This is a genomic window from Actinopolymorpha sp. B11F2, from assembly GCF_040195635.1.
In the GTDB taxonomy this organism is placed as follows: Bacteria; Actinomycetota; Actinomycetes; order Propionibacteriales; family Actinopolymorphaceae; genus Thermasporomyces.
Genome location: NZ_JBEFTX010000008.1, coordinates 56,965 through 172,307, shown reverse-complemented (window position 1 = coordinate 172,307; position 115,343 = coordinate 56,965). Strand labels below are relative to the sequence as shown.

Sequence of the window (115,343 nt, the reverse complement as noted above, 5' to 3'; positions counted from 1 at the left end):
GCTCCCGGCCGGGGCGACGGCATCTGGGGCAGGTGCGACCGAGACCGGCTGGCAGTCGCGGCTCGTCCACTACGACGCCGACGGCCGCCTCCGCTACCACCAGGACGCCGAGAAGAACCGGATCCCCGATTTCAGCCACGCGGGCTACCGGAACGCCGACCAGCCGATCCCCGAGGTGCCTACCGTGTGCCGGATCGGACCCGTCGAGGGTGACAACACCGGCCACATCCAGGCCGCCATCGACGCAGTGGGCCAGCTCCCGAAGGACCCGGTCGGTTTGCGCGGCGCTGTCCTGCTGGAGGCCGGCATCTATCCCGTCGCCGGGACCGTACGCCTGAACCACGACGGCGTGGTCCTGCGTGGTGTCGGCGACGAGGTGGATCCGGCGTCCAACACGATCATCCGTGCGGTCGGCAACGTGCCCGAGCACCGCGACGTCCTCGTTGTCGGCGGCGGTGCGAGTACGCAGTGGCGTGGTGAGGTCCCCGGCACCCGGACCACCGTCACCTCCGACGTCGTAGAGGTGGGTGCGCGCTCGTTCAACGTCGCCGACGCCTCGGCGCTCTCCCCTGGCGACAGCCTGATCCTCGTCCACCCCTGCACGGCGGAGTGGCTCGCAGCGATCGACCACGGCGCCACGGGAAAGGACGAACCGTGGACCGTGGACAGTCAGCCGATCGTCTACAACCGGCGGATCACCGAGATCCGCGGAAACCGGGTCACCGTCGACGTACCCCTCTTCAACCACCTGCGCCGTGACCTGTCGCCGTCGTACGTCTATGCGTGGGACCGGACCGGCGTGGTGGCAGAGGTCGGCGTGGAGGACCTCCGTATCGACATCGAGTTCGCCGGGGATCCCGACCAGGACGAGGATCACGCCTGGGTCGCCATCAAGCTCCGCCAGGTCGAGGACGTGTGGGTCAGTGGCTGCACGATGCTGCATTTTGCGAAAGCCGGCATGGAAACCGACGAGTGCACCCGGGCCACGATCGTGAACTGCCGCGCACTTGATCCGGCTTCTGTGGTCACCGGTGGGCTGCGCTACAACTTCAACACCGAGAAGTACTCCCAGCAGGTCCTCTTCGCCGACTGTTACGCCAGCAGGGCCCGCCATGCGTACATCTCCAACGGCACCTCCACCGCCTCAGGCGTGGTCTTCCTGCGTGGAGTCTCTGAAGGCAGCCTCGCCTCCAGCGAGGGTCACCGGCGGTGGAGCCAGGCGCTGCTCTGGGACAACCACCGCGAGGTCGCGCCAGCCACCGGCATCACCCTCGGTATCTACAACCGCGGCGACTACGGCACCGGCCACGGCTGGGCGTCGGCGCACTCGGTGGCGTGGAACGCTGACATGGCCGGCCGTCGACTCGTCGTCCAGAGATCACCCACCGCGCAGAACTACGCGATCGGATGTGCGGGCGAGGTCACCGGCGACGGGCCGTTCGAGCACCCGACCGGCCACATCGAGGGTGCGAACCAACCCGGTCTCGTGCCGGCCTCACTGTACGAAGCCCAACTGGCCGACCGGCACAGGTGAACCAACCCGGTCAGTCGAGGAAGTCGCGGAGCACCTGGGACCGGCTGGGGTGGCGGAGCTTGCTCATCGTCTTGGACTCGATCTGGCGGATCCGCTCGCGGGTCACACCGTAGACCTTGCCGATCTCGTCCAACGTCTTCGGCTGGCCGTCGGTCAGCCCGAAGCGGAGGGAGATCACGCCGGCCTCGCGCTCGCTCAGCGTGTCGAGGACCGAGAGCAGCTGCTCGCGGAACAGCGCGAAGGTCACCACGTCGGTGGGCACGATGGCCTCGGAGTCCTCGATCAGGTCCCCGAACTCGGAGTCGCCGTCCTCACCCAGAGGCGTGTGCAGGGAGATCGGCTCGCGGCCGTACTTGCGTACCTCGATGACCTTCTCCGGAGTCATGTCCAGCTCCTTGGCCAGCTCCTCCGGAGTAGGTTCCCGACCCAGGTCCTGCAGCATCTGCCGCTGGAGCCGGGCGAGCTTGTTGATCACCTCGACCATGTGCACGGGGATCCGGATCGTGCGGGCCTGGTCGGCCATCGCCCGGGTGATCGCCTGCCGGATCCACCACGTGGCGTACGTCGAGAACTTGTAGCCCTTGGTGTAGTCGAACTTCTCCACCGCCCGAATCAGCCCCAGGTTCCCCTCCTGGATCAGATCCAGGAAACCCATGCCGCGGCCGGTGTAGCGCTTGGCCAACGACACCACGAGACGGAGGTTCGCCTCCAGCAGATGGTTCTTCGCCTTGTGGCCGTCCTCGGCGATCCAGTCCAGCTCACTGCCCGCCTCCACGACCGAGGAGTCAGCGGCCATCGCGAGCTTCTCCTCGGCGAACAGCCCCGCCTCGATCCGCTTGGCCAGCTCCACCTCCTGCTCGGCGTTCAGCAGAGGAACCTTGCCGATCTGCTTGAGGTAGTCCTTCACCGGGTCGGCGGTCGCACCGGCGACCACCACCTGCTGCTCCGGCTCGTCGGTGTCATCACCCTCGGACAGAACGAAACCTTCACCGTCGGCCTCGATGTCGACGTCGCCGACGACCTCGCCGTTGGCAGGCGGCTCGGCCGAGTCGCTCTTCGGATCCGCGACCGCGGTCACCGCCGCTGCCGCAGGCGCCTTGGCCGACTTGCGCGCCGTCTTGCGGACCCGCTTTCGGCTTTTCTGCGCCGGCGTCTGCTCGATGCCTTCGATGCTCACGCGCTTCCCTTTCAACTCCTGCCGTCGTCCCGCGGGCGGGACAGCAGCAAACGGACAGGTCGATGCGCCGGATCATGAGCCGCCCCGTGCTGACACCAACGAGCAGCATGTGCTTCGGCAACCCACGGTGCTTGGACAACCCTCGGTGCTTCTTGGACAAACCAAAGAGCCCCGTACGCCAGGACGGGAGTACGGGGCATGGTGGCGTGTGTCACGGAACTATCACTATCTCACCTCGCGGTCGACCGCCAACTCGGCGGTGGTGGCGCGGCTCGCCGCCACCGCCGAACCCTGGTCAGTCGAGGTAGTCGCGGAGCACCTGGGACCGGCTGGGGTGGCGGAGCTTGCTCATCGTCTTGGACTCGATCTGCCGGATCCGCTCGCGGGTCACACCGTAGACCTTGCCGATCTCGTCCAACGTCTTCGGCTGGCCGTCGGTCAGCCCGAACCGCATCGACACGACGCCAGCCTCGCGCTCGGACAGGGTGTCGAGCACCGCATGCAACTGCTCCTGCAGCAAGGTGAACGACACGGCGTCCGCGGGGACGATGGCCTCGGAGTCCTCGATCAGGTCCCCGAACTCGGAGTCGCCCTCCTCACCCAGAGGCGTGTGCAAGGAGATCGGCTCGCGGCCGTACTTCTGGACTTCGATGACCTTCTCCGGAGTCATGTCCAGCTCCTTGGCCAGCTCCTCCGGAGTAGGTTCCCGACCCAGGTCCTGCAGCATCTGCCGCTGGACGCGGGCGAGCTTGTTGATCACCTCGACCATGTGCACGGGGATCCGGATCGTGCGGGCCTGGTCGGCCATCGCCCGGGTGATCGCCTGGCGGATCCACCACGTGGCGTACGTCGAGAACTTGTAGCCCTTGGTGTAGTCGAACTTCTCCACCGCCCGAATCAGCCCCAGGTTCCCCTCCTGGATCAGGTCGAGGAAGAGCATGCCCCGGCCGGTGTAGCGCTTGGCCAACGACACCACGAGACGGAGGTTCGCCTCCAGCAGATGGTTCTTGGCACGGTGACCGTCCTCGGCGATCCACTCGAGCTCGGTGGTGGCCTCCGCGGGCGGTGGCGTGCCTTCCTCGGGCGCGAGCTTCTCCTCGGCGAACAGCCCCGCCTCGATCCGCTTGGCCAGCTCCACCTCCTGCTCGGCGTTCAGCAGAGGAACCTTGCCGATCTGCTTGAGGTAGTCCTTCACCGGGTCGGCGGTCGCACCGGCGACCACCACCTGCTGCTCCGGCTCGTCGGTGTCATCGTCCTCGGACAGAACGAAGCCCTCTTCCTCGAGCGCACCTTCGATCTCGAGAGCGACCTCGCTGTCGGCGTCGCCGGCCGCCTTCTTCTGCTTCGCGGGAGCGGACGCACCCTTCTTGGACTTGGTGCCAGCCGCCTTAGCCCGCGACTTCGGGCCGGTCTTGGCCTCCGCCGAGTTGGTGGCTCCCGCGCCCTCCTTCCCGGACGGCGCCGGGTCTGTGGGTGCGGCGGGGTCGGCACTTGCCCGGACCGACTCGTCAGGGACGCTCGTGAGCGCTCTGGCCTGCTCGGCGGCCGGGGCCCCCTCGTCGGCCCGGAGCTCCACCGCGGCGTCCGTGGCGAGCCTGGGGGCGTCTGTGGAGCGGCCGCCCGGGCGGCCGGGCGCGGACGGGCCGGACCCCTTCGCGTCGCGGGACTTCGGTGCCGAATTCGCCCGCTTCGCCGGTGTCGCGGCGTTCTGCGTTACCGCGGCCGCGCGCCGCGAAGCAGCCGCCGCGACCCGTTTGCGGGTGGTCTGGGTGGTGGAGTCAACCGACACGGTCACTCCTTCCTCGCCGAGGTATCGCAGCAGGTTCGCCCACTGAGTCTTGTCGATCCCGACTTCTTCGCACGCGCCGCGCACCTCCTCAGCGGTGACATGCCCGCGTTCCCGGCCATGCGCGACCAGTTGCTGGACTTCGGGGCTTTCAAGGAGTGGTGCAAACCGGGACGTGCGGGACGACACGAACTTCCTCTCGTCGTACTCGTGGTGAGAGTGACCGGGACACCGGGCCAAGTGCAAGGGAGCATTCTGGCACGTGCCGACGGGGCTACCCGCGCGGCACCCGCTAGAGGCAGATCACGATGACTTCGCGGCACGATCCCTCACGCGGTCGGCCCGGATGCTCGATGTCCCAGCATACGTCGGCCACCAAGGGACGCCGGGTCTCAGCGCCCAGCCTTGGCAGCACGCTTCTGCTCCTGCTTGTATGCCCGCACCTTGGCCCGCGAATCCGCATCGACCACATCCGCGACCGAGCGGAAAGTGCCTTCCTCGCCCAGGTTCCCGGTGACCTCCCGCCAGCCTTCCGGGCGGACACCGACCTGTTTGCCCAGGAGCGCGACGAAGATCGTCGCCTTGGCCGGTCCGAAGCCGGGCAGGCTCTTCAGCCGGGCGTGGAGTTCCTTCGCGGTCGCGACGTCGGTCCAGATCCGTTCCGCCTTTCCGTCGTACGTCTCGACGACGAGGCGGGCCAGCGTCTGGAGCCGCGCTGCCATCGACCGGGGGTAACGGTGGACTGCCGGCGGGCGGGCGCAGACCTCGACGAAGGCCTCCGGGTCGTAGGTGGCGACGACCTGCGGGTCCAGCGGACCACCGAGTCGTTCCACCAACACCCGCGGGCCGGAGAACGCCTTCTCCATGGTGACCTGCTGGTCCAGGAGCATGCCGGAGAGTAGCGAGAACGGGTTGTCGAGCTCGGCGTCAGCCGCGGGATCGCCGGTGATCGAGATGGCCATGAACGCGTTCCTCACATCGTTGTCGTTGTCTCCAGGGGCAGGTGCGTGATCGTCGGTCCCGACACCGCCCGGACTAGCCGTGGCCCGAATCCGCCTTCACCGCAAGGACCGGGCACGAAGCGTCGAGCAGAACCCGCTGGGCGTTGCTGCCCAGGATCAGCTTGCCGACCGGTGACCTGCGGCGGAGCCCGATCACGATGAAGTCGGCGGCCACTTCCCCTGCCACCGCGATGAGGTCCTCCGCCGGTTCGAGCCCGGGGGCGGGTTCACGGACCTCGTGGGCGAGACCGTCCTCGGTGAGCTCTGCCCGCACGGCCGCCAGGGCCTCGTCCGTGGTCGGATCAGCGACGCTCTGGGAATTGACCACCACGAGCCGCGCCCGGCGGAGCTTCGCCTCGGCGGCGGCACGCTGCAGGGCGGCGCGCCCCTCGGGCTTGTCGACATAGCCCACGACGATCGCCGCCATCGGGCGCACCTCCCACAGACTGCACGTCGTACGGACGAGAGAGGCCCAGGGGGCCTGCGCCCGGACGCTACTACACGGGCACGGTGCCTGTGGATGACCTCCGCCGACGGTCGGAGGGTTGCGGCAGAGTGCGGGCATGCCAGTGACATCGGGACCGGACGGTCCCTGCAGTCCACACCCGGCATTGGTGAGCCTCCTGACCGGCGCCGTGTGGAGGCTCCGCTGCCGGACGCGCCGCCGGATCTTCACGTCAAGTGCCGAGGTTCACCTGCTCGCCCGCGACGGTGCACCTGCCGGGGACCCGTCTGGCGACCTCCTCGCCGGCGCGGTTCATGCCCCGCTCGACCATGCGTTGCGGGTGGACCTGGCCGTCAGGACGCTGGAAAGCCTGGTGTCACCAGGAGACGCCGCCGGCGAGCCAGTGACCGGCGGAGCGCCCTCACCTGTGCGCGCCACCATGATCGTCGTTCGCCCGGGGCCGCTCGAGTTCCTCGAACACGATCGTGACTGGTGGCGTTCCTGGCTCGTGGCCTGCGACATCGTGGGCGTGGAACCGGCGCCGATCTATGCCGCGACCCGGCTGGGCTGGCTGGACGTCACCGGCACCGAACCTGTGGTCGTGCCTCGCGTGCGCCGGACGGTGGGCAGTCGCTAGCCGCAGCGCTCGGGGCTCGGGTGGTTGATGCCCGATCCGAGGAGGAGACGTCCGGCCCTACGCGGCGGGAGAGGCCAGTCGACCGCGTCGGGACGTCTGCCGCCCGGCCTCGGTCGTCCCACCCCAGACGCCGTAGGTCTCGGGCAGCCGAACCGCGTGTCCCTGGCACTGCTGGCGGACCGGACATCGCGCACAGATCTCGACCGCACGCTGCTCGCGCTCATTGCGCTCTGCCGGCTTCTCGCCCTCCGGGCCGAAGAAGATGTCGGCAGGTTCGCTCCGGCAGGCTGCATGCTCCTGCCAGGTCCAGGACGACCCGCGCAGGACGGGATGGCGGCCACCCCGGCCGACACGACGCTGGTTGGGCATGATCGACCCCCTCTCGGGCCTTCAGACGCTTTTCCCCGGATGACGGTTGCCTCCCGGTCCGAGTTCCGAGCGAGGTAGGTCCGAGGCTGGGGCGTGCGCGCCCGGTCAGCTGGTCCGGCCGGGAGCCGGGGATCGCTCCGCCGGGACCGGGGGTTCGCTGGTCCGGCTAGGACTGGTCGACAGGCCAGGTGTGCACCGGCGCGTTGGTCGACATGTACTCGAGATAGCGGCGCACCATCTCGCGCAACGCGTCGAGGCGCGAGATACGACCCCGGTCGTAGATGCGGTGGAACGTGGCCACCTGCCAGGCGGCGCCGTTCTGCCCGGACAGGCAGCGCTGCTCGATCACGCCGAGCAGGCGTTCGCGCTGGGCACGGTCGACGCCCCAGCTGGCGAGCCCTTCGTGGGCGAGCGGCAGGAGCTTGCGGAGCACGAGTTCGGCGGCCTGCAGCCATCCGGAACCTGGCCAGTACTGCTCGGCACCGATGCCGTGGCGCGCACCGCGTACGAAGTTCTCCGCCGCCGCGTCGAAGGACATCTGCGACCAGAGCGGACGGTCGGCTTCTGCGAGCTGGCGAACCAGACCGAAGTAGAACGCGGCGTTGGCGAGGACGTCGACGACGGTCGGCCCGGCCGGCAGGACACGGTTCTCGATCCGCAGGTGCGGCTGGTTGTCAACGACGTCGTAGACCGGTCGGTTCCAGCGGTAGATCGTGCCGTTGTGCAGGCGAAGCTCCGACAGGTCAGGGGTGCGCCCACTGCCCAGCGACTCCAGCGGATCCTCGTCGTCACATACCGGCAACAACGGAGAGAAGTACCGGACGTTCTCGTCGAACAGTTCGCTCACCGAACCGAGCCAGCGTTCGCCGAACCACACCCGGGGCCGGACGCCCTGCTCCACGAGTTCGTCGCTGCGGGTGTCGATCGCTTGCTCGAACAGTTTGATCCGGGTCTCTCTCCACAACTCCTTGCCGAACAGGAACGGGGAGTTGGCGCAGACGGCGACCTGCGGACCGGCGATGGCCTGGGCGGCGTTCCAGTAGGCAGCAAAGGCGTCCGGGCTCACCTGCAGGTGGAGCTGGGTACTCGTGCACGCAGACTCGGGCGCCACGGTGTCGGTCGTCATCACGAGCTCGTCGACCCCATCGATGACGATCCGGATGTCTTCGCCACGGGCGAGGATGATCTGGTCGTTGAGGAGCTTGTACCTGGTGTTGGGAGAGAGTACGTCGACCGACATGTGGCCGGCCGTCACCGTCGGCAGGATCCCGACCATGGCGATCCGTGCGCCGCGCTCACGGGCCTTCGCGTCAGCGGCATTGAGGCGCGCCCACAGGTCGTCCTCGAAGTCCTTCAGGGCACTGCCGTACAGCCGACGCGGTGCCATGTTGACCTCGATGTTGTACTGCGCCAGCTCGGTCTGGAAGGCGGGATCGTCGATCGCCTCGAGGATCTCGGCGTTCCGGAGAGCGGGATCGCCGCGCTCGTCGACGAGGTTCAGCTCGATCTCGAATCCGGTCGACCTCGAGTCGCCCTCGAACCACGACTCGTCGAGCATCTGCGTGCACGCCTCGGTGCAGCGACGTAGCTTGCTGCGGAACCTGGCGCGGTCCTCACGGGTGAAGGCCCGGGCCTCGATCTCCTGCCCCATCCGCCGCTCCTCCCCCAGGAACCCCTCACCGCGAGAGTCGCATCGAATGCACTTCTCGCCAAGGGGCCTCGAGGCACTGTCTTGACCAGAATTCCTCAGATCTCGTCAGAAAACGAAGAAGCTGGACAACAGAATCCGGCATCGGTGAGGACGTGGCGGACCACCCTGCCGAAGGCATCTCACGCCCTCTCGAGCCCGGGAGACACGCCGTGGGTCAACAGTTCCGCCACGAAGTAGGCCATCGGACAGTCCGGATCACTCGCGAGGGCGCGTTCGAGCGCACAGCGGGAGAGGGCCCCATGACCGCCCGACCACGCCGCGAACGCCAACAACGTCGCGGGACCCGCATCATGAGGTGCCACGGTCCGGCGGAGCACGCGGGTCCACAGGTCCTGGTGGACGCCCGCTGTTTCCGGCGTGACGAGCTTTGCTACCGCTGCCATCGCCTGGTGGTCAGCGACCAGGACGCAGGCCCTTGCCACCTGCTCGTCGGTCAGGGGTGAGGAGACACCCGCACCTGTCTCGACGAGGGTGGCGACATAGTGGCATGCATTGTCCATGCGTTGGTCCATCGTGCGTACGGCGTCTCCGGTGGCACAGGCACTCGACCGGCCCGCGACCTCCTCCCCCACGCGTGCGATGAGTACACCCATGACAGACGCCGACCCCCCGTCGGTGGGCGCGATCGAACGGCGCAATGCCTCCTCGTCGGCGAGCGCGACCTCGCCTGCGAACACCGACCTGGCCGTCACCGGATGGTGCGCGAGATCGTACGGAGTGCCGGATCGCGGACAACATCCCGCGTCCAGGCAGGCGTCGGACCACCAGCGCTGCCCGTCCGCGATCAGCCGGTCGAGCACTGTGATACCGGCAGCCTCGAGAACGGCGTGGACGACCCGCAGCACCGGGCCCGCGCGGAACGAGTTCGACGTGTAGGCGATCAACAGGGCATGGGTCGTCTCCTGGCCGAAGAGAACGTCCGCGAGGTGCACGGCGAGGTCGAGGATCTCGCTCTCGTCGATCCGCCTGCCGATGCCTGTCTCCGTGCCTGCCTCCGTGCCCGGGTCAACGCCTGCCTGTGTGCCTTGCTCAACGTCTGTCTCCGTGCCCGGGTGAACGCCGCGGTCAACGCCGGGGTAGGCGACATCGAGGTCCACAAGGTCAGGGACCGCGGCGTCGCTGACATCATCTCGCCTCTCCGGCTCGGGCCAGCGGACGTCGGGTGGCAAGTCGGCCCGCAGCGTGCAGTGCACCTCCTGGTCCGGTCGGATGGCCAGGACGACGAGGCTCTCGTGTGGGTGGAAGCCCACGAGGTAGGGCACCTTGGCGAGGACGTCCTCGGGGGTGCGCAGGGTGAGGCCGGGACGGTGGGTACGGGTGGGTGTGTTCATAGGTCGAGCGTGGCAGCGCGGGAGTCGGGCAGCCGGCATGTTCGCCGGCCTGTGGACGAACCCGCCGATCACGTACCTGTGGATGAAATGTGGCCGGTCAAGCGCCGCCGGGTCCCACGCCCACCTGAGTACCGCGGCCGCCGAACCGGTCGTCCACTCACCCCACCGGCCTCCCGAGGTTGCGAGGATGACGCCTGTGCGCACCGAGCCGAGCGTCCTCCACCTCGACCTGGATGCGTTCTTCGCCGCGGTCGAGCAACGCGACAAGCCGTCGCTGCGCGGAAAGCCCGTGATCGTCGGTGGCTTGGGGCCGCGCGGAGTCGTCGCCACGGCGTCGTACGAAGCGCGCGCGTTCGGTGTCCGTTCGGCCATGCGGATGGCGGAGGCGCGGTCGCGCTGCCCACATGCGGCGTTCCTCAGCGGGCGTTTCGCCGCGTACCGGTTGACCAGTCGCGCGGTCCTGGCCGTTCTGCGCGAAGTCTCCCCGCTGGTCGAACCGGTGTCGTTCGACGAGGCGTACGTCGATCTGGCGGCCGCTGGTCAGACCGACCTGAGCGCCGCGGACGTCGAGGACCTGGGCCGTGAGCTCAAGGCACGCGTGAGCGAAACCAGCGGTGGCGTCACCGCATCGATCGGCGCCGGGTCCTCCAAGCTCATCGCCAAGATCGCGAGTGACCTCGACAAACCGGACGGACTCGTGGTCGTCCCGCCCGGCACCGAGAGCGCGCTCCTGCGGCCGATGCCAGTGTCGCGAATCCCCGGCGTGGGACCGGCCACCAACGAACGCCTGCGCCGGATCGGAGTGCACACGGTGGGTGAGCTCGCACGGGTCCCGGAGAAGGAACTCGTCTCCTTGCTCGGCAAGGCTCACGGGCAGTCGCTGGGCCGACTCGCCCGGGCGCAGGACGACCGGCCGGTCGTGGCCGAACGCGAGTCGAAGTCGATCAGCGTCGAGGACACCTTCGACCGCGACATCGCCGACCCGGCCCTGCTCGCCGTGATAGTCGACCGGCTCGCCACCCGGGTCTGCGAACGTCTGGTCGGCGAGGGACTGTCCGGCCGGACTGTCACGGTGAAAATACGGCTCTTCGACTTCACCACTCATACCCGTTCGGCCACGGTCGCCGGCCCCACCGACGATCGCCGGACGGTGACGGCCCTCTCCCGCCGTCTGCTCCAGGAGGTCGACACGTCGGCCGGGGTGCGGTTGCTCGGCGTGGGTGTGTCAGGACTCGCGGGCTGGGCCCAGCAGGATCTGTTCTCCTCCCGCGACGACGCCCTCCCCCAGGACGCGACCTCCGCGGGCACTGCCGGTGCGGAGTGGGGGCAGGCCGACGTGACCGAGCCGCCCACCGGCGCTGGTCAGGCCAGCGAAGCGGGTCAGGCCAGCGAAGCGGGTCAGGCCAGCGGGCGGAAGACCGACGTCAGCACAGATGCCAGCGGACCTCACGCGGGTGACGCGACACAGGAGCCTGGCGCGCGGCGCTGGATGCCTGGCGCGGACGCCGTTCACGCGTCGTACGGTCGAGGCTGGGTCTGGGGGGCGGGCCTCGGTCGGGTGACGGTCCGGTTCGAGACCGCGACAACCACCCCGGGCGTCGTGCGCACCCTTGCCGCTGACGACCCCGACCTCGCGCCCTACACACCATTGACCTGGTCCGACTGACCGGACGGCACGCTCTCGGAAACGGCCTCGACCCTGATCTGGTTCGCCGCGACCCGGACAAGGGTCAAGAGCCCGGTGCGGTCACTGGACACCGCCGCCGCACCGTTCAGCACGTGATCGAAACCGAAGTCGACGAACGTCCCCGCCGACGGGCCGTCGTCGACCTTCTCGGTCAGCGCGCCTGGACGGAGGAAGTGCTCGCTCAGATAGTCCAGCCACCCGGCCACTTCGCCGGGCGGCAGCCCGTTGCCACCGGGCAGGCCGTCCACCGGCACGAGGACCTCCCCGGCCCGGCTCGGGATCCACGGACACAACAGGCCCGGCTGCCCTTCCGCTGGTACGCCGTAGCTCGCCAGGTCGAGCGACGAGTCCAGGCACTCCGCGAGCGGGTTGCCGGGTACCGCGTAAGGGCCGTCCGGCCGGCTCCACCGGCGCGACTCGGCGAACGCCATGAGGTACTCGAACTCAACCCGCCGCAGCGGCGGATCTACTCGGATGCAACCGACCAGATGGAATCTCTCCACGCTTCCTCCCCGTTGCGGCTTCCTCCCGGTGAAACGGTGGACGGAAGCATGCCCGATCGGCGGCACTGTCCGGTGTTGATCATCCACAGCGTGCTACTTGTGGATAACTACCGGGGCATCTGGCGCAAATCGGGCAGGCTTGCCCGTGTGACCAGAACAAGTCGTTCCGTTGCCCAGCGTGATCCAGGGACGCTCCTGCGCCGGATCGGCCGACACGTGCCGTTCGGCCGCGATCGCGTCGTCCTGGCGATCATCCGACTGTCCCGCTCCTACGTCGACCATGCCGGCTGGATCGACCTGCCGCCACCGTCGCCCGCCGGCTCGTCCGGCAGGTCGCCCACCGGCTCGTCCGGCAGGTCGCCCACCGGCTCGGCCGGCGGGACAATCGGTGCTGCGGATGCACGCACCGCCCTCCGCGGCATGCTCGCCACGATGGCCCCGAAGGACGACCCAGCCCACCGACCCATGCGGTCGTCATGGTCCGTTGCCGGCGTGGTCGGGTCGTCTGGCTTCCGACCGACGACACCTGGCTGCACGCTCTCACCGACGAGTCGGGTCTGTACGGCCTGCCTGTGGCCGACGTCTTCCTGGTGACCGAGCACGGCTGGCGCTGCCGGTCCGGCACGACCGCCGGCCAGCTCCCCGCCCTCGCAGCCTGACCTGTCCGTGCGGGGTTGGGCATGCTGGTGGCATGTCCGCGATCATTCGTACCCGCGTCGTCGCCCGTGGAAGGGTCCAGGGAGTGTTCTTCCGGGACAGCTGCCGGCGCGCGGCCAACGCCGCCGGAGTGGCCGGATGGGTACGCAATCGCCACGACGGCGCCGTCGAGGCCGTCTTCGAAGGCACCGAGGTCCAGGTCGCCACGATGCTCGACTGGTGCCGGACCGGCCCACCCACCGCCCAAGTCCTGCACCTCGAGTCGCACGACGAGCGGGTGGAGGGCCTCACGTCGTTCGAGATCCGCCGCTGAGCGGCCCGGAGACCACGATGGCACGGACGTACGTCGCAAACCACCCCGGTACGGGCGAGCCTGCACCGCACACCCGAGACCACGCAGGTCAGCACCGCATTGCGCTCAGCGTGCGTTCAGGTCGAGGGGGCAGACTGCGTCTCGTGCGGATCCTTGTCGTGGACGACGATCAGGGGGTCAGGGACTCCCTGCGCCGGTCGCTCGTCTTCAACGGCTTCGAGGTCGAGCTTGCCGAGAGTGGTGAGCAGGCGCTGCGAAGCGTCGCCGCGAAGAATCCCGACGCGGTGATCCTCGACGTCATGATGCCGCGCCTCGACGGAATCGCCACCTGTCGGGCGCTGCGGGCCACCGGCAACGATGTGCCCATCCTCGTCCTCACCGCGCGCGACGCGGTGGCGGACCGGGTCACCGGCCTCGACGCCGGGGCGGACGACTACCTGAGCAAGCCGTTCGCGCTCGAGGAGTTGCTGGCCCGGCTGCGGGCCCTGCTCCGGCGCGCGACGCCGGGCTCTGACGGCACGACGCTGGCCTACGCCGACCTCACGCTCGAGCCAAGCACGAGGGAAGTCCACCGCGGTGAACGGGCGATCAGCCTGACACGTACCGAGTTCGCGCTCCTCGAGCTCTTCCTCCGCCACCCCAGGCAGGTCCTGGAGCGTACGCAGATCCTCGAGGAGGTATGGGGCTTCGACTTCCCGACCTCGGCGAACTCCCTGGAGGTCTATGTCGGCTACCTCCGCCGCAAGACCGAGGCTGGCGGGGAACCTCGGCTGCTGCACACTGTGCGAGGCGTCGGCTACGTCCTTCGTGACACCCCACCGTGAGTCGCGCCATGAGACGCGCCGTGAACCTCCAGCCGAGAGACCTCCCGTGAGTTCCGGCCCTCGCCCGTCCGGCCCTCGCGAGCGCAGTCTCAGTCTGCGCGCGCGGATCGGGTTCCTCGCCGCGCTCGGTGTGGGACTCATCGTGGTGCTCGTCTCCATCGCGGCCTACGTCACCGTCCGCGTGTCCCTTCTCCGCCAGATCGACGCCAGCCTGTTCGAACGCGCTCAGGCGGCGGCGTCCAGCCCGTTGGGTGACCAGCAGGTGCTTGCCCAGATCCCCTCCGAGGCGCTCGGTGCGGCCGACATCCGGATCGCCCTCCTCCGCGCCGACACCGGCGTCATCGCGTCCAAGACCGAGGAGGGCAGATTCCGCAATCCCCCGCTCGGCAGGCCCGAGCTGAACGTCGCGCGCGGCTTCCTCCCCTCGAGCGTGCGTACGGCCGAGGGCGATGACGGAAAGACCTACCGCGTCGTCGCGGTGCCGGCCTCCAGGGTCCGCGGATTCGCGCTCGTCCTCGGCCAGTCGACCGAACGGACCGAAGCGCTGCTGAAGCGGCTCGGGCTGGTGCTGCTGTTCGTCGGAGGCACGGGGGTCGCCGTCGCGGCATGGGCGGGGATGGGCATCGCCCGGACCGGTCTCCGCCCCGTACGCCGTCTCACCGCCGCCGCCGAGCACGTCGCCCGGACCGGTGACCTGCGACCGATTCCTGTGCAGGGCACCGACGAGCTGGCCCGGCTCGCCCATGCGTTCAACGCGATGTTGTCAGCGCTGGCCGAGGCCCGCGGGCGCGAACGCCGCCTCATCGCCGACGCCGGCCACGAACTGCGTACACCCCTCACCAGCTTGCGGACCAATCTCGACCTACTCGCACAGAGCGAGGGCCGTCCGGGGCTGTCGCCCGCCGACCGGGAGGCCCTGCTGCGCGACGTCCGTGCCCAGGTCGCGGAACTGTCCGCGCTGGTGGGTGACCTGGTCGAACTGTCGCGGGAGGACCCGCCGGCCGCGACTCACGCTCCCGTCGACCTCGCCGACATCGTGGGGCACGCCGTGGAACGCGTACGCCGGCGCGCACCCGGGTTGCGTTTCGACGTGAGCGCGGAACCGTGGACGGTGTTCGGCGACGCACAGGCGCTCGAACGGGCGGTGACGAACCTGATCGACAACGGCGCGAAGTGGAGCCCGCCGCAGGCCGCCGTGACGGTCACGTTGCGCGGAGGCGTGCTCGACGTCGCGGACCAGGGTCCCGGCATCGCCGACGCCGATCTGCCGCACGTGTTCGAGCGGTTCTACCGTTCGGAGGAGGCCCGGACGATGCCCGGATCAGGGCTCGGCCTGTCGATCGTCAAGCAGGTCGCCGAGCGTCACGGGGGCAGCGTCAGCGCCGGACGAGCATCAGGTGGCGGCGCCCTGCTGACACTGCAGCTTCCCGGAACGCCGGGCCACGCGCGTGCGGGCGAGCCCGGACCGCCACCCACCGCACCGGACCGCTGAGCAAGGACCGGCTTCCGGCGGCTCTGGTCTCCGCCCATCGCCGCCGGGTCCGGAAGCGTGCCACCAGGGGACGCGCCCCCGGTCGTCGCGGTCATGTCGTACGGTGGGCGTTTCGCCCCGGCGTCGCTGGCGTCAGGAGCCGGGGCGAGGGAGCCCGAAGCCGGACTGACCGGACATGGGGGTTTCTTCGGGACCTCTGGGCACCCTCTCAGTGTGATCTCAGCTACCAGGCCGAACCTTGAGGACATGAGCGAGACAACACCTTCGGGCCAGCCGCGCCGCCCTGAGGGAACGCCGGACCCGGCGCCCCAGGGCAGCAACGACGAGACGGCCCAGCGTCAAACCGGCCCGGGACAGCCACCTGGAGGTTCCGGCGGGCGCGAGGACACCAGGCAGATGCCGGCGTACGGACCCCCCGCCCACCATGCGTACGGCCATGACTCGCCAGGCGGAGGACCTGCCGGCGGACCGTCGTTCGGGCAGCCCTACGGCGAGCCGTCACCCAACCAGCCGCCGTACCCGCCGGGCATCTCCGGCGGTCATCCCGACAAGCCCGCCCCCAGGCCCAGGCGCATGGCCGCCGCCACCGTCGTCGCCGTGGCCGTCGCGGCCGGCCTGGTCGGCGGCGGCACCGGGACAGCCGCCACGTACCTGCTCACCCGGGACCAGCAGGCCACACCGACGGCGACCGCTCTCGACGAGGTACCCAGGTCGCAGAACGCCTCGAACGCACCGCCCGGAAGCGTGCAACAGGTCGCGGACAAGCTCCTGCCGAGCGTGGTCTCCATAGCGGTCGCCTCGTCGCAGGGTGCGACAGGCGGAAGTGGGATCGTGCTCAGCGCCGACGGGCTGATCCTCACCAACAACCACGTCGCCGCTCCCGCCGAGCAGGGCGGCGAGATGAGCGTCACGTTCAGCAACGGCCGGAGCGCCAAGGCGGAGGTGGTCGGGCTCGACCCCACGACCGACCTCGCCGTCATCCGCGCCAGCGGCGTCACCGACCTGACCCCCGCCAAGCTGGGGAGCTCCTCGGCCCTGTCGGTCGGACAGAACGTCGTGGCCATCGGTTCCCCGCTCGGCCTGTCCGGCACGGTGACGTCGGGCATCGTCAGCGCCCTCGACCGGCCGGTACGCGCGGGTGACTCGGCCTCGTCCAACACCGTCATCGACGCGATCCAGACCGACGCCGCCATCAACCCCGGCAACTCCGGTGGTGCGCTCGTCAACATGGGTGGACAGGTCGTCGGCATCAACAGCGTCATCGCGACGGTCGGCGGCTCGATGGGCGGCCAGTCGGGTTCGATCGGCGTCGGGTTCGCGATCCCGATCGACCAGGCCCGCCCGATCGCCAAGGAGCTGATCGACAAGGGACGGGCCGAACACGCCCAGCTCGGCGTGACCGTCTCGCCTGCCACGTCCGAGAACGGTACGACCGAAGGTGCCGCCATCCGTTCGATCACGCCGGGAGGTGCGGCTGCGGACGCCAAGCTTCGCGACGGTGATGTCATCACGAAGCTGGGTGACCGCCGGATTGCCGACGCCGACGCGCTGATCGCCGCCGTACGCTCGCATCGCCCGGGCGAGAAGGTGACTCTCACATTCGTACGCGACGGCCGCACGCAGACCGCCTCCGCAACCCTGGGCAGCGACGGCGGCCGGGCGCCACAGCAGGCGCCGGAGCAGGAGCAGGACGACGAGGGCGGGCTCCCGTTCCCCCTGCCGCGCTGAGCTGGCGATCGACTACCGGCGAGGGGACCTGGTGGGCACGGACGGTTCGGGAGGACCGGCCGTGCCCACGGCGTCGCCGATGGACGAGTAACCCGCCTCCCGCACCAGCCGCGCGAGGTCGCGGTGCAGTCGGCGCGGCCACAGTGGCCCGCCGTAGATGAATCCGGTGTACGCCTGGACCAGGGTCGCCCCGGCCCTGATGCGCTCCCAGGCGTCCTCGGCGTTCTCGATGCCGCCGACCGCGATGAGGACCACCCGGGAACCGGTCCGCGCGCGCAGGCGGCGGAGCACCTCGAGCGCACGCCTCTTCAGCGGAGCTCCCGACAGCCCGCCCGCTCCGATCTCCTCGACCGCGGCTGGCGCCGTCTGCAGTCCCTGCCGCGCGGTCGTCGTGTTGGTGGCGATGATGCCGTCCAGGCCGAGTTCGAGCGCGAGGTCGGCCACGGCGTCGATGTCGGCGTCGGCGAGGTCGGGGGCGATCTTGACCAGCAGCGGTACCCGCCGGCTCGCCGCCTCGTCCAGTGCCTCGCGTACGCCGAGGAGAAGCGGCCGCAGGTGTTCGATGGCCTGCAGGTTCCGCAGCCCGGGCGTGTTCGGCGAGCTGACGTTGACGACGAGGTAGTCGGCGACGTCGGCGAGCAGCCGCGTGCTGCTCGCGTAGTCGGCGAGAGCCTCGGACTCCGGAACCACCTTGGTCTTGCCGATGTTGACCCCGACGGCACCCAGCGGGCCTCTGCCAGGCTCGCCCCCGCCCCGCCGACGGTCCTGGCACTTCCGGAGCCGCTGCGCCGCGACGGCGGCGCCGTGGTTGTTGAACCCCATCCGGTTGACGAGGGCGCGATCGTCCGGAAGCCGGAACATGCGCGGAGCCGGATTGCCCGGCTGGGACCGTGCGGTCACCGTGCCGACCTCGACGTACGCGAACCCGAGCGCGGTCATCGCCTCGACTCCGATCGCGTCCTTGTCGAAACCGGCAGCGAGACCGAGAGGGCCGGCGAAGTCGAGCCCGAGTGTGTGCACGCGGAGCACCGGATCAACGGGTCCGAGCCACCGGCGGAGCATACGAGCGGCTCCCGGTGTCGCGCCGACCAGGCGGATCAGTCCGAACGCCAGCCGGTGCGCGGTCTCGGCCGGCAGGCGCTTCAGCACCCACGCGAACAGCAGGTTGTACATCTCGCTCCGGCAAGGTCGGCGGCGGTGGGCTCGGTGGGGCAGTCGGTCGGTGGGCAGTCGGTCGGTGGGCAGTCGGTCGGTGGGCAGTCGGTCGGTGGGCAGTCGGTCGGTGGGGCAGTCGGTCGGTGGGGCAGCGGCGATCGGGCTGGTCAGGCCTGGTGTCGGCGGGCTCCGCGAGAATGGTGTCATGCTGTTCGTCGACCTGGCGCAGGCCTCCGCCACCGTGTCCGGCACGTCCTCGCGGCTCGCGAAGGTCCGCGAGATCGCCGACTGCCTCCGGGCCGCCGATCCGGACGAGGTCGCGCTCGTGGTGTTCTATCTCGCCGGTGAGCTCCGGCAGCGGCGCACGGGAGTGGGCTACGCCGCCCTGCGGGATCTTCCCGCGCCGAGTGAGACGGCCAGTCTCGGGGTGAGCGAGGTCGACCAGGCGTTCGAGGAGATCTCGAGGGTCGCGGGTCCGGGCTCACAGGCGCGTCGCCGGCAACTGCTCTCCGCTATCTGGGCCAGGGCGACCGCACCGGAGCAGCGGTTCCTCGCCGGGCTGATCGGCGGCGAGCTCCGCCAGGGCGCGCTCGACGGCGTCATGGTCGACGCCGTGATCAAGGCGAGCGCCCTTCCCGCTGCCGACGTCCGTCGAGCGATCATGGTCGCGGGAGCGATCGCTCCGGTCGCGAGCGCGGCCGTCGCCGCGGCGAAGGACGCCACTCCCACCGACAGCGGCACTGGCACTGACACCGGCACTGGCACCGACACCGACAGCGGCACTGGCACCGACAGCGGCACTGGCACCGACAGCGGCACTGGCACCGACAGCGGCACTGGCACCGACAGCGGCACCGCGGATGGGGCTTCCGACGCGAAGACCGGCGCAACTGTCCGGGCCACCGCGCGGGACGGGGCGAGCGTGCTGGACCAGTTCCGGCTGGAAGTGGGCCGGCCGCTGCGTCCCATGCTCGCCTCACCCGCGCCCGACATGGCCGCCGCGCTGGCGAAGATCGACGGGCCGGCCGCGCTGGAGTGGAAGCTCGACGGCGTCCGGGTCCAGGTACACCGCGAGGGCGACAGTGTCCGGATCTTCACCCGCACCCTCGACGAGGTGACCGGCCGACTCCCCGAGATCGTCGAGGCGGTACGTGCGCTGCCGAGCGGTGCCATCGTGCTCGATGGCGAGGTCATCGCGCTCGACGACGTAGACCGGCCGCGCCCCTTCCAGGTGACTGCCAGCCGGGTGGGCAGCCGCACCGACGTCGCGAAGCTGCGGGAGGCGGTGCCGGTCCGGGCGTTCTTCTTCGACGTCCTCCACCACGACGCCCGGGACCTCCTGGGCGAGCCCGGAAGGGAGAGGTGGGCGGTGCTCGAGCGCGTGCTCCCCTCCCACCTGCGGGTCCCCCGCCTGGTCACGTCCGACCTGGATGAGGCCACCACCTTCTTCTCCGACGCCTGCGAACGTGGTCATGAAGGGGTTGTGGTCAAGGCCCTCACCGCGCCGTACGACGCAGGCAGGCGCGGCGCTGCCTGGATCAAGGTCAAGCCGCGCCACACCCTCGACCTGGTGGTCCTCGCCGTCGAGTGGGGTCACGGCCGGCGTACCGGACTGCTGTCCAACCTCCACCTCGGCGCCCGCGATCCGCGGACCGGCGAGTTCGTCATGCTCGGCAAGACGTTCAAGGGACTGACCGACGAGCTGCTGCGCTGGCAGACCGAACGCCTGCTCGCGCTCGAGTCGCACCGCGACCGCTGGACCGTCTACGTTCGGCCGGAGCTGGTGGTCGAGGTCGCGTTCGATGGCGTGCAGACGTCGAGTCGGTACGCCGGTGGGATGGCACTGCGCTTCGCCCGGGTGCTCCGCTACCGCGACGACAAGACGGCCACCGAAGCCGACACGGTCGAGACAGTCCGGGCGATCCACGCCGGCAGCGGTGCGTAGCTGCCCGAGGCGTCCCACGGCACGGCAAATCCGTCCGGGGACCGATGTGGGTGATTGGCCACGCCCGGACAATGCCCAGCGGCAAGACCTCGGTATGCCCGACAACGGACGGATCCACACCTCGTCACGACGCCCGGACGATCACGGTGTCGGGACTATCGAGGCAGGCCGCTACGCATGAACCGGCCCGCACCGGGAATTCGGTCGGACACCTGAGACGTTGAGCTGGTGACGGATCACCCGAGCGGTTCGGTGATCCGCGTGTCGGAGCTGGGAGGACACACTTTGCCACTGCGCCGTCGTCATGCCGAGGACTACGTCGAAGATCGCGATCTCGTGGGTCGCTATCTCGACGAGATCTCGCGTACGCCGCTGCTCGACGCGGCCCAGGAAGTCGAGCTTGCCAAGGCGATCGAAGCCGGTCAACTAGCTGAGCAGCTGCTGGACAACCGCCTCGGCGACCGCGGGCGGGTTCCGGCGCAACCGACCCCCGACGAGCTGGTGTGGATCAGCGACGAGGGCCGCCGCGCCAAGCGGCACTTCCTGGAGGCCAACCTGCGGTTGGTGGTCTCCATCGCCCGCCGTTATGGCCGATCGGGCCTACCCCTGCTCGACCTGGTGCAAGAGGGCAACACCGGACTCATCCGGGCAATCGAGAAGTTCGACTACACCAAGGGCTACAAGTTCTCCACCTACGCCACCTGGTGGATCCGCCAGGCGATCACCCGCGGCATCGCACAGCAGGCCCGGGTCGTCCGGCTGCCGGTCCACGTGGTCGAAGACCTCAACGCGCTCGGTGCCGCGCGGCGCGCGCTCGAGCGTGAGCTCGGCCGCGAGCCTGACAACGCAGAGCTCGCCGCCCAACTCGGCGTCGGCGAGAGCCGCGTCGAGGAACTCGTGAGCTGGGGCCGCGACCACGTGTCGCTCGACGTCACCGTCGACGACGACGGCGAGACCTCGCTCGGCGACCTGGTCGCGCGCGACGTGATGCCGGGCCCGGACGAGACCGTCGTCGCGGCCGAGTCCAGCTCCCGTCTCGCCGCGCTGATCGAGACCCTCGACGCCCGGTCTGCGGAGATCGTCCGGCTGCGCTACGGCCTCGACGACGGACGGCCGTGGAAGCTCGCCGAGATCGCCGAGCGCTTCGGCCTTTCCCGCGAGCGGGTCCGCCAGCTCGAACGCGACGCCCTCCACCGCCTCCGCAAGCTCGCCGAGCCAGATCTCGTGGGGCCCAACGCGGCCTGACCTGACGTTTTCCTACGTTCCCAACCCCCGTGGCGTCCCGGCCGGTGCTTCCGGCCGGGACGCCTTGGGTTCGGGTCGGGCGCACAGCAACGTCTGCTATCCGCCCGACATCGGTGGTACCGCCACGCTACGGTGGGTCCCCACATCGGGGAGAACGCGCGATCAGCAAGGGAGAGTCGATGGACACGGCGGAAGAGCAGCCGGGTCCGGACCTGGGCGACGCCGCCGCAGGCGGTCACCTCGGCTCGACGCCCTGGGAGCTCGGCCGGGTGGTCGGTCGAGGGCCGTCGCATGATCCGTTAGCCGTTCTTCGTACCACTGACGATCCGCCGTTCGACGTCTTCGTCTCCGGGACGGTCTTCCTCGACATCATCTTCACCGGCCTGGGTGCACCGCCGGAGAGCGGTACGGAGATCTTCACCGAGGGCATGGGGTGTTCGCCCGGTGGCGTCGCCAACCTCGCGATCGCGCTCTCCCGGCTGGGTCTGCGTACGTCCTTGGCGGCGGCGTTCGGGCACGACGTCTACGGCGACTTCTGCTGGCGGACCCTCGCCGAGCAGGAGGACGTCGACCTCTCCGCATCGCGGAGGTTCCCGCACTGGCACTCACCGGTCACCGTCTCGCTGGCCTACCAGGCCGACCGGAGTCTCATCACACATGCCCACGACCCGCCGCTCAGCCCGGACGAGATGATCAGCTGCCAGGGCGTCGCACACACCCGGGCATGCTTCGTCGATCTGGGACCGGAGGCCGAGGACTGGACGCGCAGGGCTGCCGCGGACGGCGCCAGGGTCTTCGCCGACGTGGGCTGGGACCCGACCGAGCAGTGGTCGCCGGCCCTGTTGGATCGGCTCAGCGACTGTTACGCGTTCCTGCCGAACACCCCCGAAGCGCTCGCGTACACCCGGACGACGACCCCTGAGGATGCGCTCTCGAAGCTCGGTGACCTGGTACCGGTGGCCGTTGTGACCCGCGGCAGCCGGGGCGCGTTGGCGGTCGACAACGAGACGGGTGAACGCGCCGACGTCCCGGCGCTGCCAGTGGAGGCGTTGGATACGACCGGTGCGGGTGACGTGTTCGCCGCCGGATTCGTCACGTCGACGCTCGCCGGCTGGCCGCTGCTGCACCGGCTGCGGTTCGCGAACCTGTGTGCCGCCCTGTCGGTGCAGCATTTCGGTGGGTCACTGTCCGCGCCCGGGTGGGCAGACATCGCCGGATGGTGGCAGGTGGCCAAGCGGGTGCCCGGACTCGGTGACGTGGCGAAGGACTACGCGTTCCTCGACGACGTCGTACCGCAGGCTCCCGTCGGTGCCGTGCGCAGGGCGTCGGCCACCATCGGCTTCCAGACCGGGGGCATCGAGCCCTGATCGCGCCGCGCGCGGAGTGCCTCCGCGGCGGCGCGGCAGGAAGGTCAGCCGCCGGAGTTGCGCTTGACCCAGCCCCAGGCGCTCGTGGCGAGGAACAGCACCAGAGCGATGATCCCGAGCCACAGCAGTGACTTGAAAAGGAAGCTGATCACGGCGATCGCCAACCAGACGGCGGCAATCACCAGCAGGATCTTCAGCATCGTCCACCTCCTGGTGCCCCACTCTACGGCGTAGGACGATCATCCACCTCGCCCACGAACCCGGAACCTCCCCCTAGGGGTTACTCGGATCTGAAGACGTCCCGCGACGGCGGCGGCACATGTCTCAGGACGCCGGCATGATCGTGTGGTCGTAGGTGTCTTCGATGAACGCCTTCACGCTCGGCGACCGCAGCAGTTCGGCGAGCTTGCTGACCTGCGGATCGTCCTCGTCGCCGGCACGGACGAAGAGCCCGTTGACGTAGGCGTTACCGTCGGCGGGCTCCAGCACCAGCACCTTGCCCCCTGCTGCCGTCAGGCCGGTCCGCTGGGCGGTTGACACGTCGACCACCGCGGCGACGGCGTCGTCGTAGCCGCGCGGCATCTCCTCCGCCGGCACCTCGGTGATCCGTACGTGTTTCGGGTTTGCGGTGACGTCACGGACCGTCGCCTGCGTTCCCGCACCTTCGCGGAGGCGAACCACGCCGTGCGCCGCGAGGAGCCGCAGGGCGCGACCGGCCTTTGCCGATTCGCTCGGGATCAGGACTTCGCCGCCCTCCTCCAGATCGGACACGCGCGCGATGGTCGAGGAGTAGACCGCGAGCGGTTCGACGAAGACCGGTGCCACGAAGGCAAGACCTCGGCCCGGCATCACCTGTCCAAGGGCCGCCGCCTCCGGGTCGTTGCGTACGAACGCCACGTCGATGAGCTTGTCGCGGAGCGCCTCCTTCGCCGCGGCCGCGTCGGTGAAGCGCACCGGATCCAGCTCGAATCCGAGGGCCGGGGCGACGGCCTTGTCGACATGGGCCAGGATCTCGCCGTCCGGGCGCGGCGTGACGCCGACCTTGAGGACTCGCGGGGTGCTGAACGACAGCCCGATCGCCTCGGAGCTGCAGGCCGTAGGAGTCAGCAGGAGAAGGAACGCACAGAGCCCGCGGACCCACCGGGCGGGTGTCGACGGTATCCGCCCGGTGCCCCGGCGTGTTGCAGCCGCTCGCGCCGGCGCCGTCATCGCCGGTGCTCCAGCCGCCGGGCCACGAGGTCCCCGCCCACTTTCACGAGCTGGGTGAGGACGACGAACACGACGACGATCGCGGCGATGACGTCTGCCCGGAACGTCGAGTAGCCGTAGGTGATCGCCAACCGGCCGAGACCTTCGGGGTAGACGAAGCCGGCGATGGCGCTGTAGCCCAGCAGAACCACGATCGTCAACGCGAGCGCGGTGACGATACGGGAGAGGCCTTCGCGGAGCAGCACAGTCACGAGGATATGGCGGGTGCGCCCGCCCATCGCGTACGCCGCGTCGACGAGGCCACGGTCGACCTTGCCGAGACTCCGTTCGACCCGGCGGGCGAAGAAAGGGACGGCTGCGAGCGTCAGCGGGACGATGGCCGCGAGGACACCGACCGATTCACCCGCCAGTCTGCGGGTGAGGGGAATCGCGGCGATCAGGAGGACGAGGAAGGGCAGGGTGCCGCCCGTATCGAGGACCACACCGAGGATCCGGTGGAACCGGCTCATGTGCAGTGGCCCGCTCTGCCCGGTCGACATGAGGAGTACGCCGAGTGGAAGGCCGATGGCGACGGTGAGCAGCGTCGCGAGGGACACCATCGACAGCGTCGCGAGTGTCGCGTCGGCGAGTTCCGGCCCCACCGCGTTCCAGTTACTGAACCGTCCCTGATGTATGGCCTGACTCATAGGTGCACTTTCGGTGTGAGGTGAAGATCGGCGAACCTGAGCAGGGCCCTCTGGCAGTCCTCCCCCGGTCCGATCAGTTCGACACGCAGCCGACCGACGGACAGGCCACAGATCGTCTCGACGCCGCCGGCAACGACTGACACGTCGATACCGCAGGCCCTTGCTGTCTCGGTCAGCGCGATCTCGTGCTCGGCCTCTCCAGTGAAGGTGAGGTCGGCGAGCAGCCGGTCACGGTCGGCGCCTGTCACAGGGTCGGGAAGGGTGGGCAGCAGGGCTCCGGCGAGGTCGGAGTCGGGCCTGCGTAGCACGTCGGTCAACATGACGTGCTCGGCCACTCGCCCGTCACGCAGCAGGGCCACGGAGTCGCAGACGGCCTTGACCACAACGTGGTGCTGGGTGGCCAGGAGGACGGTGACACCGAACCGTCGCGCGAGGTTTCGTACGAGGTCGAGGACGTGGGAACCGGTCGCCGGGTCGAGGTCCCTGGTCGGCTCGTGGCAGAGCATCACCCGCGGACCGGCCACCAGCGCCCGGGCGATCCGAGCGCGCGAGCGGTCCAGGACGCCCAACTCGGCCGGGTAGGCGCCGGCGTACTCCGCCAGGCCCACCAGGTCGAGCATCTCGTCGACGAACAGGTCACGCTTCCGTTGGCGTACGCCCGCGAACTCCAGCGGCAGGCCGACGTTCCGCGCGATGGTCCGCTGGTCGAGCAATCCGGCATCGCCGGTGAGCATCCCGATGCCGTGGCGGGCGGACCTGAGCGCGGACCGGCTCGCCGCGGTCAGATCCTGCCCGGCGACGACCACACTGCCGCCGTCAGGGCGGTCGAGCAGGTTGACGCAGCGCACCAGCGTCCGCAGCGCGGACGCCGACTCGCCAATGACGCCGCAGATCTCGCCGGCCTCGACATGCAGGTCCACGCCGTCGAGTTGCACGATCTCGCGGCCGGAGAGCCGACGGTTCTTCTGGATGTCGTCCAGTTCGATCACGGGCAGTGCTTTCGAAGGGGGTACGTCGTGAGGACGTCCGCTCGAAGGAGGTGACTCGTCGCGGGTTCGGCGACCGACGAGAGGAGATCGTCGGGCACAAGCACGCGCGTAGTCAACCAGCGTGATCAACTTCTGTCGACACCAGGGGCGCGGCGCCCCCTTGCCGGAGGCACTCAGCTGGTGCTGGACCGCTTCCACAGGTTGATGCCGGCCTCGACCGCGTGGCCGTCGATCTCGGTGAGTTCGTCAGCGCTGAAGTCCAACGTATCGAGTGCGCGGACGTTGTCCTCCAACTGCTCGACGCTGCTGGCACCGATGAGGACGGACGTCATCTGCGGATGCCGCAAGGCCCACGCCAGTGCCATCTGCGCCAGCGACTGACCCCGTCTGGCCGCGATCGCGTGGAGCGCACGGACGTGTGCGAGGTTCTTCTCCGACAGTTGGTCGGGCGAAAGCGACTTCCCCTGCGACGCCCGCGATCCCTCGGGGATGCCGCCGAGGTACTTGTCCGTGAGCATGCCCTGGGCCAGGGGCGAGAAGGCGATGCAACCGACTCCCAGCTCGCCGAGAGTGTCGACGAGCGCTTCCTCGATCCAGCGGTTGAGCATCGAGTACGACGGCTGGTGGATGAGCAGGGGCGTGCCGAGATCGGCGAGGATCGCGGCGGCCTGCCTGGTGTGCTCGGGTGAGTACGACGAGATGCCGGCGTACAACGCCTTTCCCTGCCGGACGGCGGAGTCGAGCGCTCCCATCGTCTCCTCGAGCGGAGTGTCGGGGTCGAACCGGTGGGAGTAGAAGACGTCGACGTAGTCCAGTCCCATCCGGGAAAGACTCTGGTCGAGGCTGGACAGCAGGTATTTGCGCGATCCCCACTCGCCGTACGGGCCGGGCCACATGTAGTAACCGGCCTTGGTGGAGATGACGAGCTCGTCGCGGTAGGGCGCGAAGTCCTGGCGGAACAGCTTGCCGAAGTTGAGCTCGGCCGACCCGGCGGGAGGCCCGTAGTTGTTGGCCAGGTCGAAGTGGGTCACGCCGAGATCGAACGCCCGGCGCAGGATCGCGCGCTGCCGCTCGAGCGGCATGTCGTCGCCGAAGTTGTGCCAGAGCCCGAGCGACACGGCGGGCAGGTGGAGCCCGTTGCGGCCGGAGCGGCGGTATGTCATCCGGTCATAGCGATCTGCTGCAGCGTCATATCCCATGGCCCAGGAGTCTCCCACGCGGGTGGGACCGGCCCTCTGCCGGCTTCCGGAGCCGGACAACGACCGGGAAGCGGTGGAGTCCGTTCAGGTGTCCGCCGGTGGACGCGGTGCCTATCCTGGGACGTCGGTCGATGTCCGATGCCCCCATGTGTTGACCGATGACCAGCTGCGACCGATGACTGACGACCGACGACCGGGGCTGCTCGTCGGCACCCGGCAGACGGAACAGGTGCTCCCACATGCTCCTCGCTGAAGACCTTCTCCTCCTCCTGGTCGACGACGCCACCGGAAAACCCGTGACTGACGGGACGAAACTGGACCACGCGATCGCTGGTGCGCTCCTTCTCGAACTGGTCCTGCAAGGCAAGGTTGACGTCGCGGAAACGCGGGAGGAGAACGTCAGGAAGGGGCGGCTCGTCGTCCGCGACCACGCACCCGCCGGCGAACCGATCCTCGACGACGCTCTGACGTTCATCGCGGGCAAGAACGGAAAGAAGCCCGACAGCGTGATAGGGCCGCTCGGCAAGGGACTGCGCGCCCGGCTCCTGAGTGGCCTCGCGGACCGAGGCATCCTCCGCCGCGAGGAGGGCAGGATTCTGGGCATCTTCCCGACGACCAGGTGGCCGGCCGAGGATTCCCATCACGAGAACGCCTTGCGTGAACGCCTGCACGACGTCCTCGTGGTCGGCCTGACGCCGGACGACCGGATCGGGGCGCTGGTTTCGCTGCTCTCGGCCATCGACGTGGTACCGAAGGTCGTCGAGTCGTTGGACAGGCGCGCACTCAAGCGACGCGCGAAGGAGATAGCGGAGGGGGCCTGGGCCGCGGACGCCGTACGACGGGCGGTCGAGGCGGTCAACGCGGCCACTGTCGCGACGATCGCGGCGACGGCGGCAGCGACATCAGGCTCGGGCGGTTGAGAGCGCCGATAACGGTCGCGTCGCCCGCAACTTGCCCACCGACGAGGATGCCATTCACAAACTAACATACTAGCCTTTCAGGCCGACGTGCCTTCTTTCTTCACCACGCGACGTGGGTCCCCCGACAAACTTTGACATCCGCACCACACAGCGACCTGACGGAGTTGATCTCGTGACCTCGAATTTCGACGGCCTTGGTCTCAACCTCGGCAACCTCTACCGCCTCTCCGATGCGCAGTCGCGATCGATCTCGGCGGAGAACCCGACAGGTGAGCCAGGCAAGGGCGCGCTGGCGACCGAGGGCCTCGGCGCTGACGCGGCACGCGACCTCGGTACCGGCTGGAAGGTCAGCCCGGCCGTGAGCATCAAGGCGGGAACGACCTTCGAGGTCGCCGACATCGAAGGGCCGGGTTCGATCCAGCAGATCTGGATGACCCCTGCGGGCGAGGTCCGCTTCCTCATCCTGCGGATCTACTGGGACGACCAGGAGCAGCCATCGGTGGAGACCCCACTCGGCGACTTCTTCGCCTCGGGCTGGGGACCCTTCGCCCAGATCTCCTCACTCCCGGTCTGCGTCAATCCACGCAACGGGTTCAACTGCTACTGGCAGATGCCATTCCGGCGCCGCTGCCGGATCACGGTGGAGAACCTTTCCGAAAAGGATTCCGTCCTCTTCTATCAGGTGAATTACCAACTCACCCAGGTGCCCGCGGACGCGGCCTATTTCCACGCCCAGTTCCGGCGTACGAACCCGCTGCCATACAAACAGGACTACACGATCGTCGACGGGATTTCCGGGTCCGGCCACTTCGTCGGCACCTACGTCGCGTGGGGCGTCAACAACAACGGCTGGTGGGGCGAGGGTGAGCTGAAATGGTTCATCGACGGTGAGGATGCACCCACGATCTGTGGTACCGGAACCGAGGACTACTTCTGTGGTGCGTGGGCATTCCATGTCGACGGCAACTACCAGACCTTCACGACGCCGTACGCCGGAATGCCGCTCGTCGTGATGCCTGACGGTAAGGACCCGAACGCCGCGCAGAGCCGGTTCAGCCTCTACCGCTGGCACATCACCGATCCGATCCGGTTCCGCGACGGACTCCGCGTCACCATGCAGGCACTCGGCTGGCGCACAGGAACCCGTTATCTCCCGCTGCAGGACGACATCGCGTCGGTGGCGTACTGGTACCAGGCATTGCCGACGGCGGCATTCCCGGAGCTTCCCGATCGGGACTACCTCGAGATCATCTGAGCGGGCCTGCCTTCTGGATGAGGGGCGCCCTCATCCAGCGGAACGGCTGCGCTGCTGCGGCGGTGGCGCGGTCGAGTCTCGTGTCACGAGGCGTACGCCCAGACAGGTCACCCGCCGCGTCATCGCCGGCGCGGCCACCCGCTGCACGAGGTGCCAGATCCCCTGCGCGCCGAGCAGGTCGATGTCGACGTGGACGGTCGTCAGCGGGGGCGGACTGTGGGATGCCATCTCCATGTCGTCGTACCCGATCACCGAGCACTGTTCAGGCACCGCGATTCCACGCGTACGGAGTGCTTCGAGTGCACCCAGCGCCGTCGAGTCGTTGCTGGCGAAGACGGCGGTCGGCGGCGTCGGCAGGTCGAGCAACTGGTCCATGGCCGCGCGACCGGCGGGGAAGCTGAGGTCGGCCGACCGCTGGACGTAGCGCGGCGGCACCCGAAGCCCCTGCTCGGCGAGTGCCCGGCGATATCCCGCCACCCGGTCCGCGAGCGGCCGCAGCGCGGGCAGCCCCACGATCATCGCCGGCGGCGGGTCGGTGTGTCCGAGATCGAGAAGCGCCCGGGTGGCGAGATACCCGCCGTGCTCGTCCTCACTGCGTACGCAGTCGACCGGAAGGTCCTCGACAGTGTGATCCACCGTGACACAAGGCGTTCCCGCCTCCAGCAGGCGGCGGATGAACCGGTCGTCGAGCGAGCCGAGGACCAGCAGGCCCTGCGCCTGGCGCCGCGCGACGATGAGCGGAAGCTGTCTGTCGTCGGCGTCCTCCACCGTCTCCAGGGTGAGGGCGATCCCGAGGTCGGCACAGGCGCGCTGGGCGCCGTTGAGCACCTCCATGTAGAACGGATTTCCCGGCGAGGGGAAGTGCAGGCGGCGGGCGAGGATCCCGGCGGTGGTGAGCGCGGAACCGGCGGCCCGGGTCGACTGGCGGGGACGTCGGGTGTAGCCGAGTTCCTCCGCGGCGGCGACCACCGCGGCCTTGGTCTCCCGGGAAGCCGAACCCTTGTCGGACAGAACGCCGGACGCGGTGCCGATGGAGACTCCCGCGCGCTCGGCCACTTCCCTCAGGGTCGGCCGCCGCTCCGACGACATCCGCTCGCACCCACTCCCTGTGACGGCCGGCCTCGTGACCTGGCCACTCCGCGTAACTGCCGGCATGGTATCCAGGCAGCTGTCGCCCGCCGCTCCGCCCGCCCCCTCTGCCCGCCTCCTCCGTCCGCCGGCCAGCAGGTCAGCAGGCCAGCAGGTCAGTCGACCACGGGCGTCTCGCCGAAGTCGTAGAGCTCCGCCAGCGAGTGGGTGAGGTCGACCACCGGCTTGGCTTCGGTGATGTCACCCCGCCGATAGGCCAGGGCGTACGCCGGAAACTGGCCCGCGATGCTCGGCACCATCGTGGTGAACTTGCCGGGGCTCCCCCGCCAGCCGATCCGGTCCAGCGCGAAGAACTCCACGCCGCCCATGCCCTGCAGGGATCCGTACGCCGCCCAGAGCGCCACGGACTCGGCCTTGAACCGGTTGGGGTTGGGCCAACCCGTCTCCGACACGGTCTGCGGGAACCCCGCGATCCGGTGGAACTTCACCACGGCCGCGTCGGGCTCGGTCAGCGTGGACCGGTCGTCGAAGGTCTGCCCGACGTCGATCATGTAGCTCGACCCGAACCCCTCGTGCCGGCCGCCGAAGTACGCATCATGGCGGTCGACCACATCCGTTGCGGTATAGGTGTAGCGCTCCAGAGCGTCCATCGTCGACGGCTGCGCGGTGATCCAGTTGCTCGCCGTGATGAGGCTGCGGACTCCGAGGTCCTCGCGCCAGTACCGCACCGTGTCGGCGTAGAACCCACGCTGCTGCGCGACGACGAACTCCCGCTGGTCCCGCATCCGCCGCCTCATCGGTCCGTCGGCCGGATGTGCGTCGGAGGTCATCATCCACGCCTCCTGCACCACCATCCGGCCGTCGTCCGGGGCGTCCCCGTCGACCTCGCTGCCCTCACCCCAGGCGGCGAGTGCGTCCGCCGCCGAGCCGTAGCGATTGGCGAGCCAGGACCCGAACGCCGTGTCGAGGATCGCCAGGTGCCCTGCCGGGACGTTGCCCCGGGTGAAGGTCCAGAAGAAGAAGCTGTCCTCGTTCTGGATCTCGACGATCGCGACGCCCGGGTCGGCGGCGAGCGGCTTTCCGGTGTACGGATTGCGGGTTGTGAGCAGGGTGCGTGCCCACGCCCGGTGCACCTCCTGGAAGTCCGGGTCGAACATCAGCAGGGCGAAGGGGTTCTTGTTCTCGATCGAGTCGTACTCCGGGAAGCCGACGTCGGACCCCAGCTGGACCCACAGCGGGAAGTAGAAACTGAGGTGGGTGTAGATGCCCTCCCGCTTCATCGCGGCCGCGAAGTAGTGCAGCTGGTCGAGGTAGGCCATGTCCACGGCGGCGAGGTCGCCCGATGCCTCGTCGAAGATCGGGCCGTGGATCCGCACCATGTTGACGCCCCGCTTGGCGAGGAACCGCGCGAGGTAGTCGACCGAACCCGCGTCCTGCCGGACGATCTCCGGTCCGACGTTGACCGCCCAGAATCGGACCGGCTTACCACTGCCCAGGATGAAACGACCGCCGTGGCTGGTGACGAAGCCGCGCTCGCCGGCGGTGCGTTCGTTCAGGTGGCGCAGATCGATCGGGGACGTGGCGAACGCGTCGGCTCCCGGCTCGAACGCCGTGAAACCCGGGTTGGCCACGCGGCCGTACTCCCCCGGCCTGAACTTCCCCCGCGGGACGAACAACCCCGGCGTCAGCAGGAATGCGTCGAAGCACGACGTCAGCGCCTCACCCGGCCCGGCAAGCAGGCGTAGCTCGAACGACCTGCTGCCCGCGGCGAGCCGGACCTTCCCGGCATGCACCCAGTCCGCACCCAGGAACCGCCGGATGTAGGTGGAGTCGGCGAGCCCGAACGAGTCGTCGACGACCTGCCACTCGTCGTCGTCGAACCGCCAGCGGAACGGCCCGTGGTGCCAGAACTTCCGTACCCACAGGTGATAGTCGCCGCCGTCCGGCACGTCGACGTCGTAACGGGCGAACGCCTCCGGGTCGTCGGCGCCGCGGGTGCCGGCGTTGCTGAGCCAGTCGCCTCCGGACAGCAGGTGCTTCTCGTCCTCCGTAGGCGAGAACTCCGTCTGGTCGGGGAAGTTGGTCTCCGCCGGCGCCTCGCCCTCCCACCAGATGTACGGGATGTCCTCGCCGTCGGGAGCATCGTCGTCGCGCGGCGTGCGCGCGATCACGGTGTAGAGGGCGTCCGCGGGCAACGCCAGCCGGCCTCCTTCTCCGCTGCGTTCCACCGGCAGGGCGCGGTTGACATGGCCGTTGCCGTCGAGGACGTTCGCATGCGTCCCTGGCAGGTGCGCGAACTCCACAATCGCATCGATCTCCCGTACGCCGACCGGGTGGTCGCCCACGCCCGCGATCGTGTCGCCGTCGACCCTCCAGCCGTACGCCTCCTCCTCGGTCACCGCCTGGACGAGGACGAGCTCCGACGTACGCAGTGGGCGGTCGTCGAGAGCGGTCACCAGGACGGAGGCGTACTCGTTCCCGCAGGAGAGCACGACGTCGCCCAGGTCCAGCCGGCCCGCCGCCCCGAGGAAGCCGACCGCACCCTGGGTCCGCGCGGTCGCGATCGTCAGGACGCCGGTGCCGTAGTCCCAGGTGAGCTCGCCGGTCACGCTGCGGATCGTCTGCCGCTCCCGATCGAGGTACTTCGACAGGTCCGCCGCCCAGGTCCGGCTCGTGTCGTCGGTGAACCGGTTGCGTACCGTCCCGACCAGGAAGCTCAGCGGGTCCACCTCGGGCGGGGCTGCGAGGGCCGGGAGCGCGGAACCCAGCACGGGCTGCGGGAGGGCGGCTCCCGCGACACCCAAGCCGAGCGCACCGTGGACGAACGTACGCCGGGCCATCCGGCCGGCCGGGTTCTCTGCTGGATCGCTCGTGGATCGGGATCGCGTCATGGCAGAACCTCCTCGAATGTGGACTCCGGTCAGCTCGGTGGGGCGGAGACCTCGACGGCTGGGTTACCAAGAGGGAGGTGCGGATGCGTTCACAGTCTTGTTCAGTTGAAAATCTGAGAGTAGAACCGCATTTGAGCGAGATCCAGCCCTTGACCGCGCCGAAGCCGGACGTCTACGTTCACTGAACCAATTGAAATCTTGTTCTGAAAATCGGGGAAATATCAGTGGTCGGACAGCCGGGGAGGCGAACGACGTTGCGGCAGGTCGCCGAACGAGCGGGTGTGTCCATGGGCACAGCTTCGGCGGTGTTCTCCGGCCGGGCCGCGGTCTCCACCGCGTCCCGGCACGCCGTCGAACGCGCCGCGTCCGCACTCGGTTACCGGCCAGCTCTTCGCCGGACGACGGTCCAGCCCACAGACGACACGGCCGTCCCAGGTGTGCGGTCGATCGGCCTCGTCATCCGGCTGATGGAGCACTCCCTGCGGACCAACCCGTTCTACTCGTCGGTGCTGGAGGGTGCGCAGGGTGTGTGCGCCACGCTCGGGCTGAGTCTGTCGTACGAACTCGTCGTGGGCATCGACCGCCACGATCCCCTTCCGCTGTCCGTCCAACGCCGCGAGGCGCACGGCCTGCTGCTCGTCGGCTACCTGCCGGACCACACGGTCGACCAGATCACGGCGACCGGTGTGCCCTGCGTCCTCGTCGACAACGGCGTCTCCCTCGGCAGTACACACTCCCTCGGAGGTGCACACTCGCCCGGGGGCACGCACTCGCTCGGCGGTGTCCGTGGCGCGCGGGCGGCGACGCTCGACGCCGTACGCAACGACGACGAACGCGGTGGCTACCTCGCCGTCCGGCACCTGCTCGACCTCGGCCACACCGACCCGGTCCCGGCGATGATCGCCGGACCTGCGGAGTTCCCGTCCATCAGCGACCGGCTCCGCGGGTATCGCCGGGCGATCGTCGACGCCGGGTACACCGTCGATCCGGAACTCATCCGCACGACCACGCTGAGCCCGACAGGCGGTCGCGCGCAGATGGCCGAACTGCTTGACCTCCCGACTCCGCCGACCGCGGTCTTCTGCTGCAACGACGCCACCGCACTCGGCGCGCTCGCCACCCTGCGCGAACGCGGCATCTCCGTCCCGGAGGACATCTCCGTCGTGGGCTACGACGACATCGAGCTCGCCGGCCAGGCCGCCCCGCCACTCACCACCGTGCGCGTGGACAAGGAACTCATGGGCGCCCAGAGCGTCTGGCACCTCCTCCAACGCATCCGGCGCCCGGCGATGTCCGGCCGGGAGACCCTGCTCGAGGTTTCGCTGGTCGTCCGCGACTCCACCGCACCTCCCCGTCACCACTCCCTCAACCACCCCCACCACCACACCCACCCCCGGCCGCCCGATGGACGTCCGGAACCGCCGTCAAGGGAGCCGTAGCCATGGGCGATCCACAATCGACGTACTCGCCACTGCAGGAGATGGGAGGCACACTCACCCGGCGGAGCATGCTGCGTGCCTTCGCCGCCGGCGCCGTACTGACCACCGGCGGCCTTACGCTGTCGGGCTGCCAGAAGGACTCCGGAGCGGGCGGCGGTTCGGCTGACGTCACCCTCAAGATCGGTGGGGTGCCGAACGCGGACCCCTATCCCGTCATGCCGTCGGCTGACAAGCGGAAGAAGGACGCCAACGCCAAGGGGTACGCCGAGGCGCTCCAAGGCTGGTTCAAGCAGAATCCCGGCGTCAAGCTCACCCACATCAACGCCGACATCCAGGACACCGAAGCCCTCGTGGCGTCGGTCGGCGGTGGCACGGCGCCGGACCTGTTCATCGGCAACGTCCTGGGCAGCTGGGGATCGGGCAACATCCGCAACGCCTTCGTCCAGGGGCTCGCGGCCGACATCACCGAACTCGCGGAGAAGTACCAGTTCGGCAGGAAGCTCAACCCGGTCGTCAAGCCGGCATGGGATTTCTGGCAGCTCGACGGCAAGCGCTACGGACTGCCGTACGAATACTCCGGCGCCGGTCAGGGTCTCTACTACCGGCGGGACTTCCTCTCCGATGCCGGGATCTCCGACATCTCGTTCGACCGGACGTGGACGTGGCAGCGGGTCCGCGAGATCGCGAAGGCCACCACGTCGGGCAAGCGCAAGGGCATCGCCCTCGTCAACTGGAACTACTGGGCGTTCCTGTCCGCCAACGCGCACGGGCTTCTCACCGACGTACCCGCCCCCGACACGAGCTGGAACTGGCGCGCCGACTTCACCACCCACGCGGACACGTGGGTGCGGGCGGTCGAGCTGTTCCGGGGCATGGTCTTCGACGACGAGTCGGTGCGTACGGACATCACGTTCGACGACGGGCAGGCCAACGCGGCCTTCACCCGGGCCGAGGTCGGGATGTGGATGGGCAACCCGGCGGCTTTGGTCCACAGCCCCAATGACCCGGAGGCGGCGAAGTTCGTGTCGCCGACCGGCAAGCCGTACGAAGAGATCGTTGGCTGGATCCCCCTGCCGTTCGGGGAGACCGGCTTCTACGACGGCACCGCCCGCTACGGCAACGCGATGATCTCGTTCCGGCCGGACGCCGAGGACGACGTGCTCGACAAGGCGGTCAACCTGCACACCTACATGATGGGTCCGGGCCTCACCACGCAGATGAAGGTGATCAACGAGGAGACGAAGGACCTGCGCAACGTCTACGGCGGTTATGTCGGAGGTTCCATGATCCCGACGAACACGATGATCCCGGTGTTCGCCGAGAGCGTGGAGAACCTGCCCGGCAGCGCCGAGGAGGCGTGGGGCAAGGAGATCGTCGACGCCTACTCGGCCGGCACCAAGCTGAACCCGACCCCGCCGCAGGAGCAGTTCTTCCCGGCGGAGGAGAGCCCCGGTCCATCGGGAACGGCGTCCGACGACGCGATCAACCGGTGGGCGTTCGAACGGAAGGTCAGCGACATCCGGGCCGAGCTCGCGAAGCTCGAGCAGACGGTGAACAAGACCAACGACGGCTTCACGTCGAGCATCGACGACGAGGTGTTCGTCAAGTCCGCCCGGAGGTACTACGCCGCACTGGACAAGGTGTGGCAGCAGGAGGCGCCCGACTTCCACGCACAGGTCTACGCGCCGTGGTACGCCGAGAAGGTCCGTCCGGCCGTCGGCTGAGCAGGCGGCTCGCGGCTGAGCAGGCAGCTCGCGGCCGAGCAGGCGGCTCGCGGCTGGGCCTGGCCCGCGTGCCCGTGCGTAGGGTGGAGGTGGGCCTGGTCGACGACGGACGACCGGGCCTGCCTGCCGTCCACCTCCGAGGAGCTGTCCCGCCGTGCGTGATGACGAGCACCCCGACCGCGGGTCCGCCCGCGCGCCCAGGCGGGGAAGCGGGTTCGACCTCAGCGGCTACGCGCACGAGCTGTCATGGCGCTTCTCCCGCTCGGGCGGGCCGGGCGGCCAGTCGGTCAACACGACGGACTCCCGGGTGAGTGTGTCGTACGACCTCGCCCGGTCGGAGGCACTCAGCCCGGTCCTGCGCGAGCGTGCCCTGCGGCGACTGGCGGAACGGCTCGTGGACGGCGTCCTCACCGTCACCGCCTCTGACCAGCGCTCGCAGCTCGCCAACCGCCGCGCCGCCCTCGCCCGCCTGACCGCCCTCGTCGAGGACGCGACCGCTCCACCGCCCAAGCCCCGCCGGCCGACCAGGCGGACCAAGGGCGCGCACCAGCGCCGCCTCGAGGAGAAGAAGCGGCGCGGCGACATCAAGCGACTCCGCCAACCTCCGAGCTGAGACTTCTGGACGTTTCGGGCGTACCGCCCGAGGAGCTTTCTTGCCCGGCGCGCGGGGTCAGCGGTGCCCGCGGCGGAGCGCCTTGCGAGCGAGCGCCGGGAGATCAGGGACCTTCGGCAGCTTCGACATGTCCAAGTCGGGCAGCCGCCTTGATCCTGGTGGGGGCGGCGTGACCCGCAGACTCAGATCGGCGTGTTGGAGGACGTCGGCGAGCGGCACGTCGACGGCGGGGTAGCTCGCCACCGGCGTGTCCTTGGAAAAAACCACCCAGATCGGTTCGGCCTCGTGGAACACCCGAAGCACCGAGCCGTCGACCACGGTTGTCGCGTGGGTGAGCGCGCGCTTGCGATCAGCCTGCCGTGCCAGCGCCTTCTGGACCGCACGCTGCGCCGGCTCCCGGCCGTGCTTGATGGCTTCGTAGACGAGCGGGCCGTACTTCATCGCGTACGTCACCGCGGTTTTGGCGATCCGTCCCTTGCCGGCCACTGGTCACCTCCGCCGTGATCATGTCGTCCTCTGCAGTCTCGCACGCCCGGAGGTCGCAAGGCCCGGGACCTGGGTCCGGATCACCTGGGTCCGGATCACCTGGTCATCCACACCCACCTGCCGACCAGGGCCGCTGTCGGTCATGCCACGCTGGCGCCGTGCCCGACCGCCGTCCGCCCGCCCGCACCCGGCGGCAGCCGCGCAGGACTGACGCTGGACCGGCCGCGTACGCCGGCGCGCACGCGATCAGCACCGGCAGCGCGGAGCTCACGGTCGACCGCGATGACCCCGCGGGGTGGTTCGTGGTCGTCAACGGCGTACCCAGTTCGTATGTCCATCTCGACGATCCCACCCGGCTGGAGTTCGAGTACGTCCGGTGGATCGGCGACCTGCTCGACGTCCTCGACCGGGACGCGGCCCTGCCGGCGCCGCTGCGCGTCGCCCATCTCGGAGGCGGCGGCTGCACCCTCGCGCGGTACGTCGCGGCAACCCGACCAGGTTCACGGCAAGTGGTGTTCGAGATCGACGGGGACCTGGTGGAGCTGGTCCGCCGGGCCTTCGGGATCCGCCGCGACCAGGGTTTCCGGATCCGGGTCGCCGACGCTCGCGACGGCCTACGTACCCTCCCGGACGCCTCCCACGACGTCGTGATCCGCGACGTCTTCGCGGGCAACCAGGTGCCGCCGGCGCTCACGACGGTCGAGTTCTGTGCAGACCTCGCCCGCGTCATGGCACCGGACGGTACCTACGTCGCCAACGTCGCCGACCGCACCGAGCAGCGGCACGCCCGCGCGGAGGCGGCCACCCTGCGCGAGGTCTTCCGGCACGTCGCGCTGGTGGCCGAACCGTCCCAGCTGCGTGGCCGGCGTTACGGCAACGTCCTCCTGCTCGCGTCGAAGGCGCCCCTGCCGCTCGACCCGCTCACCCGGCGGCTCGCATCGGGTGCCGTCCGCGCGAGAGTCGTTCGCCCGGAACGCCTCGCCGAGCTGGTCGCCGGCCTGCGCCCGCTCACCGATCCCACCCCTTGGCCAGCTCACGACGACCCATGCCAATTCCCCACGAAACATGGCGAATGCACCGCGCAGCGTGGGGAATGATCCCGCATGCGTGATCATTCCCCGACGTGGTCTCCGTCGGCGAGGAGGCGCTCGACGCGTTGGACCTTGCCGGTGAGCTCTCCGGTGTGGCCGGGACGGATGTCGGCCTTGAGCACGAGGCCGACCCGGGGTGAGGTCGCTGCCACGACGTCGACGGCCTGCTTGACCACCGCCATCACCTCGTCCCACTCCCCCTCGATGTTGGTGAACATCGCGTTGGTCTCGTTGGGCAGGCCGGACTCGCGGACCACGCGTACCGCCGCGGCGACGGCTTCGCTCACGCTGCCGTCGTCGGCGCCGCCTGCGGGACTGATGCTGAACGCCACAATCATGCTGCCTACCCTGCCCCATCGAGACGCGGACGGATCAGCCCCTCCTGGACAACCGACGCGACCAGGCTTCCGTCGGTGGTGAACAGCCGGCCGGTCGCAAGGCCCCGCGCATCCGACGCCGACGGTGAGATCTGGTCGTAGAGCAGCCACTCGTCCGCGCGGAAGGGCCGGTGGAACCAGATCGCGTGGTCGAGCGACGCGGTTTGCAGGCCACGCGCCCCGATGTAGGTGTCGTGGGGCACGAGCGTGACACCGAGCAGGGTCAGGTCACTGGCGTACGCAAGAACGCACCGGTGCAGTACCGGGTCGTCCGGCAGCCGGCCGGCGGCGCGGAACCACACCCGCGCGCGGGCGGGATGGTCCGGGACGTCCGGCGTACCGCCACGGCGCGAGTCGCCCGCATAGCGCACGTCGAGCGCGGCCCACTCCTCCGCCCACGTGTCGCTCGGGCGCCCCGAGATCTTCTCGAGCACCTCGCCGAGTGTCGGGCACACGTCCGGAGCGGGTACGTCGGGTGCCACGTCCTGGTGGTCGAACCCGGTCTCGGGCACATGGAACGACGCCGACATGTAGAAGATCGTCCGGCCATGCTGTCGCGCGACCGTCCGGCGGGTGCTGAAGGACCGGCCGTCACGCAGCCGTTCGACGTCGTAGACGATCGGGACGTTGGTGTCGCCTGGCAGCAGGAAGTACGCATGCAGCGAGTGGACCGCCCGGCCCGGTTCGACGGTGCGGCTGGCGGCGACCAATGCCTGGCCGGCAACCTGTCCGCCGAACACGCGCTGCAGCCTGGTCTCCGGCTGGCGGCCGCGGAACAGGTTGTCCTCGATCTGTTCCAGATCGAGCAGGTCGAGCAGTTCATCCAGTGATCGAGGCACTTCCCCATCGTGCCAGGCCCTACGAACGCGACTCCGTACCGGCAGGGCTGACGGCATCGACCAGCCGGTCCACGCGTGCGCGCAGGTCGGCGAAGTGCGCACGCAGCAGGTGCCGCGCCCGGGCCCCGTCGCGGGAGCGGAGGGCCTCGACGATCCGCTGGTGGCTCGCGACCACCTGGGATCGGTCGACCGGTGGCGGGGCGAGCTCTCTCGCTACCTGGTGGTAGATGTCCCAGAACAGGCTGACCAGCTGCGTGGCGAGCTCGTTGCCCACGCCCGCGTACAACCGTTCGTGGAACCTGCGGTCGGCGTCGGCGAGTTCGCCGGTACGCATGGCCTCGACGGCAGCGTCGAGCGCTTCGAGGAGGTCGTCGTCCGCCTGGTCGGCGACGCGTTCGATCAGTCCCAGTTCGAGCAGCTCGCGGACCTCCACCAGGTCGGCGAGCGCACTCGGGTCGTCGCGGACAGCGAGGCGGGTACGAAAGAGCAGGCCCGGCGTGACGGCCGTGAGCGGGGCACTCCCCACGAACGTCCCGTAGCCGTGCCGGATCTCGACGATCCCCAGCGTGTGCAACGCGCGGAGGGCTTCACGGACGGAGTTGCGGCTCGCGCCCAACGTCGTCACCAGGACCGGCTCCGCCGGCAACGGCGAACCCGCCCGCAGCCCCTCGTCGAGGATGAGATCGACGATCCGGGCCTCGAGCTGCCGACCTGTCCCTGCCATGCACCAACCTTCAGCGAGTCCTGGGGCTCGGATGCTCCGTGTCCTGTGGGCACCGGCGCCCGTGTCCTGTGGGCACCGGGGCATAGGTCCTACGGGCTGTGGGGGCGTCCAGTGCCCTGAGCATCCGGCGCCTTGGGCTAGCCTAGCCGGCGGACATCCCACGTCCTACGTATGGCGAGACGAAGAGGTGGACCGTGGCTTCAGCCAGCACACCGTCAGGTGTCATCCCCCCGGTCTGCACGCCGTTCACCCCCGAGCGCGAGCTCGACATCGCGTCCCTCGAACGCCTCTGCGGCTTCCTCCTCGAGGCCGGCGTCGCCGGACTGTTCGTGGGCGGGTCGACCGGCGAGGCCGCCTACCTCACCGACGACCTGCGGACGCGAGTGCTGCAGGCAGTCGTGGGCTTCGCGGCGGGACAGGTACCCGTGGTGGCGGGGGCGATCGACATGACCACGACCCGCGTGATCGCGCACGCCCGGGCGGCCCAGAAGCACGGCGCTGACAGCCTGGTCGCGACCGCGCCGTTCTACTCGCCCACGCACCCGGCGGAGATCGCGGTCCATTTCCGCGCGATCAGGCGAGCCGTCGACCTGCCGCTACTCGCGTACGACATCCCCACCGCGGTCCACACGAAGCTGCCCGCCGACCTGGTGGGCGAGCTGGCCGCGGACGGCGTACTCGCCGGGCTCAAGGACTCCAGCGGGAACATCGACGGGTTCCGGGCCGCGATCGGTGCGACGGCGGGGGTGCCGTCGTTCCGGGCGTACACCGGGTCGGAGGTCCACGCCGACCTCGCGCTCCTCGCGGGCGGGCACGGCATCGTCCCGGGTCTCGGCAACGTCGACCCGGCCGGGTTCGTCCGCCTGTACGAAGCCGCGCGACGTGGTGACTGGCCGGCGGCCATGGCCGAGCAGGACCGGCTCCGGCGCCTGTTCGCGCTCGTCGGCGTCGGCGAGGGCCGGATGGGCTTGTACTCCTCGGCCATCGGTGCGTTCAAGGCGGCACTGCGGATGCGCGGGGTGATCACCCACGCGACGACCAGCCTGCCGATGATCCCCCTCGACGACCGCGAACTCGCCTCCGTCGCCCGGCACCTGGAGGAAGCGGGCCTGCGGTGACGCAGGCGAGGACGGTGTACGCCGCGGGGACCGACGGTTACGACACGTTCCGGATCCCGGCGGTCGTGGCCGTGGACGACGGCACGCTGCTCGCCTTCGCAGAAGGTCGCCGTCTCGGGCCTGGAGACGCGGGGCCGATCGACCTCGTCCTGCGGCGATCCGCCGACCGTGGGGCCACGTGGTCTGACCTCCAGGTCGTGGCGAGCGATCCCGGCAACACCGTCGGCAACCCGAGCCCGGTCGTGGATCCGGCGTCCGGCGATGTCGTGCTTCTCACGACCCGGGCCGCCGGGAGCGCGACCGAGGACCGCATCGTGCGGGGTGAGGTCTCTGCCGCCGAGTCGCGACGGGTCTGGCTGCAGCGCAGCACCGACGGCGGCGTGAGCTGGACGGCGGCGGTCGACCTCACCACCTCGACGAAGCGCCCCGACTGGCGGTGGTACGCCACCGGGCCGGGCCATGCCATCGCGCTGTGCCAGGGCCCACACGCCGGGCGCCTCGTCGTACCCGCCAACCACTCGACCGGCGCAGCGGGACACGGCGGGCACCTGCTGCTGAGCGACGACGGCGGACGATCCTGGCGGATCGGTGCGGAGGACCACTGCCCGCCCGAGCAACACCAGTCGGCCAGTTGGTGCGTACACGCCAACGAGTCGACGGTCGCCGAGCTCCCGGACGGGCGGATCTACGCCAACGCCCGCAACCAGGGCGGCCTCGCGCCCGCCCATCGCGCTCAGACCGTGAGCTCCGATGGCGGGGAGACGTTCGACCGGCCGTACGCACCAGTGCTGGCGCTCGCGACGCCCGTCGTCCAGTGCAGCCTGCTGGCCGTCGATAAGCGGTTGGTCTTCGCCGGGCCAGGTGATCCGGAGGTCCGGAGGCGACTGACTCTCTGCACGAGCCGGGACGCCGGCCGCTCCTGGACCGAGGAGGTCGTCGTCTCGCCGGGACCCGCTGCGTACTCCGATCTCGTCGACCTCGGCCGCCACAACGGCGAGCGCACGATCGGGGTGCTGTTCGAGAACGGCGACCATCGCCCCTACGAACGGATCAGCTTCACCCTCCTCGCCCTGCCGTGACGGGGGTCCACGCCTCTGACACTCGACCGGCGGCCAGGTCGCTCACGAGGGTGGCAGGAAGGTGTCTGCGGCGCGGCCCGTGGGCGACGAGCACGTGCGTGATCTTCCCGTTCGTCCGGGTCCGCCCTAGCGTTCCGATCATGGAGAACGCCACGAAGCCGCGGACCCCGCGAAGGCGCGAACCGTCTTCCCCGGGTAGCCCGCGCGGAGACAGTCTCACTGGTCCGGGCCGGTGGTCCGTTCCCTTATGACCAGGACGGGACTACGTACGAGAACCGCGAAGGCCTGCTCCCCGACCAGGACCTCGGCTACTACCGCGTCTACACCGTCCCGACTCCGGGAGCGCCCGATCGTGGCGACCGGCGGCTCGTCACCGGTGGTACCCAACCGACGGATCCGTCCACGCTCACTACACCGCCGACCACTACGCATCGTTCTGCCAGATCACCGGCTGAACCTCCCACGGGGAGCGGGTCAGCCGGTGGTCGCGGCGGCGCGGTCGATGGCGGCGCGGTCGGGCATCGACGTGCTCGCGCCCTCCTTCTGGACCGACAGGCCGGCAGCGACGGCCGACCACCGAAGGGCGTCCGGCATGGGGCGGCCCTCCCCCAGCGCGACAGCCAGGGCACCCACGAAGGTGTCACCCGCCGCCGTGGTGTCACGGGCGACCACCTCGGGCGCCGGTACCTCGAGCCGTCCGCCGTGCCGGTCCCGCCACAACGCACCCCGAGCGCCGAGTGTCACCACGACCTCGGGTACGACATCGAGGAGGACGGACGCGGCCGAGTCGACATCGGCGGCCCCTGTCAGCACCGCCGCCTCGTGCTCGTTCGGGACCAGCAGGTCGACCGACTCCAGGAGATCGCCTGTCAGCGGCTGTGCGGGAGCGGGTGTCAGGACGACCTTGACGCCGTGCCCCCGAGCCGCTCGCGCCCCATCGGTGACGGCGTCGAGCGGGAGTTCGAGCTGGAGCAACAACAGGTCGGCGTCGGCCAGCGCGGTATCCAGACCTGCGACGGGTTCGTGCACGGTGCCGTTGGCGCCGGGTACGACAACGATCGAGTTGTCGCCACCGCGCTCGACCAGGATGTGGGCGGTTCCGGTGGTCTCGGCGACACGGGCGACTCCGGCAGTGTCCACGCCGGCGCCCCGCAGAACCCCGAGCACCTGGTCGCCGTACGGATCCTCGCCCACCGCGCCGACCATCCGGACCTCTCCGCCGGCCCGCGCCGCGGCGATCGCCTGGTTGGCTCCCTTGCCGCCGGGGATCGTGAGGAAGCGATCCCCCGTCACCGTCTCCCCCATCGCCGGCGGTCGTTCCGTGAACACGACCAGGTCCATGTTGGCGCTACCGAGGACACAGATCCGTGCCGCCATCCGCATTTCCTCCTGGGCGTATCCGATGTGGTGGTCGAGTGTGACGAGCGGGTTGTGGTGGTCCGCTGCCGGTCGTGGCCCGTCCGGTTCTACGCCTTGCCGCTTCGTGCGGACGCGACCCATGCTGGAGGTCGTCCGCACCGGAGCCCACCGGCGATCAGGGCGATCGGCCGCGTCGTACGCCCGCAGAGGAGCCACCAGGTGACGATCTCGACCTTTCCCCCTCTTCGCGCTCAGGAGCGTACCCTCGACGCCGCCCCAGAGGCACTGGGCCAGCTCCGGCGTTCCGCCGACGCGGCCGACGATGCCGACGAGCTGCTCCGTCGGCTCGACGACGACGGGTATCTCTACCTTCCGGGCTACCTCGACCGAGACGAGGTACTCACGGCTCGGCTCGACCTCATGACGAGGTTGCAGGCCGACGGACTCGTGCAGCCTGGTACGGATCCGATGGACGGCATCCCCTCGGACGAGTCGTACCGCGGGATCCTCCACACAACCGCCAAGGCCAGCGCGCCACTGCAGCGCCTGCTCTACGCCGGCCGCACGGCCGCACTGTACGAACGGATCTTCGGCGAGCGAGTGCGACATTTCGACTTCACCTGGCTGCGCGCCGTACGTCCGGGCAGGGGGACGCCACCTCACGGTGACAGCGTCTTCATGAACCGGGGGACGCCGCGCCTGCTCACCGCGTGGGTGCCGCTCGGCGACGTCGACCTGCGCCTCGGCGGCCTCATCGTGCTCGAGCGCTCACACCGTGTCGACCGGCTCCGCCGCGACTACCACACCCGAGACGTCGACACCTACTGCGAGAACGACGAGGAGTCCACCGCCACGGCCCGCGCCGGGGCGTGGGAGTGGAACGGGTACATCTCCCCCGACCCGGTCCAGTTGCGCGACGACCTCGGGTTGCGCTGGCTCACGGCCGAGTTCGCGATGGGTGACCTGGTGACGTTCCCGATGTACACGCTGCACGGGAGCCTCGACAACACATCCGACCGGCTACGACTGTCCTGCGACATCCGCTACCAGCGGGCGAGCGAGCCGGCGGATCCGCGATGGATCGGGGCGAACCCCACCGCCCATGGCGCGGAGAGCAAGCGCGGCCTGATCTGCTGATCATTCCGGCGAGCGCGGGAGGTCCTCCGATACCGCCCGGGGCGGGAAGTGCTCGCGGGCGTGGTGGGCGATCCGACGGATCAGCAGGGCATCGAACGCCGCACCGACGAAGCCGCCGACGACGGGTATCGCGCGGCCGAACCTGCTGAGGCCATGTCGGCCGAGTTGGACGAACAGCCGGAACGCCACGCCCTTGTTCACGACCATGAGAGCGGCCGGCGACACACTTCGCAGTGCGTACGCCGCGACGCCGTTCACGCCGATCCCCGCATGCTTCACGACCTTCGAGGCGTCGCTGCCGGTCAGGGCGAGCAGGACCGACGTGCGTACGGCGTCTTCCTTCACGTCATGCCCACGGACGGCGGCGATCGCCGCGACCATCCGGGTCGCGATCAGGTAGAAGCCGACGACGTTGGCGGGTAACGCGACCGGCAGTGTGACGAAACCGCCGATGCCGGTGGCGAAACCCCCCGCAGCCGCGAGGCGGGTGTGGGTCGCGACGATCCGGTCGATCGCGTCCTCGGCGTCGGGATGCGCGCGCAGAGCACGCTCGGCCGCCCGATCCGCGGACGCAAGCCTCCCTCCGCCGTCGATCCCCGCCCGGAGGAGGTGCCTGACTGCCGCATCGGCGGCACGGTGGCCGCCAGCCGGATCCTTGCCCACGCCCTTGAGTATGCCTGGCCGGACCTCCTGTGCCACGACCGGACGGTCGATGCCATTTGCCGGATACGCGCGGAATGATGCGGCCATGACGTCGCCTGGTTGGACCGCGGACACGATCCCTGATCTCACCGGCCGAACCGCTGTCATCACCGGTGCGAACTCCGGACTCGGCTTCCAGACCGCGCTCGAGCTGGCCCGCTACGGCGCGACAGTGGTCATGGCCTGCCGCGATCTCCGCAAGGGCGAGACCGCCCTCGCCCGGATGAAGCACGAACTCGGTCGGGAGGATCGACTTCGACGACCTGATGTCCGAACGCCGGTACGGCCGGTGGCGGGCGTACGCACAGAGCAAGTTGGCGAACCTGCTCTTCGCGTTCGAGCTCCAACGCCGTGCCGAGCACACCGGACTGGATCTGGTCAGCGCGGCCAGCCATCCCGGCTACGCCGCGACCAACCTGCAGCATCCGTGGTCCCAGAGCAGGCCACCTGGGTGGCTGCTGCGCACCGCGGGAGATCTGGCGGCGCAACCCGCTGCCGCCGGTGCACTGCCCAGTCTCTACGCGGCCACGATGCCGGACGTGCGGAGCGGCGACTTCTTCGGCCCACGATGGTTCGGCCTACGCGGCTCGCCGACGCGGGTGCGAGCCGCGGCACGGGCGTACGACAGCGCGACGGCGGAGGCGCTGTGGAAGCGCTCCGCAGAGCTCACCGGTGTCGACTTCGCGGAGTTGGGGTGAACACGTGATCCGCACCGGTCGCGGCCGAGCATCCGCACATTCCTTACATGCATATGCCGGGGACCGAAAACTATAGACGCGCCCGGCGCGGAGCGGCACACTGCTTCCGAGCATCGTGCACATCCGTGTACGCCGTCCGGGAGGTGCGTCCACCGTGCTGACCTCGCGCATCCACCTGCAACGCCTCACGCTCGTCGCGGTCTCCGCGGTCGCGTTGCTGGCCACCATGGCCGCTTTGCCGTCCGCCGCCGCGCCGGTCGCGTCGTCCGGCGAGAGGGCCGCCGCGGCACCAGGCGGCGGAGACTCGACGGCGGGCAAGGTGTGTCCGGCACCTGATCCGGCGACGCCGAAGCGGCAGTTCCGCGCGATGTGGATCGCCAGCGTGGTCAACATCGACTGGCCGTCCCGGCAGGGCCTCGCCGTCGCCGAGCAGAAGGCCGAGTACCTCCGCCTGCTCGACGAAGCCGAGGACCGTCGCCTGAACGGCGTCGTCGTGCAGATCCGGCCGACCGCGGACGCCTTCTGGCCCTCGCCGTACGAACCGTGGTCGGAATGGCTGACCGGCACTGCGGGACAGGACCCGGGCTATGACCCGCTGGACTTCCTCGTGAGCGAGGCGCACGCGCGCAACCTGGAGTTCCACGCCTGGTTCAATCCGTACCGCGTCAGTATGCAGGCTGATCCCGCCCACCTCGCACCAGATCATCCAGCCCGGCAGCACCCGGACTGGATCGTGCCCTACGGCGGGAAGCTCTACTACAACCCAGGTATCCCGCAGGTGCGGCGCTTCGTCGAGGACGCCATCCTGCACGCGGTGAAGAACTACGACGTCGACGCCGTCCACTTCGACGACTACTTCTACCCATACCCCGTGGGCACCGAGCAGTTCGACGACGAGACGACCTACCAGGAGTACGGCGCCGGCTTCCCCAACAAGGCCGACTGGCGCCGCAACAACATCGACCTGCTCGTCAAGGAGTTGTCCGTACGCATCAAGAAGGCGAAGCCCTGGGTGAAGTTCGGGATCAGCCCGTTCGCGGTGTGGCGCAACATCGCCACCGATCCCGAGGGGTCCGACACCCAGGCCGGCGTCGAGACCTTCGACGACCTGTACGCCGACACCAGGCGGTGGGTCCGCGAGGAGTGGATCGACTACATCGTCCCGCAGGTCTACTGGAACATCGGCTTCGCTCCCGCCGACTACGCGAAGCTCGTGCCGTGGTGGTCGGCCGAGGTCGACGGGAGGGATGTTCAACTCTTCGTCGGCCAGGCGACCTACAAGGCGGGCACGTCCACGCAGGATCCCGCCTGGTCGGACCCGCAGGAGATGACGCGGCACCTCACCTTCAACCGCGACCATCCGCAGGTGGCCGGTGACATCTACTTCAGCGCCAAGGACGTCATCGCCGACCGGCTGGACAACATGAGCATCCTGGTCGCCGACCACTACGCGCGGCCGGCGTTGGTGCCGGAGATGCACCACCTGGGCGGGAGGGCACCTGACCGACCGTCACTCGTGAGCGCCGAGCACACCGACGAGGGCGTACGCCTGTCCTGGAAGGACACCTCGTCGGCGCACCGCCGGGCCACGTCGTACGCCGTCTACCGGTTCGACGGGGACGAGTCCGACCCGTGTGGTTTCGACGACGCGGGCAACCTGCTCACGACCGTGCGGGCGGGGTCGGGTACCAAGCAAGGCTTCGTTGACACCACCGCCGATCCGGGACGGACCTACACCTACGCGGTCACCGGGCTCGACCGGCTGCACCACGAGAGCACACCGAGCGAGGGCCGGGCCGCCCGCCCCTGAGGCATCTGGCTGGATCCGCGAAGCGGCGCAGCCGTAGGATCGCGCCACGTGCCACTCCTGCTGCTCGACCTCGACAACACCCTCGTCGACCGGGATGCCGCGTTCCGGTTCGCGACGACGGATCTCCTTGCTACGCACGGACTTCCGGCCACCGACCTCGACTGGGTTCTCGAACTCGACGCCAGCGGCTACCGGCCGCGGGGCGTGGTAGCGCGCGGCCTGCTGGATCGCTATCCGATGCTCGCTCCCCCGCTCGTGCAAGGCTTCCTTGACAACGGCGCCGCCGACGCGGTCACCCTCGCGGCGAGCACCCGTACGGCCCTGCGACACGCCACGGCCCTCGGTTGGACTCCGGTCATCGTGACGAACGGCCGGGTCCGCCAACAGGAGAAGAAGATCCAGGTTTGCGGCCTCGGCCGGGAGGTCGCCGGTTGGGTCATCTCCGAGGGCGTCGGGGCGGCCAAGCCGGACGCGGGGATCTTCGCCCGCGCCGCGGAGGTGGTGGGGGCGAGGCTGGCCGACGGCGGCTGGGTCGTCGGCGATTCTGCACGCGCGGACATCGGCGGCGCTCAGGCCATCGGCTACCCCAGCGTGTGGCTGCCTCTCGGCAGGATCTGGCCGGCCGAGCTCGAGTACCAACCGACGCGCACCGCCGACAACGTGTCCGCCGCGATCCACCTGGTGCTTGACAACGCGCGCGGCGGATGAGGATCAGCCGCCCTGGATCTTCTCGAACGGAAGCCGTAGCTCCAGACCACGCGGATCCAGCGCACTGGACCGGCTGACCTGACCGATCTCCGACTCGGTCAGGGCACGCCGGTAGATGCGTACTTCGTCGATCGAGCCTTGGAACCGGTTCGCACCGTCGATGCGCTGGCCGACGTGGATCCCCTCGACGCCGAACTCCTGGCCCTCGGTCACCGAGCCCTTAGGCCCGGTCGCGGCCGCCACCTGCTCACCGTCCAGCCACAGGCTGAACTGCCGGCCAGCCCGCCGCAGCGCGACGTGGTGCCACTCGCCGTCGTTCACCGGGTCGGTGGCGGTCAGGGTGGCCGAGCCGTAGCCGGTGCCGATCAGCGCGCGGATCCGGTTGCTGCCCGGTTCCGCGCGCAGCCAGACCTGCGGCGTCGTGCCGGACCCGAGCCGGTACGCCCACAGCAAAGTGTGCGACCCGGCCGTCGCCGAGTAGCGGATCCAGGCGGACCAGGTGGAGTCATCGGCAGCGAGGTCGAGCGCCTTCGTGAAGGGCAGCTCCACCCGGTCGTCGCTACCGTCGAGGTCGAGCGCCGTGCCGAACCGGCCTTCGCCGAGCGTCGCTCCACCTCGAACGTACGCGGTGTTGCCACGCTCCGGCGCACCTGCCTTCGCCAGGTCGGGCGTCGTCGGCCCGGGCGCCGGAGGCGGCGGGATGCCGGGCGGGTCACCGTTCGGCGTCGCAAGGTAGGCCTCGTCGAAGCGGGCGAAGCGGATCGTCTCGTACGGGCTGAAGCTCCCCGCCTCGTACATCAACCCGACCACGCCGTCGGAGATCTCGGTGAGGTCGGAGTACGCCGAAGGACCCCAGTGGACGACCTTGCCCTCATCCCAGGACTCCCACGTCCGAGCCTCGTCGTAGGACGAGCGAACCGTCATCACCTCGCGCGCCGCCGGATGCGCCGGCGCCGCGAGCAGGATCCGGTTGCGGGCATCGCCCTCGTCGACCGCGCCCAGCCGCAGCAGCGATCCCTGCACGATCGGCGTGACGATCCGCGGGTCGGTGGCGAACGGCGCGTCGAAGCTCTCTCCGCCGTCACCACTGGTCGCGAACGCACGGTTGCCCGGGTCAGGATCGCGCCCGCTTTCGCGGGCGGAGTCATAGATCCCGCCGTCAACGAGCTCGACGATGGTGTTCTCGCCCGGGTGCATCACCTGGCTGTCGTGCGAGGCGATCGCACCTCGGTGCCAGGTCAGCCCACCGTCGTCGCTGTAGACGAGCACGACGCCGCCGGGCGTTCCGCCCGTTTCGTTGAAGTACGACGGGACGACGAGACGTCCGGCATGGGGTCCGCGGGTGAGTTGGATGCCATGGACCGGCCCGGTGCCGTACCACCACTCCCACTCGGGCTTGCTGATGTCGCCGGTGATGTCGACCGGTGCGGTCCACGTGGCACCGTTGTCGTTGCTGACCTGCAGGAACGGGCGGCGGATCTGCTGGTTCGCCCCTGGGTTGTAGGTCGAGAGCAACGCGATCCGACCCGACGCCCGGTCCACGACCGGTGCCGGATTCCCTCTGGTGTCTCCCGATCCCTCGATGAGGACCTGCAGCGGTCCCCAGGTTCGGCCACCGTCGTGCGACCGGCGAAGTACGAGGTCGATGTCGCCAGTGTCTGAGCAGGTGTTGACCCGGCCTTCGGCGAAGGCGAGCAACGTGCCGTCGGTGGCGGTGACGATCGCCGGGATCCGGAAACACGAGTAGCCCAGCGTGCCGCCCTGGAACAGCACCTGTTCGTCGAACATCGCCTGCTCGACCAGGCCCAGGCTCTCCTCATGGCCCGATTCCTGGCCGGGCCGCGGCTCCGCACCGGCGGCGTCGGTGCGGGGCACCGCCGCCAGCAGCGCGGCGAGCAGGCACGTGGTGGCGATGATGGCCACCGTCGCTGCGCGAGGGACGCCCACTCGCCGCGCTTCGGTGTCCCCGCCAGGGCGTGCGTACGGAGGCGCTGCCGTCATGCCGGACTCCGTTCGTCCGTCCCTTGCGTCGACATTGGACGTGGGACATGGGATGTCTGGCGGCGACGGTAAACCCACGACGTGCCGATGACAAGACCGGCGAACGAAACCGGCCGGGCAGCCCGACTCAGCTACCCGGCCCGGACGAGCGTGCCCCTCAGACTGGCGGGAGGAACATCGGCCTGGAAGTCGACCGCCCTCCCACAGGTCGCGGGACGATGCCTCGGTCAGAGAATGACTTCTCCGCGACCGACGCGTTCGCGAAGCTGCTGCAGCGCCTCTTCGAGGATCTGCCGCGCTTCTTCGTCGGTACGGCGTTCCTTGACGTAGGCGAGGTGCGTCTTGTACGGCTCATTTCTCGGCGCCGCCGGCGGGTTGCCCGAGTCAAGACTGGCGGGAAGCCCGCACCGCGGGCAGTCCCAGGAGTCAGGCACCGCCGCGTCAAGCGCGAAGCTCGGACGCGTCTCGTGCCCGTTGGCACACCAGTACGTCACTCTCTGGCGGGGCGCGGTATCACCACGCTCGGCCTCTCCCATTGGACCGGCACCGACCCGGCTGCCCCGAATGGCACTGCCACTTGCCACTGACGATCTCCCTCGTGACGGTCTGCGGACGAACGATGGCTCTGGAACGAGCCCGGACATCGGCGATCAGTAGGGACCAGGTGGCCGCGGTCGTCGCGGCGCTGTCCAGCGAGGTGGGGAGTGTGCCCGCACGCTCAGCCGAACTTGAGCAGCAATCCGAGTCCCACAATGCAGGCGAACCAGATGATGCCCGTGCCAACCGTGATGCGGTCGAGGTTGCGTTCAGCGATGGAAGAGCCACCGAGGCTCGACGTCACTCCGCCGCCGAACAGGTCAGACAGGCCGCCGCCCCGCCCTTTGTGGAGCAGGACCAGCAGCACGAGCACGAGGCTCGTGAGGATCAGCAGGATCGAGAGCGTGGTAACCACGGTCCGGTGAACCCCTTTGTCCGATAACGCCAATAACCGGCTATGGATAACCCAAGAGCCCTAAGAGTACGACACACAGCGTAAGCCGTGGCCCCCCGGCACTGTAGCCGCGGCGTCAGGGCGATCTTCGCGGCCAGTGCAGGTTCGAGAGCGAGGATCGTCAGCGCGAGGGACGCCAGCCCCGATCAGGACGAGGCGGACGGGTCACCGACCGATCCGGCGGCCGCCCCCGTGACTCCGGCCGCCCCGGTGATGCCTGCGGTGGCACCCGCCGCCTCCGCGGCGGACCGCGCGGCGCGGATGTCGCGCTCACGGACGGCGTGCTCGTCCGTCCGCGCGTCGTACCCCCAGAAATCCCGCAGCCACGCGGACACGAGCGCGACCCCGACCACACACAGCACGCCACCGCTCACGATGGAGGTCCGCACGCTCGTCGCGTCAGCGACCAGACCAGCGCGTGCTTCACCGCCCATCGGCCCGATGGAGTACGACAGCATCTCGATCCCGGCAAGCCGGCCCCGTCGTTCGTCCGGGATGGTCTGGTGCCAGATCACGCTGCGGAAGATCCCGCTGATCATGTCGGCCGCGCCGGCGAACGCCAACGCGACGATCGCGAGCCATGCCGACGGCGCGAGCCCGGCGAAGACGACCGCCGCGCCCCAGCACGCCGCCGCCAGTACGACCGCGCGGCCGTGGTGGTGAACCCGCGCCGTCCAGCCGCTCGTCGCCGTCGCCACCAACGAGCCCACTGTGCCCGCCGAGTAGAGCAACCCGAGCATCGTCGGCTCGCGCAGCACGTCGGCCGCGAACGCGGGGAACAGCACGATCGGCATCGCCAGGAACATCGCCGTCAGGTCGACGATGTAGGTCCCGAGCAGGTCTTTGCGGCGTACGGCGTACCGCAGCCCGTCCGCGATCCCCCGGGCCGCGCCGGCGAGGCCGGCCTGCACGGTGTCCTGCAACGGCGGATAGCGGCGCAGGGTGGCGAAGAGCGCGGTAGCGATCACGAGACCGCAGACGTCGACCGTGTAGGCCCACACGGCGCCGCTGGTCGCGAGGATCACCCCGGCGAGCGCGGGTCCCGCGAGCATGCCGGTCTGCATCCCGACCGACGAGAGGGTGACGGCAGCGGGCAGCTCGTCATGGCGGACGACGCGCGGCGTCAGCGCCTCGCGGCTCGGTCGTTGCAGCGACTGCGCGACCGTCAACAGCACTGCCACGGCGTAGATCAGTCCGACGGACGGCCGTTCAAGGGCCGCGTTGGCGAGGAGCACGACCGTGAGCAGGCACTGGGCTGTGCCGGTCGCGACGAGGACGCTACGCCGGTCCACCCGGTCGGCGAGCGCCCCGCCGTAGAGGCCGCAGGCGATCAACGGGACCAACTGGATGAGCCCGAGGACGCCGACGGCGAAGTTGGAGCCGGTGAGGTGGTAGAGCTGGTACGGCAGGGCGACGTAGGTCATCATCCCGCCGAGATAGAAGACGGTGCCGGCGATCCAGAGCAGCCGGAAGTCGCGGGAGGTCCGCATCGGGGTCAGGTCGAGGCGCAGCGCGGCGAACCGGCGCCACCATCTGGACAGCCATGAAGACCACCTCGACCCGCCTGGTGGTTCCTCGGCTGGTCGAGGACGCGTCACGAGCGGCCATTCTCGGTGTCGGCGCCGGCTGGCGGCAATTCGGTTTCACGGACGTGGACGGCGGTGGATCACCTGGCCGGCCGGGGTGCTCGTCGGAACGCCGTCACGCAGGACCATCGTGCCCCCGACCAGGGTGTGCAGGACGCCGGTCGAGAGCTGCCACGGGTCCTCGAAGCTGGCCCGGTCGATCACGGTCCCGGGGTCGAACACCGCGAGGTCGGCGACGGCACCCGGCCGGACCACGCCGCGGTCCGTCCAGCCGAGCCGCGAGGCCGGCAGCTCCGTCATCGTGCGTACGGCGAGAGGCAGGTCGAGCACCCGCTCGTCGCGCACGTAGTGGCCGAGCACCCGGGTGAACGTCCCGAGCCCGCGCGGATGCGGCCGCCCGCGGCCTGGGCAGCCGAGCACATGACCGTCGCTGGCGACGGCGACAGCGGGTTCGCGCAGAATCCGGCGTACGTCGTCCTCGGACATCGAGTGGTTGACCACGCCGAGGAGTCCACGCTGGCCGCGCAGCAGTTCGACGGCGGCGTGGGCGGTGTCGAGGCCGAGCTCGACGGCCGCCGCCTCGATGGTGCGCCCGACGAACCGCTGGTAGGGCCCGTCAGGTGTGTCCGCCACGACGATGCGCTCGGGAGCGAACGACCCGCCGACGTCGCCGCCGAGGTCGCGGGCGATGCGTTCCGCCTGGTCCGGATCATCGAGCCGCTCCAGCAGCGCGGCGGGACCACCGTCGAGCGCCCAGCCGGGCAGCCAACTGGTGAGCGTCGTGCTCGACGCGGTGTAGGGGTACTGGTCTGCGCCGACGTCGACACCCTCGGCTCTCGCCGCCTCGATCAGGTCCAGTGCCTCGGCAACGGAGCCCCAGAAGGCCGGACCGGACGCTTTGAGATGCGAGATCTCCAGGCGTACGCCGGACCGCCGGCTGATCGTCAACGCTTCGTTGACAGCATCCAGCAGGCCGCCACCTTCGTCGCGCATGTGAGTGGAGTAGAGGAGTCCCTCCGCGGCGGCCTGCGTCGCGATCGCCACGAGTTCGTCGGTCTCCGCGTACGTGCCGGGTGCGTAGATGAGACCGGTGGAGAAGCCCACCACGGCGTTGGCGCTCTGCGCGACGAGCGCACGCATCCGCTCCAGTTCGGCTGGCGTGGGAGCGCGGTCGGCGCCGCCCATCGCCGCGATCCGCAGCGCACCGTGACCGACCTGCAAGGCGAGGTTGACACCGAGCGGGAGCCGTCCGACCGCTGCGGCGTACTCCCCCGCGCTCGACCACTCCCAGGTCAGCCCGTCGTCGATGAACCGGCCGTGTGCGCGGAGTTCGTCGGCGTGGTCTGGTACGACGGGGAACGGCGAGAAGCCGCAGTTGCCCGTCACGAGGGTCGTCACACCCTGCGTCACCTGGGTGACCGCCCCCGGTGCCCCGAACACCGTGAAGTCGGCGTGCGAGTGCAGGTCGATGAATCCCGGGCAGACCACCGCGCCCGGGATGTCGACGACCTCGCTCGCGTTCACGTCGAGGCCGCCTGCGCCTGCGGCGCTCACGTCGACGACCCGACTGTCGGCGACGAGGACGTCAGCGGTACGACTGGGTGCTCCGGTGCCGTCGATCAGGGTGCCGCCGCGCAGGAGGATGTCGTGAGCCATCCCCTCACCCTGCCACGAGGTTCCCCGACGGTGCCGGGCGTACTGACGGCTGAAACGGCACCCGGGCCGCAACCGCTCGCCCCAGTACCGAACCGAGATCGGATCGATACCGGCAACGGTCAGTCTCTATCGAGACCGCGCAGTGCCGCCGACCGAACCGCGGCCGGCGCACAACCTTCATGAGACGAAACCGGGGGTACATCATGCGCGCCATGATCATCGCTTTCCTCGCATTGGTCACCAGTGTTACTGGTGGCGGTGCCATGGCCGAGCAAGCAGCCGCGGCCGGCGATGACAAGAAGCCGTTGGTCCAGGCCGAGACCGCTGCCATTCACCTCGACAGCAAACAGGCCAAGGCACTCGAACATGCATGGAGGTCCAACCCCGCGCTGACGGTCGATGAAGCGCTGGCCGTGATCGGGGAGGAAGAACTGGCGATTGCTCCTCGCCGGGAACTGGCCAGGGCTGACGAAAGGAACGTCGGCACCGCTGAGGAGGGAGAGGACGAGGTCACCCGTGAGTGTTCGACGATGAGCCTGTGGGGCGACTCGGACGGAAACTGGACGTGGACCAACGAGTTCTTCCGGCGTAAGGCCGGACCGGCCCTGGCCGGAGCCGCGCAGGTATCCACCAACGGAGAACTCAGCGTCGCCTCCAACTTCACCTTCGAGGGGTTGGAACAACGGGAAGGCGACCAGGTTCCCTTTACCGGCTTCTTCTCCACCGCGACACAGGTCACCGCCTTCTCCTGGAACCAACCGCTCAGCGGAGGTCCCATCGTGTGCTACGGCTGGCTGACGGTGTGGTGGGAGTGAGTCGGCCGTCATCCGGATGACGGTGGTGCAGGTCCGCCCATCGTCGAGGTCGTGTCCAGCGGTACGCCGGCTGCGCACCGCGGGCAGGCCGCCGGTGGCCAGAGAGCGTTGTCCAGCCGCACCGTGCTGTGGAGAGGTACGGCATGCTGGCTGGCCAACGCCTCGGCCGCCTCGCCGAGGACCAGCAGGGCGCCCAGCGCGGCCGGCATCGCCCCGGCCGACCTCAGCGCGGACAGCGTTGACGTGACCGCCGAGCCGGCGTTGATGACATCGTCCACGACGGCGACCCGGGCGCCCGCGACCCGCTGCCCGGCTGCAAGCGCGTAGCGCGCGGAGTAGAGCGTCCCCTCCCGGGGTGGCTGGGTGCGTTCGGTGAACCAGAACTTCACGTCGAGTTCCAGTGCCAACATCTGCGCGACGAACGCCCCGCCGGTGAGCGGGCCGCACACGCCGTCCAGCCGGTTGACGTCGAGTGAGCGCGCGAGGTCGTGAACGAACGGGCGGAGCGCCGTGGGGTTCTCGAAGAGCGCGTCGAGGCCGAGCCACAGATCGCCGTGGTGGCCCGACTCCAGCAGGAAGTGACCCCGCCGGACTCCCATGAGGTCGAGAATCTCGGTCCGCACGCGGGAATCGTCCTCGCCGGTGTCGCTCAACGGCCTCTCCAGGTCGGGGTGTCCTTGGCGAGGAAGGCCCGAACCCCAGCCGAGAAGTCCTCGCTCGCGTACACCCGGTGGAGAAGGTCGGTGTCATCGGGGATCTCAGCCATCCGCAGCCTCCGGACCGCCTCCTTCGCGGCCCACATGGTGAGCGGCGCGTGGGTGGCAAGGCGCGAGACGACGTCCGCCGCTGCCGCGTCGACCTCCTCCACCGCACAGACCTCGCTCACGAACCCGGCCGTGTGGGCCTCCTCCGCGCTCATGAACCGGGCCCGCAGCAGCAGGTCGAGTGTGCGGTTCGCGCCGAGCTGGTCCACCAGGAGCGCCGTCGTCGCGAGCGAGAGACAGTTGCCGAGGGTGCGCGCGATGGGTACGCCGAACCGGGATCCCTCCGTGGCGATCCGCAGGTCGCAGGCAGCGGCGAGGGCCAGGCCAGCCCCGACGCAGTAGCCGGTCACGACCGCGACCGTCGGGACGCGTACGGATGCCAGCTGGTCGAGCAGCGCCGTCATCCGGCGTTCGTAGTCGATCCCGTCCGCGCCAGCCGCGAACTCGGTGAACTGGGCGATGTCGGTGCCCGCGACGAACGCCTCACCGCCCGCGCCGCGCAGCACCATGACCCGGAGGCCGTCGTCGGCCTCACGGTCGGCCCGGCGGCACGCCTCGACCAGGCCTTCGTACATCGGCCAGGTGATGGCATTGCGCTGTTCAGGCCGGTTGAACGTGACCCACAGGGCAGCGCCCTTCCGCTCGACGAGCAGCGGGCCATCCTGGTCGGGTTTCGGCTGGTCGTCCCCCACCGTTGCTATTCCTCTCCCACGTCGTGGACCGCACCCGAGGCGCGGAGCTCGTCGAACGCACGGTCCGACATGCCTGCCTCCGCCAATACTGCCCTGGTGTCGGCCCCGAGAGGCGGGCCCGCGCGGTGGCGTACGACCGGTGTGCCGGACATCCGCATCGGCGACCCGATCTGGCGGACCGGGCCGAGCCGGGGATGCGGGGCGTCCCAGAAGAATTCCCGCTCGTGGAGATGGTCGTCGGCGAAGACCTCGGCGTAGTCCGCGATCGGGGCGCAGGGGACGCCGGCCTCGTCAAGTGCGTCGAGCAGGCGCTCGGTGGTCCAGGTCGACGTCGCGGCCTCGATCGCCGGCGCCAGCTCGGCCCGAAGGCGTTGCCGGTCGTAGGCGTCGGCGTAGCGCTGGTCGGCGTGGAGCTCCTCCAGACCCAGCACGTCGCACAGGGCCGCCCACGTCTTGGGCGTGACCGCGCCGAGCGTGACCCAACCGTCGGAGGTACGAAACGCCTGGTAGGGCGCGGTGCTCTGGTGCGCCGATCCCAACCGGCCACCGACCTCGCCGGCGCCGAAGTACCGTCCCGCCTCCCAGATCGCGAACGACACCCCGGACTCCAGCAGCGACACGTCGATGTGCTGCCCCTCGCCCGTGGCATCCCGCGCTCGGAGGGCCGCCGTCACCGCGAGGGCGGCGTAAAGACCGCAGACGAGATCACACATCGGTACGCCGATCTTCGCGGGCGGGCCGTCCGGCTCTCCGGTGATGCTCATGAGGCCCGCTCTCGCCTGGGCCATGACGTCGAGCCCTGGCAGCCCAGCGCGCGGCCCGTCCTGACCCCAACCCGACAGTGACGCGTAGACGAGTCGCGGGTTGTCCACGCGCAGGTCGTCGTAGCCGAGGCCGAGGCGGCGCATCGCGCCCGGGCGGAGGTTCTCCAGCAGGACGTCGGCGGTGGAGACGAGCCGGCGGAACGCGTCCTTGCCGTCGGGATGCTTGAGGTCGATCACGACCGAACGCTTGTTCCGGTTCAGGCGTACGAACGGTGCGCTCTCCCCCGCCACGAACGGCCCGATCTGCCGCGACGGGTCGCCATGCCCGGGTGGCTCGACCTTGATGACGTCGGCACCCAGGTCGGCCAGCTGCATCCCCGCGAACGGCGCGGCCATGAACACACCGACCTCCACGACCCGCACTCCCGCCATGCTGGCGCGCTCGGACTCGTTCGGCTCCATCGACGTACTCCTCTGGTGGAATCGTTCCCTGACCTACCGGCCCTGGATCCCGGTCATGACAACGCCCCGGATGAACTGCCGTTGCGCGACGAAGAAGACGATGAGCACCGGAATCACCAGGAACATCGACGCCGCCATGCTGATGTTCCACGACGCGTCCGTCGGACTGATGAACGCCCGGAGCCCCAAGGCGAGCGTCTTGTTCCCCTCGCTCTGCAGGTAGATGAGCGGAAGCAGGAAGTCGTTCCAGTGGTAGACGAACGAGAAGATGCCGATCGCGATCAGTACCGGCTTCGACAGCGGAAGGATGATGTTCCACCAGATCCGCAGGTTGGAGGCACCGTCGATCCTTGCCGCCTCGTCGAAGTCACGCGGGATCGTGAGATAGAACTGCCGCACCAGGAAGATGTTGAAGGCGCCGCCGCCGAGGAACGACGGGACGATCAACGGCAGGAACGTGTCCACCCAGCCAAGGGACCGGAAGAGGATGAACTGCGGTACCAGGGTCACGACGTCGGGCAGCATCATGGTGGACAGCAGGACCACGAAGAGCACCCGCCGGCCCGGAAACCGCAGCCGGGCAAAACCGAACGCCACCAGCGAGCTGGTCAGCAGGGTCCCGCCGACGGCGAAGATCGTGATCACCACCGTGTTCGACAGCCAGACCAGCAGCGGCGCGCGGCTCATCGCCTCCACATAGTTGCTCCACTGCAAGGGATTGGGCACCCACACCGGTGGATAGGCGAAGACCTGGCCCTGCGCCTTCAGCGAGGTCGAGGTCAGCCAGATCATCGGTACCAGGAAGATCGTGCTGAGGACGACCATCACCGCATAGAGCGCCACCCTCCGCGGGCGGACGGGCGGTCGCCGGCGCGGCGACGGCGTTACCGGAGCAGCACCGCTGTCCGCTTGCGGCGTCGGCGACACCGTGTGCGCCTCGCTCATCTCGGGTCACCTCCCTCGTAGTAGACCCATGACCGCGACAGGCGGAGCTGCACGAGGGAGAACACGAGGATCACCACGAAGACGACCCAGGCGTAGGCCGAGGCGTAGCCCATCCGGAACTGCTCGAACCCCAGCCGGTAGAGGTACAGCACCGAGAACAGCGTGGACTGTTCCGGGCCGCCGTCACTGGTCAACAGGAACGCACTGGTGAAGATCTGGAACGACGCGATGATGCCGAGGACCAGGTTGAACAGGATCACCGGCGACAACATCGGCACCGTCACCGCCCGGAACTTCTGCCACGCGTTCGCGCCGTCGACCAGCGCGGCGTCGTACAACGTCTGCGGGATCCCCTGCAGACCTGCGAGGAAGATCACCATGGTGTTGCCGATGCTCCACAGGTTCATGATGATGAACGCCGGCTTGGACGTGGTCGGGTCGTACAACCATTGAAGTTCCGGCAACCCGACCATGCGCAGCACGGAGTTCGCGAGGCCCACCTCGGGATTGAGAATCCAGAACCACAAGATGGCGTTCGCCACGGCCGGCATCACCGCCGGAAGATAGAAGGCGGTCCGGAACACCGAGCGGAACCTCATTCGCAGGTTGAGCAGCATCGCCGCCCCCAGGGCCGCCGCGAGGTTCAGCGGCACGCTGATCGCGGTGAAGAACGCCGTGTTGTACAGCGAGACACCCACCAGCCGGTCGTTCAGGAGCAGCCGGAAGTTGTCGAACCCGGCCCACGTGGGTGCGCTGAACAGGTCCCAGTGCATGAAGGCGATCGCCAGGGAGGCGGCCATCGGTCCGCCGATCAGGAACACGAACCCGATCAGCCACGGGGCCACGAAGAGGTACCCGTCGACCGCCTCCTTGCGTCGCATGGCCGTCGCCATGGATCAGCCCTCGGCAAGGATGGAGTCGACCTGCTCCTTCGTCGCCCTGGCGGCGCCCTCGATATCGTCGCTCTTGCAGGTGGTGTAGATGGAATCGAAGTTGCCGGCGTAGGCCTCCTGGATGCGCGACTGGTTGGCCGGGAACTTCATCGTGATGACAGTGCGGTCACTGCGTTCGCGGAGCGGATCGACGTGGACCTTGACGAAACCATCGGTGGAGTCCTCGCGGATCAGCGCACCCATGGCGTTCTGGATCGACGGCGCCCACCGCTTCTGTTCGGCGAAGCTTCGTTGCACCGGCTCGCTGGTGAGGTGCTTCAACAGCTCCCAGGCGCCTTCCTTGTTCTTCGCGCCCGCGGCGATCGCCCATCCGCTGCAGCCGACGGCCACGAACTGCCCGCCGGGACCGCCGGGAATGAACGTGACCCCCCAGGAGAACTCCACGCTCTCCTCACGGAGAAAGAAGTCCGTGGAGTGGTGGCCGACCGTCATCGCCGTGAGCTGCGCCCGGAACGGGTCACCCTGGCCGAGGTCGAGTGCCGGTGACGGCGTGCTCCTGTCGTCGCACCGCATGGCGCGGAACAACTCGAACTGCTCCAGCGCGGGCGCCTCGTCGATCAGTGTCGTCGTGTAGTCCTCGTCGTACCAGTCACCGCCCAGGCCCAGGACGAACGCGCGCGCGTTCTCCGAGAAGGTCGGGAGCGGCTCCATCCAGTTCAGGCCGTACTGCTTGATCTTCTTGGGGTTGAACCCCGCGTCGTCGGGACTGCGGCCCTGGTCGTCCCGCGTCAGCGCGCGGGCCGTTTCCCGCAGGTCCTCCATCGTCCAGTCGTCGGCCGGATACGGCACGCCGGCCTCGTCGAACTTGTCCTTGTTGTAGTAGACGCCCCACGCGGCTGAGTCCTTGGGAATCCCGTAGACCTTGTCACCCTCGGAGAAGGCGTCGAGCAAGGAGGGGACGAACGCCGAGCGGTCGATGCCGTCGCGCTCCATCAACGGAGCAAGGTCGAGCAGCGCGCCACGGTGGCCGTAGTCCTGCACGATGCTCATGTGTTGGTGGATGAGGTCCGGCGCGGCCCCACCGGCGAGCAGGGTAGGCAGCTTGGTCATGTAGTCGTCCCACGCCTCGAAGGTGACCGTGACCTTGGAGCCGGAGTTCGCCTCCTCGAACTCGCGAAGGAAACCCTTGTAGAGGTCGCGTTCGAGCCCGAGGTCGGCGGGAGTGATGAAACGCAGCGACCCGCCACCCCCCTCTGACTTACCGCCTTCGTCGACCGTGCTGCCGAAGGGTGAGCACGCCGCCGTGACCGGGCCCGCGGCCAGCGCACCCACCCCTACCGCGGCGCCGGTGGACATCCTGGCCAGGAAGGCACGACGGGAGAGTTCGTTCCGAGTAACTGCACGGCGAGTGTGCATGGGTCCACCTCTTCCGGGGATGCGGTTTCAGGCTGCGGGCATTCACCTCGGTGCGGAATCACTGGCAGCTTCGCTGCGTTCGTGCCTGGTGAACGACCTCTCCCCGTGTGCCGCGAGCTCGTCGAGCACCGCCTGGGTGTCACCGCGCTCGATGATGTCGAGCAGGACGCGGTGGCGGTCGACGTGGTGCGCGAGATCTTCGTAGAAGTGCTCGCGGGCATAGAGGTTCATCGCCATGCACAACAGCAACTGCTGATGGAGCGAGTCGTAGAGACCCTCGAGCCGTCGATGGCCGGCGAGCCCGACGATCGAACGGTGGAACGCATAGCCACACTCGACCAGGTGCGCGCGGTCCTCGCGTTCGGCGCAGGCCTGCATCTCGGCGAGAGCGTCGCGGCACCGCTGCAGCCGGTCGGCGCGGTCGTCGGAGACGGGAACGCCGAGCTCCACCGACAGGCGCTCGAGCGCCGAACGCAGGGTGAGGATCTCGAACACGTCCTCGTCGGCGAGCTGCGTCACCGTGGCGCCCCGGCGCGGCTGTACGACGATGAGGCCTTCCTGTTGGAGGATCCGCATCGCCTCGCGCAGCGGTGGCCGGCTGATGCCGAGATGCGCGGTCAGGCGTTCCTCGATCAGCCGCTCGCCGGGTCGCAGCTCGGCCGCGAGGATCATCCGGCGCAGCTCGTCGGCGGCGAGCTGGACGAGGCTCGGCGGGTCGAGCCGGGCCCGAACGGCGCCGGGATCGGCCGGCGGCTGTGCCCGGTCACGTGCTGCCACGAGTCCTCCGCGTCTCGGATGGTCGGGTGTACGCCGACTGGTTGTGAAGGGTCCTTCGACTGTTGTAGACAATAGTCAGCTTTGCCTGGCGTAGCCAGAGCCCACCGCCGTTGACCGACAGACCGGGAGGAACGCATGAAGCAGCTCGACCGTTCGGCGGGGATCGGGTTCGTCGGGCTGGGCAACCTCGGCCTGCCGATGGTGTCCGCCCTGGTCAGAGCGGGTTGGCCGGTGACGGCGTACGACATCCGACCGAACGCGGTCAGCGCCGCCGTCGCGAAGGGTGCGTCGGGAGCCGCCTCCCTGCGCGACCTCGCCGGATGCCGGGTGCTCGCCCTGGCCGTGCCCGATGATGCGGCGGTCTCGGCGCTCGTGCGTACGCCTGACCTCCTTGCGAGCCTGGCGGACGATCCCCTCGTCGTGGTCCACAGCACTGTGCTCCCGGCCACCGCCAAGGCCCTCGGCCAGGAGCTGGCTGACTCGCCGAGGACCGCCTTCGTCGACGCCCCCGTAAGCGGCGGCTTCGAACGCGCCGAGCGGGGCGACCTGACCGTGATGGCGGGCGCGAACGCCGAGGCGTTGCGACTCGCACAGCCGTACTTCGACACCATCGCCGGCGACGTCGTCCATGTCGGCGCTCCGGGCGCGGGATCGGCGGTGAAGCTCGCCAACCAGCTGATGATGTTCGCCGCCCTCGCCGGGGCACACGAGGCTCTCGACCTTGCCCAGGCGTACGACGTCGATGCGGCCACCGTCCTGAAGGTTGCGGGCACCAGCACGGGCGACTCGTGGGTGGCGCGGAGCTGGGGATTCTTCGACCAGGTGGCGGCAGCCTACGACGCGGCCGACGTGCCCGTGGCCTATCGCCCGTGGAGCAAGGACCTCTGGGACATCGTGGCAGCAGCGCGGACCGCCGGCGTCTCCCTTCCGGTGGCGGGCCTCCTGGCCCAGACGATGGCCGAAACCGTCGAACGCCACGCCGCCCGATCGTCCTAGCGTGTTCCGCACAACCGCCGCCGGCGGCGGCACTCCCCGCCGACACACTGCCCTACGGGGGGTGACGTCCGTCTACTCGCGGAATTCGCCGGGGCCGAGGACCTGCCAGGGAGCTGTGGTCGGGTCGCTGATCGAGCCGTAGGGAACGGTGAAGGTCAACACCTGCGACGTCGACCGCCTGATCGTCCACAACCTCGGCTTGTCACCGGAGCGGTCCCACGCGATGCCCTGTCCCTCGACCTCCGGAAGCTCGACGGTCGCCACCCATTCGAGCTTCGAACCCGCGGACGGCACGTTCATGACGTACGCCTCACCGAGGTCGTGACCGGTGAGCCAGAGCCGCCCGTCGGGTCCCCACGACCCACCAGAGTTGCTCATCGGCTTGAACCTGTCGAGGATCGCCTTCGGGATCGTCCACGCCTCGACGACCTGGAAATGGTCGTCCAGCTTCACGACCTGGGTGTTGTACGTCTCGCCGTACGGCTCGGTCTGGTCGTCCGGGACCACGTCGTAGTTGGCGAAGCCTGCCCACCACGCACCATCGTGCCGGTCCAGCCAGGTCAGCGATCCTTGGTCGACGCCGAAACTGTGGGTACGGATGGGTCGCATCGTCCTGGAGTCGAACACCTCGACCGAGCTCTCCATCGGCGACTCGTCGTAGTTGGAGTGTGCGGCGTACAACCTGCCGTTCACGACGACACCGCTGTCCATGTGCGTGATCGGACCGTCGTCGTTGCCGGCAAACTGCAAGAGAGGCTCGCCGGTCGCCCGGTCATGCTTGGTGATGGTGCGGTTGTTGACCGCGTAGAAGGAGTCTCGGTCGACGCCGACGCCCTGGTTCGCATCGAAGGTGTCGTACGACCTGTCGAGCGTGGCCGTGTACACCGGCGGCTCGCCGGCCGCGGCACCAGCTGGTGCGGACGCCTGCGCTGGCAGCAGAGCGGCGCTCAGTGCCAGCGCTCCGGCCGCGAGCCCGGCAACCACTCCAGCGACGATCTTGGTTCGAGCAACCATCATGTCCTCCACGTGGATCTCCCGCGGCGACCATCTCGAACGCAGCGCTCGGCTGCGCGAACTCGGCTTGACGATGCGATGAACCGATCTCGAAGGTACGGCGCGGGGAAACGCCGTCCGAGTCGTACGCGGCGGCCGGATGCGGCCGTCACCTGGTACGGGCGGCTCGCTCGAGCGCGGCGCGATCGACGGCGATTCCCAGCCCTGGGGTCTCGGGGAGGACCAGATCGCCGTCGACGAAGGAGATCCCGCCGAGGAACTCGTCCTGCCACGGGCTGAGACCGGCGTAGCTCTCGACGATGAGGCCGTTGTCGACCGCCGCCACCGCGTGCGCGCCCACGTAGTGGTTACCGTGCGGCGCCATCATCAGGTGGTGCGCTGAGGCGAGCGTCGCGATCCGGACCCACTCCGTCAGCCCGCCACATGTCTGCGGATCGGCCTGGACGATGTCGACCGCCCGGCGTTCGATGAGATCCCGGAACCCCCACCGGGTGAACTCGATCTCACCGGTGGCGATGGGAGTCGTGAGGCGGCTCACCAGCCGGGCCATCCCCTCGTGGTCGTCGGGCCAGCAGGGTTCCTCGAACCACGCAAGGTCGAACCCCTCCACCGCCCGCCCGAACTTCAACGCCTCGGCCGAGGTCCAGGCGTTGTTCGCGTCGACCATCACCTTGATGTCCGGCCCGACCGCCTCGCGGACCGCGGCCACCCGGCGTACGTCCTCACCGATGTCCGCGCCACCCACCTTCATCTTGACGGCGCGGTAGCCGGCGCCGACGAACCGTAGCATCTCGTCGGCGAGTTCCGCGGGCCCCTTGCCCTCCTCGTAGTAGCCACCGGCGGCATATGCGGGTACGCGGGAACGAAAGCCGCCGAGCAGCCGATAGACCGGTAGGTCGAACGCCTTGCCTCGCAGGTCCCACAAGGCGTTGTCGACCGATCCGATCGCCGACACGGCGTCACCCTTGACGACAGGCTTCCGCCAACCGGTGAACATGCGGTGCCAGAGGCGGCTGTAGTCACGCGGGTCCTCGCCGACGAGCCGATCGCGGATGGGTACTGCGAATCTGGCGGAGCCTTCGGCCGACAGGGCGAGGCCGGAGATGCCCTCGTCGGTATCGACCTCGACAAGGGTGAGGCGCTTGTTCTCGGTCACCAGGATCGAGTTGCGGAACGGCTTCGCCAGCTTCCCCAGGTCGTACGTCGTGAACCGCACGTCGGTGATCTTCATGCGACAGCCTCCAGCATGTTGGCGCGGGATGACGGATCCACGGATCTTGTTCGTACGAACGGAATCAGTCGAAGAAGTCCGCGTCCTCCGCCGAGAGGTACGGCCGGGCGGCTTCGGGAATGAGCTCGACACCCATGCCCGGCCGGTCCCACACGTCGACGAAACCGTTGGAGACAATGGGATCCGGCAGCCCGTCGACGATGTCGTACCACCAATCCGGCCGGCCGACGGGATACTCGAACGCGATGTAGTTGTCGGGAAGGGTCGCGCAGACCTGGACCAGGGCGGCCAGTCCCAGCACGCCGTCGCCGACTCCGTGGGGCGCCATCAGCACTCCGTGCATGTCGGCGTACTCCGCGACCCACTTGAGTTCCGCGATGCCGCCCACGTCGCAGGGGTCAGGGCCCACCACGCGCACGGCCTGTGTCTCGATCAGCTCCTTGAAGTTCTGCCGGAGATAGATCTGCTCACCGGTGTGGATCGGGGTAGTCGTCGCGGTGGTCACCTCGCGGTACTGGGCCGCGTTGACGTACGGCACGTAGTCGCCGGTGAGCATGTCCTCCAACCACATCAGCGAGAACGGCTCGACGGCGCGGGCGAAGCGGATCGCATCAGGCACCGTCCAGCCCGGTCCCAGGTCCAGCGCCAGCCCGACCTCGTCGCCCAACACCTCCTTCATGGCCTCGACGCAGTCGACCAGGTGCCGCAGCCCACGCTCGGTGAGTAACCCGCGGTGTGGATGGGAGGGACCGCTGCGCGGCTCGCCGTAGAAGAAGTCCTTGAGCTGAACCGGCATCGCGCTGTGGAACGCCAACGCCTGCTTGACGATCGTGAAGCCCTCGGACGCCTCGCGCATGGCCGTCATCGCGGCGGCATGGTCTTCTGGTGCGTGTCCGTTCATCGGGCTGCGGACGCCGCCGTTGTAGACGCGCACCTTGTCGCGGACCTTGCCACCCAGCAGCTTGTGGACGGGAAGCCCGGCTGCCTTGCCGGCAATGTCCCACAACGCCATCTCGATCGCCGAGACCGCGGACCCCCAGGGCTTGAACGCCCCCAGCCGGCGGATCTTGAGCATGACACGCTCGACGTCGGTGGGATCCTCGCCGAGGATGCGCTCGCGATAGAACTCCACCACCGGCTTGTGCTGGTCCTTCGCCGGCTCGATCGCTGCGTATCCGTCGAGTCCTTCGTCTGTCACCACCCTCACGACGGGATTGCGACCGAGAACGGCACACTTCAGATCGGTGATCTTCATCGGCTGCGACTCGCTCCCTGTCCGCGTGCGGACATACCAGGCGACGTGTGTGATGTCCCGCTCGCCTAAGGACGATAGCTGTCAGAAGTCCTTACAGCGTTGGTCGTGACGAACCCGGCCACGACGGCGGCGTACGCCTCGGGCTCCGGCTGTTGCTCGGCTGGCAGCCAGCGGCCTGTCAGGCTGTCCGGCTAGCGGTCCTCGAACGTCCGCTCAGGGGGGTGGCGGAGATCCGGCCAGCCGGTATGTCGCCAGGACCGCCTTGTGGTCGCTCGGCCAGTGCTCGGGAATCGGCAGGAAGTTGTCGTTGGTGTCCTCGACAACGCGCTCGTTGCGCACGATCGTCGACCGCGGGCCGACGACGCCCGCGCTGACGAGCTTGACCCCGGACGCGGAGCGGTGGAAGACGTAGTCGATCCGGTCTCGCTCGTCGGCCTCGGGGGCCCAGGTCAGCTCGGACACATCCTTGTCGGGGTTGTCGGACGGCCAGGTGAATCCGGGATGGGTGACCGGGTTGGGGTAGGTGGCGCGGTAGGCGTCTACGTAGCCTGCGTCCCGGAGAAAGGCGGTCGTCTGCCACGGGATCGTGAGGCCTTGGTGGTCGAACAGTGAGCCGGTCGCGGCGGTCCAGTCGTCAGCCGGCGGCTCGTTGAAGTCGCCGCCGAGGAACACGGTTCGCCTCTTGGCGCGCTCAAGCGCGGCATCCGCGACGATGTGGCTGATGACCTCGGTCCGGCCAGAGTCCGCGTTGACCTGGAGGATCTTGTCCACGTCGAGTACCGGCCCGTCCGGCAGCTTGTCCCAGCCGTACTGGGCGAACTCGCTGGGCTCGTCGACGCCGCCGCCGTACCCGCGCGGGAGATAGGTCGCGTAGTTCCGGTAGTAGAGGTGCGCCGAGTACGTCGCCACCTCCCGCCCGTGGACGTCGAGGACCGCCTTCTTGGCGTAGGGAAGGTCGGCTTCGTCGATGATCGGGAATGCTGAGACGATGCCGGCGTCATCCGAGGCGGCCGCATAGTACGGCTGCTCCGGGGTCGACAGCGCCTCCGCGATCGCAGGTGTGGCCGCGCCGGCCTCGGACAACAGGACCACGTTGGCGCCGGTCATTCGGATCGTCTCGACCACGTAGTCGAGACCGTCGGGGACGGCGGTGCCCTCGAACCAGATGTTGAACGACAGGATCCGGAGCGTGGTCGGCGCTGCGGCGACGGATTCGCCCGGCCGGGCAAAGGCAGCGGGTACGACGACGACGGCGTGCAACGTGGCGACGGCGGCGAGGAGCACAGCCAACCGACGAAAGACGCGTACGAACCAGCGCAACGGAATCTCCTCGAGGTCCGAACGTGCAGGAGGCGGCGGCTCGTCAGATTACATCCGGTCCCGCCCGCCCGCCATGATCCGCTGAGGTCAACAGTTCGCGAACTCTCTGGGACGGGCAAGCGACACCGTCCTGCGAGGTCATCGCCGGTTGGCTTACGTCGACAGCCCACAGCTTCGACGGGCAAGATGCTGCAGATCCAGGCTGGCCAGCACGTTCCCGGCCGCGGTGCGGCACCATACGCCGATACCTGCACCGCACATCGGGCAGACCCGGGACAGTACCCGTGCAGTGATGGTCAGGTCGGCATCGGTGTAGCCCTGATCCTTCAAATCGCCTGACCAGATCCAATCGAGCCGGCCCGAGTCGAGGGGATGAACGTTTACGGGCCTGCCACCACCATCGCGCGCCCGATCCCGAGAGCCATGAATACCAGGAACATGCCGATCCGCCATCGCACCACTACCGCCTTCGCCGGTAACGGTGCGGCAGCCCGCCTCCGTGGGGATGGGCCTTCCCAGGCTGCCGCACCAGCTTGCGTGCGACGCAGCGACCGGCCGAGACCGTTGCCGGATGGGGCCATATCCGGACGTCTCGTCGACCAGTCGCCGCGCCGCCTGGATCAGGCTGCACGCCATCCACCGGCACCCGATAGCTGGCGAGGGTTAACAGGGGTTGACACGAGGCATGTCAACCACGGTGGATTGGGCGTCGGATTTGGTGCATTCTGGCCCCTGGATTGAGCGCCATGGGGGTGGCAGATGACGGGTCTTCGACAGGCGCGCATCGCGCTCGGCTGGTCACAGGACCGTGCGTTATCTGCGCTTGCTGCAGTCGCTGCGGACCGAGGCATGAGCATCCCGGACCGAAAGAACATGAAGACCCAACTGTCCCGATGGGAGAACGGCCACCACACCCCGAGCACCGACTATCAGGAGCTGTGGTGCGTCGTCTACCGGCAGAGCCGGCTCGAGCTGGGATTCCAGACGGCCACAGCCGACCCGGACACCACCACTGAGTTTGTGGCCAAGCTGGCCGCGGGGCGTTCAGTCGGGCCCGAGACGGCGCGAGTGTTCCTGGACCAGCTCGACACCATACGGGCGGCGGACAGGACGCTCGGCGCTCCGGCCACTCACAAGCGGCTGCTGAACCTCATCCGTTCCATGCAGGCACTGCTGCGGCACGCCGTGCTGCCACGTGGCCGCGCACCGCTCGCCGCTGCCCTGGCGGACGCAACAGCGCTCGCCGGCTGGCAGGCACTAGATTTGGGCGACGTCGAACGTGCCTGGGAGCTGCACGAGTCGTCGAAGGCTGCCGCTCGAGAAGCAGGCAACAACTCCTCTATCGCGCATGCGATGGCTGAGCAGGCATGCGTCCTGATCGACCTGGGCTGTGGCTCCGACGCAGTGGACCTCGTACGCGCAACCCGGGACCTGGTGAAGGGTCAGGTGCCACGAGTGCTCGAGTCGTGGCTGCTCGCCTCAGAGGCGGAGGCGTGCGCCGCCGCTGGTGACGGCTACGGTGCCCGAGCTGCCATGGACAACGCGTACGACATCCTGCCGCCCGACCCAAACGACGAGTTGCCGTACATCTTCCTGCAACCGGTGCACATGCGGCGATGGCGCGGCAACGTGCTCGCACGCATCGGCGACGTCGCCGCTACAGAGGACCTCCTCCGCGCGCTCGCAGGGATGGATCCCACCTTCATCAGGGCAACTGCTGGGCTGGAGTGCGACATCGCGATCGCAATGGTGGCACTGGGAGAGCCACAGGAGGCAATGCCGCACGTCGCCAGGGCCCGCAGGCTCGCCAAACAGACCGGGTCCGTCCGGCAGCGTAGAAGGGCTGAGCAGGTCGTCCAGTCCCTCTAGCCGCGTTGCTGCTTCGTCAATGTCAGCAGGAGGCCGATGAGGGATCCTGACCCGAGGATCTTCCCGCGGGTGAGCAGGTCCGGGACATCGGTGAGCGGTATCCAGTCGATGACACTGGCCTCCTCAGCATCCTGTGGCTCGCCGATCTTGTCCGCGCCGCGAGCCAGGAACACCTCGTGCGGCGTGTCGACCATGCCCGGCATCGGCTGGTATGCAGAGAGCCGCTCCAGCGGCTCCCGGGGCTTCCAGCCGGTTTCCTCCACGGTCTCACGCACAGCTGCAGTTGCGGCCGCCTCGCCGGCTTCGACGATGCCTCCGGGGAGTTCCCAACCCCACTCCTCGGTGGCGAACCGGTGGCGCCACAGCATGAGCACCCGGTCAACGTCGTCGACGACCACGGTGACAGCGACATGGCCGAGCCGGACCACGTGGTGCCACCACCTGTCTCCGTTGGGAGCAACGACGTCGACCTGGACCAACCGGACCCACTTGTTGTCATACAAGGTGCGTTCGTCGTGGACGGCCCACCGGAGGCGCTCGTCGTGGTTCTCGGAGGTCATGCCCAGACGGTATCGAGATGACCGAATCCAAGGGCTACTGGTTCGGCCCGTGCGTCACTTTGGTCCATGCCGAGCTCCAACGAGGACCGACCAGCCAGCCAGTCCCTATGATCAGTGCCGGTCCGGTGATGATCACCGTCCCGTAGCTGGACGAGCGGAAAGCTGTATCGCGTGTCGCCAGATGACGGATGGAGAACGACAGTGCGGCTTGTGCTGTGGGACATCGATCACACGTTGATCGCCACTCGCGGCATGGGTCAGGAACTGTCAGCGATTGCCTTCGAGCAGGTAACCGGCCGACAGATGGTGACCCAGGCAAAGGTGGACGGGATCACTGAACCAGTCATCTTCCGAGAGACCGCAAGGCTCCATGGCCTGTCAACAGATCGAGCGGACTTCGAAAGGTTCGCTGCCGCCCTGACTCGGTTGCACGTCGACCGGGCGCCTGAGCTGCGTCGACGTGGACACGCGTTGGCCGGTGCCGCCGCCGCGCTGGACGTCCTCGCCGCCCAGCCGCATGTGACGCAGGCCGTCCTCACCGGAAACGTACGCGGTGTCGCCGAGGTCAAGCTCGCCACCTTCGGACTCGACCGTCACATCGAGTGGGAGCTCGGCGCCTACGGAGAGGACGCCGATGTCCGTGCGGAGCTGGTCACGATTGCCTTGAAGCGCGCGTCAGCGGCGGCGGGGCGGCGAATCACGCCTGCGGGGGCATTGATCATTGGTGACACGACCGCAGACGTGGAGGCAGGTCGAAGGAGCGGCGTTCGCGTGATCGCCGTAGCTACCGGCAGCAGCAGTGCGGACGAGTTGCGGGAGGTTGGCGCAGGCACCGTGCTTCCCAACCTCCTCGACACTGACCTCTTGGTTGAACTGATCCTCAGTGATAACGCGCACCTGGGCCGCGACGGTCGGCCGTGCCACTGAGGCAGATGATCACGGCGGGCCGTCGCCTCAGGACTTACGGAAGAGGTGCGCGTTGACGCTGCGCGCTTCCGAAGCCAGCTCATGCTTCTCGAGAACCTCGACACCGACCGCGCGCAGGTCCTCGACGCCGTGACAGTCCACGAAGAGGTCCGGCTCACGCCACGCGATCACCACGCGCGGGATGCCCGCCGCGATGACGAGTTCCGCGCACGGGCGTGGCCGGGACGCCCTGGCACTGCACGGTTCCAGCGTGGAGTAGAGCGTGGCGGTCCGCAGCCTGGGATCGTCATCGGCAACCTTGGCGAGGGCCGCCTCCTCGGCGTGGTCGCGGGGGTCGGCCTCGCGCGAGTAGCCGCGGGAGATCTCCTGACCCTCGGCGTCGACGAGAACGGCACCGACCGAGTACGCCGACGGCGAGACCGGACACCGTCGGGACTCCTCGATCGCCTCGGCCAGCCAGTAGTGGTCCGCGGCCAGAACGTAACGCAGGAAGGCGAGATCACCGATCCGGCGTACGTCCGCGAGTCGCATCGGATGGCCCGGGTGATGCGGGAACGCACCGTGCCCAACGAACCGGGGCGCGTCGGCATCACCGACGAAGAACGGCGCGACGACGAGGTGGAGTTCGTCGACGAAGCCCGCCGTGAGAAACGCCGTGTGGACGCGGCCGCCACCTTCGACCAGAAGCCGTCGTACGCCTCGCCGGATCAGGTCCGCCAGGACGACCACGAGGTCGAGCGGGTCACCCCCATCCACCACGGTCGCCACGTCACCGAGCCGCTCTCGCGCCGTACCCGCCGAACCGCCCGCCGCATAGACGACCTTGTCGCTCTCCCCCGCCGCAAAGAACCTCGCGCCCGGATCCAACTCCCCGCTCGCCGTGAGCGTCACCTTCACCGGGTCGGCAGGGCGGCCGGACGCAAGTCGAGCTTGACGGCGTAGGTCCGAACGCACCACCAGCCGGGGGTTGTCGCGCCGGATCGTCTCCGCGCCGACCAGGATCGCGTCGCAGCCGGACCGGACCTCGTCGACCCGATCGAAGTCGGCCGCGTCGGACAGCAGCAGCCGCTCGGGGGTCGTGTCGTCGAGACAGCCGTCGACCGACATCGCGGCACTGGCCACGACGTACGGACGTTCGGCCACGGCAGCGCTCAGGTGGGGAGCACCGGCATGTCGTGGTAGCGGCAGATCGCCCCGAACTCCTCCGGGTCGAGGCTGGCACCGCCGACGAGGCAGCCGTCAACGTCGGGTTGCTCCATGATGCCGGCGACGTTGGCCGCCTTCACCGAGCCGCCGTAGAGCACCCGCATGCCGCCCGCGACCGCGGCGTCGTAACGCAGTCCCACCACCTCACGGATCGCCGCGCACACCTCCTGCGCGTCGTCCGGCGTCGCGACCTCGCCGGTGCCGATCGCCCAGATCGGTTCGTACGCGATGACGATCTCGCCCGCCTGGTCGGGTTTCACGCCGTCAAGGGCGGCTTGCACCTGGTCGACGGTGTGCTCGACCTGTCTGCCCTCCTTGCGTACGTCCAGACCCTCACCCACACACAGGATCGGGCGCAGGCCGTGCCGAAGCGCGGCGTGCACCTTGGCATTGACGAGCGCGTCGTCCTCGTGGTGGTGCTGACGGCGTTCGGAGTGTCCCACGATGACGTAGGTGCAGCCCAGCTTGGCGAGCATGGCCCCGGAGATGTCACCTGTGTAGGCGCCGCCGTCGTGTTGGCTGAGATCCTGCCCGCCGTACTGCAGGTGGAGCCGGTCGCCGTCGACCAGTGTCTGTACCGAGCGGATGTCGGTGAACGGCGGATGCACCACCACCTCGACGGCGGCGAAGTCGTGCTTCTTGTCCTGCAGGATCCAGGTCAGCTTCTGGACCAGGTGGACGGCCTCGCGATGGTCGAGGTTCATCTTCCAGTTGCCGGCCATCAACACCGTACGGCCGTCACCCGACTGCTTCGTCACTCGTCCTCCAGCACGGCAAGTCCCGGAAGGGTCTTGCCCTCAAGGTATTCCAGGCTCGCTCCGCCGCCGGTCGAGATGTGCCCGAACGCGTCTTCGGCGAAGCCGAGCGCGCGCACCGCCGCCGCCGAGTCGCCGCCGCCGACCACCGACAGTCCGTCGATCGTGGTGAGCGCTTCGGCCACCGCCCGCGTCCCGTTCGCGAAAGCCTCGATCTCGGCGACACCCATCGGACCGTTCCAGAACACCGTGTGGGCGCCGCGAAGCTTGTCAGCGAACAGCTTCGCCGACGCCGGGCCGATGTCGAGGCCCATCCGGTCCTTGGGAATCGCGTCGACGGCGACGACGGAGTGCTCGGCCGTGTCACTGACCGCGGTCGCCGCCACGATGTCGACCGGCAGGACGATCCGGTCGCCCGCCTGTGTCAAGTAGCGCTTGACAGTCTCGATCTGGTCTTCCTCGAGCAGGCTCCGGCCGATCTCATGCCCCTGCGCGGCAAGGAAGGTGAACACCATTCCACCGCCGATGAGCAGCAGGTCGGCCTGGTCGAGGAGGTTGTCGATGACGCCGAGCTTGTCCGAGACCTTCGCGCCGCCGAGGACGACCGCGTAAGGCCGGTCCGGGTCGACGGTGAGCCTGCGCAGGACCTCGACCTCGGCGAGCACGAGCCCGCCGGCCGCGTGGGGAAGTCGCTTCGCCACGTCGTAGACGCTCGCGTGCTTGCGGTGCACCGCTCCGAAACCGTCCGATACGTACGCATCGGCAAGTGCGGCCAGCTCGCCGGCGAACGCACCACGCTCCGCGTCGTCCTTGCTGGTCTCGCGCGGATCGAAGCGGACGTTCTCCAGGACGGCGACACCGCCGTCAGCCAGCCCATCAACGGTGGCGTGCGCACTCTCGCCCACCGTGTCGGAGGCGAACGCCACCGGCCTGTCGAGCAGTTCTCCGAGCCGCCGAGCCGCCGGCGCCAGCGAGTACTGCGGGTCCGGCTTGCCCTTCGGGCGTCCCAGGTGAGCTGCCACGGCGACCCGCGCACCCTTGTCGGCGAGCGCGCGGATCGTCGGGACACTGGCCCTGATCCGTCCGTCGTCGGTGATCCTCTCGCCGTCCAGCGGGACGTTGAGGTCGGAACGGACGAGGACGCGCTTGCCGCGCAGATCTCCCAGATCGTCGATCGTACGCAGCCGAGACCCCTCGGTCGCAGGGCCCGAACTCACTGGGCCCGAACTCAAAGGGACCGACCCACGAGGGCGGCGACGTCGACGAGCCGGTTGGAGTAGCCCCACTCGTTGTCGTACCACCCGACGACCTTGACCTGGTTGCCGTTCGCCATCGTGAGCGCCCCGTCGATGGTGCAGCTCGGCGCGGTGTTGACGATGTCGGAGGAGACGATCTCGTCCTCGGTGTAGACGAGGATGTTCTTGAGCGGACCGTCCGCGGCGGCCTGGTAGGCGGAGTTGACCTCCTCCTTGGTGACCTCACGTCCGAGGTCGACCACGAGGTCGGTCACCGAACCGGTCGGCACCGGCACGCGGAACGCCATGCCATCCAGCTTGCCCTTGACCTCCGGGATCACGAGGCTGGTCGCCTTCGCCGCACCCGTCGTCGTCGGGACGATGTTGATCGCCGCCGCGCGCGCCCGACGCAGGTTGACCGAACCCTTGCGCGTCACCGCGATCTGGTCGAGCAGCTGCTGCTCGGTGGTGTACGCGTGGATTGTGGTCATCAGGCCCTTCTCGATGCCGAAGCTGTCGAGCAGGACCTTGGTCATCGGCGCGACGCAGTTGGTCGTGCAGGAGGCGTTGGAGATCACCGTGTGCTTCGCCGGGTCGTACTTGTCGTCGTTGACGCCCAGCACGATGGTGAGATCCTCACCGGTGGCCGGCGCGGAGATGATGACCTTCTTCGCACCCGCCTCGACGTGCTTGCGGGCGTCCTCGGCCTTGGTGAACCGGCCGGTCGACTCGATGACGACGTCGGCGCCCAGGTCGCCCCACGGGAGCTTCGCCGGGTCGGTCTCGGCCGTCGCGCGGAACGACCGGCCGTCAACGGTGAGCGTCTCGTCATCGTAACGGATATCGGCGTCGAGCCGGCCGAGCACCGAGTCGTACTTCAGCATGTGGGCCAGCACGTCGTTGCTCGTCAGGTCGTTGACACCGACGATTTCGATGTCTGCACCCTGGGCGAGGACTGCCCGGAAAAAGTTGCGGCCGATGCGGCCGAAGCCATTGATTCCTACCCGAATGGTCACAGGACACTCCCTCGCATGGGGTCGTTGCCGATCTTCAGTGCTCGTTGTGTGCGGCTGGCCTCGTTGCCCGACGCCGCTCCCCCTCTGCATTGTGCGCGTACGGCACGGCTCAAAACGGAGACTATCGGTCGGCTGGCGAGCGTCGTGAGCCGGCCTCAGACCGCGTACCTCACACGGTAACTCCCCACGATGCACGCCGAATTAACCGTGCATCGTGGGGAGTGGTCACGCATGCGTGATCATTCCCCGGCGGGGTCGGGGGCCGGGGTGCCGGGCCGACGTCAGGTGCTCAGCATTTCCGGGGTGAGGTTGGCCTCGGTGCCCGCGACGCCCAGGTCGGTGGCCCGTTTGTCGGCCATGGCCAGGAGCCGCCTGATCCGGCCCGCGATCGCGTCCTTCGTCAGCGGCGGCTCGTGCAGCTGCCCCAGCTCCTCGAGGCTCGCCTGGGTGTTCTCCACGCGGAGCTTCCCCGCCAGTCGCAGGTGGTCGGGAACGTCGTCGCCGAGGATCTCCAGGGCACGCTCGACCCGTGCGCCAGCCGCGACCGCAGCGCGTGCGGAGCGTCGCAGGTTGGCGTCGTCGAAGTTGGCGAGCCGGTTGGCGGTCGCCCGCACCTCGCGCCGCATGCGGCGTTCCTCCCATGCCATCAGGCTCTCGTGGGCGCCGAGCCGGGTGAGCAGCGCACCGATCGCGTCGCCGTCGCGGATGACGATCCGGTCGACTCCGCGTACTTCACGGGCCTTCGCGACGATCCCGATCCGGCGGGCCGCACCCACGAGCGCCAACGCCGCCTCGGGACCGGGGCAGGTCACCTCGAGCGAGGCCGACCGACCCGGCTCCGTCAACGAACCGTGTGCCAGGAACGCCCCCCGCCAGGCCGCCACCGCGTCGCACGTGGACCCGTTGACCACCTGCGGCGGAAGGCCGCGGACGGGCCGGCCACGCCCGTCGAGGAGCCCCGTCTGGCGCGCCAGCGCCTCGCCGTCCTTGACGACGCGGACGACGAAGCGGTTGCTCTTGCGGAGTCCGCCGGGTGCCAGGACCAGGACGTCGCTCGCGTGCCCGAAGACCTCCGCGATCTCCCTGCGTAGTCGCCGCGCACACGCGCCGGTATCCAGCTCTGCCTCGATGACGATCCGCCCGCTGACGATGTGCAGTCCGCCCGCGAACCGAAGCGTCGAGGAGACCTCCGCCTTGCGACAGCAGGGTTTCGTCACCGTTGTGCTCGTGAGCTCTGCCTTGACCTGAGACGTCATCGCCATGGCCCGATCCTGCCACGCATGACGAAATCTGTGGGCGAATGGGTCAAGCCGGAGGGAATTCTCGCCATGGTTCTAGCCACGCAGAGTGACCGGATGACACGATCGCAAGATACGAACGGCCCACACTCAGCCGACGAGAACCTTGCCATAGACGCGGGCGAGGCGTTCAGGGTCGTGTCGGTGTGAACCATCGCCGCGCGCCACGTCGGCGACCACCAACTCCGCACCCAGGGTTGCCGCCGCCTTCGCCAGTGCCGACTGGTCCGCGACGGACGCGTCGTCGGCGAGCACGACGTCGATGCGGAGGTCGGGAGCGTGCGCGGCCAACACCTCGAGGTGCTGCTCCGGCGAATAGTCCCTTGTCTCGCCTGCCTGCGGTGCGAGATTGAGGGTGAGGATCCGCCGCGCCGCAGTCTGGTGCAGCGCCCTTCGGAGCTCGGGAACCATGAGGTGCACCAGCACGCTGGTGAACCACGAACCTGGCCCGAGCACGATCGCGTCGGCGGCCCCTACGGCGTCGATCGCCTCCGGACATGCCGGCGGATCGGCGGGTTCGAGCGCGACGCTGAGAACCCGCCCGGCCGTCGCCGCGACCTCCGACTGGCCGCGCAGCGTGCGTACGGCATCGGGATCGAGAGGGTCGAGTCCCTGTACCTGTGCGGTGATCTCGAGGGGTACCGCACTCATGGGCAACACGCGTCCGCGCGCACCGAGCAGCCTCGCCACCCAGTCGAGTCCGTCCACGTGTTTGCCCAGCCGCTCCCATACCGCCACGATGAGCAGGTTTCCGACCGCATGGCCGGCGAGCTGACCGTCACTGGCGAACCGGTGCTGCAGCACCTCGGCCCACGTCCGTCCCCACTCGTCGTCGCCGCACAGTGCGGCGAGCGCCTGCCGGAGGTCGCCAGGAGGCAGGACGCCGAACTCCTTGCGCAGCCGGCCCGACGAACCGCCGTCGTCGGCCACCGTCACGACCGCGGTGAGGTGCTCGGTGACCTGCCGCAGGGCCGAGAGCGACGCCGCGAGCCCGTGCCCGCCGCCGAGGGCGACGATGCGCGGGTCGGCCTGTCCGCCGCTCATGTGGCGAACCGCCTCGTCCGGGAGGACGAGTCGCTCGTCCGGGACATCGACGCGCTCATTCCCGCCCCAGGTCCCGATGCAGGACGAGGTTGCCGATGCCGTGCGTTCGAAGCCGCGCACCGAGCTCCTCCGCCATGGCCACGCTCCGGTGCTTGCCTCCGGTGCAGCCGACCGCGATCGTCACGAACCGTTTGCCCTCTCGCAGATAGCCGCGTGCCAACAGGCTCATCAGATTTTCATAGTGGTCGAGGAACGGAAGCGCGTCGTCCTGTTTGAGGACGTACTCACGAACATCGGAGTCCAGGCCGCTCTGCCCCCGCAGCTCCGGGTCCCAGTAGGGGTTCGGCAGGAAGCGGCAGTCGACCACGTGGTCGGCGTCGACGGGGATGCCGTACTTGTAGCCGAACGACATGATCGTCGCCTGCAACGCCTGGTCGTCGGCGCCGCCGAACGCGTTCACGATCTTCGCCGTGAGCTGGTGGACGTTGAGGCTGGACGTGTCGATCACCAGGTCGGCGTCGGCGCGAAGCTCCCGGAGGGCGACCCGTTCGCGGGCGATCCCGTCGAGGACCCGACCCTCCTCGCCCTGGAGCGGGTGCGGTCGCCGGACGCTTTCGTACCGGCGGACGAGCACTTCGTCGGCGGCCTCCAGGAACAGCAGCATCGGGCGGAGGCCACGGGCGCGCAGCGCCTCGAGCGATCCCTGCAGAGCCGCGAAGAAGGATCCGGACCGGACGTCGACCACCACGGCGATCTTGGCGACCGATCGCTCGCCGTCGGCGACGAGCTTCACGATGGTCGGCAGGAGCTCGGGCGGAAGGTTGTCGATGACGAACCACCCCAGGTCCTCCAGCACGTCGGCGGCCGAACTGCGACCCGCTCCGGACATGCCGGACACGAGGACGAGCTCAGGTGGACGTGTCGCCATGGCCAACTCCCTGCCGGTGATCCTCGTGCGCCGTCATGGCGTCATTGTCTCCCGAACTGGCCGAGGGGTCCGGCTGGTCGGGCAGCTCGGCCGTGTCGGTCACGGCCGGCGGGTCCGCCTCGTCGAGGATCTCTCCCGTCGCGGTGTTGATCGCCGGCCGGCCAGTGGCCGCGCCTTCGTCTCTCAGCGCTGCCACGACGGCCGCCGCCGTGCGAGCCCCGATGCCGGGGACCTCCGCGATCTCCTCCGCGGTCGCCGCGCGCAGGCGCTTCAACGAACCGAACTTGCGCATCAGCGCCTTGCGCCGGGTCTCACCCAGTCCGGCAACGTCGTCGAGCAGGCTCTCGACCATCGACTTCGACCGCTTCTGCCGGTGGAACGTGATGGCGAACCGGTGCGCCTCGTCGCGGACGCGCTGGAGGAGATACAGGCCCTCGCTCGTACGCGGCATGATGACCGGATCCTCCTGGCGGGGCAGCCACACCTCCTCGAGCCGCTTGGCCAGCCCGCAGACGGGCACGTCGTCGATGCCGAGCTCGTCGAGCGCGCGATGGGCCGCCGCGACCTGGGGCGGTCCGCCGTCGACGACCACCAGGCCAGGGGCGTACGCGAACTTGCGTCGCCGACCGGTCGCGGGATCGACAGCGGCCGGACCCTCGTCGTCGTGGCCGTTCTCCCCGACCTCTCCGGTCTCGGAACGCTCGTCGAGATAACGCTGGAACCGGCGCGTGATGACCTCGTGGATGGATGCGACGTCGTTGGATCCGCGTGGACCGTCGCCTTCGGCGTCTCCTCCGCCCATCACCTTGCCCCTGCTCCTGATGGTGAACCGGCGGTAGTCGCTCTTGCGGGCAAGCCCGTCCTCGAAGACCACCATCGACGCCACGACGTCGGCCCCCTGCAGGTTGGAGACGTCGTAGCACTCGATGCGCAGGGGCGCCTCCTCCATGCCCAGCGCTTCCTGGATCTCCTCCAGCGCCTTGCTCCTGGTGGTGAGGTCGCTTGCCCGCTTGGTCTTGTGGAGACCCAGTGCCTGGTGGGCGTTGCGGGCGACGGTCTCGAGCAGCGCCTTCTTGTCGCCGCGCTGGGGTACGCGCAGGTCGACCCGTGCGTGCCGGCGTTCGGTGAGCCAGGTGGTGAGCGCGTCGACGTCCTCGGGTACGGCGGGTACGAGAACCTCGCGGGGCACGCCGTCGGCCGACTCGGAGCCGTAGAGCTGGGTGAGCAGGCGTTCGACGAGCTCGCCGGTGCCGGCGTCGTCGGTCTTGTCAGCGACCCAGCCGCGCTGCCCGCGGATCCGTCCCCCGCGGACGTGGAAGACCTGCACCGCGACCTCGAGCTGGTCTTCCGAGAGCGCGATCACGTCGGCGTCGGTCCCGTCGGGCAGGACGACGGCGTTCTTCTCCAGCGCGCGTTCCAAAGCCTTGAGGTCATCGCGGAGCCGGGCCGCACGCTCGAACTCCAACTCGTCCGACGCCTGCTTCATCTCGCGTTCGACCCGCTTGAGATAGGGCACGTAGTGGCCGGCCATGAAGTCGCAGAAATCCTCGACGATCCGCCGGTGCTCCTCCGCGCTGACCCGGCCCACGCACGGCGCCGAACACTTGCCGATGTAGCCGAGCAGGCACGGCCGGCCGATCTGGTGGGCGCGCTTGAAGACGCCCTTGGAACACGTACGGGCCGGGAACACCCGCAGCAGGAGGTCGAGCGTCTCGCGGATCGCCCAGGCGTGGGCGTAGGGGCCGAAGTAGCGGACGCCCTTGCGCTTCGCACCGCGCATGACCTGTAGCCGCGGGAACTCCTCGTCGAGCGTCACCGCCAGCCACGGATAGCTCTTGTCGTCGCGGTACTTGACGTTGAACCGCGGGTCGAACTCCTTGATCCAGGCGTACTCCAGCTGGAGTGCCTCGACCTCGGTGTTGACGACCGTCCACTCGACCTTGGCCGCGGTCTGCACCATCGCCTGGGTGCGCGGGTGGAGAGCGGCGAGATCCTGGAAGTACGAACCGAGCCGGGCACGCAGGCTCTTGGCCTTGCCGACATAGACGACTCGCCCCCGGCTGTCGGAAAAGCGATAGACGCCGGGCGCGTCGGGAACGGAGCCGGGAGCCGGTCGATAGGTCGCGGGATCTGCCACTTGTCCGAGCGTAGACGCCCCTACCCCCACCTGATCGGCACCACCCCGTGATCATGATCGTGATCATGAAGGTTCCGGGGGGTTATGGCCCCGTTGGTTTTCATGGTCCGGTTTCCCTTCATGATCATGAACGTCCGAAGGTGTGTAGGAGGCGGCTGGCGGTGTCGGTTGCAGAGCCACCTGCCAGCCTTCACGGCCTGGACCCGCTCGGGTCATTCCTGAAGCAGGCGGGCTGGGCGTACAGGCCTTTGTGCGTGCGGTCCATCCAGGCACAGGCCCGCTTGGCCGTCCCGGCACAGGCCCGCTTGGCCGTCCCGGCACAGGCCCGCTTGGCCATCCCGGCACAGGCCCGCTTGGCCATCCCGGCACAGGCCCGCTTGGCCATCCCGGCACAGGCCCGCGACCATCCCAGCGCAGCCCCGCAGGACATGGCTGGCACTCCGGGCTGGACCATCGCGCGGACGGGCCGATCTGCGCTGCGTGATCATGAAGGCGTTCGGAACCATGAAGGCTCTCGGGGCTATGGACCACGACAACCTTCATGATCACGATCATGATCACGGAACGGGACCCAGAGCGGCTCTGAGCGGCTCTGAGCGGGACGGGACCCCGAGCGGCCTCGCGATTGTGAGGGACCGGCACCAACTAGGCGAGCATGATCGAGTCGCCGTCGACCGTGACCTCCTTGGTCTCCAGCGGCTCGGTGGCGGGACCGCTCGTGACACTGCCGTCGCTGGCGCTGAACTTGCTGCCGTGGCACGGACAGTTGATGGACCCGTCCGTCACGTCCTTGACCGGGCACCCCTTGTGGGTGCACAACGCGCTGAACGCCTTGAACTCACCGGCCGCCGGCTGCGTCACCACGAGCTTCTGGTCGGCGAGCACCACGCCCCCTCCGACGGGAATGTCCGCGGTCTTCGCCAGAGCGTCGGCCCCGGCGGGCGGCTCCTCCTCGGTGGGCTCCTGTTCGGAGGGCTCCTCCTCCGCGGGCGGGTCCTCCGCGGGAGCGCCGTCGGCGGGCGGCTCCTCCTCGGTCTGTGTGCCACCGGCGCAGGCGGCGAGCACCGGGACTGCGGCTCCGGCGACGGCGACACCACTCAGGACCCGGCGCCGGGTCAACGAAGGCAGGTCGCCAGCGGGCGGGGGCGGCACGGTCGAGGGCATCGAAAGCTGGGCCTGCGGGTCAGTGGTCTCCACGTGGTAACTCCCGTCGATAGGTCGAGCACCGGGCGCTGACCCCTCTAACTACGGAAAGGGCGCCCGGTCGGTTCAGCTCGAGCCCGAAAATCCTGGATTGTCCGACATCGACGGATGTGCCAAGCCACTGCCCGCGAAGCTGTTGCCGTCGCGGGCGGGACCCTACGCCGGCCAGGCGGGCAGTTCACCCTCGGGCGTACACGCGAACGGAACCGGCTCACCGACAATCTCCAACCGCGGATGCGAGTCGATCTCGGCCCGCAGGCTCGCCGAGACCAGGAGAGAAACCGTGTCGAGCGTGTCGTGGACCCGGACCAGCCGGACGTTCTCCGGGTCGGGCCGGCCGCACATGAGGATCGCAGCCGCCACGGCGTCGCGGTCGGTGGCGAGGGCGATCGGCAGCTTCGTACGCCGCAGGCCGCCGGTTCCCGACGTCATCGCGTTGACGTAGACGGCGTGCAGGTCGATGTCCTCCAGCACGCGGAACGGGATGAAGTCGGCGAGCCCGACGCCGACGGCGTTGCCGTAGGACGCCTTGCTGATCGCGTGCACGGTGATGGCGGTGATCCGGGGACCGTCGGGTTCGGCGACGCCGGGGATCCACATCCGGCCGATGACGTTGGTGTCCATGCCGGAGCCCGACTTGTCCTTGCCGAGCTCGTCCACGACCAGCACGTCGAGGTCGTCGAAGGGCAGCCGCCCGAGCAGTTCACCGGCCTCGGCCAGCAGAGCGGTCTCCGCCGGCCCGGCGATGCCGTCGGGGGCGACGAAGGCCACCTTGGCCGTGGTCTCGTGGGCGTTCTCGACGATCGCAAGGCCGCCGAGCACCTTGCCGGTGTCGACGATTCGCCTGGCCACCGCGGGCATCCACCGGGCGAGCCCGGTCGAGCCGTACGCATGAATGCCCTCGGCACCTCGCTGCTTGCCGAGCCCGATCGCGGCGATCTTGCCGAGACCGCTCTCCATCTCGCCGTGGAAGTCGGTGTGCGGCTTGATCCGGTTGACCAGCAGAATCCCGTCGGCCTGGGCGGCATGGGCGTCGAGGTGGACTTCCGGCCCGTCGGGTACGCGCCCCAGCACGACCGTGTCCATGGTCGCCCGCAGCGGGACGCCCATCGTCTGCTCGGTGATGCCGTACGACGCGAGGACGGCGAGCTGGCCCTCGGCATTCGCGTCACCGTGTGAGCCCATCGCCGGCACGATGAACGGCTCGGCCCCCTGCTCCCGTAACCAGGTGCACGCGGCCTTGACCACGGTGGCGATGTCGTGGATGCCCCGGCTGCCGGCGGTGACGGCGATCCGCATGCCTGCGGTGATCCGGGGCCGGAGCGCTTCCAGCTCGCGCCTGGTCGCGGCGGGGACATCGGCCTCGACGGGCACGTCGTAGTGCTGGCGGACGGGCAGCAGATCCGGCAGGGGCGCCTGCGGTGAGACGTCGCGGATTCGTTCGAACGGGCCGAGGTTGGTGCCTGTGCTGGTCGTTCTACCGCCGTTCGTCACGGCGACCGCCTCCCTCACATCACAGCGCCGAGCTGCCACGGGACGAACTCCTCGTCGCCGTAGCCCAGCTCCTCGCTCTTGGTCTTCTCCCCCGACGCGACCCGCAGCACCAGGTCGAAGATCTGCTGCCCGGATTCCGCGACCGAGGCCTCGCCGTCGGCGACGATGCCGCAGTTGAGGTCCATGTCATCGGTCATGCGTTCGTACATCGGGGTGTTGGTGGCGAGCTTCAGCGACGGCGTGGGCTTGCACCCGAACGCCGAGCCGCGCCCGGTCGTGAAGCACAGCACCTGGGAGCCGCCGGCCACCATGCCGGTCGCGTTGACCGGGTCGTAGCCGGGCGTGTCCATGAAGACGAGACCCCTCGCGGTGATCTCCTCGGCGAACTCCACGACGTCGGCAAGGTTGGTCGTGCCACCCTTGGCCGCCGCACCGAGCGACTTCTCCAGGATCGTCGTGAGACCGCCGGCCTTGTTGCCGGGCGAGGGGTTGTTGTCCATGCTGCCGCCGTGCTTGGCGGTGTAGTCCTCCCACCAGCGGATGCGCTCGACCAGCTTCTCGCCCACCTTGTGGCTGACGGCGCGGCGAGCCAGCAGATGTTCCGCGCCATAGATTTCCGGGGTCTCGCCGAAGACGGCCGTGCCGCCGTGGGCGACGAGAAGGTCCGCCGCCGCGCCCAGGGCGGGGTTGGCGGTGATGCCGGAGTAGCCGTCGGAGCCGCCGCACTCCATGGCGAGGACGAGCTCGCTCGCGGGGACGGTCTCGCGGGTGACGTTGTTGACGTCGGGGAGCATCTCCTTGATCCGGGCGATGCCTTCGGCGACGGTCTTCTTCGTACCGCCGAGTTCCTGGATCGTCATCGGCACCGTGAGCTTGTGCGCGGGGATCTGCCAGTGCTCGACGAGGGAGGACACCTGGTTGACCTCGCAGCCGAGGCCGAGGACGAGGAAGCCGGCGAAGTTGGGGTGGTTGGCGTAGCCGGTCAGGGTCCGGCGCAGGACCTCGAAGGCCTCACTGCCAGGACCCGCCATGCCGCAGCCGGTGTCGTGGGTGAGGGAGACGACGCCGTCGACCTGCGGGAAGTCGTCGAGCGCGTCGTACTTGAAGCGGTCGGCGATCAGCTTGGCCGCGGTCGCCGAGCAGTTGACCGTGGTGAGGATGCCGATGTAGTTGCGGGTCGCCGGGCGGCCGTCGGGGCGGAGGATGCCCTGAAAGGTCGCGCGGGCGTTCTCGGGGACATACTCGGTCGGGCGCGTGTCGACACCGAACTCGTAGGCCCGCTCGAACATCTGGAACGCCGTGTTGTGCGTGTGCACGTGCCGGCCAGGTGTGATGGCCGCGCTGGCGAAGCCGATGACCTGGCCGTACTTGCGTACGGGCTCACCCTCGGCGACCGGAGCGACGGCGACCTTGTGCCCGCGGGGCACGGAGTCGGCGATGTCGAGGGTGCCGCCGCCGGCGAGCGCGTACGGTCCTGGGTCGAGGTCCTGCATCGCGATGACAACGTTGTCGTCGGCATGGAGCCGGAGCGTCACGTCAGCAAGCGCGGTTGGCGCCGGAACGGCCATGGGGTACGCACCCTCCAAGACATCAGATGTTTCAACATCGCGATCGTACCGGGTTTCGGCCCTGTGCCAGGTATCCGTTGCGCGGCTGCCATACTCTGTGGCTCTCGTGTGGGCCACCAGACCGTCCGAAGATGGTCAGGCAAGGTGGCCAGGCTGGGGAGGCGCAGTCCAACATGACCGACCAGAACATCCGCTGTGTGGATCCGCCGCGCACCGGCAGACGCGCGAGTCAGTTCTCCACTGTCAGCCGCACCGGCCTCGCCGACCAACTGGCCGAACGACTGCTGGACGAGATCGTCAGCGGTACCTACCCACCGGAGAGCAGGCTTCCTCCCGAACCCGTGTTGGCCGAGCGAGCCGGGGTGAGCCGGCTGACCCTGCGCGAGGCGATCAAGGATCTGCGCCAGCGCGGCGTCCTGCGGGTTCAGCAGGGGCGGGGCACCTTCGTCAACGCGCCGGCGATGTGGGCACCGTTCGACAGCACCGTGCTCAACGCACGGGCGACCCTCGAACCCGGCTACGCACTCGCGTACGAGCTCACCGAACTGCGGCGCATCGTCGAGCGCGGGATCGCCGAACTCGCCGCTCTCCGGCGTACCGACGCCGACCTCGAACGCATGACCGTCGCCGTCGAGGCGATGAAGGCCGCGTGGGCCGACGGCGATCTCGACACGTTCAGCTCCGCCGACGTCGACTTCCACGACGCCTTGCTCCGGGCCGCGGGCAACACGTTCGCGCTCACGCTGTTCCATTCCGTGGACGGTGCGCTGCGTAGTGTCCGCCGGCGTACCGTCGAGGACAACGCCGAGCTGGCCGCCCGGGCGATCGACTTCCACACCAAGATCATGGCCGCGGTACGCCGCAGAGCGGCGCGCGCGGCCGGTGCCCTGATGGACGAGCACCTGCAGGAGACCGAGGACTTCACCGCGAGGTTGGCGGCCGCCTCGGTCCAGCAGGTCGACGCCGGGATCTACGCACCATGATCATGAAAGTCTTGCGGCGCATAGACCCCCGATTTCCTTCATGATCACGATCATGATCACGGGGAGAGGCCGGGAGAGGCCGGTGCTCAGCAGATCTCCAGGGTGTCGAGGTCGGGGGTCGCTGGGGCGGCGTACGACGTCTCGCGGCCGTACCAGAACGCGGTCGAGGCGATGTCGTCCTGCAGCGGCAGGTACCGCCCGCCCGCCCGCCACCCCAGCGCCTGCACGGTGACGCGCAGATCGGCGGCGAAGCGGATCGGGTCGAAGATGTGCCAGCGGTACATGCCGAACCGCTGCTGACTCCGGTACAGCCCGTCCGGCGCGATGATCTGGTGCAGTCCGAGGAACGGCGTCGAGAACGCGGTGTATCCCTGACCCGGGACGTCGAAGTTCCAGGCGCCGCCGAAGTAGTCCTCGGTCCCGGTACCGCAGATGGTCGGGAACTCGTCGTCCCCGTCGAGGTAGAACTTCAGCTCACCCTCGCCCCACCAGCCGGTGCTGTTGACGCCCCACGCGAGGTAGGTGCCGACGTAGTGGCCGGTGCCCTCGACGCCATCCACGATCGTGTGGACCTCCGCCGACGGCAGCGGGTTGCTGCGCCGCCACTGGGAGTGGAAGTACGCCAGGTCGTCGCCCTGCGCGGCGAGGGTGTAGTCGACCTGGTAATAGACAATGACCGGGTCGTCGGCGAGATTCTCCAGGGTGATCCGCGCCGACCGCGCGAACGGCATCGGCCAGTAGCAGTTGAACCCGCCGTTGGGGTTGACCGCGACGGGCAGGGAGCTCAGCTGGGCGAACGCTCCCCATCCCTGGCCGAAGAAGTCGCCCACTGGTACCTCGACGGCGGGGCGCGGGTCGTCATCCCAGTAGAACCGCAGGAGCAGCCGGCGCCAGTTCGACACGTGGGTCGTCAGCCAGATGTGCTGGATCGCTCCGGACCCTTCGATGCCTGCCAGAGTCGCTGTGTCGCCGGCCTCGATCCGGATCGATGGCGAGACCTTCCAGCCGCGGCCGAGGTCACGCGCCGCGTTGGCGCCGGTCCCCTCGGTGGCCGCACCGCCGTGGCCCTTCTCACCGGTCGGGTTCTCGGCGCTGATCGAGCGGGTCACCGCGTCGGACACGCGGGCCAGGTCCCCGAGCCCACCGACCAGCCCGCTCGTCGGACCGCCGCCCCGACCACCCCCCTGGCCACCTCCCCGACCGCTGTTCGGACCGCCGGTCATGCCGTCGCCTGCGTTCACGTTCGTACCTCCGGAAATCGATTCCTACGAACGTACCGGTCGGCCGGCCCGCTCCGGGTACACCGGTCATGACCTGTCCCGGACACTGCCAGGCGGTGGTGCGCGACACCGCCAGGCAGTCCGTCATCGGCATGGGGAACCGGGATCGCCGACGTCCTCCGACGTGCTGGGCCCGATCGGGTCAGGCGAAGTGGGCGGGACAGAAGAACCCGCCTGAGCTGCCGTCGAAGACCCAGCCCACGTGGTCGGTCAGGTAGACGCGTACCTGGCGCGCCGAGCCCACCCACAACCCGTGGTCACGGGGCCTGAACACGATGCACGCCGCACACTCGTCGCAGTCGACCATCGCGAAGTAACCGGACTGCTCATCGCCACGGATCTGGATCATCGTGCCATCCGCATTGCGAACCTGCTCTTTCCTACGCCCGCGACCGGGTCGGATCGGGTGGATCTGCCAAGCGCCCCAGCTCGAACGAGCCGATCGTACGCCGGCCAGGTTTCGCGCGCGTCACGCCGGTCCGCAGTAGGCCGGCCCGCAGTAGGCCGGCCCGCGGTGCGCCGGCCCGCCACGTCCACAGGTCTGCGCCACCGAAAGGTCCGCCACGACCGCTCGTTCGCCCGAATCTGTATGCCCCATGGTCGGCGTTGGTTTGCGCGGGCCGCCCTGCGGTAGGAAGTCCAAGGTGGGTCATCTGGTGCGTCGGCGACACCGAGGCGTCGAGAGGCTGTGCAGGCGCCGATGAGCGTTCCGGTCACCGTCCCTGCTGGTACCGCGCCCGCGGACGTCGAGCTGCGCGGAGACCTGGTCCTGCCCACCAGTGCCGAGGCGCTCGTCCTGTTCGCCCACGGGTCGGGAAGTTCACGACACAGTCCGCGCAACCGGGCAGTCGCTCGCACCCTGTCCGATGCGGGCTTCGCGACGGTCCTCCTCGACCTGTTGACGCCGGACGAGGAGGTGCGCGACCGCCAGACCGCCGAGCTGCGCTTCGACATCGGCCTGCTCGGCAAACGAGTCACCGCTGCCGTTGACCAGCTACGCCGGTGGGAAGAGACGCGTAGCCTGCCGATCGGGATCTTCGGTGCGAGCACAGGCGCCGCCAGCGCGCTGGTGGCCGCGGCGGAACGGCCAGACGACGTGGGCGCGATCGTGTCCCGGGGTGGTCGACCTGACCTCGCTGGTGTCGCGCTGGACCGGGTACGGGCGCCCACCCTCCTCATCGTCGGCAGCGAGGACCGGCAGGTACTGGGCCTCAACCAGCAGGCGGCCAGGAGGCTGTCGGCGCCCCACGACATCGCCGTTGTCGCCGGAGCCACGCACCTGTTCGAGGAACCCGGTGCGTTGGAACGCGTGGCCCAGCTCGCGAGCGAATGGTTCTCGCGCTACCTGCGCCCGGACGTGCCCGCCTGACGGTGCGAGCCTTGCCCAGGTGAACGAACAGCGGCAGGGGCAGCGGCAGGGGCAGGGGCAGGGGCAGGGGCAGGGGCCGCGCGGGCAGCGGCGGCGCCTTTACCTTGCCCTGATGGGCCTCTGCATCGGCCTGTTCCTGGTGGCCTGGCTGGTGGTGAGCCGGTTCTCGGTGACTGCGGTGTTCATCCTGTCCGCCGTCGCAGCGTTGATCCCGCCGGCCGCCGCCATCGTGGCCAACAGCCAGCGGGATCGGTGAGGGTTGTCGATCGAGGACGGGTGGAACGCGGCGCCGCGATCAGACTCCGCAGGTGGGCGCGTCCCACACGAAACCGGACCGGCCGTCAGCGTGGATGTGGTCGTTGTGACCGGGGTAGCCGGGCCCGAACAGGCCGCCGAACCCGTGCGACCTCGCCTGTTGCACGATCCGGCACAGGGAGGCGGAGCCGGAGACGAGGTCGGCCGCGTCGCCGTAGAGGTGCCGGCTGTTCGACGCACCACCCACCGCGCTGTTGCAGGCCTCGCTGCGGAAACCTGACGTGACGATCAGCGGGTTGTCACCCAGGGCGCGCCGCAGCGCCTCGAGCTTCCACATCGTGCGTAGTGCGTTGGCACGAGCGGTGGCTGCCGAGACCCGGCCACCGGCCCAGGTGCTGTTGCATTGGTTGAGCTCGGCGTAGGAGAAGTGGATCGGCGTGCAGTCGTTGTCCTGCAGTTCGTAGATCTTCGCGAAGGTCGCCGGGCCGGCGACTCCGTCCGCGGCAAGACCGTAGGCGGCCTGGAAACGCTGTACCGCCGCCGCGGTCTGCGGACCGTAGGCGCCGTCGAGCGCGATCTGGTTCTGGAATCCCGGCCAACCGGCCACCCGGATCTGCAACTGGGTGACGTCGCTTCCACTCATGCCCTGCTGGAGAGTGCGGTTCCAGGTGTAGCAACCATCGGCGTGTGCGGTCGTCGCCGGTACGCCGACCACGACCGCCGTCGCCAGGACCATCGTCAAGCCCGCGAGTATCCCCATCAGTCGCCGTCGCGCCATCGTGTCTCCTAGGGAGAGTGCGGTCAACGCATGAACTGATACGTACGACAAACCTGTCGCGTACGCATGGACATCGACCGATCGCCAACCCCCGCAGGTCGGGACTCACCTTCGACGGCGGGCGGTGCGGCGTCAATCGCCGTGGCACCTTGATGCCCTTGTTTTCTTGACGGCCCGGGCAAGTTCTGCGGCCAGGTCAGGGTCAGGACTCGAGCCGGTCGAGGACCTTGCGGATCCGCTTCTCCGAGATCGGAGCGGATGTCCCGAGCTGCTGGGCGAAGAAGCTCACCCGGAGTTCCTCGAGCATCCAGCGGACCTGCTCGACCCCTTCGATGCGAGAGTCGGGGTCGTCGGCGTTCAGACCTCCGACGAATTGGTCGTAGGACTGCTGAAGCCGGGCGACCACCTGCGTGTGCTCGAGGTCCCGTTGGGTCTCGGTGGGGACCTTGTCGAGGCGGCGTTCGATGCCCCGCAGGTAGCGGAGGACGTCAGGCAACCGATCCCTGCCGTGTGCGGTGACGAAGCCGGCGAAGACGAGTCCTTCGAGCTGTGACCGCACGTCCGCGACCGCCGTGGCCAGGGCCGGGTTCGTCATGGTGTCGAGGCGGGCATTCAGCTCGTGCGCGACGCGCAGGATCTCGGCCACCCTGACGATGATGTCGGTCACCGTGTCCTGCAGGTCGGCGCGCACTGTGTCGACCAGCTTGGCGAAACCCTCGGCGTCCCAGGGGGGACCGCCCGCGGCGGAAACCAGGGCGTCGACCGCGCAGCCCAGGCAGTCGTCGAACAACGCACCGGCGTCGCCGTGCGGGCTGTGCCCGAGAGCCAGCTTCTGCGCGATGCTCAACCGGGCGAGCACCGGTTTGATGGGGGCTGGGAGCTTCAGCAGGAGCAACCTGCGGGTGCCCGCCACCATCGCGCGACGTTGCGCGGACTCACTTTCGTACAACCGGATGGCGACGCTGGTCCCCTCGTCAGCGAGCGCGGGATAGGCCTTGACCTCGTAGCCCTGCCGGCGTTGGGCGATGCCGCGCGGGAGCTGGTCGAAGTCCCAGTCGCGCAGGCCGTCGCGCTCGAGGCCGCCGGCGGCCTTTGCCAGCGTCGTCGTCATCTCGTCCCTGAGCTGCCGGCGCAGGGCGTCGAGGTCCTTGCCCTCCGCCAGCGTGCGCCCCTTGCCGTCGTCGACGGCGAAGGTCATCTTGAGGTGCTCTGGAACGCGATCCGGCTGCCACGCGTCGCGTGGCACGATGGTGCCGGACATCGCGCGAAGCTCCCGCCCCAGCGCGTCCTGCAGCGCACCCTGGTACGGCGTGAGGCGCTGCAGAGCCGCCTTCGCGAAGTCGGGAGCGGGCACGAAGATCCGCCGCAGCTGCTTCGGGAGGGCGCGGATCAACGACGTGACGAGCTCCTCGCGAAGCCCGGGAACCTGCCAGCTGAACGACGTCGCGTTGACCTGGTTGAGAACCGGCAGCGGGATGTGGACGGTGACGCCATCGGCGGCGCTGCCGGGCTCGAACTGGTAGGTCAGTTTGAGCCGAAGGCCGTCGCGGTGCCAGAAGTCCGGGTAGTCGGACTCGCGGACCGCCTCGGCGGCATCGGTGACGAGCATGGACGTAGAGAAGGTGAGCAGGTCCGGCGTGTCCCTGCGTACCTTCTTCCACCAGCTGTCGAAATGCGCGCCGGACACGACGTCGGCAGGGAGGCGTTCGTCGTAGAACGCGAACAGTGTCTCGTCGTCGACCACGATGTCGCGCCGGCGCGCCCGGTTCTCGAGGTCCTCCACCTCGTCCAGCAGCGCGCGGTTCTCGTGGAAGAACGCGTGCCGGGTCTCCCATTGGCCCTCGACCAGGGCCTGTCGAATGAAGATCTCGCGGGAGACCACGGGATCGATCCGGCCGTAGTTGACGCGACGGTTCACCGCGAGGGGTACGCCGTACAGTGTCACGCGTTCGTACGCGAGGACGGCGCTCTGCTTCTTGGACCAGTGCGGCTCGCTGTAGCTGCGCATGACCAGGTGCTGTGCCTGCGCCTCGGCCCATTCAGGCTCGATCTTCGCGACGACCCTGGCCCACAGCCGCGACGTCTCGACGAGCTCGGCCGCCATGACCCACGACGGCGACTTCTTGAACAGCGACGATCCCGGAAAGACCGCGAACCTCGCGCCCCGCGCGCCGAGGTACTCATGCGAGATCCGGCGTCGCGGTGGACGCGAGCCCCGCGACGCGCCCTTCTTCCCGGCGTCCTGCTGCTCGCCGTCCTTCACACCGATCTGTGACAACAGGCCCGCCAGCAACGACAGGTGGATCTTCTGCGGCTCGCCCGGCGTCGAGTTGAGGATGATGTCCGTACCCCGGGTCACCTGCCGGAGCTGGCTCTCGATGTCCTGCCACTCGCGGACGCGGAGGAAGTTGAGGAACTCGGCCTTGCACAGCTTGCGGAACTGGTTCGACGACAGCTCGTCCTGCTTCTCCCGCAGGTACTTCCACAGGTTGAGGTAGGCGAGGAAGTCCGAGTCCTCCGCGACGAACCGGGCGTGCTTCTCCGCCGCCTGCTGCTCCTTGTCGGTGGGGCGTTCGCGCGGGTCCTGGATGGACAGGGCCGCCGCGATGACCATCACCTCGCGGACGCACCCGTTGTCCTGTGCTGCCACGACCATCCGCGCGAACCGGGGATCGAGCGGGAGCTGGGACAGCGTACGCCCGAGCGGGGTGAGCTTCGGGCCCTTGGCCTTCGGGTCGAGCGCCCCGAGTTCCTCCAGCAGCTGGATGCCGGCCCTGATGTTGCGGTGGTCCGGCGGGTCGATGAACGGGAACGCCGCGATGTCGCCCAGCCCCGCCGCCGCCATCGCGAGGATGACCGAGGCGAGGTTCGTGCGTACGATCTCGGGTTCGGTGAACTCCGGGCGGGACTCGAAGTCCTCCTCGGAATAGAGCCGGATGCAGATCCCGTCCGAGGTTCGCCCGCAGCGACCCTTGCGCTGGTTGGCCGACGCCTGCGAGATGGGTTCGATCGGCAGCCGCTGCACCTTCAACCGGTGGCTGTAGCGGGAGATGCGGGCGGTGCCGGGGTCGATGACATATTTGATGCCCGGCACGGTGAGCGAGGTCTCGGCGACATTGGTCGCCAGCACGATCCGGCGGCCGCCGTGGGACTGGAAGACCCGGTGCTGGTCGGCCGAGGACAGTCGTGCGTACAACGGGAGGATCTCGGTGTGACGGAGATTCTGCTTGCTCAGTGCGTCGGCGGTGTCGCGGATCTCGCGTTCGCCGGAGAGGAAGACCAGGATGTCGCCGGGGCCTTCGGCGAGGAGTTCGTCGACCGCGTCGCAGATCGCCTGGATCTGGTCGCGATCGCGGTCGTCGGCGTCGTCGACGACAGGGCGATAGCGCACCTCGACCGGATAGGTACGCCCGGAGACCTCGACGATCGGCACCTCCGCGGCGGATGCACGCTCGGCGGTCTCCAGCTGGAAATGCTGGGCGAAACGTTCCGGATCGATGGTGGCCGAGGTGATGATCACCTTCAGGTCAGGCCGGCGCGGCAGGAGCTGCTTGACGTAGCCCAGGATGAAGTCGATGTTCAGGCTGCGCTCGTGCGCCTCGTCGATGATGAGGGTGTCGTAGTCGCGCAGCAGCCGGTCGTGCTGGATCTCCGCCAGCAGGATGCCGTCGGTCATCACCTTGACGAGCGTGTCGTCGCCCACCTTGTCGGTGAACCGGACCTTCCACCCGACGGCTCCTCCGAGTGGGGTGTCGAGCTCTGCGGCGATGCGTTCGGCTACGGTGCGCGCGGCGATCCGGCGGGGCTGCGTGTGACCGATCATGCCGCGTACGCCGCGACCGAGTTCGAGACAGATCTTCGGCAGCTGAGTGGTCTTGCCCGAGCCGGTCTCACCGGCGACGATCACCACCTGGTGGTCGCGGATCGCGGCCAGGATGTCGTCCTTCTTCTGGCTGACCGGTAGCGCGGCCGGATAGGTGACCGCCGGGACGCCAGCCTGCCGGCCGGCGAGGCGCCGCTCCGCCCTGCCGACATCGGCGACGATCGCGGCCTCGGCCGACTGACGTGCACCGTCGGACCGGAGCTTGCGTACGCCGTCGAGCCGGCGCCGCAGGCGATGCTGGTCGCGAAGCATCAGGTCAGGGAGCCGGCTCCGCAGCGTCGTGAGCGTGGGCGGCGAGGAAGTATGCATACGGTGGCAAGGATAAGCAATGCCGCCAAGCCGACCCACCAGGTTTTCCGTCACGCGTGCGCGTCTTGCACCGACGGTGGGCGGCTCGCCCGTGAGCGGCTTGCCCGTGAGGGGCGCGGGCCAGGTCAGCCAGGTGAGTAACCACGTCAGCTGGGCGAGTGGCACCCGGGCAAGGCATCGACGCCCCGAAACGCCCCAACAGCCTGGCCAACCAGGCGGGTAACCGGGCCAACCAGGCGAGTAGCAGGCGAGTAGCAGGCGAGTAGCCCGGCCCGCCGGGCGAATGCCGCACCAGCCCCCCTACTCTCCGTGCCTGGGCGGCTCGGCGCCCGGTCCCGGTCAGCGGATCTGGAGGGAACTGACAAAGCGGGACAGGAGGTACGACGCGGCGGTGTTGCGGGCCAGCCCACGAGGCTGGTCACCGCGCGATCCCTCGAACCGCAATGTGGACACGATCAGCCGGCCCTTGCCCCACGCGATCTCGGTCGCGTAGTCGTGCAGGTGCGCCGTCCGGGCATCGATCCTGCGGAGCAGCGGGCGCATCGGGCCGGCGACACCACTCGTGTCGCTCGTGTCGATCGCGAGGTCGGGCGCACATCCGGCGAACTGCAGGTCGGTCCATTCCTCATGAGGGAAGTCGCCCCACGCCTCGTGCGGTTCGATCACCTTCACCGCCTCACGCCAGAACGGCATCGGGACGAGGGGCAGTGGGCTGTCGCTCGCCTCGTCGGCCAGCAGGATCACGTGCGCGCCGTCCTCGACCGCCTGGGCGAGGTCCGGTGTCCACCGCGTCGCGACCGTGACAGCACGAGTGGTGGGGCTGTCGGTAACCGTGGGCGCGAGGGTGCGAAGGTCCGCAAGTCGCCCGCCAGGGTCGTCCAGGATCACCGGGCCGACCTCTGCCCACGGCGAGTGCGGAAAGAACCAGAACCGCCAGGTGTTCGAGGTCAGCTCACCGCCCACCCAGGCACGCACCCGCAGCGTCGCCTGCCGTGGTGTGCGTACGTCCGGAACCTCGAACGCCGCGACGCACACCTCTCGCACTGTTCCCGGCCTCAGCCGCTCCCCCGGCCCATGGGAGCCGGAGGTGAAAGGATCACTGCCGTCGAGCGCGACCGTCCACTCCGCCCATACGGGCGCGGAGTCCCTTCCGTGGTGGGCAAGGACGAGATGCGGGCGTACGACGGCACCGGCCTCGTGGCACCAGGGATCGCCGTACGCCGGCCGGTCGCCACCCGCCCGCCACGTCCGGCGCCGGTCCCAGCCAAGACACACCACCAGGTCGGAGTTGAACGCCCGGAACTCCGCGGGATCGACCTTCAGCTCGCCGAGATCGTCCCAGAGCCCTGCCGTGCTGATCGGGGTGTCGCGCTCGCCGGTGATGACGTAGCCCGACGTGTCGTGCCGGATCCGGGCGGCCTCCAACGTGACCTTGCGGTGGAGCAGGGCCTGTTGTCGCGAGATCGCTTCCAGCTCCGCTCCGCGGTCCCAGAAGCCGTTGGCCCGCAGGCGTTCCCCGTGTGCCTGGACGTCGTACTGCCAGCGGGCGCCCTGCGGATTGACCGCGGGGTCGCCGTGTGTCCACCAGGGGCGGTCGGCGGCTGCGGCGCCCAGGCGGCGAAGGTCGCGGAACGTGTCGAGGTCGCAGAACTCGCCGAAGAGCCACGGCTTGGCATCGCGCCATCCTGGTGCGAAGTGCTCGAGTGTCTCGCGGAAGTGCTGGAGTTCGCAGTAGAGATGGTGGTCGTAGAAGTCGGCGTACTCGGTGAGCAGTCCGCCGTACGCCTCCCCCGACCCGCTGTTGTCGCGGACCAGGGCGTCGCGCACGAGCCCCTTCACATGGGCGTAGAGCGGCGCAAGAACATCGTCTCCGATGACGGCACTCAGCTCGCAGCCCAGCGTGTAGAGGATGACCGACGGATGGTTGCGCGCCGTCCGGACCAGCCGGTCGGTTTCGGCGGGCAACTGCGTTCGAAAGTGTTCGGTCGGATGGGGCAGCCACATGGGTAGCTCGACCCAGACCAGCAGGCCGAGCTCGTCAGCGATGTCGAAGTAGTACGTCGGTGGGAACCACAGGCACAGTTTGACGCCGTTGAATCCCAGCTCTCGTAGGCGTTCGAGGTCGGCACGAGCCCGGTCGCGCGACGGCGCGGCATGGAGCAGGTCGGGATACCAGCCCCAGGACAGCAGCATCCGCGGATAGAGCGGGTCGCCGTTGAGGCGGAGCTCGCTGCCGTGGGTGGTCAGCTCGCGCAGGCCGACCCGAAGCGTTCGCTCGTCGGACCGGCCGCGGCCACCGTCGTCGCTGCTGCTCCCGTCGCCGCTCCTACTGCCGACGCCGTCGCTGCTGTCGTCACCGTCGCTGCTGTCGTCACCGTCGCTGGTGCTCCCGTCGTCGGTGTGGGCGGAGATGTGCACCGTGTAGAGCCGCGGATCGTCCGGTGACCAGGGCTGTGGATCGTCCACGCCGATACTGAACACGGCGTCGTGCTCGACCCGGCGTACGACCTCGGAGACGGCACCACCCGTTGGATCTGTCAACGTCACCTTGACGGTGGACGCTCCGGACACCTCAGCTGCGATGGTGACCTCGCCCGCCGGAGTCCCCCATGCGGTGACGTCGCCGAACACGACAGGCCCGGTGACGACCACCTCGACGTCCTGCCAGATGCCGCCGTGGACGTGTCCCCAGACGTAGGGCAGGAAGCCGGCGAGGGTCTCCCTTGTCGGATAGCGACCGGGAACCGCCGGCGAGTCAGGCCCCGCCGTGAGGCTGGCAGGTTTCTCGACCCGGACCATCAGTTCGTGGGTGCTGCCGGCGTCGACCGCCGAGGTGACCTCCACGTCGAACGCGTCCCACATGCCGATGTGTCGCCCGACCTCCTGCCCGTCGACGAAGACCTCGCACGCGTAGCTCACCGCTCCGAAGCGCAGCCAGACCCGATCGGTGGCGCGCAACTCTCCTACGTCGAACGTCGTCCGGTAGTCGAACGGTCCGGGCGCGTCCTTGGCGATCCCCGTGTCCTCCCAGCATCCGGGGACCTCTACTGGTCGGCCGGCCACCTCCCAGGGTCCTGTCAGGACGGCCTTGCGCACCCGAGCTCCTCCCAACGCCAGAAGGCCTCCTCACCCCAACGCACCGTCGCGCTCCGGTCCGCAACATCGACAGTGACGCCGCCACCGTCCTCGTCGGGTCGCAAGGTGAGCACCAGCCGCACACCACACAACGTGAGGTTGACGGCATAACGGCGCCCGGGCGTACGCATGCCGATCGGCAGGTTCGGCCGTACGTACAGCCCCTCCGACGTCGGGCGCATACCGACCAGGACGCCCAGGAGCAGGTGGGTCGTGAACGCACCCCAGCCGTACCCTTCGCCACCGCAGCGGCCGGACAGCGGCCAGTACTCACACGCGATTCCAGGCAGGGTGCGCCCGGGCTTGCCTCCGACACCTTCGTGGTGGTCGCGGGCATCCCAGAAGCCGTACGCCCGGTCGACGACAGCTCCCGCGATCCGTGCCGCCGTGTCGTCCTCGCCCGCCGCCAGTGCGGCGTCCACGGTGGTCCACGCGAACATCGGCCACACGACGGAGTCGGCGTCACATGCCCGGATCGCCGGCCGCAGGGCCTCCCTGCGCTCCGCCGCTGCCAACCCGAGCGCGACCGGCGCCAGGAGCATCACGTCGTCGACGCCGGTGAATCCCGGCTGGTCCGCACCCGTGTCGGTGCGCCAGTCCGCGTACCGGCCGCCGTTCCACAACTGCTCCGTGCGCTGGCCGTAGTCCTCGGCGAGGGCGCTCCAGCGGGCGACGTCCTGGCCGTAGCCCAACTCGACCGCGAACTCCGCCATCGCCCGGGCCGCGTCCGCGAACGCCGCCTGCAGGTCGACCGGACGGGTCGACCAGGTGGGGTGGCCGCCACCAAGCGGCTGCTCGCCGAAGCGTGGCGAGAGGTCCTGACCCGACTCCCAGCTGCACGCGTGGACCAGCCATCCGTCGGCGTCGCGGCGATGGGCGAGCCACCAGTCGAGATAGCGGACGAGGTACGGATAGAGCCGCGCGAGCCAGTCGCGGTCGGGCCGCAGGGCTGCGAGTTGGCGGACGACCAGCCACGGATATCCCCACTGCGGACCGGTGCCGCAGACGGAGCCGTCCGCCGAGACCATGTTGTACGTGCCGTCCTCGCGTGAGCACGGCACGTTGGGCAGTGGTGCGTCGGCGAACGTGCCGAAGAGCAACTCCTGGGCGAGTTCGGGATCGGCGTAGCCGAGGAGCAACGCGTCGATCGCCGCCTCGGCGAGGACGACCCGCGGTGCCTGGAGCTGCATCGCATCCCATGAGTGCCGGTAGATGCCGGCGGGCTGCTTCACCATCATTCGTAGGGTCTCGAGGTCATAGACCAGCCCGCGCCGCCAGTGGTCCGGCCAGTCGCCGTCCAGCGTGGGTGCGTGCGACCAGAACTCCTCGTCGTCGGCCAGCAGGGCCGCCAGACAACTGCCCTGGGTACGCCGGGCCCGCGACAGGCGCGCCACTGCCTCGCCCTCCGTACGTCCGCGCGCGAGCAGGACGGTGCAGGCGACCGGCGTCGCGGACCGGATCGTGACCACACCGGAGACGCTGACCTGCTCCCCCGCTGCGCCGACGGCCGTCACCCGGTCCGCACTCGCACCGTCGACGTCGCCTTGCACCGCGCCGGTGGCCACGTCCCCCGTGGTCACCGCGAACTCGCCGGCCGCACCGACGACCTCCAGGACGAACGCCTCGCCGTCCTCGAAGCCTTGCAGGACGAGGCGGTCACCGACGCGCCGCGCGACGAGCCCCGACTCGCCCCACCCGTGGTCGGCGGCGATCAGCCGGGTGTAGCCGACCTGGACAGAGAGCTGTCGCCGCGGTGCCGCGCGCACCTGTGCGCAGAGGACGTCATCGCCGAGTGCGAAGAACTCCGCCTCCATCCGGGCGTTCCCGCTGGTCGCCACGAAGCGGACGACGTTCTTGGAGTGGTACGGCGCGCGGAGGTCGTCGAAGTCCGGCACAACTGCCGCGTCGTCGAGAACCAGCCGGAAGCCCGCACGATAGGTCTCCCGCCGCCCGCCGTACGACGTCGCGAGCGCCGGGAAGTGCCAGCGGAAACCCACGCCGTGCGTACGCAGCACCCCCTTGGGCGTCAGGCGTCTGGTGTGGCCCGGCAGGTCGAGGTATCCGTGGGGCGTGTAGTCGTCGACGGGCACAGTCCTTCGCCCAGGATCCGATGTGGACATGGCTCAGCCCTTCACCCCGCTCAGTGCGATGCCGGCGACGAAGTACCGCTGGGCGAACAGGTAGACGACCAGCACCGGAAGCAGCACCACCACCGACGCCGCCATCATGAGCGGCCAGTTCGGCTGCTGGAACGCCGACGACGAGGCGTTGAAGTAGGCAAGGCCCAGCTCCAGCGTTCGGTGCTCCTCGTCACGGGACACGAGCAGCGGCCAGAGCAGGTCGTTCCACGTGCCCATGAACGCGAACACCGAGACGGTCGCGAGCGCCGGCTTCGTCAGGGGCAGGAAGATCCGGAAGAACACCGTCCACTCGTTCGCGCCGTCGATCCGCGCCGCATCCTGGTAGTCGCGCGGGATGGTGAGGAACGCCTGCCGGAGCAGGAAGATCCCGAACGCACTGGAGATGCCCGGCGCGATCAGGCCGGTGTAGGTGTTGACCCAGCCGAGCTGGAAGACCAGCAGGAACAGCGGGATCATCGTCACCTGGAACGGGATCATCATGGTGGCGAGGAAGAGCACGAAGAACGCCTTGCGGCCGATGAACGAAAGCCGCGCGAACGCATAGGCAGCGGTCGCGCAGAACGCCACCTGCCCCACGACCGTGAGCACTGTCACGAGCACCGTGTTGAGGAAGTAGCGCCCGAACGGCACGAGGGTGAAGAGCTGCTGGTAGTTCCGCAGGTCGAAGGTCGTCGGCAGGATCTGCGGTGGATAGGAGAACGCCGTGCCCGGTGGCCGAAGCGACGTCGACACCATCCACAGGAACGGTACGAGCATGCCGGCGGCGATGAAGACGAGCATGGCGTAGAAGAAGACCGTACGCAGCGGCATGAGCGCGTCCCACAGCCGCGCCAGCCCACGCTGCTCACCTGTCACGATGCGTCCTCTCCTGCTCCGTTGCCTCAGGCTCCGTTCCCTCTTGCTCCGTTCCCTCATGCCAGGCTCGTCTCTCCGCGGCGGCGTACGTACCACAGCTGCAGCAGGGTGGCGACGAAGATCACCGCGAAGAGCACCCACGCCTGCGCGGACGCGTAGCCCATCGAGAACTCCTGGAACGCGCGCTTGTAGATGTGGTAGACGGCCACGTCGGTGGCGCCGAGCGGGCCGCCCTCGGTGATGACGTACATCGGAGTGAAGACCTGGAAGCCGCCGATCACGCCGGTCACCGCGAGAAAGAACGTCGTCGGGAAGAGCAGCGGCAAGGTGACGTGCCAGAAGGTCCGCCACCTGTTGGCGCCGTCGATGGCGGCCGCCTCGAGCAGCTCGGTCGGGATCGACTGCAGGCCGGCAAGCCAGATCACCATCTGGAATCCTGCGCCCTTCCAGATGGTGATGACGACGATCGCGAACATCGCCCACCGTGGGTTGTCAAGCCAGGCTTGCGGTGGCAGGCCGACCAGGCTGAACACGTAGTTGACGACACCGGCGTTCGGGGAGAGCAGGGTGATCCACACGACCGAGACGGCCACCCACGACGTGATCACCGGAAGGAAGAAGATCGCCCGGAAGACGTTGATTCCGGGCAGCCGACGGTTGACGGTGACCGCCATCGCGAGGCTCACCGCCATCCCGAGCGGCACCGAGAGCACGGTGTAGGTCGCGGTGTTGCGCATCGCCCGCCAGAACGGCTCGTCCTGGAGCAGGTCGCGATAGTTCTCCAGCCCGACGAACGGAGCGCCGAGGAAACCCGGTGTGCTCCACTCGTGGAACGAAAGGTAGAGGCTGAAACCGATCGGGATCAGCAGGAACAATGCGAGGTGCGCCGACGCCGGGAGGATGAACAGGTAGCCCGCGCGTTCGTTGTGCCGGCTCCAGAACCGCCTCCAGAGTTGATGTCCTGGAACCCTGCCGCGCGGCTGCCTCTCCCTCCTCGTATCCTCTCCGGCGTCGGCGACCGTCACTGGGCGTCCAGCTCCTGGTCGATGAGCTTGACGGTCTTCTTCGCCTCCGTCTCGACGGCGCCGCCGGCGAGGATGCGGTCCATCATCTCGTCGAGGAGGCCCTCAATGGTGGGGTACTTCGCCAGTTGCGATCCCGACGGCGGCCGGCCCTTGGCGGTGGCCTCGACGAACACCGGGTCGAGCCCCGCGAACTGCGAGTCGGCGTTGGCGAGCGACGCCTCCGCCGCCTCCTGATTCCCGGCGATCGCGATCCCGGTGATGGCCTTGGTGTCCTGGTACGACCGGCCGGTCGCGGCCTCGACGAACCGGGCCGCGGCCTCGATCTTCTCCTCCGGCAGGTCGTGGCGGATCACGAAGCTGGACTCATACAGCACGGTCGCGTCGGTCTTGCTGGCCGGCTGGGGCGCGACGCCGAGCAGTTCGGGCTTGTAACCCTCCGCCGCCGTGAGCCCGACGAGCGACCAGTGGCCGCTGTCGAACATCGCGAAACGTCCCGCCATGAACTCGGCCTCGAAGCTGGACTTCTCGGTGATCGAGTCGAGGACCGACGGCTTGGGCGAGACCTTGTGCTTCAGCACCAGGTCGGCGTACCACTGCAGGGCTTCGAGAGTGGCCGCCGAGTCGAGGTAACCGGTCGCGGTGGACCGGTCGGGCGCGAGAACGTCGCCGCCGTTCTGCCAGGTGCGGTAGACCCACTGGTAGGCGTACTGGCCGGCGCGGTATCCCCACTGCGTGATGTCGGCGGCATCGAAGCCGGCGTCGGCCGCCGTCCGGCCCCTGCCGTCCTTGGTGAGCTGCTTGGCGAGCTCCAGTTGGTCGTCCCACGTCCATCCGGCCGCGGGAGCTGTCAAGCCCGCCTTGCCGATGAGATCGGTGTTGTAATACACGACCATCGGCGTGAAGTCGTTGGGCAGGCCGTAGATCGCACCGTCCTTCTGCTCGTGGATGTCGAGGACAGCGGGGAAGAACCGCTTGGTGTCGAGCGACGGAAGCTTCTCGGTGCACCTGCGCATGTCGAGCAGCAGTTTGCGGTCGATGAGTGGTGCCAGGCTGGACGCGTCCTGCGACCACAGGTCTGGAGCGGTGCCGGAGGCGAGATCGACGATGATCTTGGTGTCGAACTCGGGCGGGGTGGCGATCGAGTCGATCGTGATGTTCTTGTGCTCGGCCTGGAAGTCGGCGAGGAACTTCTTGTACGCCTTGTCGAGCGGGCTTCCCTTCTCCTCGGGGTTGACCTCGAAGCCCATCACCTTGAGGGTGATCTGGCCGTTCGCACCGGTCTCACCGTCTGATCCACCGCAGGCGGCGATAACCGGGGCTGCCGCGGTCGCGGCGGCAGCGGCGACTCCCCACTGCAGGAACGACCGGCGACTCTGAACGGACCGAGGGCTATGGATCGACCTGCCATGGGAGGCCGGGTGACTGCTGGCGTGACTCATCTGCGCACTCCTGCCACGGGATGGTGCCGCGAAGGTAGAACAGCAGGCAGCACCCGGTCAACGGTTCAACAGATGGGAAAACTGTTTCTCAAGGCGCATCCTTGCTTGCGAAGCGCTTCGTCTCGATACTCGAGATATCCCGATGTTTTGCTTGCGTTGCACACAGATCACCGGTGACCCTCGGAGACCGGTTGACTGACAAACCGTTTTCCCATCTGGCTTCCCGGAGGACCTGTGGCCGCAACGATCCGCGACGTCGCCCGCGTCGCAGGCGTATCGGTGGCCACCGCCTCGAAGGGCCTCAACGGCAAGGGCCGGATGCGCCCGGAGACCCGCGAGCGGATCGTCCAGAGTGCGAGGGAGCTGGGCTTCCGGGCCAACCGCAACGCCAGCTCGCTCACGAGCGGCCGGACTTTCACGGTCGGGCTCCTCACCCGCGACGGGTACGGACGCTTCACGCCGGCCATGCTGGGCGGTGTCGAGGACGCCCTGTCGGCCGACACCTGCAGCCTGCTCCTGTGCGACGCCCGACGCGACGCTGTCCGCGAACGGCACTACATCGACGCCCTCACCGCTCGGCGGGTCGACGGGCTCATCGTCACCGGCCGCGCCACCGACCCGGCACCGCGGGTCGGCCGGGACCTGCCGTTTCCCGTCGTCTACGCCTACACCACGGCCGACGACGAACGCGCCACCAGCATCACGGTCGACGACGAGCACGGGGGCTGGCTCGCGGCGCGGCAACTGCTCCGCCAGGGATGTACGCAGATCGCGCACCTCACGGGTCCACCGTCGTACGCGGCAGTCCGGCAACGGATCGCCGGTGCCCGCCGAGCCCTCACCGAGAAGGGATTGGAGCTGCCCGACTCCCACGTCGTGCACGGGCCGTTCGGCGAAGAGGCGGGCTACCACGCCGCCCGAGCGTTGCTCGAGACCCGGCCCGACGTCGACGGGATCCTCTGCGGCAACGACCAGATCGCGCGGGGCGTCGCCGACGGGCTCACCCTGCTCGGCGTCCGTGTTCCCGACGACATCGCGGTGGTCGGCTATGACAACTGGACCCTGCTCGCCGCCTCCACCCGCCCACCCCTCACCTCGGTCGACATGAACCTCTACCGCCTCGGCCGGATCGTCGGCACCACCCTCCTGCAGGCGATCGACGGCGACCGCGAGCCCGGCATCCGGCGGCTGCCCTGCTCCATCGCCGTCCGTGCCTCGTGTCCGGCGGGCACCGGCGACGACCCGGTGTGGGTGGGCGACGCACCCCTGGTGCCCGATGCGTAGACCCAAGAATCCAGGGGGCGCCCGCCCTAACTCGTCGACCACGAGGGAGCCCTGGTGACCGCCACCCCGCACACGCCCGTTGCCGCCACGACCGGAGTGGCCGACACGACGCCTGTCGCCGCCACGACCGGGGTGGCCGACACGACGCCTGTTGCCGACACGACGCCTGTTGCCGACACGACGGCTGTTGTCGACACGAGCCAGAGCCCGCACGCCCGGCTGCGGCCGGTCGGCGTCGGGGCGGTCCGGGTCGACGACGCCTTCTGGGGGCCGCGGCTGGAACGCAATCGAGCCGAGACGGTTCCCGCGCAACAGGAGCAGTGCGAGTCGACCGGGGCCCTGGAGAACTTCCGGCGGGCGGCGGGGCTTACCGGCGGACCGTTCCACGGCAGGTACTACTCCGACTCCGACGTCTACAAATGGGTCGAGGCGGCAGCATGGATCCTGGCCGCGGGTGGCCGAGAGGGTGAACCCAGCAACGCGTCACGTGGTGATTCGGGCGGCGAGCCGCAAAGCGTGCCAAGCGGCGAGTCCCGGGGCGAGTCAGGCGACGGTCCCGGGCCGGGCAAGGACCTCGACGAGTTGATCGAGCTCTTCGCCGCCGCCCAGGACGACGACGGATACCTCAACACGTACTTCTCCGTCGACCGGACGGGCGAACGCTGGACGGACCTCGTCGTCAAGCACGAGATGTACTGCCTCGGCCACCTCACGCAGGCAGCCGTCGCCCACGTCCGCGCCACCGGCAAACGCACCCTGCTGGATGTGGCGATCCGCGCCTGTGAGCATGTCTTCGCGAGGTTCACGCCCGACGAGGTGCCCGGCACCTGCGGGCATCCCTGCCTGGAGATGGCACTTGTCGAGCTCTACCGCACCACACGCGAGCCGAAGTGGCTCCGCCTCGCGACCTGGCAGCTCGACTCCCGCGGCCGCGGCGTACTCGACAGCGGTGAGTACCTCCTCGACCACGCTCCCCTGCGCGAGCAGGACACCGTGACCGGGCACGCCGTACGCGCGCTCTACCTCTACGCCGCCACAGCGGACGTCCTGCTCGAGACCGGAGACCCGGAGCTTCGGGCGGCCGTCGACCGGTGGTGGACGGACCTCGCGGAACACAAGACGGCCGTCACCGGAGGTGTGGGCGCACGCTGGGACGGTGAGGCGTTCGGTGCGGCGTACGAACTGCCGGACCGGGCCTACAACGAGACCTGTGCCGCCATCGCGGTCATCTTCTTCGCGTGGCGGTTGCTACTGCTGACGGGCGACGCGAGGTACCGGGACGCGATCGAGACCGCGCTGTACAACGGAGTCCTGCCGGGCCTGGCGCTGTCCGGAACGGAGTTCTTCTACCAGAACCCGCTCGCCGACAGTGGGCGCCATCGCCGGCAGCCCTGGTTCGCGTGTGCGTGCTGTCCACCTAACATCGCTCGCCTGCTCGCGTCGCTGCCGGGTTATGCGTACACCACGTCGGAGGAAGGGGTCTGGGTCCAGCTCTATCTGGGTGGTGAGGTGGATCTGCGGCTCTCGGACGGTACGCCCGTGCGACTCGAAGTCACCAGTGCCCTCCCCTGGCAAGGTCGGGTTGACATCACGGTGACCCCGGGAGATGGCGGTGGTGACGACGCCGGCCGGGAGATCGGCCCGGGCGCCGAGTTCACTTTGTTCGTGCCGGTGCCGGGATGGGCGGGCTCAGCCGCGGTTCACGTGGCCGGCGAGCCGGTCGACGCGGCGTTGCTCGAGGACGGCCGGGAGACGGGATACCTTGCGGTGCGGCGGGTCTGGAGTCCGGGCGACACCGTACGCATCGAGTTCGACCTGTCGACCAGGCTCGTCGCCGCGCACCCGCGGGTCGCTTCCGCGCACGGCAGGGTGGCGATCAGCCGAGGGCCGCTCGTCTACTGCGTCGAACAAGCTGACCACGAGGGCGTGGCGGTGGAGGACCTCCGGCTCACGGGCGCCGAGTCCTGGACGCCTGCGTACGCAGGCGACCTGCTGGGTGGCGTCATGACCCTGACCGCGCCGGCCGTCGCCGTCGAGCCCGACCAGGGACCGCTCTACCGGGCGTACGACCCGGACCGGACCGTCGCGACGCGCCCGGTCCAGCTCACCGCGATCCCCTACTACGCCTGGGCGAACCGCGAGCCCGGCCCTATGCGCGTCTTCCTCCCCCTCCTCCCCTGATCGCCACATCCCGTGACCATGCCCGACAGCCACATCTCGTGACCATGCCCGACCGCCACATCCCGTGACCATGCCCGACCGCGACATCCCGTGATCATGATCGTGATCATGAAGGATTCGCGGACCGATAGCCCCGTTTCCCTTCCTGACCCGGATCCACTTCATGGTCATGCGATGGCGCCGCCAAGGTCCTGTGATCATGAAAGAGAACAGAACTGTGGAGCCAAAGAGGGCCATACATCCGGGAAACCTTCGCGGTCACGATCATGATCACCGGGATGGGGCCGACCCGGGGCGCGCGTGCCTATGGTGAAGGTGTGAGCGTCACCATCGGCCTGGTCGGTGCGGGACGGAGGGCCGCCGAGGTCCATGCCCCGGCGCTCGCTGGCTCCGCCGACGTACGTTTTGCCGGCATCTGGTCACGCCGGCCCGAATCGGCCCGTGAGCTCGCACACCGTCACCATGTCGCCAGCTACGACCGGTTCGCCGACCTGCTCGACCACTGCGAGGCGATCGCCTTCGCCATTCCCCCGGCTGTCCAGACGGACCTCGCCGCCGCGGCCGCCCGTGCGAGACGCGCCGTTCTGCTGGAGAAGCCTCTCGCGAACGACCTCGCTGGAGCCGAGGAGATCGCCGTGGCGGTCACCAGCGCGGGAGTGGTGTCCCAGGTCGCGCTCGACTGGCGTTACGCCGAGCCGGTCCGGCAGTTCCTGGCCATGGCCGCTCCGCGGACCCGACCGCTCGGTGGCAGTGGACGGGTCGTCACCGCCAGCCCACACGACCGACAGCGCCCCCAGCCTTGGCGGTTCGAGCGGGGCGTCCTGCTCGGCGAGGGCCCCGACCTGATCGACCTGCTCGACGCGGCACTCGGCCGGATCGTCGGCGTACGCGCCCACGGCGATCCGCTCGGCTGGGTCGGCCTGCTCCTCGAGCACGCGGGCGGCCGGTTCAGCGAGGCGTCGCTGTGCGCCACGGCAGGGGGGCCGCCCCGCGCCGAGGTCGAGGTCTTCGGGCCCGGCGGGGCCGCGTTCGTCGACTGCGCCACGGCGGCCGGGCCGGACTCGGCCGCCACGATGGTCACGGAGTTCGCCGCGGCGGTCGCGGCCGGCAAGCCCCAGGGCCTCGACGTCCAGCGCGGCCTGCACCTACAGGAGGTCCTCGACAACGCCGAGACCGACCTGTTCACCCACGCGTGAGTCCGCTCACCTCCGGTCCGGATGAGAGACGGACGCCACGGAGCCGGCCTCCAGAACGACGATCTGGTCCGCCCTTCCGAGGACAGCCGCCCGGTGCGACACGACAAGGTACGCCGCCGACCTGTCCTCCGCCCGCGCCCCGTCCATGCGTTCCCAGACCAGATGTTCGGTCTCCTCGTCGAGTGCACTGGACAGGTCGTCGATGACACAAAGATCCGGCGTACGCACGAACATCCGAGCGGCACTCGCCCGCTGGACCTGGCCGCCGGAGAGCCGGACACCACGGCTGCCCACCCTCGTGTCGAGTCCCCGGTCCAGTTCGGCGACGTCCCGCTCGAACGCGGCACGGCGCAGGGCCGCTTCCAGGTCGACCCTCTCCGGCGGGAGGCCGAGCAGGATCGTGTCGCGCAGCGGTTCGCTGAACAGCCGCGGGACCTGCGGCTTGTACGCCACCCTCGGCGGGACCATGAACGTCGCCGGATCCTCGATCCGCATGCCGTTCCAGTAGAGCGCGCCCGACTGCGATTCCCGCAGGCCGAGCATCACCTCCAGCAACGTCGACTTGCCGGCACCGACCGGTCCGGTCACCACTGTCAGGGTGCCGGCACGCAGGTGCAGACTCACGCCCGAGATACCGCGACCTGTCTCCGGATGCCGGTAGCAGAGGTCAGTGACCACAAGATCTCGCAGCCGACCGCCGCCGTGGCTCCGCGTCCGACCGCGGCGGCTGGCCGTCGGCTCGACCACGTGGACACTCGCGGACCGCGTGGAAGACGGCTGCGACCCTGGACCGCTCAGATGGACGGCTCGATGCGCCACGAGCGTTGACACGGGTGTCGTCCCCATGACCTCGCGCAGCCGCTCCAGGGACTTCTCGCTGGTCCTGCGCTGGCTGAGCACCCGGCCGACTCGACGCGGGAGCATGAGCATCCAGTCGAGATAGAACGCGAAAAGGATGAAGTCGCCGACGGTGAAGCGGCCCGCGACCATCGCGCCGGCCCCGGTGAGCAGGACCAGCCCGCGGCCCGCGATGGTCGTCGCCACCGTGATCGCGTCGATCCGCCTCGCCGCGACGAGACTGCGGACCTCGGCCTTCCTGCGGAGGTCATTGAGGTGCGCGAAGCGTCGCACCACGGCCGTTTCGGCGCCCGCCACCCGAATCGCCTGCACGCCCTCGAACGCCTCGCCGACGAAGTTCGTCACCGCCGTGGTCGCGTCCCGCGCCTCGCCCCACAAGCGCGGCAGCCGACTGCGCATCCAGTGCGTACACCCCACAACACCGGCCAGCGGCAGGAACGTCGCGACGGTGATCAGCGGATCGATGCCGAGCATGATCACGAGTGCGATCGCCACGAACGCCGCTTCCCCCGAGAGCCGGTACCACTCGTTGACCAGAGACGTGTGACCGGGAACGTCGTCGCGGAGATGGCCCACCAGGGTGACCGGCGATGCCGGGGTCCCGCGCCTTCCCGACGTGGTGAGAACCCACGAGAACAGGTTGGTACGAACGAGTGCCTCCACCGTCCCCTCGAACGTGGTGTGCACCCAGTACCACAGGACTCCCAGCGCGGGCTCGGACACCGCGAGGACGGCGAGGGCGGCGAAGAGCAGCAGGAGATCCCGGCCGTCGAGATGGCCGGACGCACTCGGGTCCAGTTCCTCGAAGATCGCCTGCTGCACTAGGCCGGTCAGGATCGGGAGACAGGACGACAGCGTCCAGGCAAGAACAGACCCGACTAGCAGACCCCGGCGGTAGGTGAACAGTCGGGCGAGCATCATCGCGCACCCCCGGTGCGCCCACACTCCGCCGATCCGGGACCGCCGAGGCTTGCCAAGCCTTCGAGACCGCCGGCGAGGAGTGCGCGGTGGTAGGCGGAGCTGGAGTCATGCGCCAGGACCGCCCGCGGACCGTACTCGGAGATCCGACCGCGCTCGAGGACCAGGATCGTGTCGGTGCGTTCGAGCGTACGCAGGCGATGGGCGATGATCACGCCCGTCCGGCCGACGAACAGCTGGTCCCACGCCCGCTCCACCACCGCCTCGCTCGCCGGATCCAGCCGTGACGTCGGCTCGTCGAGGATTACCAGGCCGGGATCGTCGACGAAGACCCGCACCATGGCGAGCAGTTGCGCCTCTCCCGCCGACATGCCCGCCGATCCGGAGGCGAGCACGGTGTCGAGCCCGCCGGGTTGTCGGACATACCAGTCGCCGAGTCCGACCTCTCCCAGCAGCGTCACGAGCCGCTCGTCAGGTACGCGGCCCGGTCTGAAGAGGGTGAGGTTGTCGCGCAGCGTCGCGCGGAACACCTGTACGTCCTGGGTGACGACGCCGACTGTCGCTCGGAGCTCGTCGAGGCGGGCCTGTCGGATGTCCGTACCGTCGAAGGTGATCCGTCCGGTGTCGGGGTCGTAGAACCGCAGGAGCAGGCGGGCAATCGTGGTCTTGCCGGCACCAGTGCGCCCGACCAGGCCGAGAACCTCACCCGGCCGCAGCCGGAAGGTCAGGTCACGCAGGACCGGCGACGAGGTGTCGCGGCCGGGATAGCCGAACGACACGTCCTCCACCGCCACCGCCACCGCGCCACCGGCGAAGGCCGCGCCGGGACCGGAGGAGATCGTGGGTGTGACGGCGAGCAGTTCTCGTACCCGCCCGATGCTCGCCGTCGCCCGCTGCAGGTCGTCGATCTGCCCCAGGATCTGACGCAGTGGCCCGACGACGAGGGCGGTGTAGGCCACCATGAGGAAGACCGTTCCGAGCGAGACCGCGCCTGATCGGTAGAGAGCGACGGCAACCGCCAGGATCGCGACCGATCCCACCACCATGAGGAGCTCGATGCCCCCGCCGACGAGCACGCTGGTGATCCCGGCAGCACGCGTACGCAGGAACATCGCACGCTGCAGGCAGGTGAACCGCCCCTGCACGTACTCCCCGGCTCCGTTGGCGCGGATGTCGGCCAGTCCGCCGAACCGTTCCTCCACCTCGCCGTAGAGGTCGGCGGAGGCCGCCCGGCTACGTTGCCACGAAGGTGCGGCGACACCGCGAACCCGGCTGAGGATCCAGAGCGTGCCGGCGGTGAACCCGACGAAGACACCCATGATCCGCCAGTCGACGGCCAGCATCACGACCAGCACGCCGCCGATCAACGCCAGGTTTCCCAACAGAACAAGGGCAAACTGGGAGAAGAAGTTGTTCAGCTCCCGGACGTCCCCGTCGACGCGTTCCACCAGCTCACCCGGACCGTGGTCGTGGTGAAAGCCGGTGTCCAGGCGCAGACAGTGATCGGTGACGTCCTCGCGAAGCCGGTTCGTCGCCTGCCACGCGACATGCGAACCCAGGTGGACGCCCGACAGGGCCAGCACCTGGTCGAGGACTCCTCCGACGCAGAACAGTGCCGCCCACACCACCAGTCCGGGCATGGCCTCACGTGCGGCCGGGTCAGGCAGCCGCGCGGCCGCGGTGGCGCCATCGATGAACCGCGCCGCGAACCACGGCGTCAACAGGCGTACGCCGATCCCGGCGAACAGAACCACCGCGAGCAGAACAAGCAGTCGACGGTGTGCGACGAGATAACGAGCCAACAGTTGCCAGTACGCACGAACGGGAACCCGCATGCGGTGATTCGCCTTCCCAGCTGGACGGAAACGTCACGGGGCTTGGACGCGACGTCGTCACCGGGCGAATGCTGAGATCAGCCTTGGCGGGAGGTCCGGAAGGCCCGTTGTCTGGGCCGTGGTCCTACCTCACCGCGAGGGTCATGGCGAGCCCCGGATCGAACGACGTCACCAGCTGGGCCGCCATCGGAAGCCTCCTCGAGCAGAGATCCGGATCCACCTGCCGCGCAGGTTACCAACCGGGAAGCTCTCAGGGCAGCGGGTTTGTGTGGGGTCCGCCCGACCGCGGCGTCGGACCTACGAGGGCGCGTGCCAGACGATCAGGTAACGGCCCAGGAGGAGGCGGGTTACGCGAGAACCGGGCATCACCTCGTTGGCGTTCCGCCGCACCTGGCGGAAGGTCTCCGGCGGCGGCCAGGCCTGCGGCGCGGTGTGCGCCCACTTCTGTCGTACCCGGGTGGCTATGCCGATGGCCGTCCACGCGGCCACAGCCCATGGCAGGTCCCGACCTTCCCTCCGCGCGATGCCCACGACGGCCAGCGTTCCGCCTGGCCGAACGAGCTCGCTCAAGCGGTGATGAGCAACCTTGCCGTCCGGCAGGTGGTGCAGGGTCGCGTTGGACACGACGGCGTCGAAGGAACCCCGTTCGAACGGTTTGGTCAAGGCGTCACCACAGCACCAGGTGACCTTCGCGTCAGGAAACCGCGCCCGGGCCATGCCCCGACAGCGCGACCAGCGTCGCGGCCCGGTTTTACGCTCCCAGGAGCTCTGGGAGGGCGCGCATGTCGGTGAAGAGCACGGTGCCTGGGCCTTTCAGGCGGCTCGCGGGCGTGACACCACCGGCATAGCCGAACGCCGCCATGCCCGCCGCCCGGGCGGCCTCGACGCCGTACTGGCTGTCCTCCACCACCGCGCAGTCGGCCGGCTCGACGCCCATGCTCGCGGCCGCGTGCAGGAACAGGTCGGGCGCGGGCTTGCCGTGGGCCACCTCGCTCGCCGAGAAGATCCGCCCCTCGAACCGTTCGTACAACCCGGTGAGGCCGAGAGTGAAGCGCATCTTCGCGTGGCCGCCGCTGGAGGCCACACAGCTCGGCGTCGTGATCTGGTCGAGCGCCTCGACTATGCCGGACACCGGCTGCAGCTCCGCGGCCAACACCTCGCGGTAGTGGGCGTTGAACCGTTCCTCGACCTCCGCCGGCACGGGACGGCCGATGTGCGCGACCAGCTCGCCCATCATGTACTCCGACGTACGCCCGACGAACCGCCGGGCGATCTCCGCCTCGGACAGCGGCCAGCCCAACTCGGCGAAGAGCATGGCGTCGACCCGGAGGGCGAGCGGCTCGCTGTCGACGAGTATGCCGTCACAGTCGAAGATCACCAGCTTGTACGCCGTGCCGCCGGCCGCTGGAACCTCGCCCGCAGAGTCTGATGTCATCACCGCAGCAGCCTACGAGACGTCCCGCCGCCGGCCCGTCCTCGGGTGAGCAGGATCAGCGGAACGCGTCGAGCCCGGTGAGCGCCTGGCCCAGGACCAGCGTGTGCACCTCGCTGGTCCCTTCGTAGGTCAGGACGGACTCGAGGTTGTTCGCGTGTCGCAGCACGGAATACTCGAGGGTCACGCCGCTCGCACCGAGGATGGTGCGCGCGGTCCGGCAGATCTCCAGCGCTGACCGGGTGTTGTTCAGCTTGCCGAAGCTGACCTGGGCCGGCCGCAGTCGACCCGCTTCCTTGAGCCGCCCGAGATGGACGGCGAGCAGGACTCCCTTGTGGAGTTCGAGAAGCATGTCCGCGAGCTTTCGCTGGGTGAGCTGGAATCCCGCGATGGGCCGGCCGAACTGCGTACGCGCCTTGGCATAGTCGAGCGCACAGGTGAACGCGTCCCGCGCGGCGCCCATGGCGCCGAACACGATCCCGAACCTCGCTTCGTTGAGGCAGCCGAGCGGCCCGCCGAGCCCGCGGGCGGCGGGCAGCAGCGCGTCGGCTGGCAGGCGTACGCCGTCGAGGACGAGTTCGGACGTGACCGAGACGCGCATCGACGCCTTCCGGCCGATGTCGTTGGCGGTGAAACCATCGGAGTCGGTCGGTACCAGGAACCCGCGCACGCCGTCGTCCGTGCGGGCCCAGACCACGGCCACATCGGCGATCCCGCCGTTGGTGATCCACATCTTCGTGCCGTCCAGGATCCAGTCCGCGCCCGACCTCCGGGCTGTCGTCCGCATGCTCCCCGGATCGCTGCCGGAGTCCGGTTCGGTGAGGCCGAAGCATCCGACGACCTCCCCTGTCGCCATCCGGGGCAGCCAATGGGACTTCTGCTCCTCCGACCCGTACATGTCGATCGCGGTCATCGCCAGGGAGCCCTGCACCGACACCATGCTGCGGATCCCGGAGTCGACGGCCTCCAGCTCGAGACACGCGAGGCCGTAGGTGACCGGCGGCACCCCCGCACAGCCGTGGCCGGAAAGCTGCATGCCGAGCACACCCAGACCGCCGAGTTCGCGCAGCACATCGCGGGCCTCAGCGCGCGAGAGCTCGCGTTCGAACCACTCGGCCACCCCTGGACGCAGCCGTTCCTCGCCGAACCTACGCACCAGATCGCGGCTCGCGCGCTCCTCGTCGCTGAGCGAGGCGTCCACGTCGAGGAAGTCCTCCGCCGGAGGCGGCTGGGACCTGTCCCGCGAGGGCCCGGTGGGCGACGCGTCAACCGGTCTCGTCACGAAGCTCTCCTTGCTGGCTCGGTCGTGGTGGTTCGGTCGGCTCCACCCGCATCGCCGCGCCCGGGATCGGCGGTTGTCGGCCGGTTCAGGGGGGCACAGTCGCGTTCCCGATGAGTTTGTCCTAGTGTGTCCGAACGGCACGACGACCCGCCCGCCCCCTTGTCACGAGGGCGGCCGGTCGATACGGGGACAGTCCGAGATAGCCAAGTGCTCGAGGTGAATTCCCATGGGTATCGGTGCCAGCATCCTTCTCATCGCTGTCGGCGCCATCCTCGCCTTCGCGGTCGACTACCACGTCTCCGGGATCGACATCGCCGTCATCGGCTGGATCCTCATGCTCGTCGGCGCACTGGGCATGGCCGCGACGCTCGCGATCTGGGCGCCTCGCCGGAGCCGCGGACCACGCGAGCGGCGTGAGCGGCGCCGGCCCTTCGCCGCTGAGGACCACCCGCCGGTCGCTCCTGCTGGCGAGGCGGTCGAATACTACGCAGGCGTCGACCCGTCCGGTCGCGAACGCTGGGTCGTCGGCAGAGTCGAACGACGGGAGCGGCGGGCCGACGGCGAGTGGCTCTACATGCGACCGACGCAGCCCGGCCCCGGCGCGCGTCAGCCGGAGCCCGCGTGGGTGGCGGCCGAACAGACGCGCATGATGCCGGCGTACGACCCACGCAACGGCCACCCGCGCTAGGAGACGTCCGTCAAGGTGTGACGGCCCGGAAGGCCGCTCGCTGAGTTCGGCGGCCTTCGCTCGCTCACTGGCGCAGCAGTGCCTGGGCAAGGATCTTCTCCGCGACCTGCATGGTCTTCAGGGCGTCGCGGAACGGTGAGCTCGTGAGCTCCTTTCCCGCCAGGAGCGAGTCCACGAACTCCCGGTTCTTGGCCTGGAACCCACCGTAGATGTGGAGGCTCTCGCCGCCCGCGACCGCACGGGAGTCGTACGTCGTACCGGTGGTGTCCCCGTCGGCGTAGAGATGCGCCTGCCCCTCCGGGTCGGCGTCACAGGCGATCTCGGGTGCGTGCATCTCGACCCTGAAGATC

General features: G+C 69.1%; 99 protein-coding genes and 5 pseudogenes (2 of these 104 only partly in view). 36 read left to right on the top strand and 68 right to left on the bottom strand.

Features of this window, described 5'->3' with window-relative positions; all coding sequences use genetic code 11:
* Positions 1-1,534, top strand: the 3' portion of a protein-coding gene (locus ABN034_RS16710) for a hypothetical protein (RefSeq protein WP_349691925.1). Its footprint begins 80 nt before the window's first position; 1,534 of the gene's 1,614 nt are visible here — the last part of the coding sequence; the start codon falls outside the window, past its left edge; the stop codon is at positions 1,532-1,534.
* Positions 1,535-1,544: 10 nt separating this feature from the next.
* Here the strand turns inward: ABN034_RS16710 and ABN034_RS16705 are convergent.
* From ABN034_RS16705 to ABN034_RS16690, 5 genes and pseudogenes are all read right to left on the bottom strand, one after another.
* Positions 1,545-2,756: pseudogene (locus ABN034_RS16705) on the bottom strand (RNA polymerase sigma factor); the annotation flags it as partial.
* Positions 2,757-3,006: 250 nt separating this feature from the next.
* A pseudogene (locus ABN034_RS34455) lies at positions 3,007-3,993 on the bottom strand (RNA polymerase sigma factor); the annotation flags it as partial.
* Between the two features lie 153 nt (positions 3,994-4,146).
* A pseudogene (locus tag ABN034_RS34450) lies at positions 4,147-4,584 on the bottom strand (RNA polymerase sigma factor); the annotation flags it as partial.
* 305 nt (positions 4,585-4,889) lie between these two features.
* Complete coding sequence (locus ABN034_RS16695) at positions 4,890-5,459, bottom strand: HhH-GPD-type base excision DNA repair protein (protein WP_349329155.1); 570 nt, start codon at positions 5,457-5,459, stop codon at positions 4,890-4,892.
* Positions 5,460-5,532: 73 nt separating this feature from the next.
* Positions 5,533-5,925, bottom strand: coding sequence for a universal stress protein (locus tag ABN034_RS16690; protein WP_349329154.1), 393 nt, complete (start codon positions 5,923-5,925; stop codon positions 5,533-5,535).
* 136 nt (positions 5,926-6,061) lie between these two features.
* Here ABN034_RS16690 and ABN034_RS16685 point away from each other — a divergent pair, with 136 nt between their 5' ends.
* Positions 6,062-6,580, top strand: coding sequence for a hypothetical protein (locus tag ABN034_RS16685; RefSeq protein ID WP_349691923.1), 519 nt, complete (start codon positions 6,062-6,064; stop codon positions 6,578-6,580).
* Between the two features lie 57 nt (positions 6,581-6,637).
* Here the strand turns inward: ABN034_RS16685 and ABN034_RS16680 are convergent, their stop codons facing one another.
* The 3 genes from ABN034_RS16680 to ABN034_RS16670 all read right to left on the bottom strand — a co-directional run bounded on the left by ABN034_RS16680 (position 6,638) and on the right by ABN034_RS16670 (position 9,991).
* Positions 6,638-6,949, bottom strand: coding sequence for a WhiB family transcriptional regulator (locus tag ABN034_RS16680; RefSeq protein WP_349691922.1), 312 nt, complete (start codon positions 6,947-6,949; stop codon positions 6,638-6,640).
* A 166-nt stretch (positions 6,950-7,115) separates the two neighbouring features.
* Complete coding sequence (locus tag ABN034_RS16675; protein WP_349329151.1) at positions 7,116-8,600, bottom strand: glutamate-cysteine ligase family protein; 1,485 nt, start codon at positions 8,598-8,600, stop codon at positions 7,116-7,118.
* 179 nt (positions 8,601-8,779) lie between these two features.
* Complete coding sequence (locus ABN034_RS16670) at positions 8,780-9,991, bottom strand: DUF4192 domain-containing protein (RefSeq protein ID WP_349691921.1); 1,212 nt, start codon at positions 9,989-9,991, stop codon at positions 8,780-8,782.
* 196 nt (positions 9,992-10,187) lie between these two features.
* On the opposite strand from ABN034_RS16670, the gene ABN034_RS16665 reads away from it, so the two are divergent.
* A complete protein-coding gene (locus tag ABN034_RS16665; protein WP_349692016.1) occupies positions 10,188-11,657 on the top strand; it encodes a DNA polymerase IV in 1,470 nt (489 codons plus the stop codon).
* Here ABN034_RS16665 and ABN034_RS16660 read toward each other — a convergent pair.
* Together ABN034_RS16660 and ABN034_RS16655 are read right to left on the bottom strand one after the other, a co-directional pair.
* Positions 11,630-12,181: a hypothetical protein gene (locus ABN034_RS16660; RefSeq protein WP_349691920.1), complete on the bottom strand. Its 552-nt coding sequence runs from the start codon at positions 12,179-12,181 to the stop codon at positions 11,630-11,632. The genes ABN034_RS16665 and ABN034_RS16660 overlap by 28 nt on opposite strands.
* Before the next feature lie 269 nt (positions 12,182-12,450).
* Positions 12,451-12,588 (bottom strand): hypothetical protein, encoded by a 138-nt coding sequence (locus ABN034_RS16655; RefSeq protein WP_349691919.1) that lies wholly within the window; start codon positions 12,586-12,588, stop codon positions 12,451-12,453.
* Between the two features lie 69 nt (positions 12,589-12,657).
* Between ABN034_RS16655 and ABN034_RS16650 the strand changes: the two genes are divergently transcribed.
* From ABN034_RS16650 to ABN034_RS16630, 5 genes are all read left to right on the top strand, one after another.
* On the top strand, positions 12,658-12,840 hold the full coding sequence (locus ABN034_RS16650; RefSeq protein WP_349691918.1) for a hypothetical protein: 183 nt from the start codon (positions 12,658-12,660) through the stop codon (positions 12,838-12,840).
* A gap of 32 nt (positions 12,841-12,872) precedes the next feature.
* On the top strand, positions 12,873-13,151 hold the full coding sequence (locus ABN034_RS16645; RefSeq protein WP_349329147.1) for an acylphosphatase: 279 nt from the start codon (positions 12,873-12,875) through the stop codon (positions 13,149-13,151).
* Positions 13,152-13,294: 143 nt separating this feature from the next.
* Positions 13,295-13,975: a response regulator transcription factor gene (locus ABN034_RS16640; protein WP_349691917.1), complete on the top strand. Its 681-nt coding sequence runs from the start codon at positions 13,295-13,297 to the stop codon at positions 13,973-13,975.
* A 46-nt stretch (positions 13,976-14,021) separates the two neighbouring features.
* Complete coding sequence (locus tag ABN034_RS16635; protein ID WP_349691916.1) at positions 14,022-15,467, top strand: ATP-binding protein; 1,446 nt, start codon at positions 14,022-14,024, stop codon at positions 15,465-15,467.
* Positions 15,468-15,713: 246 nt separating this feature from the next.
* Complete coding sequence (locus ABN034_RS16630; protein WP_349691915.1) at positions 15,714-17,195, top strand: S1C family serine protease; 1,482 nt, start codon at positions 15,714-15,716, stop codon at positions 17,193-17,195.
* Positions 17,196-17,207: 12 nt separating this feature from the next.
* Here ABN034_RS16630 and ABN034_RS16625 read toward each other — a convergent pair whose 3' ends face one another.
* Complete coding sequence (locus tag ABN034_RS16625; protein WP_349691914.1) at positions 17,208-18,557, bottom strand: quinone-dependent dihydroorotate dehydrogenase; 1,350 nt, start codon at positions 18,555-18,557, stop codon at positions 17,208-17,210.
* Here ABN034_RS16625 and ABN034_RS16620 point away from each other — a divergent pair.
* The 3 genes from ABN034_RS16620 to ABN034_RS16610 all read left to right on the top strand — a co-directional run bounded on the left by ABN034_RS16620 (position 18,556) and on the right by ABN034_RS16610 (position 22,907).
* Entirely contained in the window at positions 18,556-20,295 is a 1,740-nt protein-coding gene (locus ABN034_RS16620; RefSeq protein ID WP_349691913.1) for an ATP-dependent DNA ligase, read from the top strand. The two genes, ABN034_RS16625 and ABN034_RS16620, sit on opposite strands and share 2 nt — an antisense overlap.
* Positions 20,296-20,586: 291 nt before the next feature.
* Positions 20,587-21,540, top strand: coding sequence for a sigma-70 family RNA polymerase sigma factor (locus ABN034_RS16615; RefSeq protein ID WP_349329272.1), 954 nt, complete (start codon positions 20,587-20,589; stop codon positions 21,538-21,540).
* A gap of 179 nt (positions 21,541-21,719) precedes the next feature.
* A complete protein-coding gene (locus tag ABN034_RS16610) occupies positions 21,720-22,907 on the top strand; it encodes a carbohydrate kinase family protein (RefSeq protein WP_349691912.1) in 1,188 nt (395 codons plus the stop codon).
* Between the two features lie 44 nt (positions 22,908-22,951).
* On the opposite strand, the gene ABN034_RS16605 is transcribed toward ABN034_RS16610, so the two are convergent.
* The 5 genes from ABN034_RS16605 to mgrA form a co-directional block, all read right to left on the bottom strand.
* The gene (locus ABN034_RS16605) at positions 22,952-23,107 is read right to left on the bottom strand and encodes a hypothetical protein (RefSeq protein ID WP_349691911.1); all 156 of its coding nucleotides are present in this window, start codon (positions 23,105-23,107) and stop codon (positions 22,952-22,954) included.
* A 124-nt stretch (positions 23,108-23,231) separates the two neighbouring features.
* Complete coding sequence (locus ABN034_RS16600) at positions 23,232-24,116, bottom strand: MetQ/NlpA family ABC transporter substrate-binding protein (RefSeq protein WP_349691910.1); 885 nt, start codon at positions 24,114-24,116, stop codon at positions 23,232-23,234.
* Positions 24,113-24,802: a methionine ABC transporter permease gene (locus ABN034_RS16595; protein WP_349691909.1), complete on the bottom strand. Its 690-nt coding sequence runs from the start codon at positions 24,800-24,802 to the stop codon at positions 24,113-24,115. The genes ABN034_RS16600 and ABN034_RS16595 overlap by 4 nt, the downstream gene beginning before the upstream one ends.
* Positions 24,799-25,791: a methionine ABC transporter ATP-binding protein gene (locus ABN034_RS16590; RefSeq protein ID WP_349691908.1), complete on the bottom strand. Its 993-nt coding sequence runs from the start codon at positions 25,789-25,791 to the stop codon at positions 24,799-24,801. Before ABN034_RS16590 ends, ABN034_RS16595 begins: the two co-directional genes overlap by 4 nt.
* Positions 25,792-25,964: 173 nt before the next feature.
* Positions 25,965-26,990: an L-glyceraldehyde 3-phosphate reductase gene (mgrA, locus tag ABN034_RS16585; protein WP_349691907.1), complete on the bottom strand. Its 1,026-nt coding sequence runs from the start codon at positions 26,988-26,990 to the stop codon at positions 25,965-25,967.
* A 239-nt stretch (positions 26,991-27,229) separates the two neighbouring features.
* Here mgrA and ABN034_RS16580 point away from each other — a divergent pair, with 239 nt between their 5' ends.
* Positions 27,230-27,910, top strand: coding sequence for a GOLPH3/VPS74 family protein (locus tag ABN034_RS16580; RefSeq protein ID WP_349691906.1), 681 nt, complete (start codon positions 27,230-27,232; stop codon positions 27,908-27,910).
* A gap of 172 nt (positions 27,911-28,082) precedes the next feature.
* The gene (locus ABN034_RS16575; protein WP_349691905.1) at positions 28,083-29,165 is read left to right on the top strand and encodes a glycoside hydrolase family 172 protein; all 1,083 of its coding nucleotides are present in this window, start codon (positions 28,083-28,085) and stop codon (positions 29,163-29,165) included.
* A gap of 30 nt (positions 29,166-29,195) precedes the next feature.
* Here ABN034_RS16575 and ABN034_RS16570 read toward each other — a convergent pair whose 3' ends face one another.
* Complete coding sequence (locus ABN034_RS16570; RefSeq protein WP_349691904.1) at positions 29,196-30,221, bottom strand: LacI family DNA-binding transcriptional regulator; 1,026 nt, start codon at positions 30,219-30,221, stop codon at positions 29,196-29,198.
* Positions 30,222-30,409: 188 nt separating this feature from the next.
* Complete coding sequence (locus ABN034_RS16565) at positions 30,410-33,145, bottom strand: hypothetical protein (RefSeq protein WP_349691903.1); 2,736 nt, start codon at positions 33,143-33,145, stop codon at positions 30,410-30,412.
* Positions 33,146-33,369: 224 nt separating this feature from the next.
* Here ABN034_RS16565 and ABN034_RS16560 point away from each other — a divergent pair, with 224 nt between their 5' ends.
* The 3 genes from ABN034_RS16560 (at position 33,370) to arfB (ending at position 36,921) form a co-directional block, all read left to right on the top strand.
* On the top strand, positions 33,370-34,584 hold the full coding sequence (locus ABN034_RS16560) for a LacI family DNA-binding transcriptional regulator (protein WP_349691902.1): 1,215 nt from the start codon (positions 33,370-33,372) through the stop codon (positions 34,582-34,584).
* A 2-nt stretch (positions 34,585-34,586) separates the two neighbouring features.
* Positions 34,587-36,308 carry an ABC transporter substrate-binding protein gene (locus tag ABN034_RS16555; RefSeq protein ID WP_349691901.1) on the top strand — a complete coding sequence of 574 codons (1,722 nt, stop codon included), beginning with the start codon at positions 34,587-34,589 and terminating at the stop codon, positions 36,306-36,308.
* Positions 36,309-36,549: 241 nt separating this feature from the next.
* The gene (gene arfB, locus ABN034_RS16550; RefSeq protein ID WP_349692015.1) at positions 36,550-36,921 is read left to right on the top strand and encodes an alternative ribosome rescue aminoacyl-tRNA hydrolase ArfB; all 372 of its coding nucleotides are present in this window, start codon (positions 36,550-36,552) and stop codon (positions 36,919-36,921) included.
* A 57-nt stretch (positions 36,922-36,978) separates the two neighbouring features.
* Here arfB and ABN034_RS16545 read toward each other — a convergent pair whose 3' ends face one another.
* Positions 36,979-37,407 (bottom strand): hypothetical protein, encoded by a 429-nt coding sequence (locus ABN034_RS16545; RefSeq protein ID WP_349691900.1) that lies wholly within the window; start codon positions 37,405-37,407, stop codon positions 36,979-36,981.
* Between the two features lie 158 nt (positions 37,408-37,565).
* On the opposite strand from ABN034_RS16545, the gene ABN034_RS16540 reads away from it, so the two are divergent.
* On the top strand, positions 37,566-38,504 hold the full coding sequence (locus tag ABN034_RS16540; protein ID WP_349691899.1) for a spermidine synthase: 939 nt from the start codon (positions 37,566-37,568) through the stop codon (positions 38,502-38,504).
* Between the two features lie 14 nt (positions 38,505-38,518).
* Here the strand turns inward: ABN034_RS16540 and ABN034_RS16535 are convergent, their stop codons facing one another.
* The 3 genes from ABN034_RS16535 to ABN034_RS16525 are packed head-to-tail and all read right to left on the bottom strand — an operon-like array spanning position 38,519 to position 40,438.
* Positions 38,519-38,836: an MTH1187 family thiamine-binding protein gene (locus tag ABN034_RS16535; RefSeq protein ID WP_349691898.1), complete on the bottom strand. Its 318-nt coding sequence runs from the start codon at positions 38,834-38,836 to the stop codon at positions 38,519-38,521.
* Between the two features lie 5 nt (positions 38,837-38,841).
* Positions 38,842-39,714: an acyl-CoA thioesterase II gene (gene tesB, locus ABN034_RS16530; protein WP_349691897.1), complete on the bottom strand. Its 873-nt coding sequence runs from the start codon at positions 39,712-39,714 to the stop codon at positions 38,842-38,844.
* A 19-nt stretch (positions 39,715-39,733) separates the two neighbouring features.
* Entirely contained in the window at positions 39,734-40,438 is a 705-nt protein-coding gene (locus ABN034_RS16525; RefSeq protein WP_349691896.1) for a FadR/GntR family transcriptional regulator, read from the bottom strand.
* Positions 40,439-40,632: 194 nt separating this feature from the next.
* Here ABN034_RS16525 and ABN034_RS16520 point away from each other — a divergent pair, with 194 nt between their 5' ends.
* The 3 genes and pseudogenes from ABN034_RS16520 to ABN034_RS16510 form a co-directional block, all read left to right on the top strand.
* On the top strand, positions 40,633-41,556 hold the full coding sequence (locus ABN034_RS16520; protein WP_349691895.1) for a dihydrodipicolinate synthase family protein: 924 nt from the start codon (positions 40,633-40,635) through the stop codon (positions 41,554-41,556).
* Complete coding sequence (locus ABN034_RS16515) at positions 41,553-42,635, top strand: sialidase family protein (protein ID WP_349691894.1); 1,083 nt, start codon at positions 41,553-41,555, stop codon at positions 42,633-42,635. Before ABN034_RS16520 ends, ABN034_RS16515 begins: the two co-directional genes overlap by 4 nt.
* 219 nt (positions 42,636-42,854) lie before the next feature.
* Positions 42,855-42,974 (top strand): annotated as a pseudogene (locus ABN034_RS16510) (ribonuclease domain-containing protein); the annotation flags it as partial.
* A 135-nt stretch (positions 42,975-43,109) separates the two neighbouring features.
* Here ABN034_RS16510 and rbsK read toward each other — a convergent pair.
* The gene (gene rbsK / locus ABN034_RS16505; protein ID WP_349691893.1) at positions 43,110-44,135 is read right to left on the bottom strand and encodes a ribokinase; all 1,026 of its coding nucleotides are present in this window, start codon (positions 44,133-44,135) and stop codon (positions 43,110-43,112) included.
* Positions 44,136-44,213: 78 nt separating this feature from the next.
* Here rbsK and ABN034_RS16500 point away from each other — a divergent pair, with 78 nt between their 5' ends.
* Positions 44,214-45,131, top strand: a complete 918-nt coding sequence (locus tag ABN034_RS16500) for a phytanoyl-CoA dioxygenase family protein (RefSeq protein ID WP_349691892.1) — start codon at positions 44,214-44,216, stop codon at positions 45,129-45,131.
* Here the strand turns inward: ABN034_RS16500 and ABN034_RS16495 are convergent, their stop codons facing one another.
* Positions 45,132-45,881, bottom strand: coding sequence for an EcsC family protein (locus tag ABN034_RS16495; protein ID WP_349691891.1), 750 nt, complete (start codon positions 45,879-45,881; stop codon positions 45,132-45,134).
* On the opposite strand from ABN034_RS16495, the pseudogene ABN034_RS16490 reads away from it, so the two are divergent.
* The 4 genes and pseudogenes from ABN034_RS16490 to ABN034_RS16475 all read left to right on the top strand — a co-directional run.
* A pseudogene (locus ABN034_RS16490) lies at positions 45,805-46,050 on the top strand (SDR family NAD(P)-dependent oxidoreductase); the annotation flags it as partial. The gene ABN034_RS16495 and the pseudogene ABN034_RS16490 overlap by 77 nt on opposite strands.
* A gap of 49 nt (positions 46,051-46,099) precedes the next feature.
* Positions 46,100-46,531, top strand: coding sequence for an SDR family NAD(P)-dependent oxidoreductase (locus tag ABN034_RS16485; protein WP_349692018.1), 432 nt, complete (start codon positions 46,100-46,102; stop codon positions 46,529-46,531).
* Positions 46,532-46,685: 154 nt separating this feature from the next.
* Positions 46,686-48,341, top strand: a complete 1,656-nt coding sequence (locus ABN034_RS16480) for a glycoside hydrolase family 10-like protein (RefSeq protein ID WP_349691890.1) — start codon at positions 46,686-46,688, stop codon at positions 48,339-48,341.
* 48 nt (positions 48,342-48,389) lie between these two features.
* Positions 48,390-49,049: an HAD family hydrolase gene (locus ABN034_RS16475; RefSeq protein ID WP_349691889.1), complete on the top strand. Its 660-nt coding sequence runs from the start codon at positions 48,390-48,392 to the stop codon at positions 49,047-49,049.
* Between the two features lie 3 nt (positions 49,050-49,052).
* Here ABN034_RS16475 and ABN034_RS16470 read toward each other — a convergent pair whose 3' ends face one another.
* From ABN034_RS16470 to ABN034_RS16450, 5 genes are all read right to left on the bottom strand, one after another.
* Positions 49,053-51,050, bottom strand: coding sequence for an exo-alpha-sialidase (locus tag ABN034_RS16470; protein WP_349691888.1), 1,998 nt, complete (start codon positions 51,048-51,050; stop codon positions 49,053-49,055).
* Positions 51,051-51,277: 227 nt separating this feature from the next.
* Positions 51,278-51,634, bottom strand: coding sequence for an RNA polymerase-binding protein RbpA (locus tag ABN034_RS16465; protein ID WP_349329112.1), 357 nt, complete (start codon positions 51,632-51,634; stop codon positions 51,278-51,280).
* 134 nt (positions 51,635-51,768) lie between these two features.
* Entirely contained in the window at positions 51,769-52,002 is a 234-nt protein-coding gene (secG, locus tag ABN034_RS16460; RefSeq protein WP_349329270.1) for a preprotein translocase subunit SecG, read from the bottom strand.
* A 185-nt stretch (positions 52,003-52,187) separates the two neighbouring features.
* Positions 52,188-53,639, bottom strand: coding sequence for an MFS transporter (locus ABN034_RS16455; RefSeq protein WP_349691887.1), 1,452 nt, complete (start codon positions 53,637-53,639; stop codon positions 52,188-52,190).
* A 45-nt stretch (positions 53,640-53,684) separates the two neighbouring features.
* Complete coding sequence (locus ABN034_RS16450) at positions 53,685-55,283, bottom strand: N-acyl-D-amino-acid deacylase family protein (RefSeq protein WP_349691886.1); 1,599 nt, start codon at positions 55,281-55,283, stop codon at positions 53,685-53,687.
* A 212-nt stretch (positions 55,284-55,495) separates the two neighbouring features.
* Between ABN034_RS16450 and ABN034_RS16445 the strand changes: the two genes are divergently transcribed.
* The gene (locus ABN034_RS16445) at positions 55,496-56,098 is read left to right on the top strand and encodes a hypothetical protein (protein ID WP_349691885.1); all 603 of its coding nucleotides are present in this window, start codon (positions 55,496-55,498) and stop codon (positions 56,096-56,098) included.
* 8 nt (positions 56,099-56,106) lie between these two features.
* Here the strand turns inward: ABN034_RS16445 and ABN034_RS16440 are convergent, their stop codons facing one another.
* The 7 genes from ABN034_RS16440 to ABN034_RS16410 all read right to left on the bottom strand — a co-directional run bounded on the left by ABN034_RS16440 (position 56,107) and on the right by ABN034_RS16410 (position 62,811).
* Positions 56,107-56,721, bottom strand: coding sequence for an orotate phosphoribosyltransferase (locus ABN034_RS16440; protein ID WP_349691884.1), 615 nt, complete (start codon positions 56,719-56,721; stop codon positions 56,107-56,109).
* A 26-nt stretch (positions 56,722-56,747) separates the two neighbouring features.
* Positions 56,748-57,554, bottom strand: coding sequence for an enoyl-CoA hydratase (locus ABN034_RS16435; protein WP_349691883.1), 807 nt, complete (start codon positions 57,552-57,554; stop codon positions 56,748-56,750).
* Between the two features lie 5 nt (positions 57,555-57,559).
* Complete coding sequence (locus ABN034_RS16430) at positions 57,560-58,780, bottom strand: CaiB/BaiF CoA transferase family protein (RefSeq protein WP_349691882.1); 1,221 nt, start codon at positions 58,778-58,780, stop codon at positions 57,560-57,562.
* A 33-nt stretch (positions 58,781-58,813) separates the two neighbouring features.
* The gene (locus tag ABN034_RS16425) at positions 58,814-59,725 is read right to left on the bottom strand and encodes a carbohydrate ABC transporter permease (protein ID WP_349691881.1); all 912 of its coding nucleotides are present in this window, start codon (positions 59,723-59,725) and stop codon (positions 58,814-58,816) included.
* Positions 59,722-60,606, bottom strand: coding sequence for a carbohydrate ABC transporter permease (locus tag ABN034_RS16420; RefSeq protein ID WP_349691880.1), 885 nt, complete (start codon positions 60,604-60,606; stop codon positions 59,722-59,724). The genes ABN034_RS16425 and ABN034_RS16420 overlap by 4 nt, the downstream gene beginning before the upstream one ends.
* Positions 60,607-60,621: 15 nt before the next feature.
* Complete coding sequence (locus tag ABN034_RS16415; protein WP_349691879.1) at positions 60,622-61,974, bottom strand: ABC transporter substrate-binding protein; 1,353 nt, start codon at positions 61,972-61,974, stop codon at positions 60,622-60,624.
* Positions 61,975-62,076: 102 nt separating this feature from the next.
* A complete protein-coding gene (locus tag ABN034_RS16410) occupies positions 62,077-62,811 on the bottom strand; it encodes a GntR family transcriptional regulator (RefSeq protein ID WP_349691878.1) in 735 nt (244 codons plus the stop codon).
* 135 nt (positions 62,812-62,946) lie between these two features.
* Here ABN034_RS16410 and ABN034_RS16405 point away from each other — a divergent pair, with 135 nt between their 5' ends.
* Positions 62,947-63,807 (top strand): NAD(P)-dependent oxidoreductase, encoded by an 861-nt coding sequence (locus ABN034_RS16405; protein ID WP_349691877.1) that lies wholly within the window; start codon positions 62,947-62,949, stop codon positions 63,805-63,807.
* A gap of 72 nt (positions 63,808-63,879) precedes the next feature.
* On the opposite strand, the gene ABN034_RS16400 is transcribed toward ABN034_RS16405, so the two are convergent.
* The 5 genes from ABN034_RS16400 to ABN034_RS34445 all read right to left on the bottom strand — a co-directional run bounded on the left by ABN034_RS16400 (position 63,880) and on the right by ABN034_RS34445 (position 69,080).
* A complete protein-coding gene (locus ABN034_RS16400; RefSeq protein ID WP_349691876.1) occupies positions 63,880-64,821 on the bottom strand; it encodes a hypothetical protein in 942 nt (313 codons plus the stop codon).
* Positions 64,822-64,969: 148 nt separating this feature from the next.
* Positions 64,970-66,052, bottom strand: coding sequence for a mandelate racemase/muconate lactonizing enzyme family protein (locus ABN034_RS16395; protein ID WP_349691875.1), 1,083 nt, complete (start codon positions 66,050-66,052; stop codon positions 64,970-64,972).
* Positions 66,053-66,116: 64 nt separating this feature from the next.
* A complete protein-coding gene (locus ABN034_RS16390; protein WP_349691874.1) occupies positions 66,117-67,307 on the bottom strand; it encodes a mandelate racemase/muconate lactonizing enzyme family protein in 1,191 nt (396 codons plus the stop codon).
* 213 nt (positions 67,308-67,520) lie between these two features.
* Positions 67,521-68,627: an endonuclease/exonuclease/phosphatase family protein gene (locus ABN034_RS16385; RefSeq protein WP_349691873.1), complete on the bottom strand. Its 1,107-nt coding sequence runs from the start codon at positions 68,625-68,627 to the stop codon at positions 67,521-67,523.
* 153 nt (positions 68,628-68,780) lie between these two features.
* The gene (locus ABN034_RS34445; RefSeq protein WP_502879055.1) at positions 68,781-69,080 is read right to left on the bottom strand and encodes a zinc finger domain-containing protein; all 300 of its coding nucleotides are present in this window, start codon (positions 69,078-69,080) and stop codon (positions 68,781-68,783) included.
* Between the two features lie 396 nt (positions 69,081-69,476).
* Here ABN034_RS34445 and ABN034_RS16380 point away from each other — a divergent pair, with 396 nt between their 5' ends.
* Complete coding sequence (locus ABN034_RS16380; RefSeq protein ID WP_349691872.1) at positions 69,477-70,496, top strand: NsdA family TPR-like regulatory protein; 1,020 nt, start codon at positions 69,477-69,479, stop codon at positions 70,494-70,496.
* Here ABN034_RS16380 and ABN034_RS16375 read toward each other — a convergent pair.
* Positions 70,493-71,056: an NUDIX domain-containing protein gene (locus tag ABN034_RS16375; protein WP_349691871.1), complete on the bottom strand. Its 564-nt coding sequence runs from the start codon at positions 71,054-71,056 to the stop codon at positions 70,493-70,495. The two genes, ABN034_RS16380 and ABN034_RS16375, sit on opposite strands and share 4 nt — an antisense overlap.
* A gap of 201 nt (positions 71,057-71,257) precedes the next feature.
* On the opposite strand from ABN034_RS16375, the gene ABN034_RS16370 reads away from it, so the two are divergent.
* Entirely contained in the window at positions 71,258-71,983 is a 726-nt protein-coding gene (locus ABN034_RS16370; protein WP_349691870.1) for an HAD family hydrolase, read from the top strand.
* 27 nt (positions 71,984-72,010) lie between these two features.
* Here ABN034_RS16370 and ABN034_RS16365 read toward each other — a convergent pair whose 3' ends face one another.
* The 11 genes from ABN034_RS16365 to ABN034_RS16315 form a co-directional block, all read right to left on the bottom strand.
* Positions 72,011-73,126, bottom strand: coding sequence for a dihydrofolate reductase family protein (locus ABN034_RS16365; RefSeq protein WP_349691869.1), 1,116 nt, complete (start codon positions 73,124-73,126; stop codon positions 72,011-72,013).
* 8 nt (positions 73,127-73,134) lie between these two features.
* Positions 73,135-73,911, bottom strand: a complete 777-nt coding sequence (gene tpiA, locus ABN034_RS16360; RefSeq protein ID WP_349329269.1) for a triose-phosphate isomerase — start codon at positions 73,909-73,911, stop codon at positions 73,135-73,137.
* A 32-nt stretch (positions 73,912-73,943) separates the two neighbouring features.
* Positions 73,944-75,128 carry a phosphoglycerate kinase gene (locus tag ABN034_RS16355; RefSeq protein ID WP_349692014.1) on the bottom strand — a complete coding sequence of 395 codons (1,185 nt, stop codon included), beginning with the start codon at positions 75,126-75,128 and terminating at the stop codon, positions 73,944-73,946.
* A gap of 44 nt (positions 75,129-75,172) precedes the next feature.
* Positions 75,173-76,195 (bottom strand): type I glyceraldehyde-3-phosphate dehydrogenase, encoded by a 1,023-nt coding sequence (gap, locus tag ABN034_RS16350; protein WP_349329094.1) that lies wholly within the window; start codon positions 76,193-76,195, stop codon positions 75,173-75,175.
* A 281-nt stretch (positions 76,196-76,476) separates the two neighbouring features.
* Positions 76,477-77,457 carry a DNA-binding protein WhiA gene (gene whiA, locus ABN034_RS16345; RefSeq protein ID WP_349329093.1) on the bottom strand — a complete coding sequence of 327 codons (981 nt, stop codon included), beginning with the start codon at positions 77,455-77,457 and terminating at the stop codon, positions 76,477-76,479.
* 126 nt (positions 77,458-77,583) lie between these two features.
* The gene (locus tag ABN034_RS16340) at positions 77,584-78,537 is read right to left on the bottom strand and encodes a gluconeogenesis factor YvcK family protein (protein WP_349691868.1); all 954 of its coding nucleotides are present in this window, start codon (positions 78,535-78,537) and stop codon (positions 77,584-77,586) included.
* A gap of 55 nt (positions 78,538-78,592) precedes the next feature.
* Complete coding sequence (rapZ, locus tag ABN034_RS16335; RefSeq protein ID WP_349329091.1) at positions 78,593-79,465, bottom strand: RNase adapter RapZ; 873 nt, start codon at positions 79,463-79,465, stop codon at positions 78,593-78,595.
* On the bottom strand, positions 79,446-81,602 hold the full coding sequence (uvrC, locus tag ABN034_RS16330) for an excinuclease ABC subunit UvrC (RefSeq protein ID WP_349691867.1): 2,157 nt from the start codon (positions 81,600-81,602) through the stop codon (positions 79,446-79,448). The genes rapZ and uvrC overlap by 20 nt, the downstream gene beginning before the upstream one ends.
* 645 nt (positions 81,603-82,247) lie before the next feature.
* On the bottom strand, positions 82,248-82,799 hold the full coding sequence (locus tag ABN034_RS16325) for a Rieske (2Fe-2S) protein (protein WP_349691866.1): 552 nt from the start codon (positions 82,797-82,799) through the stop codon (positions 82,248-82,250).
* Positions 82,800-82,961: 162 nt separating this feature from the next.
* Entirely contained in the window at positions 82,962-84,299 is a 1,338-nt protein-coding gene (locus tag ABN034_RS16320; RefSeq protein ID WP_349691865.1) for a nickel pincer cofactor-dependent isomerase, group 22, read from the bottom strand.
* 14 nt (positions 84,300-84,313) lie between these two features.
* Positions 84,314-85,867, bottom strand: coding sequence for a UxaA family hydrolase (locus tag ABN034_RS16315; RefSeq protein ID WP_349691864.1), 1,554 nt, complete (start codon positions 85,865-85,867; stop codon positions 84,314-84,316).
* A 131-nt stretch (positions 85,868-85,998) separates the two neighbouring features.
* On the opposite strand from ABN034_RS16315, the gene ABN034_RS16310 reads away from it, so the two are divergent.
* A complete protein-coding gene (locus ABN034_RS16310) occupies positions 85,999-86,850 on the top strand; it encodes a FadR/GntR family transcriptional regulator (RefSeq protein ID WP_349691863.1) in 852 nt (283 codons plus the stop codon).
* An 86-nt stretch (positions 86,851-86,936) separates the two neighbouring features.
* Here the strand turns inward: ABN034_RS16310 and ABN034_RS16305 are convergent, their stop codons facing one another.
* Complete coding sequence (locus tag ABN034_RS16305; RefSeq protein ID WP_349691862.1) at positions 86,937-88,091, bottom strand: glycoside hydrolase family 172 protein; 1,155 nt, start codon at positions 88,089-88,091, stop codon at positions 86,937-86,939.
* Between the two features lie 181 nt (positions 88,092-88,272).
* Entirely contained in the window at positions 88,273-88,479 is a 207-nt protein-coding gene (locus ABN034_RS16300; RefSeq protein ID WP_349329084.1) for a hypothetical protein, read from the bottom strand.
* 351 nt (positions 88,480-88,830) lie between these two features.
* On the opposite strand from ABN034_RS16300, the gene ABN034_RS16295 reads away from it, so the two are divergent.
* Both ABN034_RS16295 and ABN034_RS16290 read left to right on the top strand, forming a co-directional pair.
* On the top strand, positions 88,831-89,499 hold the full coding sequence (locus ABN034_RS16295; RefSeq protein ID WP_349691861.1) for a dienelactone hydrolase family protein: 669 nt from the start codon (positions 88,831-88,833) through the stop codon (positions 89,497-89,499).
* 19 nt (positions 89,500-89,518) lie between these two features.
* The gene (locus ABN034_RS16290; RefSeq protein ID WP_349691860.1) at positions 89,519-89,755 is read left to right on the top strand and encodes a DUF3099 domain-containing protein; all 237 of its coding nucleotides are present in this window, start codon (positions 89,519-89,521) and stop codon (positions 89,753-89,755) included.
* A 39-nt stretch (positions 89,756-89,794) separates the two neighbouring features.
* Here ABN034_RS16290 and ABN034_RS16285 read toward each other — a convergent pair whose 3' ends face one another.
* From ABN034_RS16285 to ABN034_RS16255, 7 genes are all read right to left on the bottom strand, one after another.
* The gene (locus ABN034_RS16285) at positions 89,795-90,532 is read right to left on the bottom strand and encodes a D-Ala-D-Ala carboxypeptidase family metallohydrolase (protein WP_349691859.1); all 738 of its coding nucleotides are present in this window, start codon (positions 90,530-90,532) and stop codon (positions 89,795-89,797) included.
* Between the two features lie 202 nt (positions 90,533-90,734).
* Entirely contained in the window at positions 90,735-94,724 is a 3,990-nt protein-coding gene (hrpA, locus tag ABN034_RS16280; protein WP_349691858.1) for an ATP-dependent RNA helicase HrpA, read from the bottom strand.
* Between the two features lie 339 nt (positions 94,725-95,063).
* Positions 95,064-97,820 (bottom strand): glycosyl hydrolase 2 galactose-binding domain-containing protein, encoded by a 2,757-nt coding sequence (locus tag ABN034_RS16275; RefSeq protein WP_349691857.1) that lies wholly within the window; start codon positions 97,818-97,820, stop codon positions 95,064-95,066.
* Positions 97,802-99,979, bottom strand: coding sequence for an MGH1-like glycoside hydrolase domain-containing protein (locus ABN034_RS16270; protein WP_349691856.1), 2,178 nt, complete (start codon positions 99,977-99,979; stop codon positions 97,802-97,804). The genes ABN034_RS16275 and ABN034_RS16270 overlap by 19 nt, the downstream gene beginning before the upstream one ends.
* 3 nt (positions 99,980-99,982) lie before the next feature.
* Positions 99,983-100,855, bottom strand: coding sequence for a carbohydrate ABC transporter permease (locus ABN034_RS16265; protein WP_349329077.1), 873 nt, complete (start codon positions 100,853-100,855; stop codon positions 99,983-99,985).
* A 56-nt stretch (positions 100,856-100,911) separates the two neighbouring features.
* Positions 100,912-101,880 (bottom strand): carbohydrate ABC transporter permease, encoded by a 969-nt coding sequence (locus ABN034_RS16260; RefSeq protein ID WP_349691855.1) that lies wholly within the window; start codon positions 101,878-101,880, stop codon positions 100,912-100,914.
* Entirely contained in the window at positions 101,877-103,319 is a 1,443-nt protein-coding gene (locus tag ABN034_RS16255) for an ABC transporter substrate-binding protein (protein ID WP_349691854.1), read from the bottom strand. The genes ABN034_RS16260 and ABN034_RS16255 overlap by 4 nt, the downstream gene beginning before the upstream one ends.
* Positions 103,320-103,553: 234 nt before the next feature.
* Here ABN034_RS16255 and ABN034_RS16250 point away from each other — a divergent pair, with 234 nt between their 5' ends.
* The 3 genes from ABN034_RS16250 (at position 103,554) to ABN034_RS16240 (ending at position 107,980) form a co-directional block, all read left to right on the top strand.
* On the top strand, positions 103,554-104,603 hold the full coding sequence (locus ABN034_RS16250) for a LacI family DNA-binding transcriptional regulator (protein ID WP_349691853.1): 1,050 nt from the start codon (positions 103,554-103,556) through the stop codon (positions 104,601-104,603).
* Between the two features lie 54 nt (positions 104,604-104,657).
* Positions 104,658-106,784 carry a glycoside hydrolase family 127 protein gene (locus ABN034_RS16245; RefSeq protein ID WP_349691852.1) on the top strand — a complete coding sequence of 709 codons (2,127 nt, stop codon included), beginning with the start codon at positions 104,658-104,660 and terminating at the stop codon, positions 106,782-106,784.
* A gap of 317 nt (positions 106,785-107,101) precedes the next feature.
* The gene (locus tag ABN034_RS16240) at positions 107,102-107,980 is read left to right on the top strand and encodes a Gfo/Idh/MocA family protein (RefSeq protein ID WP_349691851.1); all 879 of its coding nucleotides are present in this window, start codon (positions 107,102-107,104) and stop codon (positions 107,978-107,980) included.
* Positions 107,981-107,986: 6 nt separating this feature from the next.
* Here the strand turns inward: ABN034_RS16240 and ABN034_RS16235 are convergent, their stop codons facing one another.
* The 5 genes from ABN034_RS16235 to ABN034_RS16215 all read right to left on the bottom strand — a co-directional run bounded on the left by ABN034_RS16235 (position 107,987) and on the right by ABN034_RS16215 (position 114,224).
* The gene (locus tag ABN034_RS16235) at positions 107,987-109,756 is read right to left on the bottom strand and encodes an ATP-binding cassette domain-containing protein (protein WP_349691850.1); all 1,770 of its coding nucleotides are present in this window, start codon (positions 109,754-109,756) and stop codon (positions 107,987-107,989) included.
* Positions 109,756-111,591: an ABC transporter ATP-binding protein gene (locus ABN034_RS16230; protein ID WP_349691849.1), complete on the bottom strand. Its 1,836-nt coding sequence runs from the start codon at positions 111,589-111,591 to the stop codon at positions 109,756-109,758. The genes ABN034_RS16235 and ABN034_RS16230 overlap by 1 nt, the downstream gene beginning before the upstream one ends.
* Positions 111,592-111,888: 297 nt before the next feature.
* Positions 111,889-112,308 carry a class I SAM-dependent methyltransferase gene (locus tag ABN034_RS16225; protein WP_349691848.1) on the bottom strand — a complete coding sequence of 140 codons (420 nt, stop codon included), beginning with the start codon at positions 112,306-112,308 and terminating at the stop codon, positions 111,889-111,891.
* Positions 112,309-112,342: 34 nt separating this feature from the next.
* Positions 112,343-113,026: an HAD family hydrolase gene (locus tag ABN034_RS16220; protein WP_349691847.1), complete on the bottom strand. Its 684-nt coding sequence runs from the start codon at positions 113,024-113,026 to the stop codon at positions 112,343-112,345.
* A gap of 55 nt (positions 113,027-113,081) precedes the next feature.
* The gene (locus ABN034_RS16215; RefSeq protein WP_349692013.1) at positions 113,082-114,224 is read right to left on the bottom strand and encodes an acyl-CoA dehydrogenase family protein; all 1,143 of its coding nucleotides are present in this window, start codon (positions 114,222-114,224) and stop codon (positions 113,082-113,084) included.
* Between the two features lie 307 nt (positions 114,225-114,531).
* Here ABN034_RS16215 and ABN034_RS16210 point away from each other — a divergent pair, with 307 nt between their 5' ends.
* Positions 114,532-114,993: a DUF6458 family protein gene (locus tag ABN034_RS16210; protein WP_349691846.1), complete on the top strand. Its 462-nt coding sequence runs from the start codon at positions 114,532-114,534 to the stop codon at positions 114,991-114,993.
* Between the two features lie 64 nt (positions 114,994-115,057).
* Here the strand turns inward: ABN034_RS16210 and ABN034_RS16205 are convergent, their stop codons facing one another.
* Positions 115,058-115,343 carry the final stretch of a Gfo/Idh/MocA family protein gene (locus ABN034_RS16205; RefSeq protein ID WP_349691845.1) on the bottom strand. The gene runs 680 nt beyond the window's last position, so the window shows 286 of its 966 coding nt (coding positions 681-966); its start codon lies beyond the right edge, outside the window — the gene reads right to left on this strand; it ends in the stop codon at positions 115,058-115,060.

Coding starts and splice junctions, on each gene's coding strand:
- ABN034_RS16630 (WP_349691915.1), top strand. CDS start 15,714: ATGAGCGAGACAACACCTTCGGGCCAGCCGCGCCGCCCTGAGGGAACG.
- mgrA (WP_349691907.1), bottom strand. CDS start 26,990: ATGGGATATGACGCTGCAGCAGATCGCTATGACCGGATGACATACCGC.
- ABN034_RS16645 (WP_349329147.1), top strand. CDS start 12,873: ATGTCCGCGATCATTCGTACCCGCGTCGTCGCCCGTGGAAGGGTCCAG.
- ABN034_RS16495 (WP_349691891.1), bottom strand. CDS start 45,881: ATGGCCGCATCATTCCGCGCGTATCCGGCAAATGGCATCGACCGTCCG.
- rapZ (WP_349329091.1), bottom strand. CDS start 79,465: ATGGCGACACGTCCACCTGAGCTCGTCCTCGTGTCCGGCATGTCCGGA.
- ABN034_RS16285 (WP_349691859.1), bottom strand. CDS start 90,532: ATGGCGCGACGGCGACTGATGGGGATACTCGCGGGCTTGACGATGGTC.
- ABN034_RS16300 (WP_349329084.1), bottom strand. CDS start 88,479: ATGATCCAGATCCGTGGCGATGAGCAGTCCGGTTACTTCGCGATGGTC.
- ABN034_RS16620 (WP_349691913.1), top strand. CDS start 18,556: ATGCTGTTCGTCGACCTGGCGCAGGCCTCCGCCACCGTGTCCGGCACG.
- tpiA (WP_349329269.1), bottom strand. CDS start 73,911: ATGGCCGGCAACTGGAAGATGAACCTCGACCATCGCGAGGCCGTCCAC.
- ABN034_RS16310 (WP_349691863.1), top strand. CDS start 85,999: ATGGTCAGGCAAGGTGGCCAGGCTGGGGAGGCGCAGTCCAACATGACC.
- ABN034_RS16555 (WP_349691901.1), top strand. CDS start 34,587: ATGGGCGATCCACAATCGACGTACTCGCCACTGCAGGAGATGGGAGGC.
- ABN034_RS16680 (WP_349691922.1), bottom strand. CDS start 6,949: ATGCCCAACCAGCGTCGTGTCGGCCGGGGTGGCCGCCATCCCGTCCTG.
- ABN034_RS16430 (WP_349691882.1), bottom strand. CDS start 58,780: ATGGAGCCGAACGAGTCCGAGCGCGCCAGCATGGCGGGAGTGCGGGTC.
- ABN034_RS16685 (WP_349691923.1), top strand. CDS start 6,062: ATGCCAGTGACATCGGGACCGGACGGTCCCTGCAGTCCACACCCGGCA.
- whiA (WP_349329093.1), bottom strand. CDS start 77,457: ATGGCGATGACGTCTCAGGTCAAGGCAGAGCTCACGAGCACAACGGTG.
- ABN034_RS16580 (WP_349691906.1), top strand. CDS start 27,230: ATGCTCCTCGCTGAAGACCTTCTCCTCCTCCTGGTCGACGACGCCACC.
- ABN034_RS16340 (WP_349691868.1), bottom strand. CDS start 78,537: ATGAGCGGCGGACAGGCCGACCCGCGCATCGTCGCCCTCGGCGGCGGG.
- ABN034_RS16270 (WP_349691856.1), bottom strand. CDS start 99,979: ATGTCCACATCGGATCCTGGGCGAAGGACTGTGCCCGTCGACGACTAC.
- ABN034_RS16450 (WP_349691886.1), bottom strand. CDS start 55,283: ATGGCTCACGACATCCTCCTGCGCGGCGGCACCCTGATCGACGGCACC.
- ABN034_RS16405 (WP_349691877.1), top strand. CDS start 62,947: ATGAAGCAGCTCGACCGTTCGGCGGGGATCGGGTTCGTCGGGCTGGGC.
- ABN034_RS16535 (WP_349691898.1), bottom strand. CDS start 38,836: ATGATTGTGGCGTTCAGCATCAGTCCCGCAGGCGGCGCCGACGACGGC.
- ABN034_RS16445 (WP_349691885.1), top strand. CDS start 55,496: ATGATCATCGCTTTCCTCGCATTGGTCACCAGTGTTACTGGTGGCGGT.
- rbsK (WP_349691893.1), bottom strand. CDS start 44,135: ATGGGTCGCGTCCGCACGAAGCGGCAAGGCGTAGAACCGGACGGGCCA.
- ABN034_RS16295 (WP_349691861.1), top strand. CDS start 88,831: ATGAGCGTTCCGGTCACCGTCCCTGCTGGTACCGCGCCCGCGGACGTC.
- ABN034_RS16670 (WP_349691921.1), bottom strand. CDS start 9,991: ATGAACACACCCACCCGTACCCACCGTCCCGGCCTCACCCTGCGCACC.
- ABN034_RS16380 (WP_349691872.1), top strand. CDS start 69,477: ATGAGCATCCCGGACCGAAAGAACATGAAGACCCAACTGTCCCGATGG.
- ABN034_RS16565 (WP_349691903.1), bottom strand. CDS start 33,145: ATGACGCGATCCCGATCCACGAGCGATCCAGCAGAGAACCCGGCCGGC.
- ABN034_RS16400 (WP_349691876.1), bottom strand. CDS start 64,821: ATGGTTGCTCGAACCAAGATCGTCGCTGGAGTGGTTGCCGGGCTCGCG.
- ABN034_RS16315 (WP_349691864.1), bottom strand. CDS start 85,867: ATGGCCGTTCCGGCGCCAACCGCGCTTGCTGACGTGACGCTCCGGCTC.
- ABN034_RS16230 (WP_349691849.1), bottom strand. CDS start 111,591: ATGCGGGTTCCCGTTCGTGCGTACTGGCAACTGTTGGCTCGTTATCTC.
- ABN034_RS16625 (WP_349691914.1), bottom strand. CDS start 18,557: ATGACACCATTCTCGCGGAGCCCGCCGACACCAGGCCTGACCAGCCCG.
- ABN034_RS16225 (WP_349691848.1), bottom strand. CDS start 112,308: ATGGCCCGGGCGCGGTTTCCTGACGCGAAGGTCACCTGGTGCTGTGGT.
- ABN034_RS16595 (WP_349691909.1), bottom strand. CDS start 24,802: ATGAGTCAGGCCATACATCAGGGACGGTTCAGTAACTGGAACGCGGTG.
- ABN034_RS16525 (WP_349691896.1), bottom strand. CDS start 40,438: ATGGCAGGGACAGGTCGGCAGCTCGAGGCCCGGATCGTCGATCTCATC.
- ABN034_RS16375 (WP_349691871.1), bottom strand. CDS start 71,056: ATGACCTCCGAGAACCACGACGAGCGCCTCCGGTGGGCCGTCCACGAC.
- hrpA (WP_349691858.1), bottom strand. CDS start 94,724: ATGCATACTTCCTCGCCGCCCACGCTCACGACGCTGCGGAGCCGGCTC.
- ABN034_RS16650 (WP_349691918.1), top strand. CDS start 12,658: ATGGTCCGTTGCCGGCGTGGTCGGGTCGTCTGGCTTCCGACCGACGAC.
- ABN034_RS16235 (WP_349691850.1), bottom strand. CDS start 109,756: ATGCTCGCCCGACTGTTCACCTACCGCCGGGGTCTGCTAGTCGGGTCT.
- ABN034_RS16690 (WP_349329154.1), bottom strand. CDS start 5,925: ATGGCGGCGATCGTCGTGGGCTATGTCGACAAGCCCGAGGGGCGCGCC.
- ABN034_RS16415 (WP_349691879.1), bottom strand. CDS start 61,974: ATGTCCACCGGCGCCGCGGTAGGGGTGGGTGCGCTGGCCGCGGGCCCG.
- ABN034_RS16485 (WP_349692018.1), top strand. CDS start 46,100: ATGTCCGAACGCCGGTACGGCCGGTGGCGGGCGTACGCACAGAGCAAG.
- ABN034_RS16695 (WP_349329155.1), bottom strand. CDS start 5,459: ATGGCCATCTCGATCACCGGCGATCCCGCGGCTGACGCCGAGCTCGAC.
- ABN034_RS16210 (WP_349691846.1), top strand. CDS start 114,532: ATGGGTATCGGTGCCAGCATCCTTCTCATCGCTGTCGGCGCCATCCTC.
- ABN034_RS16425 (WP_349691881.1), bottom strand. CDS start 59,725: ATGAGCGAGGCGCACACGGTGTCGCCGACGCCGCAAGCGGACAGCGGT.
- ABN034_RS16420 (WP_349691880.1), bottom strand. CDS start 60,606: ATGCGACGCAAGGAGGCGGTCGACGGGTACCTCTTCGTGGCCCCGTGG.
- ABN034_RS16390 (WP_349691874.1), bottom strand. CDS start 67,307: ATGAAGATCACCGATCTGAAGTGTGCCGTTCTCGGTCGCAATCCCGTC.
- ABN034_RS16605 (WP_349691911.1), bottom strand. CDS start 23,107: ATGCTGAAGATCCTGCTGGTGATTGCCGCCGTCTGGTTGGCGATCGCC.
- ABN034_RS34445 (WP_502879055.1), bottom strand. CDS start 69,080: ATGGCGGATCGGCATGTTCCTGGTATTCATGGCTCTCGGGATCGGGCG.
- ABN034_RS16610 (WP_349691912.1), top strand. CDS start 21,720: ATGGACACGGCGGAAGAGCAGCCGGGTCCGGACCTGGGCGACGCCGCC.
- ABN034_RS16255 (WP_349691854.1), bottom strand. CDS start 103,319: ATGAGTCACGCCAGCAGTCACCCGGCCTCCCATGGCAGGTCGATCCAT.
- ABN034_RS16395 (WP_349691875.1), bottom strand. CDS start 66,052: ATGAAGATCACCGACGTGCGGTTCACGACGTACGACCTGGGGAAGCTG.
- ABN034_RS16600 (WP_349691910.1), bottom strand. CDS start 24,116: ATGACGGCGCCGGCGCGAGCGGCTGCAACACGCCGGGGCACCGGGCGG.
- ABN034_RS16470 (WP_349691888.1), bottom strand. CDS start 51,050: ATGACGGCAGCGCCTCCGTACGCACGCCCTGGCGGGGACACCGAAGCG.
- ABN034_RS16220 (WP_349691847.1), bottom strand. CDS start 113,026: ATGACATCAGACTCTGCGGGCGAGGTTCCAGCGGCCGGCGGCACGGCG.
- ABN034_RS16675 (WP_349329151.1), bottom strand. CDS start 8,600: ATGGGGCAGGAGATCGAGGCCCGGGCCTTCACCCGTGAGGACCGCGCC.